This window comes from Arcobacter venerupis, assembly GCF_013201665.1.
Taxonomy (GTDB): domain Bacteria; phylum Campylobacterota; class Campylobacteria; order Campylobacterales; family Arcobacteraceae; genus Aliarcobacter; species Aliarcobacter venerupis.
Genome location: NZ_CP053840.1, coordinates 1,268,775 through 1,384,117 on the forward strand (window position 1 = coordinate 1,268,775; position 115,343 = coordinate 1,384,117).

A 115,343-nucleotide genomic window follows, 5' to 3' on the forward strand; every position below is an offset into this window, starting at 1 on the left:
GGATGCTTCATTTAACAACGGATTGGACATTAATTGCATTTGGTGGAAATATGGGTGTTAGAATTGCTCATCATACATCAATGTATTTAATTCTAGTTTGGGTAATGTGTCATATTTATTATCAAATCTGGAGAACAATCTTCTGGAAAGAGGGTGATATCGCTATTGTTATTGGTGGTAGTAAATTTGTAAGAGAAGAAGAAAAAAAATAGAGTAAAGCAGGGGCGAAAGCCCCTTTTCATTTAAAGGTGTAATTTATGAAAAAAAGAAATATTGTAATTGGTGTTGGAAATATGCTTTTCAAAGATGAAGGTATAGGTATTTATGCAAGTGAATATATTAAACAAAATTATGAGTTTGATGATAAAGATTTAGAGATAATTGACGGTGGGACATTAGGGTTTAAACTAATGGCATATTTTCAAGAGTATGACAATGTTATTATTTTAGATACTGTGTCTATTGAAGATGAGGTTGGAGGAATTTATAGACTTCCATCTGATGTACTTTTAGGACTAGGAACATATAGAAAAACAGCCCATGAAGTTGAAATCGTTGAAATGTTAGAGATAGTATCTGTTTTAGATTCCCATGCAAATGTAACAATTATTGGAATAATTCCAAAGGATATTGAAACTGTTCAAATTGGACTGACAATAGAGATGGAAGATAAATTTGAAGAATTTATTTCAAATGGTTTAAAAGAGATAGAATCTTTAGGAATAAAAGCTACAAAAGTTAATAATATTGTACTTAGTGATGTTGTAAAAAGCATGATAGGCAGTTACAATGGTGAGCATTTAACAAGAATTCCAAATGAAGAAGATTTCACACATGCAATTAATTTATAAAATAGAATTTAATACTACAAATTTATATTTTAAACACATTATTGAGAGTTTGATAAAAGAGGCTAATATAAATGCTTCTTGCAAACAATATAATGCTTTTATACTTATTATTGTAGAAGCTCTTGCTCAAGAGATAGAAGATTTTTTTGCTTTATTAGAAAATAAATTGCCACTTAGTATTTTTATAGGAAACTCATATGTTGTTGAAACTTATGATGAAACTTTAGTTGAAATAGAAGATTTTGAGATAAAACAAAATCTATCTCTTTTAACAAATGACGCAATTAGAAAAATTATTTTAGAAAATAATATAGATTTCTCAAACGATATTTTAAAAATTGTAAAAGGTGGAATTTCAAGATTTGAAACACGTAATGGATTAAAAGACTATTTTTTGCCAAATAAAGATATAAGAGAAAATTTCGAAAATAAAGGTTTTGAAGTTAAACTTTTAATTACTGATATTTCAAAAGTTGAAGAAATTTTTGATATAAATATGAAAGATTATCAACTTCTTTGCTCAATAGAGCGACCTTTAGTAAAACTAAAATTTAAAATACTAAAAAATTCTGATAAAGAGTTTTCATCTACAAATTTTATTTATGCAAAAATTCCTGATGATAAAGAAGTAGTTTTATTTGCAAAAGCTTTAAAAGAGTATGGAATAAATCATGTTTTATATGTAAATGATGAAGTTTATCAAGATGGATTAAAAATCACATATTTTAAAGAGCAAAATCTAATAATTCATGGAGATAAAGGTTTATTTCCAAAATATGATTTTATTGCAAATAAAAAATTTAACTCTTCAAAAGATTATTTTGATGAAAATGGTGGAGTTTTTAAAGCAATACTTGCCCAAAGTGCAAAAAGATTAATTTCTTCTGTTGGAGTTTATTTTTCTCAAAATTCTCATAAAAGTTCAATTTCTGTGAATATCCCAACAAAGGGAATAAAAGATATTATCTCTATTCCAAATATTCACAATAGTATAAAAAACTGCTTTGAAGAGATTTCAGATATTGATGAACATTGTGCAAGACTTATTGCAAATTATTCAAAAAAATTTCCAATGGTTTTAGAAGGTGAAGTTGCACAAAATACAAATGGTTTTGAATCAATCATAAATATGTGTGCAAAAGTTTTAGGGATAAATAGTGCAAAAGAGTTTGAAGATATAGCATTAGATACAAATTTATCAAGTGGTATTCAAATTGATATGAAACTTGTAAGTTTAGATGGAGTAAACTATTTAGACTATAGAAGAACGGTTCAATCAATAATGGCATATAAAATGGCTGATGTTGATAATATAACTTTGATTTACTCTTTTTATGAAAGTTTGAGCGAATTTATTTGTAATTATGTAAATGAAATTGCAACAGATATAAAAGCAAATGATGTTGTTTTATGTGGAAATATGTTTGCAAATTCAATTTTATTATCTAAAACAAATAAAACTCTTAGTAAAACTTATAATATCATTTTGCCAAAAGAGTATCCACTAGATTATTAAAAGAACCAAGTAAACTATATAATCTAAAAAAGGATTAATATAGTGTACAAACAAGTCTATTTTATTAGCCAAGAAAAAGATAAAAAAATTCTTGATGAGATATTTGATTATATAAAAGAAAAATATAAAAGTGAAATATCAACTTTTTCAATAGATAAGATATTTGATGATAAAAAAAATAAAGATATATTATTTCTTTTATATTTAGGTGATGAGGAAATTAAAACATTTTTTCAAAATCACCTAAATAAAACTATATCAATATCTATTCTTCCCCACGAAAAATCTTTAAATGCAATAAAAAATTATAGTATTTCAAAAGATATTAAAGATGCTATTGATGATGCATTTAATCCTGAGCTTTTAAGTAAAATAGATTTATTAAAATGTAATGATTATCTCAGTTTTAATCGTATTTCAATTGGCGATATGCACGGAATGAATAATTATGATTATAATGAAAATAGCAGATTTAGAAAAATTAAGATCTTTTTTAATAATCTTAAAAATATAAAATTCAAAAGTTATACTTTAACCACCTCTAAAGATCAAACTGTACAAACAGCAGCATCAGGAATTACTGTACTTGAACACTTAAGTTTAGCCACTCAAGAATCAGCAATAAGAGATGAATTATCTATTCATGATGGAAAATTAAATGCTTACATTTTAGCTCCAACTTCTTTGATTTCTTATGTATGGTATTTATTAGCAATCTTTTTTTATCAAAAAGTTTCTTTAATGTCACTGCCAAAAAGTTTAGGATTTATCAAAGCTTCAAAACTAACTGTCTCTTCAAGTGAAATACTGGATTATCAAATTGATAATAGTGATTTACATCAATCTAAAACTATTGAACTTGAAGTACTACAAGATTGTATAAATTTACATTTAGGAAGAGATTTATTAGAAATTGTAAAAAATGATGAAAAACATATAGAAGAAAAAGATGTAATAAAATTAAATTCTTTGCCAAAAGCTGAGATAAGTAGTATTTTAATTGAGGGAAAATTACCACTATTTAAAAAAGCAACAGATGAGGATTTTAAAGATTTATTAAGTAATTTAAAAGATAACGCAAAATTTTCTTATATCTTTGCTACTTTAATGATTTTAAGTACTTTATTAGCTACAACTGGACTTTTTGCTAATTCTACACCTGTTATTATTGGAGCTATGATATTAGCACCTTTAATGGCTCCTATTATCTCTTTATCAATGGGTGTGATAAGAGCAGATAAATTTCTATTGTTTCAAAGTGTAAGAACAATGCTTTTTGGTATTTCTTTAGCTTTATTATTTTCTAGTATATATACTTTATTTATACCTTTAGAGCAAATAACTGTAGAGATGCAAGGACGATTAAATCCTAATTTATTGGATTTAATGGTTGCTATATTTTCTGGAATGGCTGGGGCATATGCATATTCAAAAGAAGAAGTTGCAAAATCTCTTGCAGGTGTTGCAATTGCAGTTGCATTAGTTCCACCTTTGAGTGTAATAGGAATTGGAATTGGAATTAGAAATATTGATGTAATTTATGGTTCTTTTTTACTTTTTGCAACAAATTTAGTTGGAATAACTCTAAGTGCAGCTTTAACTTTTATTGTTTTAGGTTTTGCACCTGTGAAAAAAGCTAAAAAAGGTTTACTTTATACTTTTGTTTTAATGGTGATAATTAGCATACCTTTATTTTTATCATTTATGAAAGTAGTTGATAAATATGAATATTTCAATAAATTAAATAGTGTTAAATCTATAGTATTAGAAGATAAAAAAGTAGAACTAAAAATACAATTAATACAAAATAAAAAAGATAAAATACTTGTAAATATTGAGCTTATTTCAGATAAATATCTATTATTTGATGATTATCTAATCATCAAAAATAAGTTACAAGAAACAGTTGATAAACAAATAGTTTTAAAAATAACACCAGTAATAAAAATAGATTAATTTGATATTATTTTTAAATAGTTTGTAATAGTATATAAAAATAAAAAGGAGACAAAATGAATACAACTTCTGAAGAAGAACATCTAAAAAAAGCCTTAAAACAACAACAAAATGAGATAAATGACCATACGATTTACAAAACATTAGTATCTTATCAAAGTGATGAAACCAATAAAAAAATCTTTGAAAAAATAGCTAAAGAGGAAAAATCTCATTATGACTTTTGGGTTAAAATAACAAAAAAAGAGATAGCACCTCAAAGATTTGTAGTTTTATGGTTTATCTTCCTTGTGAAAGTTTTTGGAACTTCTTTTGCTTTAAAAACATTGGAAAAAAGAGAGGCAGGAGCGGAAGAATATTATAAAGAACTTTTTGAAATATATCCAGAATCAAGAAAAATTTATAAACAAGAAACGGAACATGAGTTCGAACTTATTGATATGTTAAATGATAAAAAACTTTTATACGCAGGTGCAATAGTTTTAGGAATGAATGATGCTTTGGTTGAATTAACAGGAACCTTAAGTGGTATTGCTTTGGCTTTTGATAAGAGTTTAACAGTTGGATTAACAGGTCTTATTATGGGAATTGCAGCATCTTTATCAATGGCTGGATCAGCGTATTTTGAAGCAAAAGAGAATCCAAGTGATGATATAAATCCTTTGATTTATTCACTTTATACAGGAGTATCATATATATTAACAACAACTATTTTAGTTGCTCCATTTTTTATATTTGAAACAATGGCATATTCTTTGATTATGATGTTTATAAGTGCCTTTTTAGCCATCATCTCTTATAACTTTTATATAAGTATAGCAAAGGATTTAAGTTTCTCAAAAAGAGTTATTCAAATGTCAGCAATTACTTTTGGAGTTGCTCTTATTTCATTTGGAATAGGTTATCTTGTGAAGTTTTATTTTGGAATAGAGATATAAAAGTTTTAACTTTTTTGTTAAATGAACTACTTATTTTGTAGTTCATTTATTAATTTATTAGTATTTTTTATGCTTACAACTATTGTTGCTAAAAGTAAAATAAAAGCTAAAATTATGCTTACAGTTACAGCCATGCTTGATGAAATTTGCATCATATTTCTACTAGGTTTTTGTTCTTTATTAGAATTTTCTTTAGTTTTGATTTTTTCTACATCTTTAAATCCCTCTTTTGGAGGAATCCCATCTTTTACAATTTCATCACCATCACTTTCATCTATTAGACTAATTTGATAGGGAATTTTTGGAATATCAAATGTTATTGCATTGTTACTTGAAAATCTTTTTTCAAATAATACTTCATTTGATATAGTAGATTTTAATTGTAGTAATGCTCCTGTTATGTCTTCTCCTGTATTAAATTTTCCATTTACCGTTATTGTATTATTTTTATTATCTGTTATATTCATTATTAATTCATGACCAAAAAGATATATTGGAACTAATATTAAAAATATAATTTTTAAAGATTTTTTCATTTTTCATTTTCCTTTTTTGAATTATTAAATAGTTTAAAATTATCTCTACTTTGTGGCAATTTCTTTCCTATGAAAATAAGTAATAGTCCAAACAAAATTAAAGATATATCAACTCCTAAAATATTTGGCATTAATGTCATTGGATTTAAATTTAAAATTATAAAATGCAGAAATACAGATGATATAAATAAAACTCCAGCACTTAAAAAGAACTCTTTTGAAGCTTGATAAGAATTAATTCTATAAAATGACCAAAATAGGGTAAATAACCAAACATTATAAAAAATTCCTTGTTGCCATAAAACTCTATCTTCTAAATTAAAAGGTAAAAGCCATTGTAGTACAAAAAGCATTGCAGTTGCAGGTATTACTCCTATCATTGAGGCAAGTGATAATTTCCCCATCCAGTGATAAAAAGTAATTTTCCCCTCAAATTTTTTTGCTTTCTTTTCAAGCCATAACATAACTCCAAATCCAATAGCAACTCCACAAAGTGCCATTATTAAAGCTACAAGTATTCTTGAAAAAATATCAATTCCAAATAAAAAGTGTAAGAAAAATAGTGTTTCTGCTACAAAAACTGGCCAAACGTTATTTAATACAGTTTTATTTTCAATTAAATCACCCGTATGAATATTTAATGCAACATAAGGAATATTAAAAATTCCTCCATTTAAAAATGGTTTATATGGGTTATATCCTATAAATTCAGCCCTTGCAGTTTCATCATTCCAATTTATTACTTTTATTTGTTTAAAAGTAAGTTGAGGATTTATTTCTTGGGCTTTTATTAATAACTGTGATAAAGGTAACATTGAAGCTGTAATATTTTGTTTTTTTATTGCTTTATTTTGAGGGAAAAGTACACTTCCTACAACACCATCAATTGAATTTTTTTCATTTTTAGTTAAAATTTTTGACATAGGTCCTGCACTCACAAGTCCAACATTCATAACAGCACCAGATAATGTTATTAGTAAAAATGGAATAAAAAGCCATGTAAAAACTTTTACATGAATAGTTGAAAATAGGGCTTGTTGATTTTTTGCTTTATATCTAAATTTAAAAATATAAATTAGCATTAATCCAGTTATTACTAAAAGCATGGTTCCTACTGCCACAAAACCAAAAGATAACCTTCCAATTAATTTTAAAGGTTGCCCATAATGAAGTTCATTTAAAAAAGCAGCTAAATTTGTAACATTTTTATCTTCATCATCTATTCTTTCACTTGTGATTGGATTAAAAACCACTGGTTTTACAAATCTATTTGAAATACTTATTGCAGAATCCCCAATTCGTCCGGGTAAATTTATTAAAAGATTATCTTTTGGGAAATCTGGATTTTTTAAAACTTCATTAATCATGTTGTTATAATCAATTTTTGTAATATCTGATTTTTCTATATATCTTGATGGTTTTTCCCAAGTCTGAATATATGGTAAAAATATTGCAAAAACTCCAAAAAATATTGCAATATACATAATCAAAGAAAATGTTATACCAGCTGCAACATGCAGTCTAAAAAGTCTTTGTTTAAATAGTTTAGATTTTGATTCTTCCACCTATTTTCCTTAGTATAAAATATAAAGTGCTATTGTAAAAATAATAGTAGGTACTAGAAATTTTATTAATGCATCAAATTTTGTGTATGATAAAGCTATCCAAGTAGCAGCAACTGCCCAAGCAAAGGTATTAAACATAATTGAGATAATTGCTGATTCTTTGATTTCTAAAGGTATTATAAAAGCAACTAAAGTCATAGTTAAATATGAAAGAACCAAACCACCAAAAATGGCAGTTATTGTTCTAAATAGTCCTATTTCTTTTCCTTTTTCTTCAGGTGTAGATAAATAAGTATATATTTTTTTTATCATTTTTTATTCTTTAAAACATATAACTTACTGTTGCAAGAACAGTTCGTGGAGTTCCTGTATTTACTCTTACTGTACTTGCTGATTGTACATACACTTCATCAGTTAGATTTTGAATACTTAAATTAGTTCTCCAATGACCTTTTTTATAACCTACCATTGCACTATAAATTATGTCAGAATCAAGTTTTATAGTATTTGCAGTATTAACATATCTCTCTCCTAAATATTTAGCTCCTGCACCTACGTAAGTATTTGGTAATTTAAATGCTGAAAGATAATAAGTTGTAAAAAGATTTGCTGTGTGTGTTGGTACACCTGTTAATTCTTTATTGTTATTGTCTTTATCTTTTGTTTCTGCATAACCATATGATGCAATAACAGACCAATTTGATGTTATATCTCCACTTAAATCCATTTCAAAACCTTGACTCTCTTGTTTCCCACTTGCAAGATAAGATAAAGGATTATCAGGATCTGTCAAAGCGATATTTTCTTTTTCTATTTTAAATAAGGCTGAGGTTAAATCAAATTTATCATCAAATAGTTTTTGCTTAATTCCAAGTTCAATACCTTTACCTGTTTCTGGGTCTAAAATTTTACCATTCACATCTGTTGAAGTATTTGGAGTAAATGATTCTGAGTAGTTTGTATAAAGTGAAGTTTCTGGAGTAATTTTGTAAACTAGACCAAAAGATGGAGTTACAGCACTACTTTTTTCACTTGAATCTGGCTTAACTTGACTATATCTTGCCGCTGCACTTAAAACTAGATTATCAGTTAAATCAATATAGTCTTGAATAAAAGTTCCCCATTTTTCAGTTGCAATTTTTTTGCCACTATTTCCATAAGTGATTGCATTTGGATGATCAGCTAAAGTTGTAAGTGTTTCATATACTGGATTTGATAAATTTAAAGTATAAATTTTTGATCTATCCATATATCCAGTAAAAGTATTATATGATTTATTACCATCTAGGCCAATACTAATTCTATTTTTTAAATTAAAAATATCTACTTCTTTGTTTAAAGTATATTGTAAAGCATGTTCTTCATAATCATTTCTTTGTGTTGCAAAAAATCTACTAATAGTATTATTAGTTTGATTATATGATAAAGGAATATGTACAGTTGGATTATCTATCGTATAATCAACATATCTATATCTAAAATTTGAATTCCAAGTATCAAAAGTACTATCTATATCAAAACCAGCTATTTTTTGAGTTTTCTTTAATTCTTCATCAGGATGAGTATATACTGTTTCAATTGGTGCGGCTAAAGTACCATCATTTTTTAAGTAAGCACCAAATTCTGATGGTTTAGTTTCATCTAAATATTCAGTAAAAAAAGTTATGGTATGGTTATCATTTATATCTTTTGCGATAGATGGTGAAATAAATACTCTATTTGTATTTTTATTATAATCTTTATATCCCTCATCATATTTAAATGTTGATACTAATCTATATCTTAAAGATTTATCTTCATTTAAAGCTCCTCCTAAATCTATTTTAGGACTATAAGAATTATTTGAAGTAACTTCCAGTTCAATTTGAGCGTGAGATTCTTTTTGTGGTTTTTTCTTTACAAGATTTATTATTCCTCCTGGACTAGATTGTCCATATTGTAAAGAATCAGGACCTTTTAAAATTTCGACACTTTCTAAATTATAAATTTCAGCATCTGAAACAGAATTTGAAAAACTCAACCCATCTCTTAAAATAGGAACTCCTGAAAAACCCCTAATAGAAAAAATATTTTCTCTTCCTTGTTTATTTCCTTGATAAGCTACATTAGATGACATGGTAATTATATCTTCTAAGCTTTGTGCTTGTGAATCTTGAATAAAATTTTTGTTAAAAACTTGTATAGATTTTGCAGTATCTTCTATATCTATGTTTGTTCTATTTATATTTACCTTTCCTTCATTTTGATAGTTTGAATAGGCTTCTTCACTAACGGTAATGTTATCTAATAAAGTTGTTTCTATATTTTCTTGTGCGAAAAGTTGAGAACCAGTCAATAAAATTACAGAAAGATTGATAGATAGATTTCTTTTTAAAGAATAAATTTTCATTTATATACTCCCTTGTGTATTAATCATGGAATAGTACTTAAAATGATAGTAACTATCAATATCTAAAAATCAAAAAGAGGAAAATAATAACTAAAATAGGGAAAAATTAAAAATTATGGAGTTGTTTTTTATATAGACTAGGGCTAATTCCAAAATAATCAAAGAAAAGTTTACTGAAATGTCCAGTATGTTTATATCCAACTTTCAAAGCAACTTCTTTAACACTGAGATTTTCTTTTAAAAATTGTTTTGCAACTTCTAATCGTCTTTTTTGAAGCATTTCTAAAATAGTCATTCCATAATATTCTTTAAAATCTTTTTTTAGATAACACTCATTTATGGCAGATTTATAAGCAATTTCTTTTATTGAAAGGTTTGTATTATATTCTTGCATAATAATTTCTTTTGCTCTTTCTATGCTAGACATTCTATTTTTATCTAAATTATTAAATATCAAATTATTTAAATTATTAGATATTTTTTCAATTGTATGGTGAATTAAATCTGTAGTTTTTGACTCTAAATAAATATTTTTTAATATATCTTCATAAGAATTATCATTTTTAAAATAATCCAATAATTCAAATTGTTGAGAATCTATATTTTTATCTTGAATAATATGGTAATCATCTTTAAATGTTTTTTTCATAAGTTTTTCAATATTTTTTATTGGATGAGCTAATTTTAAAAAAAGTTCTTCTTTCATTCCAATTGTCAAAGTTTTATAAATTTTCCCTTTCTCTAAAGGAGTCTCTGAGTAAAATTTATCAGAAGCAAGACCTAAAAGAAAATGATTTTTTTTAAAAAAATATGTATCTTCATTTTTAAATGAAAAAGTTAGATTTTCTCCTAAATTAAAAATAAAAACGGCTCCTGAAACATCACTTTGTTCAATAAGTAAGATATTTTTTTTTGGTATAAAATTTCTGATAGAAACAGCTATTCCATTTCCCATATCATACCAAATAGAAATACCATTTCCTAAATCTTCTTTTATTGTTCCAATATAAATTTCCCTAGAAAATGGATTTGATATTTTTTTTGATATTTGAATTAAATCTGTGTAGTTTATCTTTTGTATTTTAGTCATGTACGGATTGTACAAAGATTACTATTTAAAGATATTTAAAAAAAATTTATATATTTTATGAAAATATGAATAATTATTCATTTGGTAAAGAAAATTTAACCTAAATGAGTATAGAATACATTAAATAGAATATGAATACTTATTCATTATATAAAAAGTATTTTATCTATCTTGTAATATATAATTAAATTTATTGAAAAGTCGAGATGAAAATCTCATATTTTGTTTAAAAATGAAAAGAGGGAAAAATGAATATTTTAATTTTAGGAATAGGAAATATTTTATTTCAAGACGAGGGAATAGGGGCACATTTTATTCATTATTTAGATGAAAAGTATGACTTTATATCACAAAAAAATAGTGTGAGTTTGATTGATGGTGGAACTTTAGCCCAACGATTGATACCTGAGATTGTAAAATATGATGAACTTATAGTGATAGATTGTATTGATGCTGATAATTCAAAAGCTGGAGATGTATACTTTTTTGATTATAGAAAAGCACCCTCATATATAAACTGGCAAGGAAGCGCTCACGAAATTGAAATGCTTCAAACACTAAATATGATTGATATGAATAAAGATTTACCCCAAACACAAGTTTTAGGAGTAATTCCAAAACGAATAGGTGATGATACTACATTTGAATTAAGTGATGAGATTATAAAAGCTGTAAAAGTAATGGAAGATTTAATTGTTAAATATCTTTTAACATTAGATGTTCAAATGAAAATTATAAATAAAAATACAACAATAGAAGAGATTTCATTAATCTCTTTTAAAAGAGAGATAAAAAATGGTCCTAAAATTTGAATTTACCTATAAATCAAAAGATAAAACATTAGCTAAGTTTTTAGATTTTGCTTCAAAACAGTTTGATTGTAGTTACAAAATCTTACAAGAGGGTGATTTTTTATATTTATATGTAGAATCATCCCAAGAGATATTAACTTCTTTTTCTGATAATTTGTCTTTATATCTTCCAATGTCAATCTACTTTTATGGTTTAAAAGTAGAAGTAATTGATTCTCTTCCTTTAGCAAACTCAATCACTTTAGCACAAGATAAACATATATCTTTTTGTCCAGAGTGTTTAAAAAAAGTAGAAGATGAAAAAAATAAAGATTACTACAATGCTTTTAAATCTTGTGATATTTGTAGTGGTTTTGAAGAGGCAGAATTTATTTTTGAAGATGAAGTAATAGAATCAAATAAACCATTATTTGAAAAAATAGCTTTATTAATAAGCGAAAATAAAAAGATAAAAATAAAAACCTTGAGTGGAATATTTGTTTTCTCAAAATTAGAAAATATAGATAAAAGCTCAAAATTATTAGTTACAAATCTTGAAAATATTAGTTCTTTAATTGTCGAAAATAAAACAGAAATCATAGCTTTAGCAAGTATAGAAAAACCCTTCATTGATTTTAAAATTAATGAAATTTATAAACAAAAAAACAGTGTAAAAAAAGATAAAATTAGTATCAGATTTGCAAATGATTTAACTTTATTATTGCTTTCTAAAGAGTTAGAAAAATATAATATTGATTTTCTTAATATTGAAGAAAATACAGAATTTGACTATTTTTTAGATGTAAAAAGTAAAAAAGATATTTATATAGATATTCCTAAAATTAAATGTTTTGAGAATAAAAAATTAGTTCTAGAATCAAACTCATATCCTAAAAAATTAGATGCAGTTTTTGAAAAATTTCAAGAAAAAAATAAAGCACAATTTATGAGTGTTTTATGGGAGAATAGACTTTTTAGTGAATCAATATTAAACTTTTATATAAGTAGTAAAAATAGTGATGGAGTATCATATTATTCAGAAAAAATAGATGGATTAGTGGATATTTTAGAACCTTTATATATACCTAAATCTATAAAAGAGATATTTGAAGAGATACAAAAAGATACAAAAGGAAAAAAACTAATATCAAATTACAAAGAAAAATTTCCTGAAGATTATAAAATAGCCATAAATACTGCTATATCTTTTCAAAATAGTTCTTTTTATACGTATTTCCAAATTGCAAAAATAGTTCTAAATTTTCAAAATAACATAGTTGAAAATGCAATGGATTGTTTATTAGAAAAAGGACCTAGAATTGATTATAAACTATTTGATTCAAAGAAACTTTTCCATAAAAATTTAGATTATTTAGCCCTATTTAAATCAGCTCTTAGTTTTAAACTAGCAGGTGTTGATGAACAAACTATTTCTTTGGGTTTTATGGAGAGTTTAGCAAACTTTATAGGTAATGAGATAGATAATGTAAATAGCGCCTATGAAGTTACAGGAGTTAGCTTATGCGGGGATATGTTTGAAAATGAAAGATTTAATCTTTTAGTAGAAAAAAGCATAACAAAGAATTTTAAAATCTATTATAATAAAGAGTTTGTCATTCAAAAATAGGTATAGTTCTAATAATATAGAAAAAAGTAGAGTAATGACAAATTATAAAATAGAAATTACAGGTATCGTTCAAGGGGTTGGATTTCGTCCTTTTATATATAATTTAGCAATAAAATATGAGATAAAAGGTTGGGTTAATAATGATGAAAAAGGTGTAAATATTCTTTTATATGCAAAAGAAGAAAATATACAAAAATTTATAAATGACCTAAAATCAAACCCTCCTATTTTATCAAAAATCAACTCTATAAATATAGAAAAAATAACTAAAATAAAAGAGTATAAAACTTTTGAAATAATACAAAGTACAAACTCAAATAATAAATCAACTATCATTTCTGCTGATATTGCAATTTGTGATGATTGCATCAATGATATTAATGATGTATATAACTTTAGGTATAATTATGCTTTAACAAATTGTACAAATTGTGGTCCAAGATACTCAATAATAAAAACAGTTCCTTATGATAGAATAAATACTTCAATGGCATCTTTTGAATTATGTGAAGATTGTAAAAAAGAGTATGAAGATCCAACAAATAGAAGATACCATGCTCAACCAGTTGCTTGTGAAAAATGTGGTCCAAATGTAACTTTGTATAACAAAAATAATGAGTTTTTATCTACAAATATTATAGCTATAAAACAAGTAGCAGATTTAATTAATGAAGGGCATATAATAGCCCTAAAAGGAATGGGTGGTTTTCATCTTGTTTGTGATGCAAAAAATGATAAAACCCTAGAAGAACTAAGAATTAGAAAGAACCGACTAAATAAGCCTTTTGCCGTAATGTTTAAAGATATAAAGGATATTAAAAATTATACAAATTTGAGTTCAAAAGAAGAAGAAATTTTAACTTCAATAAACAAACCAATAGTTTTAGTTAAAAAAAGAAAAAACTTTCATTTATCAAACAAAATAGCCCCAAATATTAATCATTTGGGGTGCTTTATTGCTTATACACCATTGCATCATTTGCTTTTTAGATATTTAAATAATCCAATAGTTGCAACAAGTGCAAATTTAAAGGGTGAACCCATTATTGTTTCAAAAGATGAAATCATAGAAAAACTATCAAATGTAGTTGATTTTGTCTTAGATTTTAATAGGGATATACTAAATGCAAGTGATGATTCAGTTATACAAGTTATAACTAATGATATTGTAAAGCTTAGAAATGCAAGAGGTTATGCTCCAACTGCTTTAAACTTCGAAAATAAGAGTGAAAAAAAGATACTCTCACTTGGTGCTAATCAAAAATCTACGATAAGCATTTATTTTAAAAATAATTTAATTTTATCACCATATATTGGAGATTTAAACTCTTTAAACTCTTTAGAATATTTTGAGAGAACTATAAATACTTTTAAAAGATTTTATGATTTTGAACCTGAAATAATAGTTTGTGATAAACATCCAAATTATGAATCTACAAAGTTTGCACTAAAACTAAAACAATCAAATCCAAAGATCGAATTAATTCAAATCCAACACCATTATGCTCATGTTTTATCTGTGATGGCTGAGTATAAGTTAAACAAAGAGGTATTAGCTTTTATTTTTGATGGAACAGGATATGGGGATGATGGTAATATTTGGGGTGGAGAGGTTTTTACAGCTTCAAAAAGTGAATACAAAAGAGTAAATCATTTTGAATATTTTAGACTTTTAGGCGGTGAAAAAGCAGTTCTTGAGCCAAAAAGAGTGGCTTTAAGTCTTCTTTTTGATACTTTTTGCTTAGATGAAATATTAACTCTTGAAATAGCATGTGTAAAAGCTTTTACACATAGTGAAATAAAAATGCTTCACACTATGTGGCAAAAAGCTTTAAATTCACCTCTTACAAGCTCTGTAGGGCGTTTATTTGATGCAGTTGCATCATTATCTGATATTTTACATATTCAAAGCTATGAGGGTGAAACTGGCTTACAAATAGAGCAAAATTATGATGAATCTATAACTCAATTTTACCCTTATGAAATAATTGATAATAAAATACAATTATCTTCAATGATAAAACAGATGATTTTAGAAAAAGATAAAAAACAAATTTGCTCAAAATTTATAAATACTTTAGTGCAAATTATTTTAGATATTTCAAATTCTCACAAAGATTTACCTATTATTTTAGGTGGTGGAGTTTTTCAAAACAGAACACTTCTTGAAATTTTAATTAATAAATTCCACGAGCAGGGTAGGGAATTTTATTACAACAAAGATATTCCACTAAACGATGGTGGAATCAGTGTAGGGCAAATTTACCACCAAATCTAATTTTTCCAATAATCCATATAAAAATCCATCTTTTTTAAAATATTAATATTATACAAAATTTATATCTTAAACATTATTATGTATTATACAAAATGTTATAAAAATATTCTTATTAGCTTTGTAATAGGCCATCTATGAAAAAATAATTTTTTTTAAAAATACAATAAAAATATAGTAATAAAAAATCTATGAAATTCGCCATAAAATTATACTAATATAATTATATTTAATATTATTAAGTATTATACAAATAAAATCAGGAGAATTACTGTAAATATATATATGATAGAATTCAAATAAAAAATAGGAAAAGATATGATAAAAACAACTGCTCTAATATCAGATGAAAACGGCTATAAAAAATATAATCTTTTTGAAATCCACGAAGATTTACAAAATATAATAGCTGATGATTATTTAGAATATTCAACAAGTAATTTTAAAAAAGCTGCTTATTGTGAGTTGATGTATAAAAAGAATTTCTATGATAAATATGATGAAACAACATACAAAGAAGTTTATGTAAGATATATAAATAATGAAAAATTTAAAGATAAAGCAAAATTTATTTATAGCATTATTGATTACGATAAATATGTAAAATTTGTAGAAGAGAATCAAACTATAGAAAATCCAAATGAACTAATTATTTCTTATGGTGTAGTTGATAGTGATGGTGTAAAAATTGAAATTTATAATATTGGAATTGTTGATATTTCTTTTGTATTTTAATTTTAAAGGGAATTTTATTACTTAGAAACTCTCTTAATTTTCTAAAATAATTCCCTAAATCTATGTAATATTAATTAACAAAAAATTAACAACTGTATGTTAGATTTAAATAAATCAACTTACAGGAAAAATATAAATGAAAAAAATTTATTTCTCTATATCATTGTGTTCATGTCTTTTTGCTCAAGATACAATTATATTAGAAAATATTTTAGTTACTACAAATAGTCCAACTGAAACAACAGCAGGAATTACAAGAGGTTATGAATCTATAACAGCTGATAGTGCTACAAAAACTAGAACACCATTAAAACAAATACCAAAATCTGTTCAAGTAATAAATAGTGAAGTTATGAATGATCAAGGTGTCCAATCAATTAGCGAAGCATTACATAATTCAAGTGGAGTTGTATCTAATAATCCATTAACTACTCCAGGATGGGATAGTACATTAGTTCGTGGGTTTGCAGCGGAACAATTACAAGATGGTTCAACTTTAGTTTACAATATGGGAGATAGAGAAAGTACAATTAATATAGAAAGAATTGAAGTATTAAAAGGTCCTAATGCTATTCTTTATGGTGGTAATTCAGGAACTCCAGTTGGTGGTTCTGTAAATCTTATATCAAAAATGCCAGAGAGTACACCCTTTACCCAATTAGGAACTACTATTGGAAGTAATAATTTAGTTAAACCATCATTTGATGTTAATCAACCTGTAAATGAATCAGTATTAGTAAGAGTTACAGGAGAATATACAAAAAGTGAAAGTCAAAATGATGTAATTGAAAGAAATAATTATAATGTTAATCCAACAGTTAAATTAAAAATAAAAGATGATACAACTGTAACATTACAAGGAAAAACTTCAAGATGGGAAGGTCAAGATTATCAAGGTTTACCAGCTGTTGGAACAATTGCTGGAGATTTTAAAATTGATAGAAATTTATTTATAGGTGATAATAATGTACCTGATTCAACATCTTCCCTTGATAGTATTGTTGCAAATGTGGAGCATGAATTTAATGATATTTGGTCTATAAGTACAAAAGCCTATGCTGCTAACAGCGAATTTGATGAAAGAATTCAATTAAATCTAGGTAATGAACCAATGATGGGTTCAACTTTTATGCTTTTAAATACAAGAATGTTTCAAGAACAACAAAGTAGAAGTTTAAATGCTGATGTAAAAGGAGAATTTTCTACTAATACTAAATTAATTTTTGGAGCTGAAACGAGCACTTTAGATGATAAAGGATTTATGGATAATATGGGGATGGCTTCTGGTATACAATCTGTTGATTTAACAAATCCAATATATTCTATTCCTTATACTGATGAAAATAGAGATATTTGGTCTGGTGAAGTTAATAATAAAACATCAAGTGTATATACACAAATTCAACAAACTTTTTTTGATAGATTACATTTATTAGCTGGTACAAAATTATCAAAACTTGTTGTAGATTTTGAGGATAACTGGGGTGGTGATAATACAACAGATAAAACAAAATTATTATTGCAAGGTGGAATAGCATACGATATAAATGATAATATTACACTATTTACAAGCTATAGTGAGGGAATGAAAGCTCCTGGTTGGTCTAATTATGAGAGTGCTCCAAAACCTATGGAATCTACACAATATGAAGCAGGTGTTAAATTTGATGCAGATAGTCAATTATCAGGTTCTTTGGCTGCATTTAAAATAGAAAGAAAAAATATTAGTGTTGCAAATCCTGCTACTAATGGATTAACAACTATACCAAATGGAGAAGAAGAAAGTAAAGGAGTAGAATTAGATTTAGTTTGGCAACCAACAACAAACTTCAGTCTATTAAGTAATTATACAAATACACATGCAGAATATACAAAAGATGCATCAAGTACAATACTTGATGGTAATAAACTTGGTGGAGTTCCTGAACATTCAGGTAGAATTTGGGCAAATTATAAATTTAGCGAGCCTATTTTTAAAGGATTTAGTGCAGGGGCTGGAATTTATGCACAATCAGAGACAATGCTAGATGGTACAAATAAATATGAAGTGCCAGGTTATCATACATATGATGCAAAAATTGCATATGCTCATAAATCATATGAAACATCTTTAGTTGTTAAAAATTTAACTGATAGAGATTATTATGAAAGATTAGATTATTATGGTGGAAGAGTTACAGCTGGACTAGAGAGAACATATCTAGTTAATTTTACTTATAAGTTTTAACATTTATTAATAGTAGAATATGCATCAAAAACTGCTCCAAAAGAAGCAGTTAAAATGATTACTTCAAAACTTTGTAATTACAGTAACAATATACAAAATGTAATTGAAAAGTGTTAATTTAACTAAAATTTAGTAAAGAAGAAAATATTTTATTTCTCTTCTTTACCTTCATTTCCTTCACCTTCTTCTTTTCCAAAAGTTTTTTCTAAACCAGTTATTAACTCTTGAGTTTGAGATTCTGTAAGTTTAGCTTCTGGATGAGTTGGTAAATAGAACCATGGTGGCATATCTCCACCTTTTAACTCTTTTGCTGCTTCATCGCCTTTATTTTTTTTCTGGAAGCCCCAAGTAGAAACATTAAAATGTTCTCTTCCCTCATCAACATCATTAGCAACTAACCATGAAACAGGAGCAACTTTGCTATACCAAGGATAAATTGTTTGATTTGAGTGACAATTCGCACAGGCATTATTAAAAAGCTCTTTTGTTCGTGGTGAATCCCAAGTTGGTTCAGCAACAACTGGTGGGTTTGTATATGTTTTTCCATAAGGAATAAATTGTATTGCTACGGCTACAAGAACAGTGCCGATAACTACTTTTCCAATCATTTTAGCTCCTAAAATTTTATATGACAAATTATATAGGAAATATGTCAAGATAGTATTGACATATTACTGTATTAAAAATTGAGTTAATTTATGGCATTATTTCACAACTAATTTTATTAAAAGAGAAAAAATATGAACAAATATTGTAATAATTCAGATGTTTATGAATCAAACTGTATTCCAAAAACTGTAGATGCATCAATTGCAGTTTTAACTCCAAAAGAAGATAAAGATTTTATTGTTAGAAAAGTGACTCTAGCTATTGATGGTTCTATGCCAAATCATATAAATGAAATTCAACATCAACAATATGTTTTAAAAGGTGAAGCAAAAGTAATAGTTGGTGATGAAGAGTATCACGCAAAAGCTGGAGATTTTATTTATATTCCAGCTGGAGTAGCTCATAGATATGATGCTTGTTATGGTAGCGGTTATGAGTTCTTATGTATGATTACAACTAAAGAAGATAAATTAACAATGTTATAAAATATGCAGACTTATACTTTAAGTCTGTTTTATTTTTTAATCAAAAATTTATTATAAAACTACTAAATACCTTTTCTTTCCTTCTTATAATATAATTTCTTCAATAAAGAACAAAAATTTACTAATAACTAAATAATCATAATTTTTCAAATTGAATTAAGTTTACAGAATGTACAATCAATGTAATAACAATTATAAATTATAAATAAGGAGTACATTATGAATAAAAATAGAATCTTAGTTTTAAGTGACCTTAGAGAATTTACTGAGACAGTTGCACAAAAAGCTATATCATTTGCAAATAATTATGAAAGAGAAATTGATGTGCTTCATGTAGAAGATGAATCTTTTCTAAAATTTTTTAAAGAAAAAACAGAGTGTTCTTTAGATAAAAGTAAATCAATTTTAAGTGCTATTTATAAAGATAAAGCAAATATTTTTTGTAAATGTGGGAATTTTATTGAAATTGTAAAAGATCATATATTAAAAAATAATATATCTTTAGTAATTGTAGGATTTAAAAGAGAAAGAACTTTTATAGAAGATATTTTTAATGGTTCTAATTTAAGTTCAATAATAAGAAAATTAAATATTCCTGTTTTAGTAATTAAAACAGAAGATAAACCTATTTATAAAAATATTTTAATCCCAACAGATTTATCTAAAGCATCAAAAAGTAATATTAAATATTTAGTATCAATATTCCCAGAAGCAAATTTTCATATTGAACATTATTATAAAGCATTTTTTGAAGACAGAGTTAAATTATATGGTTTTGACGATGAAGAAGCAAATGATTTTGTAGATTTTTATGCACAAGAAGCTGAAGAAAATTTAAATAAATTTATAGAAAAATTAGAACTTAATTCTGATATAAAAGTATTTACTAAAGCAAAAAAATATTTAGATATAAAAACGATGGTTGAAGAATCTATTGAGTATAAAACAATTGATTTATTAAGTCTTTCAGTTGGAACAAGTCTTAGTATTTTCTCTTTTGATTTACTAGAACATTCATCAAAAGATGTGATTATTTATAGAATTGATGAAGACAGCTTAGACTAAAAATTATTATATTGATATTCTTTTATAAGGTAAAAAAATAGTAGTTAAATAATTAAGAAAATAAATTTAATTTATTTTCTTAATTAAAATATTTATTTTTGAGTGTTCTACTAAATAAAATGCAAAAAAACTAAAAAAACCTGTGGTATGAACAGCAATTAAATCAGTTTTTATATCTTTTGTATCTTTAATAAAATTTTCTACACTTAATGCAGTTTCTCTTATTATAAATCTTTTATTATTTTTAATTTCTAATGAATTATAAAAATCATATGCTTCTTTTAATAAATTTTCTTTTGCTTCTTTTTGAAAGTCACTTGTTTCTTCTTGTTCAAAACTATAAAAATTTAATCTTCTTTCAATAGGTAATAAGTAAGAATAATAAATCTTTATTTTGGCATCAGGAAATAATTTAGATACTTCAGTTATGTATTCTTTTGATTCCACTGATAAATCTGTAGGAATTAAAATATTATTAAAACAAATATTTTTTTTAGATTTCATTATTAAACTAAGAGTATTTAAATTTCTAACAATATCTTTTGTATTTGAACTTTCAAAAAATCTACTTATAAAATCATTTTTTTTGCTATATCCCAAAATAACTAATGAAATAGACAATTTATCCACATGATATGCAACTTGTTCTTCAACATTTCCCTCAACACAAAAAAATTGTTTTTCTTCTAAAATAGGAAAATATTTTTTAAGTATTTTAAACCCTTTATTTTTAGTAATGTCTTTATTAACTTTTTCTTGAAGTAATTTATTTTCTATTACATGAATAATATAAAGTTCATTTTCACTGTGTTGAATGTAGTTTAAAATATTTTCAATAATTTTAAAACTTTTTTGCGAAAAATCAGTTGCAAACAAGATTTTATTTTTTGTCATTTTATACTCCTATTTTATATATTATCTATTCTAGCATAAGAGAATTATAATATCGATTATTAATTTGCTTTAAATATTTTAAGATATAATCGCAATTATTTATTAAATTTGAGAAGGATTTTATGGAATCAATTGAACTATATCTATTAATTACAGCTTTTTTGATGCTTTTGAGTGTATTAGCTAGTAAATTATCAACAAATTTTGGTATTCCATCGTTATTTATTTTTTTAGGTTTAGGTATGCTTGCTGGTTCTGATGGAATTTTAGGAATACATTTTGATAATGTTGAATTAGCACAGAATATTGGAACTTTAGCATTGATTTTTATTCTATTTGGTGGTGGTTTAGATACAGCTTGGAAAGCAATCAAGCCTGTTTTAAAAGATGGTTTAATTTTAGCTACTTTAGGAGTGTTATTAACCGCATTTTTTGTAGCTTTATGTGTATACTATATTCTTGATTTTACTTTTTTAGAATCTTTGTTATTAGGTGCAATTATTTCATCAACTGATGCAGCAGCTGTTTTTGCAATACTTAGAGCAAAAGGTATTTCACTAAAGAAAAAACTCACTCCTCTTCTAGAATTAGAATCAGGTAGTAATGACCCTATGGCAATTTTCTTAACAGTTGCAATTTTACAAATTTTATTATTACCTGAAAGTTCTTCTGTATATGAATGGATTTTTAAATTTTTCTTACAATTTATTATTGGTGGAGCTTTAGGTTTTGCTTTTGGATATTTATTACCTCAAATTCTAAATAGAATACATCTTAGTTTTTATGGACTTTATCCTGTATTTACTATTGGGTGGATTTTACTTTTATTTGCAGGTTCATCAATGCTTGGAGGGAATGGTTTTTTAGCTGTTTATGTTGCTGGTATTGTTGCAAATACAAAAGAATTTGTACATAAGAAAAATTTAATTGGTTTCCATGAAGGTTTATCATGGATTATGCAAATTACAGTCTTTCTTGCTCTTGGACTTCTTGTTTTCCCCTCTGAACTTCCAGATGTTGCATTATCAGGTTTAATAATTGCTTTTTGGCTTATGTTTGTTGCCAGACCAGCTGGAGTTTTTTTAAGTACAATGTTTAGCTCTTTTACGATAAAAGAAAAAACTTTTATTTCATGGGTTGGATTAAGAGGTGCTGTTCCTATTATTTTGGCAACGTATCCATATTTACAAGGATTTGAAAAGTCAAATTTGATTTTTAATATTGTGTTTTTTATAGTATTGTTTTCTATTTTAATACAAGGAACAACACTTCCACTTGTTGCTAAATGGTTAAATGTTGAATCAAAAAGTAAAGATTTTAAACCTGAAGATATTATTGCTTCTCCACTTTTTTATCATACATTAAAGCAGTTTTATATTGAAGAAAATTCACCAGCTATTGGATTAAGTATTGTTGAGTTAGATTTACCAACAGATTTTTTAATTCTTTTGATAAAACGAGAAAAAGATTATATAAAACCAACAGGTTCTTCAATTTTAAAAGAAAACGATATGTTACTTATTCAATGTAATAGTGAAAACAGATATAAAAGAGTTTTAAAAAGGTTTGCAAGTTAAGCATCTTTATAAATGCTTAACTTCTATTTTAAATAAATTCATTTACTAAATTTGATAATCTTAATGGATCTAAAGCTCCACTTACTCTTTTTACTTCAACACCATTTTTATAAACAATCAAAGTTGGAATCGACATAATGTGATATTTACTACCTAAAGTTTGTTCAAGCTCCGTATCAACTTTTGCAAAAACTGCTTTTAGTGGATATTTTTTTGATGTTTCATTAAATATTGGTGCAAACATTTTACAAGGTCCACACCAAGGTGCCCAAAAATCTACAATCACAGGAATCTCACTATTTACAACAACTTCATCAAAGTTTGCACTTGTTAGATTTATAGGTTTGTTATCTAAAAGTGACTCTTTACATTTTCCACAATTTGCTTTTAAATAAGAATCTTTTTTAGGTACATTGTTTATACTCAAACAACTAGGACAAATTACTCTCATATAATCACCTCTTTAAATTTTATTTTATTATATCATTCTATTTTATAGATTACAAAGTGCTGTAAGATATGCTTGTTCTTGGTATTTATTTAGTTCTTTTGGAAATTGAATCTGATTTTTCTTTTCAAAGGTGCGGACAGTTTGAGCTGATATTAATTCCACCGAGCAAAGTGGATTTAGTTGGATTAAGCCTTCCATTTTGAAAGTAACTGCACCACCTGAAAAGTTCCCTTTTTTTGCTCGTTTTTTTATGAAGATTTTTTCAATCTCATTTTTTTGTAAGAAGTCTAAAAACTCATTGCAAAATTTTCTAATATCTTCTTGTTTTTCATCATCTTCAATTATAATTTTTTTAATTTTGCTATCTATATATTCGTTATTTTTTAATACAACTAAAAGAGCATTATTAGCTTTTAATTCAATTCCACAAATATTCATTTTATTCCTTACTCATTTTAAATATAAATGAATTATAGTAAAGAATTCTTTTTTGACTTGATTTTATTGCAAATTGTAATAAAAAATATTTTTATAGAATGAAAAACTTTTATTAAGTATAATAAAATCAAAAAATAAAGTATTAACAAATGTTTAAAAATAATAAGGTAGTAAAGATTTTAAAGAGTATTTTGATTATCTTAATTTTAATTATCCTAGCAAGAAATTTAGTTTTTAAAATGGAAAATCAATTACAAATAGAATTGTTGAATAAATGGAAAGATAATAGTTTAATTAAATTTACAAACTTAATAAACAAAGATTATAATAGAATATGTGTAATAAATCCTTATGAATCTAATATTGACAATGATGAAAATTCAAACGAAATAAATCAAATGAATAGTTATTTGAAAAAAATATCTTATGTTGGAGATGAAAAAAATTGGGCTTTTGTAATGTCAATTGATAATAATATAGAATTATTTGAATTTAATCGTGGAGAAATAGATATTTTTTCTTCCATATCAAATTCAAAGATAAAACTTCCAGATAATTTCCTACCAAATAAATGTGTTAATTCTAAAAGTGGATTTTTATATTTATTTGAAAATGAAAAGCGTAAATATATTATATTGGGAGAAGTAAAATAAAAAAAGTTAAATTTAAGAATGATTTTTTATAAAAGAAAATATGTTACAATCATTGATATTTAATTTATTAGGAATTATTTTATGAAAACAATAACTTTAAAGATTGAAGATGCTGTAAATGATAAATTTTTATGGCTTTTAGAACATTTTTCGAAAAATGAAATAAAAATATTAGAACAGACAGAATATCAAAGTGATGATGAATATTTAAGAAGTATAGATGGAATGGTTAAGAGTATTCAAGAAGCAAGAATTGAATCTATTGAAAATGGTGTAACTTTAGATAATTTAAAGTGGTAAGATGTATCAACTTATTTTTATGTCTCAAGCTCAAAAAGATGCTAAAAATTTATCTTCAAGTGGATTAAAAGAAAAAGCTATGCAACTTTTAGAAATTATTCAAAAAAATCCACTTCAATATCCTCCTGAATATGAATATTTAAAAGGTGATATGCAAGGTCTTATTAGTCGAAGAATAAATAAACAACATCGATTGGTTTATGAAATTTTTGAAGAACAAAAAGTTATCAGAGTTTATCGAATGTGGAAACACTATGAGTAGATTTTTATCTACTCACAAAAATTAAAACTCTTCTCCATCTTCATCATCTGTATCACAACAGTAGATACACTTTTCATCAAAAAATGAGTATTCATCATAACAATAAAATTTGTGGCAACTTTCACATTTAAAACAGTCGTGTTCTTTTGATAATGTTTGTTCTAGTTTTTCTTCTGTAATATTATGAGTTTTAGCATACTCTTCAAAAAGTGCAATTACATGTGCATTTTCATCGTTTTTTAACTCTTTTGCTAAATCTTCTAAATTATCAATATCCATATTTTTCCCTTTTTATAAATTTGAAATTTTTACTATTTTTTCTCTCATCTTAGCTATATCAATAACTAATCTTTCTTTTATTTCAGGAGAGAATGAGTTGTTTTCTTTGAAAACTTGAATTAAAACTTTTTCAAATTCTGTTTCACTTAGTTCTTTTGTCTCTTCAATAAGTTTTAGAAATAATAGTCTTATTTTTTCGTATTGGTTCTCTTGCATAAATTAAGCCTTTGGTAAAAATGAGTGCGTATTATGTCTAAAAATATTATAGAGAAAAATAAAAAAGCCTAGATTTTAAGCAAAAACTAGGATAAAAGCACTCTTATGTTATAATCGCGATTAATTAAACACACAAGGCTTTGCAATAATGAATAACCACGAGATCAAAACTCAAAAATTTATAATCAAGTATTTCACTGAAATAATGATAAAAGGCTCAACAGCAAAAAGACAGATGATTTCTCAAGTTTATAATAACTTAGTAAATCTTTTATCAAAAATTTCAAGTGATATAACTATAAAAAAGTTTTTTGATAAGATAGAAGTAGTATGTCCTGTTGAAGTAGCTGATATTGTAAGAATGAAACTTCTTGATACACCAGGGATTCAACAAATATTAGAAGCTATGCAATTTGATAATATGAATACTTTAGATGACATCAAAGTAAAAGTAAATGAAATGATGGCACATGAAATACAAGGTAAATCTTTTGTAATCAGATGTAAAAGAACAGGAACTCAAGAGTTCAAATCAACTCAAGTTGAACAAACTGTTGGTGGATATATGTTAGCAATGAATGACACAAAAGGTGTTGCTTTAAAAAATGCAGAAGTTACAATAAATATTGAACTTGTATTTGCTCAATTAAATATAATCACTCACAAGCACATGGGAATGGGTGGTTTTCCAATAGGAAGTCAAGGAAGTATTTTATCTCTTATGTCTGGTGGATTTGACTCAACTGTTGCTTCATATTTAACTATGAAAAGAGGAATAAAAACTCACTTTATTTTCTTTAATCTTGGTGGAATTGCACATGAAATTGGTGTAAAACAAGTAGCTTATTATTTATGGAATAAATTTGGAGCTTCTCATAGAGTTCAGTTTATTTCTGTTCCTTTTGATGATGTTGTAACTGAAATCTTCAAAAGTGTGAGTGAACCATATATGGGAGTTATGTTAAAAAGACTTATGTTAATAGCTTCTGAAAAAATAGCTGATACTATGAAAATTGATGCGCTCGTAACAGGTGAAAGTGTTGCACAAGTTTCAAGTCAAACTTTAAGAAACTTAGCTTTAATTGACCAAGCTACAAATAAACTTGTATTAAGACCACTTGCAATGATGAGTAAACCTGATATTATCGAAATTGCAAATAATATTGGAACAAGCAGATTTGCAGAATCAATGCCTGAGTATTGTGGAGTTATTTCTAAAAATCCAGTAACTCATGGAAATTATGACAGAATTGCTAGTGAAGCTAGAAGATTTGATTATACTGTTTTAGATGAAGCTGTAAGAACATCTGTTTTTGTAAATGTGGATGAAATCGCTCAAGATGTTAGTGAAATTGGACAAATGGAAGTAGTAAGTGATTTAAGTAGTGGGAAATACACAGTTATTGATATTAGACAAAGTGCTGATTGTATTGAAACATCTTGTGAAACACTAAAAATTCCTTTTTACAAATTAAAAAGTGAATTTAAAAAACTTCCACAAGACAAACAGTATCTATTCTATTGTGATAAAGGAATTTTAAGTCAGCTTCATGCTCAGTTTTTAAGAGATGCAGAAAACTATACAAATATTAAAGTTTACAGACCATAAATAAAAATTAATCAATAATGATAATAACTATTAATTCATAATAAAGAAATAATATTTTATAATCCCCTTTTTTAAAGGAGTATTTATGAGTAGGACGATTAAGTTAATTAGATTATCATTAGGGATAATTTTTTTATGGTATGGTATGTTGAAGTTTTTTCCAAGTTTAAGTCCAGCAGAAGCATTAGCTACGCAAACTATTGATATTTTATTTTTTGGATTGATTAGTCCAAGTGTATCAATTAAACTTTTAGCTATTTTAGAAGTGGGAATTGGTTTAGGATTTATTTTTGGTATTTATACAAGATATGTAGTTTTTGTATTTTTAGGACATATGATTTGTACTTTTGCACCATTGTTTATTTTGCCTGAGTTATCATTTACTCAAGCACCTTATGCATTTACTTTGGTTGGGCAGTATATTGTAAAAAATGTTGTGTTCATATTAGCAGGAATATTGATTTATCAAAATGAAGTTTTAGGCAAAACAAGAAGTTAATTATAAAGGCTTATAAAAAAATATGAAATTTTATTTTTTAGTAGTTATTTTTATCTCAACTTATTTAAATGCTTCTAATATAAAACTAATAGATGAAAAATATGCCAATAAAATGTTAGGACTTACTTATCACAAAGAGTGCCCAGTCTCTTTGGATGAATTACGAATAGTAAATGTTAAATATTTAGGTTTTGATAACAATATTTATTTGGGAGATATTATTGTTCATAAAGACCTTGCTTTTGAAGTCTTTGAAATATTTAAAGAATTATTTGAAATATCCTATGCAATTAAGCAAATCATTCCTATAGAAAAATATAATGGAGATGATTTTGCTTCAATTGAAGCTGATAATACATCAGCTTTTAATTGCAGAAAAGCAGAAGGAAGCCAAAAGTATTCTAAACACTCTTATGGTAAAGCAATTGATTTAAATCCTTTAGAAAACCCTTATGTTTACTCAAATGGCACAACTTCACATGAAGCTTCACAAAAATATTTAATTAGAAAATCAAATGATGATTCCATTGAAAATAAAGCTGTATTAACATCTTCAAGTAAAGCTGTTCAAATATTTAAAAAGTATGGATGGAAATGGGGTGGTGATTGGAAAAATATAAAAGATTACCAACACTTTCAAAAATAACAAGCACTTAATTTCTCACATGTTTAATTATTTCCACAATCAATATAGTAATGAGCAAATTTATCATAATTAAAAGAAGAAATAAGAGCAATTTAACTAGAATGCCCTTTTTAAATATATTATAGGAAAACAAATGACAGAAATATTTTTTAGATATTTACATTTTATTGGGATTATGAGTTTAAGTGCAACTTTAGTTGCTCAACATCTGATTATATCTTCTCAAGTGAGTAGGGAGCAATTTAAAAAAATTGCATTTTTAGATTTAATTTATATTATTAGTATAATTCTTACTTTAATCGGTGGTTTAAGTCTTTGGATTTTTGTTGGTAAAGATGCTAGTTTTTATTCAACAAATTGGGTTTTTCATTTAAAACTATTAATGTTTGTTTTAGTGATATTACTTTCTATTTACCCAACAAGGTTTTTTCTTAAAAATAAAAAAACTTCAGATGAAACTATTAAAATGCCAAAAGTAATAGTTATGTTATTTAGAATGCAACTTGCATTGGTATTTATTATGCCTTTATTAGGTGTTTTAATAGCTAGAGGTTAAGCACTAAATCTTATTAACATCATCTTTTATTTAAAAGATGATGTTTCGTTTTATCTTCTTTTTACTTCCATTAAACTATTCTTCCACCTTATTTTAAAATTAATGTACATAAAATATATAGTTTTTATGTGACAAAGGACAAAACAGATGAATTCTGTAATCGTAGCTGTAACGCTAATGGTTATACTTTCACTTATGAGAGTAAATATCGTAATTGCCTTAATTATTGGGGCAATAGTTGGTGGTCTTAGTGCTGGACTTGGATTGAATGAAACAATAGAGGCTTTTAATAAAGGTCTTGGAAATGGTGCAACAATTGCATTAAGTTATGCAATGCTTGGAACATTTGCTGTTGCGATTTCAAAATCTGGAATTACTGATTTATTATCAAATATGATTATAAAAAAAGTAAATAACGGAACTTCTGTGATGCAGTTTATTTATATTAAATATACAATGTTAGCACTTATTTTATTTGCAGCTATTTCATCACAAAATTTAGTTCCTGTACATATTGCTTTTATTCCTATTTTAATTCCACCATTACTTCACTCAATGGCTCAATTACAACTTGATAGAAGAGTTGTGGCTTGTGTTATGACTTTTGGTTTGGTTGCAACTTATATGATTTTACCACTTGGTTTTGGTGGAATATTTCTAAATGAGATTTTATTAAAAAATCTTACTTCAAATGGAATAGCAGCAGTTTCTTCACAACTTCCAATTGCAATGAGTATTCCTGTAGTTGGTATGTTTATTGGATTACTTATTGCTATTTTGTTTACATATAGAAAAAAAAGAGTTTATGATGTAAGTAAAATATTAGAAGTTGAATCCCAAAAAAAAGAGATAAATCCTTTTTATATTTTTATTGCGCTTATTTCAATAGCTACAGCTTTAGGATTACAGTTATATACTGATTCTATTATTATAGGTTCTCTTGCTGGATTTATTATTTTTATTGTTGCTGGTGTTATAAAAGCAAATGAAACACAAGACTTTTTTACAAAAGGTCTTAAAATGATGGGAATGATTGGATTTATTATGATTGCAGCAAATGGTTTTGCAAGTGTTATAAATACAACAGGAGGAGTAGAAACTTTAGTAACAACAGTTAGTTCACTAATTGCAGATAATAAATCATTAGCTGTTATATTGATGTTATTAGTAGGTTTATTTATTACTATGGGAATCGGTTCATCTTTTTCAACTATTCCAATTATAGCTACTATTTATGCACCTTTATGTTTACAATTAGATTTTTCAGTAATGGCAACTATTACAATCATTGGAACAGCTGCTGCACTTGGAGATGCTGGAAGTCCTGCTTCTGATTCAACTTTAGGACCCACATCTGGACTAAATGTAGATGGACAACATGACCATATTTGGGATTCAGTAGTTCCTACTTTTTTACACTATAACATTCCACTAATTTTATTTGGTTGGTTTGCTGCTGTTTATGTATTTTAATATATAAACATTTTACTAAGAATAAGCATTTTTGCTTATTCTAAATTCTTTCAATTATAACTTACTTTAATCTTCACATAATATAATAAGCAACAAAAATTTAAAACTCAAATTTATAAGGGAAAAAATGAAAAAATTGCTATTTATAATGTTTACTACTTTTTGCTTATTTTTAAATGTTGCTAATGCTAGTAATACTGAAATAAACAAAGCTTATCAGACTAAACAAAGTGATATCCAAGTTCAAGGAGTAGGAAAAATAATAAAAGTTTTAAAAGATGATACACAAGGAAGCCGTCATCAAAGGTTTCTTGTAAAATTACCTTCAAATCTCACTATTTTAATAGCTCATAATATTGATTTATCAAATAAAATTGAAAATATTCAAGTAGGTAATACAATAGAATTTTATGGAGAATATGAGTGGAATAATAAAGGTGGAGTTGTTCATTGGACTCATCATGATCCAAGAAAAAAACATGAAGATGGTTGGTTAAAATACCAAGGTATAATTTACCAATAAATATAAATATCAAAAAAAAGAGGCAAAATGAAAAAGATTATTTGGTTAGGAATTATTATTTTAGGAATGATAGTAGCTGCATTATTTGTTTATCAATCAAAAATAAATGATGAAATTAGCAGTAAAAAAGCAGAACTTAATAATAATGGATTTAGTGTTAAACAAGAACAAACAACAAATTATATAAATACAAGTGCAAAAGGTGAAATTGAAATAGTTGAACCAGATAAAGTTGCTACTTTACTTTCTTCTTATTCAAAAGATGAAGATTTAAGAAAAAACTTCATGAATAATTATAATACTTTAAGTTTAGAGCAAAAAGAGCTTTTTTTAAAAGGTGTAAAGTTTGATTATGATTTTGTTGTAGAAAACTTTACAGGAAAAGCAAATATAAATTTATATTTAACAAGTTTATCAAAAACTGTTATGGACAACTTAAGTCAAAAAAATGATTTAAATTCTAAATGGCTTTTAGATTTCCTAAAAGATAAAAAATTACAAATTAATATAAATGAGAAAAAAGAGTACAAAATTGCTGATATAGATGCAACTTTACCTGAAGGTAATGTAAATATTCTTACAAAAGATATTCATGGAAATGAAAAAAATCTTTCTATTTCATCAATCAAAATTTCGGATGTAAACGGTTCTTTTGCTATAAATGATATAAATATGGATTATGAGATAGATGTAAATAAACAAAATTCAAAAACTTTAATCAAAAATATAGAGTTCCACGAAGCAAATACTATGTTTGAAGTGAAAAATTTCATTGTTAATTCAAGTTATGAAAAAGATAGTGTAAATATGAATACAAAAAGTGAGTTTGGTTTTGATGAGGTTAATGTAAAAAGTTTTGATGGAATGATTTCAAATTTAAAAAATACATCATTTACTTTTAATATTAATAATTTTCCATATAAGAATCTTGAACAATATGCAATGGATTTAGCTGTTGGAAAATATGAAGACTATCTTAAAGCTTTGATTCAAAGTGGATTATCAATTGATTCAAACGGAATGGCTTCAGGTTATGTTATAAAAACTCAAAAGATTTTTGATACTTTAAAATTTAATTTGAACCTAAAATTAAATAAAAATATTCCACAAGATAAAATTGAGAATTTTACAGATATTTTTGAAAATGCAAAATTAACTGTTGATTTAGACCTTCAAACAGCTCAAAATTTAAAAACTCTATTAAATCTAAGAGAGAATTCTGATATTGATTTTACAGATGCAAGTGATAATTTAAAAAGATTTGAAGCTATTTTGAAAAATGATGGTTTATACATAAATGATAAAAAAGTTTTAGAGAAAAATCAATTAGCTCTTCCACAAAATGATGATGAAGTATTTGATGATACTGCTGATACGCAAGATTCAACAATTAAAAAAATATCGCAAAAAGATTTAACTTATAAATATAAAATGATAGATGAAAATCTTTTACAACTTGATATAAAATATACTCCAAATCTAAAAGTTGTTACAAGTGGTGGAATTTCTGTTTCATTCCCTCAATTTAAAGATGCAAAAAGAATTACAAAAAAAATGACAGATAGCTTTGATGAAATAAATTTTTATGAAGCAGGTACAAAAATTTGGAATGGTGGATTAGAACAAAATGTTGATGCTTCATATCTTTTAGTTGAAGGTTGGGATGACAATTGGAATAAAGGTGGAGATAAAGAGATGAGTTTGATAATAAATACTAAAGATTTAAAAGATTTAGTTGTATATTTAAGAGCTGGTTCTTTAAATGAGAATTCAAATAATGATGCTCAATCTGAAATAGTTCCTCAAGATGGAGAATTAGATCAACAAAATTATCCTATTGAAATGGTAGATATTCCACTATTTAGACTTAGTAAATGAAAGAAAAAATATATTTAATTCCAGGCCTTATGACTGATAAAAGGCTTTGGAGTAGGTTACTTCCTTTTTTAAAAGAGGAATATGAATTGATAAATGTTCCAATCCCTCACAGTGAAGATTTTGATGAGATAATTGATATTTTATTCAACTTTTTTACTGAAGAAAAAATAAATCTCTTAGGATTTTCCCTAGGAGGTTATATCGCCTCATATTTTGCAATAACTTATCCAAACAGAGTTAATCGACTTTTTACAGTTGCATCAACTCCTGGAAACTCTACAGAAGCAGAAATACAAAGAAGAAAACAAAAGTTTGTTCTTATTGAAAAAGATGGTTTTGAAGGATTGCCTTATGATAAAGCAAAATCACTGCTTGAAGAAAAAAATCAAAATGACGTTGAGTTAATAAAAATAATCCAAGATATGTTTTTTGATTTAGGAAAAGAGACTTTTATTTCTCAATTAACAAGTACTTTTAAAAGAAGAGATTTATTTGAGGATTTAATAAATTTAGATATTAAAGTTTGGTCTTTTTATAGTGAACGTGACAGACTTTTAAATCAAGAATCACTTAAAAAATTCCAAAATATAAATCACAATATAAATATTATAAGTAGAAAAGGAACAAGTCATAATATTCCTTTGGAAGAGCCAGAATTACTAAGTATTCACATTAGAAATTGGATGAAAGATTAAAAAAGAGTTAAAATGCAAACAAAAGAAGATATAGAAATACAAAACAATTTGGGAAAAGCAGGGCATGGTTTACCAAAAATTGATGCAATATTTTTAAAACATATTGGATTTCCTATTTTAAAAACTTTTATTTCGTGGGATAATGCTATGAAGTTTTTTGAATATGAAGGTAAAGAGATTTTAAATTTAGTAAAAGATTTACCTAAAGATAAATTGTTTAAAAAAGTGTTAATTCCTAAAATATTTGGTATTGAAGATAACTCAAGATATTACTCACCTGCAATGGTTCTTTGGCATTTACTTTATGTTGGAGAGACTTTACAAGAGGGAATTGTAAGTTTAAGTAAAAATGAGAAAATAGACTTTACAGTAAAAATAGAAAATTTCAAGCCATTTGTACAAATTGATGAAGACATTGTAGAAAAATATGAGAAATTTTTAAATAATTATAAAAAATTTATAGAGAGAAACATAGAGAATAAATATATAAATAATTGCCTTTCTCATCCTTGGTTTGGTTGTTTAAATCCACATCAATGGTTGGTTATGTCAGCAATTCATCAAATGGTTCATAAAAAACAAATAAAAAAGATTTTAAAGGCTTATTAATGAAACTAAAAATATATCAAATAGATGCATTTACAAACAAAGTATTCAAAGGAAATTATGCAGGAGTTATAATTCTTGAAGAGTGGTTATCAACAGAGTTAATGCAACAAATTGCAACGGAAAATAATCTATCAGAAACAGCTTTTGCTTTTAAAAATGCTCAAAATATTTATGAAATAAGATGGTTTTCTCCAATGACTGAAATTGACTTTTGTGGTCATGCAACACTAGCAACTGCTTTTGTACTATTTAAAGAAAATGCCTCTTTTGAAAAAGTGATTTTTACAGCAAAAGCAGTTGGAGATTTAAGTGTTGAAAAATTGGATTCTGGTTATATTCAAATGACTTTTCCAAATAGAAAACCAAAAGTTATAGATTCAATTCCAAAAGAGTTATTATCTGGTTTATCAATAACTCCAAATGAAGTTTTACATAACCAACAAGCATATTTTGCAGTTTTTTCAAATGAAGAAGATATTTATTCAATAGATGTAAATCTTGAAGAATTAAAAAAACTAGCACCTTATGATGTTGTTATTACTTCAAAATCAAAAGAGTATGATTTTATTTCAAGATATTTTTGGCCAGCAAATGGAGGTGATGAAGATCCTGTAACTGGTTCAATTCACACAGGACTTGCTCCTTATTGGGCAGATAAATTAAATAAAAATGAATTAATCGCTCACCAAGCCTCAAAAAGAGGTGGCTTACTAAAATGTAAAGTTTTAGAGGAAAAAGTAATAATTTCAGGTCAAGCAGTTTTATATCTAGAAGGGTACATCACTATTTAAAAAACAAATAAAAATAGATACATAAAAACTCCCATAATAGAGCTAATAGTTAAAGCAAAAAATATTGCTTTTCCTATTTTTTTATGTTTTGTTCCATCAAGTAAGTGGTTTTTATAATCTTTATATGATGAGATAAATAAAAACAACCAACCACCAACAGCGGCAATAGCTATTAAAATATGAATAGTTAAAAATACAAGCATAAAATCAAAAGAGATATTACTATATTTTGAATACTCTAAAAATCCACCTGAAATTCTAATACATATTTCAAAAATCACTACAATTATAAGTGTTACTCCTAAAATAATAGCCTGAGAAATAAAGTGTTTTTCATACTCTTTTTTAATGGCAAAATAGATACTAAAAGCTAAGAAAAAAGGTAAAACTGCAAAATATACAGTTGTTATATCCAAATAAATAGGTGCAGTTGTTCCTAAAAAACCTTTTTCAAAAACCATTTAGTCAAGCTTTTTAGGAGGTGATTTCATTATTGCTTTTTCTATTAGAATAAAACCAAAAGGTATTAAAGAATAAACAAAAAGTTGAAAACCTAAAAATTTCCATTGGTATCTTTTCATAGCCATATATAAAGCAATAATAAAAAGTATGAATAAAACTCCATGAGCCATTCCCACAATTTTAACAGCAAGTGGAATACCAGCTAGATATTTAAGTGGCATTGCAATAAAAAGTAAAACTAGATAAGAAATTCCTTCTATAAATGATATAAGTCTAAATCTTGAAAAAGTGTCGTTTAACATAAATCTTCCTTTTAAATAAAAGATTTAGTATATAAAAGATTGGTTTATGAAAAGTTAATATCAATAACTTTGTGTTACAATCGCGAATGAAAAACATAATACTTACTACATTAAATGCTAGATATTCTCATAGTTCATTGGGTTTGAGATATTTATTGGCAAATTTAAAAGAACTAAAAAATGAGGCTGAAATTTTAGAGTTTGTTATAAACTCTTCAGTTCAAACAATAGCAGAACAAATACTTGAAAAGAAACCAAAAATTATAGGAATTGCTGTATATATTTGGAATGCATTTGATATTGGTGAACTTGTTCGAATAATAAAAAAAGTATCACCACAAACTATAGTGGTTTTAGGTGGTCCAGAGGTTAGTTTTCAGCCACTTAGAGTAAATTTTGATATGGCAGATTATATAGTTTGTGGTGAAGGGGAAGTTAGTTTTTACAATCTTTGTAGAGAATTACTTGATGGAAATTGTACTCAACCACGAACTATACATTCGCCAAAAGTTGATTTAGAATCAATAGTTTTACCTTATGATGATTACACAGATTTTGATATAAAAAATAGACATATTTATGTTGAAAATGCTCGTGGTTGCCCTTTTGAATGTGAGTTTTGTCTCTCTTCAATTGAGACAAAAATGAGATATTTAGATATCAATGTTTTTTTAGATGAGCTTGAAAAATTGTGGATTCGAGGAGCTAGAAACTTCAAATTTATTGATAGAACTTTTAATATCAAAATCTCTTATGCAAAAGCAATTTTAAACTATTTTTTAGCAAAACAAGAAGATTACTTCTTACACTTTGAGGTAATTCCTGATAATTTTCCTGAAGAATTAAGAGATTTAATAAAACAGTTTAAACCAGGATGTTTACAACTTGAAGTTGGTATTCAAACTCTAAATCTAGATGTAGCAAGAGAAATTCATAGAAATCTAAAAATTGATAAAATCAAAGATAATCTAAAATTCTTATCTACGCAAACCCACGCTCATATGCATATAGATTTAATCATAGGACTTCCAAGTGAAACAATAGAGAGTTTTGGAAAAAATCTAAACCAACTTTATACACTTTCAACAGGTGAAATTCAAGTTGGAATATTGAAAAAACTATCAGGAACAACTCTCGATAGACATGATAAAGTTTATGGAATGGTTTACAACGATTCACCTCCATATGATATTTTACAAAATGATTTGATTGATTTTTCTATGATGCAAAAGATGAAAAGATTCGCTAGGTTTTGGGACATTGTTTATAATAGTGGGAATTTTCAAAAAACAACAGCACTACTTTTTGAAGATGGAAAAGTTTATGAAAACTTTTATGATTTAAGTATTTGGCTTTATAAAAGAAGCGAATCGACTTATAAGATTTCTCTCGATAGAATGGCGGAATTTTTATTTGAGTATATGTTACCAAAACATGATGAAGAACTACTAGCAAACACGATTTTACAGGATGTTATGAAAGTTGGAGGAAGAAAAATTCCACCGTTTTTTAAAAAAATAATTCCTCAAAATTATGATTTTGCACAAAAAGAAGTTTCTAAAGCAAATAAAAGGCAAATTGTTAGACAGGAAAATGAATGAATAAAAAAATAGTGAGTAAAATTTGTATCTTAATAATTTTCTCAACAATGTCGTATGCTTTGGATGTAGATAAACATTTAGAATTATCATATGTTCAAACAAGTGGAAATTCAAATACAACTACTTTTTCATCTAAACTTCAAGGAACAGCAGCCCTTAGTGAAAAAGAGAGCATAAGAGCAAAAGGAAGTATTTTATATAGTAAAAATGAAAAAGATACTTCTGCAAATAAATATAATTTAGAGCTAGATTATAATCATATGTTAAGTGAAAAATTGTACTCTTATATGGGAATTAGTTATATAAAAGATGAGTTATCAGATTATGATTATAGATTAAATATTGGGCCAGGACTTGGATATAAATTACTTGAAGATGAAATACAAACTATAGATATACAAGGTGGTTTGGATTATGCTTATGATAAATATAATAGTGGTTTGAAGGATAACTATTTAGCTGGTAAATCAGAACTAAATTATAAATATAGATTTAGTTCAACTGTTGATTTTAAACAAATGCTTAGTTATTTAAAATCTTTTGAAGATGGTGATAAATACTTCGTAACAAGTGACTCTTCAATCGGAGTTAAGATGACACAAAATCTTTCTTTAGGAATTAGTTATAGTATAGATTATACAAACAAAACTGATAAAGAAAACACAGATAGAAAATTTTTAACTTCTTTGATTGTTGATTTTTAAAAATTTAGCTAAGATAATCTTATGAATTTCAATAAGATTATCTTTACCTTACTAATGCTTTATATCTTAGCAGATATGATTAAGACTTACTTTTTTTAAATTTTGCAAAAATAGGCTCTACAATCGGAACTATTTTAACAGTAATGTATCCTACAATTCCCCCAAATACTATTTGAACAAACAACTCTGCAAATGGAATAGATTTTAATACTTCATCAAAAGAGTGAAAAATATGAGTCTCATGTACGATAATTCCACCACCAACAGCTAACATTGCAACAGTTCCTACTATTCCTATAGTTTTTATAATATGTGGCATTGCATTTACAAATCCAGTTCCTATTGTTTTTGAAATAGCACTATTTTTTTCTTGTAAATAAAAGCCTATATCATCAAGTTTTATGATAAATGCAACTATTCCATATACAAAAACCGTTGTTATAATCCCAATTAATGCAAGAACTGATAACTTAGCTATAAAGTTTGTATCTTCAACTAAACTAAGTGTGATTACAATAATCTCAAAAGATAAAATAAAGTCTGTTTTTATTGCACCTTTTACCTTTTCATCTTCAAGTTTTTCAGTTGATAACTCCTTGATAGTCTCTTTTTCATCACTTATTTCAGTATGATGACCAAGTTTTTCTAAGACACTTTCAACTCCCTCGTATGCTAAATAAATTCCACCTAAAACTAAAACAGGAGAGATTAACCAAGGAGCCAAAAAGCTCATAAGTAAAACAATTGGAATGATGATAACTTTATTTTTCAAACTTCCTTTTGCAATTTTATAAACAATTGGAAGTTCACGTGCTGCTGCTTTTCTTTTTGCTTCAATAATTGCTTGTTGTCTGATTCCCTCAAGCTCTTCTAAAATCTTTTTTTGTGACTCAACATCAAGTTTTTCAATATTTTGTTTAAATTCATTTACTGTTTTTGCTTTTTTTAGTTCAGCTTTTAAAATATCAGATGTAGTATCATTTGTAAAATTTGCAATTGCTGCTAAATCATCAACAACCAAACCAGTTGATTTTATACTTGCAAGTTTTGTATAAGTTGCAATATCATCAAAAAGTAATCCAACATCATCAAGGGAAGTGGCCATCGTTTTTGTTGCAGATGCTACTGTTTTTCCAGCAAGTGAACTTATATCATCTGTTAATAAAGATAAATATCCTAAAAATCCTGCCATTTATATATTCCTCAATAAATTTTTTTTGTTATTTTATCATAAATAAAAATTGTAAAATTTTACTTTAGTTTATAATCTGATAATTTCACAAATTTAAAGCCTTTTTGTTTTAGCTTTGTAATGGCATTTATAGTACCTTGTGCTGTATCTGATGTTGGATGATTCATATGAATAATTACTATTTCGCCTTTTTTTGCCTTTAAAAATGCCTCTTCAACTTTTTTAGCAGAAAAAGTTGCTCCTGCATCTCCTAGAATAGAAAATCCCACAACTTGATGATTTAATTTGTTTGCAACACTAACTGCAACTTCATCATAATAAGCAGTTCCAGAACGGAAATATTTTGGTCTTTTGTGGGTGATTGATTCTATTTTTCTTGCGTTTAACTCTATTTCATCAACTAACTCTTCAACACTGTTTGTTCCACTTAATCCATAAATAGATTTTCCATTTACAGATGCTGGTTTATGCTCTAGCCCATGATTTGCTATTTCAAAAAGAGGATTTGAAGCTAACTCTTTAAATGTTGAAAGATTTTTGTTTATCCATCGTGCGTTTATAAACATTGTTGCTGGGATTTTCTCTTTTTTCAAAAAATTAACTAATTTTTCATCATAAGCCATTCCAAGAGGACTTCCACAAGCATCCATTGTTAGTGCGATTACTTTTTCATTTGTATTTAGATGTGTTTTTACGCCCGTAACATTTTCTCCCCATTGTTTTGGAGTTTGATTTTCAAAGGCTTTGGCAATATTTTTTCTAAATGATTCGTACTCTTTTTTAGAATTTGCTGGTTGTTCTGTAAAATAACTATCACTTGCACTGTTTGCACAAGCTGTAAAACTAAGAGTTAAAAGTAAAGAGAAGATTATTGATTGTTTCATAGATTTTCCTTATGACAAAATAGATATAATAAATAATACTATATGAAAATTTAATAAAGAAGTTGATTAATGGAAGAAAAAGATAGAGTTTTTGATGTAATTGTAATAGGTGGAGGACCTGCTGGAATAATGGCAAGTATTAGTGCAGCAAAGGAAAATAAAAGTGTTTTATTACTAGAAAAACTTTCAAAAATTGCAGCAAAACTAAAAGCCACTGGTGGTGGAAAATGCAATCTTACAAATACTTTATCAACTGAAGAGTTTATGGGAAAATTTGGTAAAAATGGGCGATTCATGAGCCATGTACTAGAAGCTTTTAATGCAAATGATTTAAGAGATTTTTTTGCAAGCATTGGAGTTGAAACAATTGCCCGAGATGGTTTTAGAGTATTTCCACTAGATCACAGCTCTTCTATTATTTTAAAAGCTTTGGATGATGAACTTGAAAGATTAAAAGTAAAAGTTGATTGTTCAGTTGAAATTCAAACTATTCAAAAAATAGATGATATTTTTATCATAAATAGCCAAGAAAATATCTACAAAACAAAAAATATTATCTTAGCAACTGGAGGTTTAGGTTATCCAACTCTTGGGGCAACTGGTGATGGATATATTTATGCCAAAGATTTTGGACATGAAGTTACCTCTTTACATCCAGCAATGATGCCACTATTTACAAAAGAGAAGAACTTCGCTTCTTGTAAAGCAGATACCATTGCCAAAGCTATTTTAAAAGTTGATTTACCAAAATATAAAAAACTAAAACTAACAGGAGATTTGATTTTCACAAACAATGGAATACGAGGGCCAGTTGTTTTAGATTTTGCCCGAGAATTAACTCCAATAATTGCCAAACATAATGAAGTGCCTTTATTGATTAGTTTTTTAAAAGGTATGAATGAAGAGCAAATTTATACTCATATCAAAAAAGAGATTGAAAAAAATCCAACTGCTACGGTTTTAGAAAATCTTACAACACTTTTGGCTTCAAGTGTAGCCCAAGAAATATGTAATATTTGCGAAATAAACAGTTCTGAGAAGTTTAAAAATATAGATGGAATAAAAAGAGAAAAACTAATAAAAACTCTAGCTTGGACACCTTTGACTGTAACTGGTCATGAGGGATTTAAAAATGCAATGATTACAAGAGGTGGAGTTGAACTTAAAGAAATTGATTCAAAAACAATGCAAAGTAAAATTGTTTCAGGCTTGTATTTTTGTGGAGAGGTTGTAAATATTGATGGACCTTGTGGTGGATATAATCTTCAATGGTCTTTTTCTAGCGGGTTTTTGGCGGGAAAAACAAAAAGTTTATAAAAAACTATTATAAGTGAGGGTTTATTTTGAATAATACTAAAATTAAAAACTATCAAATTATTTTATTTCTATTTTTTCTATTTTCTAATGTAACTCTTTTTGCATTAGATAAGTTAGATTCAACTCCTTTTGTTTTGACACAAAATGAGAAAAATTGGATAGAAACACATCCTGTAATAAAAGTAGGTGTTGATAAAGATTATGCTCCTTATGAATGGCTTGAAAATGGTGAATACAAAGGTATTGCTGTTGATTATATGAAACGAATAGAAAAAATTGTTGGAATAGAGTTTCAAATAGTTAAAAACAAATCTTGGGATGAAATCATAACTATGGCTAAAAATGGTGAAATTGATATGATTACAAGTATTGTAGAAACACCTGAAAGGTCAAAATATCTTGATTTTACAGAATTTTATAGAAAGAGTCCTGTAATTATTATTGATAGAGGAAATAATGGTTTTATTGGTGGATTAAAATATCTAAATAATAAAAAAGTTTCTATTGAAAAGAATTATTTTATGGAAGAGATTTTAAGAAAAAATCATCCAAACATAAAACTACAAGTTGTTGATACTACAAAACAAGCATTAGAATTAGTTAATTCAGGAGAAGTTGATGCTTATGTTGGAGATGTTGGACTGTCTGATTATATAATCAAAAAATATTACTTTTTAAATTTACAATTTTCAGGTCAAACTGAATATATAAGTACTCAAGGTTTTGCAGTTACCAAAAATAATACTGAGCTTTTAAGTATTTTAAATAAAGCTGCAAAATCTTTACCCGAAGATGAAATGCAAAGTATGTTTAAATATTGGTTAAATGTTGACCGTGGAATAGATATGAAAACAGTAGCAATCTATCTTATTGCTGTGGTTGTTATTTTACTGATTATAATTTATTGGGTTTATAGATTAAAAAGTGAAATAGCACAGCGTAAAATCATCGAAAATAAATTAAAAGAGAGTGAATCACATTATAGACAATTAACGGAAGATGTAAATGATGTGATTTGGAAAGTAAATACTAATTTTATAATTACATATATAAGTCCAGCCGATGAACGATTTAGAGGATATAAAGCAAGTGAAGTAATTGGAAGTAATATCTTTGAATTATTTACAGATGAAAGTGTTCTTATTTTAAAAGAAAAATTACAAGAAAGATCTGAATTATCGCAAAAAGGCATTAAGTTACCTGCTTTAATTATAGAACTCCAACATAAATGTAAAGATGGCTCTATAATTTGGGGAGAAATTTTGTCAAAACAAGAATTAGATGTTAATGGAAATATTATTGGTTATCATGGAATTACTAGAGAGATTACAAAACGAAAAGAACTTCAAGAAAAAATAGAGCAATTAGCATATTGTGATACCCTTACTAAACTGCCAAATCGACGTTCTTTGGATGAAAAAATGAGTTTTATAATGTCTAAAAGTGAGCGAAGTCAAAAATATTGTGCTTTAGTTTTTATTGATTTGGATAATTTCAAACCATTAAATGATACTTATGGACATAATGTTGGTGATTTATTGTTGATTGAAGTTGCCAATAGACTCAAAAGTAGTATCAGAAAACTAGATGCAGTTGCTAGAATTGGAGGAGATGAGTTTGTAATAGTACTTGATGAATTTGATGAAAATAAAAATATATCAAAGGAAAATATTTTTAATGTAGTTGAAAAAATAAGGATTTGTTTAGCTCAACCTTATGAATTTTGCATAATAAATGAAAAGAATAAACACACAAATATTGAGCATAATTGTACAGCCAGCATTGGAATTTGTATATTTAAAGGAGAAGAAGAGAGTTCTATAAATATCTTCAAATGTGCTGATTCTGCCATGTATGAAGCTAAAGAGTCAGGCAGAAATACTATAAAGTTTTATGAATTATAAAAAAAATTAGGAAATGTAAAATTAAATAGAAGTGGTGAGAAGACAAGTTTTAAAAACTTGTCCACTCATCATTATCTTTACTATTTGATGAAACTACTTTAGTTTCACTTCTTGTACTAGATGTTGTTTTTTTAACCGGAGCTTTAGTTTTAGTGAAAGTTTTCGCTAAATTTGCCTTAGATTCTACAACTTTTGCTTTTACTTCATCTTTCCCTATAAATTGTTTTGCATTTGCATTTGAAACAACTAATTTAGCTATTGTGTCTGTTTGAACAGCAACTTCATAAGTTTCTGTAGCAATCATTGCATTTTGTTGAGTTTGTTGGTCAAGAGAGTTAATAGCATCATTTATTTGCTCAATTCCAGCTAGTTGTTCTTTACTTGAACCTTCAATATTTTTTATAAGTTCAATTGTTAATGAAATATTTTCATTTAACATTTTATATCCGCTAATCATATCTTCAGATATTTTTTTACCTTGGTCTGCTTTTTTAGTAGCTGTTTCAACAAGAATTTTAATCTCTTTAGCAGCTTCTGCTGAACGAGATGCAAGATTTCGCACTTCAGCTGCAACAACGGCAAATCCTTTACCTGCTTCTCCTGCTGTTGCTGCTTCAACAGCAGCATTTAAAGAAAGAATATTTGTTTGGAAAGCAATTTGATCAATTACAGAAATAGCTTCATTAATAGCATTTACTTCTCTATCAATTTCATTCATAGCTTCTGTTGTTTGGTTTGCTAAACTTTCACCTTTTGAAGCTGAATCAGTTACACTTGAAGCTAATTGAGACATTTTTACAATATTGTTTGTATTATTTGAAATGTTACTTGAAATCTCTTCAACAGCAGCTGCTGTTTCTTCTAATGCAGCCGCTGCTTCATTTGAATTTACATTTAAAGTATCAACATTTTTAAGAAGAATATGACTACTTTCCCCTAATGTTAAACCATTTGATTTGTTTTCTACAAGCATTTCATTTATAATATCAGCTAGGTTATTTAAACCAACAGTAACACCACTATTACAGCCTTTTATTCTATGTGTAAAATCAAGTTTTGCAAATCTTTCAAGGGCAAAACTAATATCATTAATATTTGTACAAACTCTTAGTTGAAGACTTAATAACATATCATTAATATGATGTCTTAGACTTTCTAAACTTTGAGATTCTGTTTTATTATCAAGTCTTTTATTTAAAAAACCTTCTTTAATTGTTAAAACTATTTGATTAATCTCTTCTAAAAATACATTATCAGAATCAATTGTTCTTTTTGTTTTTGCAATGTTTTGATTTACAACACTTGCCATACTTCCAAATTCATCATGATTTCTATCATCTAACATTTCAACAGTACTTGTTTCTTTATTTAAATAACCAAAGAAACTCAATAATCCTTTTTGGAAGTTATTAATTGAAGTTATTAATTGATTAGATAAAAGAAGTGAAAAAACAACAAAAAAGATTAATGCAATTATTACTAAAGTAATTAAAGCAGTATTCATTGTACTAATTGCATCATTTTTCATCTTAACTGCATTTTCATTTATATGAGTTAATAATTTTTCTAACTCTAATCCAGTAAGTGTCATATCTTTTATAGTAGCCAATATTTCAGGAGTTTCTTTATCTATTGCATTTTTATAGTCATTTATCCTAATTGTTGAGAAATTATCAAAACCTTGAATATATTTTTTTGAATTTTCTATGATTTTATCAGATAAATCAATATTTTCTTGGGCAGATAATTTACTTTTTAAATCTAAAACTAAACTATTTAAAGTAGAAAAATCATCTCTAACTTTTTGAGCTTTTGTTTCATCGGGATTTCTTAAAAACTGATAAACAGATATTCGTCCCTTTAGAACTTGTTGGATAAATGCATCAGTTTGGCTAGCTGCATTTGTTAAACGTTTCGTGACACCATCAAAATAATTAAATATTGAAGCTGATATTATTACTATTAAAATGAAAGCAAAAGGTAAAAGCATAAGCTTTACACGGGTAGAGATGTTCCTTAACAAAATGACTCCTTTTTGTGATATTATTATTTTATACTACTAACTTTAAGCAAAATTTTAGCTTAAGAAAATAATTATAATCCTGATAAAATTAATATAGATTTAAGCATATAAATAATTTATTCTAGTTCTAAATATATATAAGAAATATGTAAATTTATATTGTTGTAACTGCTAAACCAATATAATCAATAAAAATTTAGGAGACAAAATGAAGAAATTTATATTTATTTCACTTGTTGCAATTTATGCAAATGCACATTTCTTAACATTTATGGCTAACACCGATAATGTAAGTAATCAGAAAGAATCAAAAGTTAATTTGGATATATCATTTATTCATCCTTTTGAACAAACTGGTATGATTATGGAAAAACCTGAGGTTTTTGTAAATTCAAAAAAGAATTCACTTGCTTTAACACAAACAACAAAATTTGATCAAAAAGCATGGACAAGTTCTTATGATATTAAAACACCTGGAGTTTATAAATTTTTTGTGCAACCACAGCCATATTTTGAACCAGCAGAAGAAAAATTCATTTCGCATGTTCCCAAATTAATAGTTAGTGCTTTTGGTTTAGAAGATGGTTGGGATGAACCAATTGGATTAAAGTATGAAATTATTCCAATGGTAAAACCATTTGGTTTATACTCTGGAAATTTATTCCAAGGTAGAGTTTTACATGATGGAAAACCAGCTGCTAATGTAGAAGTAGAAGTTGAAGCCTATAATGACTTTGGTTTAAAAGCTCCAACAGATTCACATATAACTCAAGTTGTAAAAACAGATGATAATGGAATCTTCTCTTTTGTAATGAATCATCAAGGTTGGTGGGGATTTGCAGCTTTAATAGAAGAGGGTGAATTAAAATACAAAGATGGGAAAAGTTATCCTATTGAAAATGGTGCTTTAATCTGGGTAAAGGCTTACTAAAATGCATATAGCAGATGGTGTTTTATCCCTTGAATCAACAGTTGTAGTAACAGCAGTTAGTTTGTTTGCTTTTTATAAAGCTATAAAAACTATAAAAGAGGATGAAATACCACTAGCAGCAGTTGCCAGTGCTATGTTTTTTATAGCATCATTTATTCATATTCCCTTTGGAGTTACACAAATACATCTAATCCTTTTGGGAGAAATAGGAATATTTTTAGGACTTACAAGTTTTATCTCTATTTTTATAGCTTTAGTTTTACAAGCTTTACTTTTAGGTTATGGTGGAGTAGTTTCTATTGGGGTTAATCTATTTATTATGGCAGCACCTGCTGTACTTGTTTTTTATATTAATAAAACAGATATTTTTTTAAAGATAAATGAAAAAATAAGATTTTTTTTAATAGGATTTTTAGGAGCATTTTTTGCAACTTTGTTTTTAGTACTTATATTGTATTTTTCAAAAGATGAGTATGAATGGGCTGCTTATAGTATATTTTCAGTTAATATAGTAATGATGGTAATTGAAGGTTTTGTTTCTATGTTTTTACTATTATTTATTAAAAAAACATATCCAAAGATTTTAAAAGGTTTAATTTGAAAAGTTTTTTAATATTTATAATCTTGGCAACTTCATTATTTGCCCACAAATTAAATTTATTTGTAACAAATGAACAAAATGGTGTAGAAATTTACTCTTATTTTGCAGATGGAACACCTTGTATGAATTGTAGGCTACTTATTAAAAATAATGAAAATTTAATATTAGAAGATAAGTTAAATGAAAAGGGAAAATATCTTTTTAGTTCAAAATATAAAGAGATAGAAATAACAATTGATGCTACATCTGGGCATATTGCAAAACAAGATGTGATTGTTGAAAATATAAAAAATGAATCATTACAAACTCATATAAAAGAGCAAAAATCAGATGAGCATATTAAAATCCTAATTTCATTGGTTTTAATAGCTTTAATTTTTTATGCAATAAAAATAGTTAAAAGGAAAAAAGAACAATAGATGAATAATGAAGCTATAAAACTTATTGTTTCACTACTTTTTTCTTTTTTAGTTGCTTTTACTTCATTGGAGTATTATTATATATTGCCAATTTTATTAGTACTATTTTTTGAGAGTAAAAGTATTATAAAGATATTTAAAAAACTATTTTTATTAAATTTCTTTATAATATTTTTAGTTTTCTTTGTGGCTTTCCAAAATCACCAAATGGCTATTGAACTATTTTTTAGAACTAATTTGATTTTATTGTTTAATATTACGATTTTTTACAAATCAAAGGGTTATGATATTGTAAGAGGTTTTAATAGTTTGAAATTTTCTGCTAAATTTATCTCAATATTTTATTTTACTATTTGCCTAATTGAGTATTTACTAAAAGAGTTTAAAAACATAAAAGCAACTTTGAAACTAAGAGGTTTTAAAGCACAAACTTCTATGTTTGTTTATCAAACCTTTGGTAATATTTTTGCTATGATGTTTATAAAAGCCATAAAAAAATCAGAAGATATGAAACTAAGCATGAATGCTCGTGGTTTTAAATCGCAGATATTTTTGCTTGAAACAAACAAAATTAGTATAAAAGATATTTTAGTAATATCTTCTCTTGTAGTTATTTTTTTAATAAAGGTTTTATACATATGAGTTGTTCAGTAAATTTAAGAGCTGTTTCTTATGAAAATGAAGATAAACGAATTTTTTCAGATGTAACTTTGAATTTAGGCCATGAAGAAAAAATAGCAATAATAGGTTCAAATGGTTCAGGGAAAAGTACACTTTTAAAAATAATCGCAGGATTAATAAAACCTCTAAGTGGTGAAGTTGAAATCTTCCACGATAAAATGAAAGATTTAAAAGATTTCTCAAAATATAGAAGCGATATAGGATATTTACCCCAAGATGTTACAAATCACTTTTTATGTCCAACAGTTATAGAAGATGTGATTTTTTCCCTAAGAGCAAAAGGTGTATCAAAAGATGAATCAATAATCCAAGGAAAACAGATATTAATTGAGCTTGGAATTTCTCACTTAGAAAATAGGGTGATTTTTGATTTAAGTGGAGGTGAACAAAAAATTGTTGCCCTTGCTGGACTTTTGATTTTAAAACCAAAAATCTTACTTCTTGATGAACCAACAAATGCCCTTGATGAAGAGTCACAACAAAAGATAATTGATATTTTAAACTCAATAAAAAAATCTATGATAATAGTCTCTCATCATAGAAGTTTTATAGATAGTTTGGCAACTAAGATTTATAAGCTTGATAAAAATATTTTAGAACAGATATAAATATAATTATAAATAAGAAACTACCAATTAATGAAAAGAAGTCTTGAATATCACTAAGTTTTTCGATAATTGGATGAAATACAACTGGCGAAAGAAATTGCCCTAGAAATATCGCTGATGTGTAATATCCTGAGCTTTTTACTCTTTTTTCTACACTTGTTTTACTTAACATCCAAGCTGTAACATTTGTCATCATAATTCCACCTGCAAATCCTAAAATTGGACTGCTAATGAAAAATAAGTAAACATTATTTATAACTCCAACCAATGAAAAACCTATTGCCATTAAAAATATCCCAATAAGATAAATAGTTGAATAAGTAAATCTATGTTTTAGTTTTGCAAAAGTTATTGCACCCAAAGCATTACAAAAAAATGCCACAGCAATGATAGTTCCTGCTAATGAACCACTTGCATTGAATTTTTCAATTATTAAAAATGGAATTTGAGTAGGTAAAATATAAAATATCAACATAAAAACAAAAGCCAGAAAATATACAAACAAGATATTTGAGCTGATATGTACGGGTTGTTCTATTTTATCATCATCAAATTTCACTTCTTTTAGATTATAAAAAGCAAGTGGCAGTAAAATCAATCCCATTAGATAAATAGCAAAGGGAAATCTCCAGCTAATATCAGATAAAAAACCTCCACCCATCACAAAAAACACACCACCAAAAGCCATAAAAGCACTTTGATAACCCATAAATTTGTGTCTTTCTTTTTCCTTGAAATAATCTCCAACTAATGAAGTAGAAACTATCATAAGAGTTGCCACACTTACTCCAAAAAATGCCCTAGAGATTAATAAACTTTCAATACTATCAAGATACAATCCAGCACTACCAAATAAAGAGAAGAAAAACAGTGCAAGAACTACTGATTTTTTCTTTCCAAATTTAAATATAAAATGCCCCAAAATAGGTGCAAGAAGTGCAATTACCAAAGATGGAAGTGTTAACATCAATCTTGAATAAAATTCAATATTAGCTACATCATTAAAATAATTTTTTAAATGGGGCAACATAGTAACAATAGCAACATTTGACATACTTGTGGTCATTGCTAGTAAAAGTAGAGTTAAAAGGGTTAGTTTTGGGATATTATTCATTTGCGTATTGTAGTTAAGCTTATTTAAAATAAATTAAAGTCAAGCCTAAAATTAGAGTTTTTTTAAAATCTCAATCTGTTCATCATGGCTATAATTAAATCTAAACTCTGACTCTTTTAAATAGTAAAAGAAGTTGTCTTCTTCAAAACCTTTATATTTTTTTAGATTATTTTCTAAAAATTTCCAAAATTCATTTAGTTTTGTTTGATGAGAATTTTTTGAATGGATTTTATTCCAGTTTAAATACTGAATAAAACCATCTTCAATATCAAAAGCTCGTTTGCCAATTTTGGGCATCAAAAGCGTATATACTTTTTCATTTGAATAAAAACCCATGATATTAATAGCTTCACTTAGAGATTTTTTCTTTTTCTTTTTTTCTCGCTCTTTTATATAATAAAACTCTTCATATTCGTTGTAATTTTTGACTGAGTTGTTGTATTCATACTCCAAAAACAAAGCAATTTTTTTTCTAAACATATCAAATCTATCTTTTATGGTTTTATAATTTACTTCTAATTCTTTTGCTAGTTCAAGGGCATTTTTATTTTCACAAAATTTAATCATAATTAAATCATCTTTTTGAAGTTTTTTTAAAGAGTACTTTTTTGCACAAGCCTTACACTTGATGTAATCATTCGCTAAAGTATAAAAAGTAGTGTTGTTGCAGTTTTGACAAATCATAGGCGTATTTTAGCATCATTTATATTTTTTTGTTCTAAAAATACATAAGAGCTTTTTTGACTAAACAAAATTATAATATTCAGAGCTTATTTACAAGAAAGACAATATAATAATTATTAATTTAATAATAATAAAAGAGAATCTATCCTAGTGAATAACTTCAACGATAAAATAAACCTAATATGGCAAATAGCAGAGAGTTTAAGGGGAGTTTACAAACCTGAAAAATATGGTGATGTAATACTTCCAATGTGTGTAATCAAAAGATTTGATGAAATAATAAGCGAAAAAAAAGCAGATATTTTAAAAGCTTATAAACTTTATGAAACATTTCCCGAACAATCTCAAGAAGAGCTTATCAAAACAGAACTTGATGGGCTTGATTTTTACAATATTTCTCCTTTTGGTTTTGATAACTTAACAAATGACCAAGACCATTTAAAAGAGAACTTCATAGCTTATTTACAAGGTTTTTCTTCAAATATTAAAGACATTATCGCTCACTTTGATTTCAACAAAGATATAGACAAACTAGCAAAAAACAATCAACTTTTCCATGTAATACAAGAGTTTAACAATGTAGATTTACATCCAAACAAAGTGGATAATCAAACTATGGGTTACATCTTTGAAGAGCTTATCAGAAAGTTCAAAGAAAATGCAGAAGCAGGAGACCACTACACACCAAGGGAAGTAATTGAACTTTGTATGAAAATGCTTTTTATGGGTAAAAGTGATGAGATAAAAACAAAAGGAAAAGTTATCTCAATAGCTGACTTTTGTTGTGGAACTGGTGGTATGCTTTCTGTTGGACAAAAGTATATTTTAGAGCAGAACAAAGATGCAAAAGTAGAACTTTATGGACAAGAGATAAATGACGAATCTTATGCTATTTGTAAAGCTGATATGCTTATAAAAGGTCAAGACACAAACAACATAGTTTTTGGAAATACTCTTACTGATGATGGACACAAAGGTAAACATTATAGATACTTAATTTCAAATCCACCCTTTGGAGTTCAATGGAAAAAAGAGCAATCTTATGTGACAAGTGAAAATGTAACTTATGGTTTTTCAGGAAGATTTGGCGCAGGAGTTCCAAGGGTTAGTGATGGTTCGTTGCTATTTTTACAAAATATGATAAGTAAAATGGTAGATGATGAAAGCGGTAGCCGAATAGCTATCATCTTCAATGGTTCACCACTTTTTACAGGTGATGCAGGAGGCGGTGAAAGTAATATCCGAAAATGGATAATCGAATCTGATATGTTAGAGGGAATCATCTCACTTCCAACTGACCTTTTTTATAATACTGGAATCTCTACTTATATTTGGGTACTTACAAATAAAAAAGAGAAAAAAAGAAAGGGAAAAATTCAGCTAGTAAATGCAAGTGATTTTTCAAAGCCTATGAGAAAATCTTTAGGAAATAAAAGAAAGTTTATAGATAAAACTCAAATAGAAGAGATTGGAAATATATACAAAACTTTTGAAGAGTCAAAATATTCAAAAATCTTTGATAATAGAGATTTTGGATTTACAAAAATCACAATCGAGCGACCAAAAAATCTTGAAGAACTAAAAGATGATGAGAAGTTTGGAAACCTAGAGAACAAAGATGAAATAGCAAAAATCTTACAAAAAATAGAAGATGAGAAAAAAGAGTTTAGCTCACGTACTGCATTTGTAAAATATCTAAAAATCAAACTAAAACCAACAGAATTAAACCTGCTAATAGCAAAAGATACAGAATCAATACCTCTAAAAAAAGAGATAAAAGAGTATTTTAAAGAAGAGGTAAAACCACACTTACCCTCATCGTGGATGGATGAAACAACTTTTGAAAACATAGGTTATGAACTGCCATTTACAAGACACTTTTATGAGTACAAAAAACTTGATAGTTTTGAAGATATTATGATGGAAATTAGAGAACTTGAATCAAGCATAAATGATGATTTAAAAGAGTTATTAGCCTAATGAAATATAGAATTAGAAAACAAGATGAACTAAAAGCAAGTGGTTTACATTGGATTGATTATTTACCAAAAGATTGGAAAAAAGCTAGTTTAAAATATATTTTAAATTATGTAATTGGTTCAACTCCATCTACATCAAAAGATAAATATTTTTTTGGAGATAATATTTGGGTTTCTATTTCAGATATTAAAGATAAATACATTAGTGATGCTAAACAGAGATTATCAGATGATGCAATTATTGATTGTAATATAAAAGTAGTTCCAAAAGGTTCTTTACTTTATAGTTTTAAATTATCAGTTGGACAAATGAGTTTTAATACAGTTGATTTGTATACAAATGAAGCAATAGCATCATTTTTAAATAATGAAAATGTAAATTTAGATTTTTGGTATTATGCTTTAGGTGAATATTTAATTGAATATGCGAATGATAATATTTATGGCGCTAAATTATTGAATCAAGATTTGATAAAAAATGCGAGACTTTTAGTTCCATCAAAAATTGAGCAACAAAAAATAGCAAATTTTTTAGATGAAAAAAGCAAAATCTTTGATGAATCTATTTCAAAAAAAGAGCAACTTATCTCTAAATTAGAGTTAGCAAAACAATCTTTGATAAGTGAAGTAGTAACTGGAAAACTAAAAATCATAGAAAATAACTCAAAATTACAAACTATCAAAAGAGAACAAAATGAACTAAAACCAAGTGGTGTTGAGTGGTTGGGTAATATTCCTAAAGAATGGGAAATGAAAAAATTAGGTTATATGTTTTCTTTTAAAAATGGTGTTAATACGGATTCTTCTAATTATGGAAAAGGTATTAAATTTATAAATGTAAAAGAAACTATTAATACTAATTTTATAATGGAAAAAGATATTGAAGGGTCTGTATTAGTTTCTGATTCAATCATTAAAGAAAATTCAGTTAGAAAAGGAGATGTTTTATTCAATAGAACATCTGAAACTATTGAAGAATTAGCATTAAGTACAGTTTACTATGATGATAAGATAGCTTTATTTGGTGGATTTGTTATAAGAGGAAGACAAATTACAAAAAAATTAGATTTAGACTTTAAAAAATACTGTTTTCAATCAACTGAAATAAGAAAACAAATCATTTCTTATGGAAGTGGAAGTATTAGAAAAAATATTGCACAAACAAATTTAAAAAATGTATATTTATTTGTACCTACAATAACCGAACAACAAAAAATATCAAAATACCTAGATGAAAAACTTATCCATTTTGATAATACAATAGAAAAAACAAAACAAAGTATCAAAAAACTAAAACTTGCAAAAGAAGCACTAATTTCCCAAGCAGTTACGGGTAAAATAGAAGTATTATAAAATAATCAAGGAGTCAAAACATGAGTGAACTAATAGAAAATAAAAACTTAGTAAATCAATTAAAATCTTTAATAGCATCTACTAAAGAGCAAGTAGCTATTAGTGTAAACTCATCTTTGACTTTGATGTATTGGCAAATTGGTTATAAAATCAATGAAGATATTTTGAAAAATAGTCGTGCAGAGTATGGAAAAGAGATTTTGCAGACAGTGTCTGCAAAATTGACAGAAGAGTTTGGTCAAGGTTTTTCAAAAAGAAATTTAGCTGATATGATTAAATTTTCACAAGTTTTTGATGATTTTGAAATTGTCTCTACACTGTCGAGACAATTGAGTTGGTCTCATTTTAAAGAAATTATGTATATGGACGATAGTTTAAAAATAGAGTTTTATGCTCAAATGAGTGATTTGGATAAGTGGAGTGTAAGAACTTTGAGAAATCGAATTGACTCTATGCTGTTTGAGAGAACAGCACTATCGAAAAAGCCTGATGAATTAATCACTTATGAAATAGAAAAACTAAAAGAGGGCATTGTAACTCCTAATATGATTTTAAAAGACCCGTATGTTTTAGACTTTTTAGAGTTAAATGATAGATATTTAGAAAAAGATTTAGAAGATGCGATTTTACGAGATATTGAAAACTTTATTTTGGAGCTAGGAAATGGATTTTCTTTTATATCACGACAAAAAAGAATTCAAATAGGCGAAGATGATTTTTATATTGATTTACTTTTTTATAATCGAAAATTAAAAAGATTGGTTGCTTTTGACTTGAAACTGGGAAAATTCAAAGCAGAGTATAAAGGGCAAATGGAGCTTTATTTAAAATACTTAGAAAAGTATGAAAAAGAAGAAGATGAAAATACACCTTTGGGAATCATACTTTGTAGTGATAAGAATCAAGAACAAATAGAATTACTAGAACTTGAAAAAAGCGATATTCATGTGGCAAAATATCTCACCATTTTACCACCAAAAGAAGAGTTTGAAAAACGACTTCACAAGGCAATAGAAAATGCAAAACAAAAATATCAAATCAAAGGTTAAATCATGGCACATATAAAAGAAAAAGATATTGAAGAAGCAATTCAAAATGCTACTTTTAAAAGTGGATTTGCTCAAAGTGTTAGTAGTGATTTTGATAGAATTTCTTGCATAAATAAAAAAGAACTTTTTAAGTTCTTGGAGTCAACCCAAAGTGAGCTTTTAGATGAATTTAAAAAATCTCGACCAACAAACTGGCAAGAAAAATTAATAGATTTGATTGATAATAAGATAAAAAATAGAGGTTTGATTGAAGTTTTAAGAGATGGTGTTGAGGATTATACACTTACTTCAAATTTAAGACTTGTTTATTTCAAACCAAACAATAATAAAAACCAAGAAACAGTAAAACTATATAACTCAAATATCTTTTCACTCACAAGACAATTATACTTTGAAGATGGAGCTAAAACTTCTATTGATTTGGTTGTTTTTTTAAATGGTTTTCCAATAGTTGTAATTGAATTAAAAAACAAATACACAGGACAAAGTATTGAAAATGGAAAAGAACAATTTAAACTTGATAGAAGTTATAGAAGTAAATTAAGTGAATTTAACACAAGAACTCTTATCTATTTTGCCGTTGATAATGATGAAGTAAGTATGACAACAGAACTAAAGGGAAAAGATACTTTCTTTTTGCCATTTAATAAAGGTTTTGAAAATGGTTCTGGAAATCCAACAGTTGATGGTAAATTAAAAACTCACTATTTATGGGAAGAGATTTTAAGTCAAGATTCATTATTAGATATATTTAGAAACTTCTATTTTATACAAGTAGATGAAAAAGACCCAAAAAAGAAAATAGCAATATTCCCCAGATACCATCAACTAGATGTGGTAAAAAAAGTAGAACAAAAAGTAAAAGAGGAAAAACAAGGACATAAATATCTAATCCAACACAGTGCAGGAAGTGGGAAAACAAACTCTATTTCTTGGTTGGCTCATAGACTTTCAAAACTACATGATGAAAATGAAAATCCAATTTTTGATAGTGTGATTGTAATTACAGATAGAAAAGTCTTAGATAAACAGTTGCAAGATGCTATTTATCAGTTGGATAAAACAAAGGGAATAGTTGTAAAAATTGATAAAAATAAAAACTCAAATGATTTAGCCCAAGCCTTACAGAAAAAAGCAAAAATCATAATAACAACTATTCAAAAGTTTGCCTATGCCTATAAAAAAATAGATGCCATAGATAAACATAACTATGCCATCATAATAGATGAAGCACACTCAAGTACAAGTGGCGAAAATATAAACTATTTAAAACTTACCCTTAGTGGAAAAAGTTTAGATGAGGCAAAAGAGTTTGATTCTAAGTTTGAAAGTGACAGTGAAGATGATGTAAATAAAATGTTAGAGGCTATCACAGATACAAAGCACTTGAGTTTTTTTGCATTTACAGCAACACCAAAAGATAAAACAATGCAAATATTTGGAAGAGTTGAAGATGATGGTTTAGCCCATGAATTTCATTTGTATTCTATGCGACAAGCTATTGAAGAGGGATTTATCCTTGACCCTTTAAAAAATTATATGATTAGTGATACGTATTTTAAAATAGGAAAAAAAATAAAAGATAATCCAATCTTTGAAAAAAGAGGAGCAAATAAAGCAATAGGAAGTTTTATAAATCTACATGAACATAATATCAATCAAAAAGTAGAAACCATAGTAGAAGATTTTATGACAAATAGAGTTTTTTGGTTGGCAAATAAAGCAAAAGCTATGATAGTAACAAGTTCAAGACTTCATGCCCTAAAATATAAACTAGCACTTGATGGATATTTAGCTACACATTATCCTAGTATTAAATCACTTATTGCTTTTTCAGGAGAGCTTGAAATTGATGAGGTTAAATATACAGAAGAGAGTCTTAATGCTATTAAAGAGAGTGAATTGCCTGATGTTTTTGATAGTGTTGATAGTATTAAATTTCTAATTGTTGCAGATAAATATCAAACAGGATTTGACCAACCAAAACTTTGTGTTATGTATGTTGATAAAATGCTAGATGGTGTAACAGCAGTTCAAACACTTTCAAGACTTAATCGAGTAGCAAGAGGTAAAGATAATACTTTTGTATTAGATTTTGTAAATGAACAAGAAACAATTCTGAAATCTTTTTCAAGATATTACACTTGCTCAAATATAGAAAAAATGACAGACCCAAATATTGTGTTTGAGTTTTATCACAAAATAGATGAGTTTCATATATGTTATGAGGAAGAAGTAAAAGAGTATTGTAAACTTTATCTAAAAGAGAATAGAAACTCAAATGATATAGCGAATATGGATAATCTAGTAAATGTAGCAATTGAACGATTTAATAAAATAAAAGATAATGCAAAAGAGGATGAGTTTAAAACCTATGTGATTAAGTTCTTTAGAGCTTATAACTTTTTGATACAAATTTATCCTATTAAAAAAACATCACTTTATGAAATGTATATTTACCTTGGTGGACTGATTAAAAAGTTTCCAAAAGATAAAATAAGTAAAGTTGAACTTAATAATTTGCTTAGTCTTGATTTTTATAAACTAAAAAGAATGAATGGTGATGAAATAAATGGAGAAGATTTATCACTATCTTCAACAGTAGCACAACCTTTACAAGGTTATAGTGAGGGAAGTAGTAGAACAAAAGATAAAGAAGAAGTTGATTTAAATAGTTTGATTCAAAGAATAAATGATTTATTTGGACTTGATTTAAGTGATGAAGATAGATTGGCTTTTTTTGACCAACCGCTCGAAGCTCATAAAAAGAATGAAGACTTAAAAGATATAGCAATTGTAAATAGTTATGATGAGTTTGAAGAACAGTTCAAAAAAGGGTATTTCTTAAAAATGATTGTGGATAAAAGAAGTACAAATGAAGAGATGTTTAATAAAATTATTACAGATAACTCTCTAAAATCATATTTACTTGAAAATATGTCAAGGGAATTATATAGATATTTTAATGTATAAAATTTAGTTGCGGAGTAATAATTGCATATAAAACTAATTAAGAGAGTATACTCTACAATAAACTAATAAAAGGCCTATTATGAAAATAGCAATTCCAGTAAAAGATGAGAATTTAACATTCTTTAGTAATGCAGGACATACTCCAAATTTCGCAATTTATGATTTAACAGGTTCAGGAATGTTTAGATCATTTAAATTAGACTCAATAATAAAAAATCCAAGAACAGACATTGACCATGACCACGCAGAAGAAGATCATCAATGTGACCACGGACACGATGATGAAGAACATATTGCCCAACATAATAAAATGGGTGAAGCTTTAAGTGAATGTAGTTATATAGTAGTTAAAAAAGCTTGTAAAAACACAGCGAACTCATTTACTTCACAAGGTATAAAACTTGTTAAATATAATGGTGAAGCATTAGATGTAAATACAATATTAAAAGAGACATCAGTTTCGTTTAAATAACTATATTATTTTTAATTTACTTTAAAACTAGTCAATAAAAATTGACTAGTTAAAAGATTATTTCATTGCTGCTATTTGTTTTGCTAAATCAGCTATATCAGCATCACTCAATTTTGCAGTTTGACCTTTCATAACTGCTCCCATTCCATATACATTTAAAGTTCCAGCTTTGTAACCATTTAAAGAAGCAATAGTTTTAGCTTCATCCCAACCTTTTATTATTGCAGATTTTCCTAATGCAGCTTTTTCAGCATTTGCTCCATGACAAGTGGCACATGCTGCAAAAGAAGCAGCAGATAAATAAGTAGCAGATACTGCTACAAATATTGTAGATAATACGATTTTTTTCATTTTTTCTCCTAAAAATTAATTTACTATTATTACTAACAATTGTTAATTTAGTGTTATATAAATTTATTTGTTCCAAAAACACCTAACTGCAAATTAATATTATAGGAGATTTAGACTTTTTGAGTTAAACTATTTAAAATGAATAAACATTCACAAAAATAGATTAAAACAAAAGGAAATAATATGTGTAAAGATTGCGGTTGTACAATAGCAGGACAAGAACATCACCATCATCACGATGACCATGAACATGGAATTGTTCATGACCATGAACATCAACATGATAATACAACTTGGAGTGCAACACACCAAGCAGCACACGAAACTTTAAATCATAATCCCCAATTAAATGACGCAAAAACTATCTCTGTAATCAAAAAGATACTTGATAAAAATGACCATGAAGCCTCACACAATAGAGCTCATTTTGATTCACACAAAGTTTTAGGAATAAATCTTATGTCAAGCCCTGGAAGTGGAAAAACATCACTTTTAGAAAATATTGCAGATATGGTAGATTTTAAATTTGCAGTTGTTGAGGGTGACTTAGAAACTTCAAGGGATGCTGATAGATTAAAAGCAAAAGGAATTGAAGCTGTTCAAATCCAAACAGGAAGTGCTTGTCATTTAGATGCCTTTATGGTTCACAAAGGTTTGCATGATATTAACCTAGACAATATTGATGTTTGTTTTGTGGAAAATGTAGGAAATTTAGTTTGTCCAGCTTCTTATGATGTTGGAACTCACTTAAATATTGTTCTTGTTTCAGTTCCTGAAGGCGTTGATAAGATTGCTAAATATCCAGTTATGTTTAGATGTGCTGATTTAATACTTATTACAAAAACAGATTTACTTCCATACTTTGAATATGATATTGAAAAAGAGAAGATGGAAGCTAGAAAACTAAAACCAAATGTAGATATTTTAGAAGTAAATGTAAAAGATAAACAATCACTTCAAAATGTAATTGATTGGATTAATTTCAAAAGAAAGATGAGATGATATTTGTAAAATCAATTTCATTCATTTAGGCTTCACGGTGGGTACCCAAAAATCAAAGATTTTTACCCTTCCGTTGCAGAATCATTCATAAAATTGTTTTACAAATAATAGATTAAAAAGGAAAAATTGTATGTGCTTATCAATACCATCAAAAATAAAAAGTATAGACACTGAAATGAACACTTGTATCGTTGATACAATGGGAGTTGAAAGAGGTGCTAGTTTAGATTTAATAGATCAAGATGTAGTAGTTGGAGATTATGTTTTAATTCATATTGGATTTGCAATGAATAAAATAAATGAAGAGGATGCCATGGAATCTCTCAAAGTTTACCAAGAGATAATAGAAAAGATGGAAGAGCAAGATAGATTAGAAGCAATTGCTCAATCTGATAATTGCCCAAATAGATAATATTATGGAAAAAGAGCTACAACTAAAAGATTTATATGATGGTTTTAGAGATGCTAAAACCATAAAAGCATATAAACAGCTAATTGATGAAGACTTAAAAGATTATGATGGAATTATAAATATCATGGAAGTGTGTGGTGGACACACTCACACTATTATGAAGTACGGAATTCCTCAATTAATAAATAAAAAAATAAACTTCATACATGGACCTGGTTGTCCTGTTTGTGTAATGCCAAAAGAGAGAATTGATAGTGCTTATGAGTTAAGTTTACAAGAAGATGTAATACTTGTAACTTTAGGTGATATGATAAAAGTTCCAGGAAGTAAGGGAAGTTTACAAAATGCAAGAAGCCAAGGTGCAGATGTGAGATTTGTCTATTCTCCAATGGAGTGTATAAAAATAGCAAATGAGAATCCAAATAAAACAGTAGTCTTTTTTGCAATAGGATTTGAAACAACAACACCAATGACTTGTGCTTTATTGGAGCAAGTAATAAAACACAATATTACAAATATACTTTTTCATATAAATCACATTACAGTTCCAGAAGTTATGCAAGTATTAGTGCAAAGTAGTGATTGTAAAATAGATGCTTTTTTAGGCCCATCACATGTGAGTGTTATTAGTGGAAGTAAGATATATGAAGAGTTTCCAAGAGATTATAATAAACCAGTAGTTGTGGCAGGTTTTGAACCAGTTGATGTGATGCAATCAATCTCTATGATAGTAAAACAATTCAAAGAAAAAAGAAGTGATTTAGAAGTAGAGTATAAAAGACTTGTATCTTATGAGGGAAACCTAAAAGCCCAAGATTTAATGAATAAATACTTCAAAAAAGTTCCTTTTAAATTCAGAGGAATAGGAACAGTTGAAAATAGTGGATATGAACTAAAAGAACAATATGACAAATTCAATGCAAAAATAGTATATAAAGAGATACTTCCCACACGTGAAGTTAAAGACAACAAAGCCTGTAGATGTCCAGATATTCTAAAAGGAATAGCAAAACCACACGACTGTAAAATCTTTGGAACACTTTGTACACCAACAAATCCAATTGGTTCTTGCATGGTTAGTAGCGAGGGTGCATGTAGTGCTTATTATAAATATGGTAATCTTTTATAGAAAAGAGTAAACTGATTACTTTTATAAAACACACATAAGGTTATAAAATGATGAATCAAAGTCTAGGTAAAAAAATAGGTTTTATAGGCGCAGGTGTAATGGGTAAATCAATGATTTTAAATCTAATGAAAAAAGGATTTGAAGTAGATGTTTATGCAAGAGATAAACAAAAGATTGAAGATATACTAGAAGCTGGTGCAGTTTTTCGTGAAAATATTCAATCTTGTGTAGAAGATAAAGATGTAGTAATAACAATAGTTGGTTACCCAAAAGATGTTGAAGAGATATACTTATCACAAAAAGGTATTTTAAATAGTGCAAAAAAAGATACTTATTTAATAGATATGACAACAACAAGTCCAAATCTAATAATTGATATTTATAATATTGCAAAAGAGAAAGGATTAAAGTTTTTAGATGCCCCTGTCTCTGGTGGAGAAAATGGTGCTAAAAATGCAACTTTATCTATTATGGTTGGTGGAGATGAAGAAGATTTTAATGCTTGTAAAGATATTTTTGAAGCTTTAGGTACAACTATTATCTATGAGGGAAAAGCTGGAAGTGGACAACACACAAAAATGGCAAACCAAATAGCAATCGCAGGAATCATGGCAGGAATTAGTGAAGCTATAACTTATGGAAAAAAAGTTGGATTAGATATTGAAACTATGTTAAGAAGTATCAGTAATGGTTCTGCTTCAAGTTTTCATATGACAAATACAGCTCCAAAAATGAATCAAAGAGATTTTAAAGCAGGTTTTTATATAAAACATATGGTAAAAGATTTAAAAATAGCAAATGAAGAAGTTCCAACTCTAAAAGTATTAAAAGATGTATTAGAAATGTATGAGACATTAGAAAAAAATGGCGATGGCGATTTAGGAACACAAGCTATTTGCAAATATTATGAGTAAAAAATAAAAGAAAGAGTAAGTATATAATTAATAATGCCAAATATAATATATGAATATGAAGAGATAAAAGAAGAAAACTATAAAGATTTAAAAACACACATTATAGAAAATTTATCTCTTCATAAATATTTTAAGCTTGATTGGAAAACACTAAACGCTAGACAATATTGTGGAATTTTAAATTTTGATAAACAAGATTTTTATATTTTGCCAAAAATAGCAAATCGTAATGATGAACAAGAGGATGAACAAAATCTAAATATATTTATCTATATGTTGATGTATGCTTATAATATAAATCTATCAAATGAACAAATAGCCTCTTGCCAAAATCAAGAGCACTCTATATTAGAAGTATTTGTTCAAATGTTTGCATCAAATCTTTTAAATGAATTAAAAAAAGGTATATACAAAGAGTATATCACTCAACAAGATAATCTTCCAGTTCTAAAAGGAAAATATCTAATAAATGAAAACCTAAAATACAACTTCACAAAAAATAAAATCTATTGTGAATATGATGAATTTAGTCCAAATAATAGTCTAAATCAATTTTTTCTATATGCAATAAAATATCTTCAAAAATTTGTAAAAGATAAAAAGCTTTTAAAACAGTGTGAACTAATATTTGATGAGGTTGAATATAAGTCAGTAGATATAAATAAATTAGATAGGATTCATTTCAATAGATTAAATCAAAGATTCAGAACCAGCTTTGAAATAGCTATTTTACTTTTGAAACAATCAATTCCACTATTTAGTCAAGATAAAAAATCATTTGCTTTTTTGTTTGATATGAATATATTGTTTGAGAAGTTTATAGCTAGACTTGTAAAAGAGTTAGATGATAATGCAAAAATACAAAATCAAGATAATTTCAATGATTTGACATTAAAGCCAGATATAATACTAAAAAAACAAATAATAGATACAAAATATAAAAAAATCAAATCAATAGAAGATATAAAACAAAGTGATAAACTCCAAGTATTTGCTTATGGAGTAAATTATGGAGTTGATAATGTGATGCTTTTGTATCCTAGACATTTAGATAGTTTGAATAAAACTTTGATTTTAGGAAAAGAAGAATATAAAAAAATAAATTTGAGAATAGTTTGTATTGATTTGGATTTTAATGGGAATAATTATAAAGACTATATTAATGAAATTAGGAAGAGGGTGGAGATTTTAAATGGATAGAAAAGAATTATTTAGAGAATGGTTAAAAAATAATGGAATGTCAGCAAGTGTTCAAAGTAATTATCCTTTATATATTGATGAATATATTCCAGCTATTTTAAAAGGCATAAATTTAGAGGTTAATAGTTTATTTGAAATAACAGATTTGAAAAAATTAGAAGATATTTTAAATAAAATACAGATAGATTTAAAAGAAATTAATTTAGAAAAAAGTAGTTTTCCATCAGCTTCATTAAAAAAATATATAGAATATATTAAATCATCATATAAAATTAGTAAAGACGAAAAATACAATATGAAAACAAAAAATATAATGCTCTATGGTGCTCCAGGTGTTGGTAAAACTCATAATTACAAAAGATTAATTACTATGATAGAAGATGGTAATAATGAAAAAACTATTTTTGATACTATTTCTAAAAATGAAACTACAAATGATTTTGATAATTCTATTTTTGAAGATATAAAAAAAGAAAAAAGAATAGAGTTTGTAACATTTCATCAAAGTTACTCTTATGAAGATTTTATAGAAGGGTTTAGACCTAGTGAGAATAGTCATATAGAATTAGAAGATGGTATATTTAAACTATTATGTAATAAAGCAAAAAATCAAATCAAAGAAACAATATATCAACATATTTCTTTTGATGAAGCTTTTGATATATTAAGAACCCAATATATAGAAAACGAATTAGATAAAATATTTAGTGTTTCTAATGTTGAAATACTTATTCATGAATTTAAAGATAAAACTATAAAAGTTCAATCATCAAATGCAAAAGATACACAATATGTTAAGAAATCAGATTTAGAAACAGTTGTTCAAGCAATATTGAATAATGAAGTTCAAAAACCAAGTGATATAAAAAACTTAGATGTTAAAAAAGATACTATCTCTTTAGGTGGGTTATATTATCCAATCGGTAAAAAGATTGTTGAAATAATTAATGAAAACAAAAAAGGCATAGAAGAAAAAGAAAAAAATTTCTATATAGTAATAGACGAAATAAACAGAGGAAATATCTCTAAAATCTTTGGAGAACTTATTACTCTTATAGAAGAAGATAAAAGAGATACATATGAAGTAACACTTCCATATTCAAAAGAGAAGTTTCAAATACCATCAAACTTATATATCATTGCTACTATGAACTCAACTGATAAATCTATTGCAACTATTGATATAGCTTTAAGAAGAAGATTTACATTTTTAAAGATGAAGCCAAATTTAAATTTAGTTCCAGAAATTGCAAAAGAATTATTTGAAAAGATAAATGAACATATTTCAAAAACAATAAATGAAGATTATAAACTAGGGCACAGTTACTTTATGAAGATAGAGAATGAAAATGATTTAGAGTTTGTGAAAAAATACAAAATCCAATCATTACTTGAAGAGTATTTTTATGGCGATGAAGAAAACTATAAAAAAGCAATATCAATTTTAAATATAAAAGAAGATAACCAATGAATATAGAACAAATAGAACAACGAATCCAAAAATTCTCAGATGATAGAAACTGGGAAAGTTTTCACAATCCAAAAAATCTAGTTATGGCATTAACAGGTGAAGTAGGAGAACTAAATGAGATATTCCAATGGCTAAATTTTGAAGAGTCTTTGAATCTACCTGATGATGTGTTAGAGCATACAAAAGAAGAAGTAGCTGACGTGGCTATTTATCTTCTTAGAATTTGCATGAAACTAGATATAAATCTTGAAGAGGCTATTTTAAATAAGATGACAAAAAATGAAAAAAAATATCCAGTTGAAACATCTCAAGGTGGAAGTAAAAAGTATAGTAAGAGTAGGGAAGATAAATAAATGACAAAAACAATAACACTAGCACATGGAAATGGTGGAGCTGAGAATAATGAATTAATAAAAGAGGTTTTTTATGTAGCTTTTAAAAATGAAATTTTAGAGAAAAGTGAAGATGCAGCAGTTATTCAAAATGGAACATTAGCTTTTAGTACGGATTCATTTACAGTTTCACCACTTTTTTTTAATGGAGCAAATATTGGAAAATTAGCCATTTGTGGAACTTGTAATGACTTAGCTATGATGGGAGCGAAACCAAAATATCTTACTTGCTCAGTTATCATTGAAGAGGGTTTTGAGGTAGAACAACTTGAAAGAATTGTGGCTTCCATGAAAAAAGAGCTTGAAATAAATGGAGCTATTATTGTAAGTGGAGATACAAAGGTAGTTCCTAAAGGTGCAGTTGATAAAATCTTCATAAACACTACAGGAATTGGAGAAATCTTATACAAAGGCATTAGCTCAAATAATATCACTCAAAATGACCTAATTTTAGTAAATAGAGACATTGGAGCTCATGGTGCTACTATTTTTGCTGCACGAGAGGGAATGGATATGAATTCAGAGCTTAAAAGCGATTGTAACTCTTTATATCCACAAGTGAAAGCTTTGATTGATGCAGGTATTAAAATAACAGCTTTAAGAGATGCCACGAGAGGTGGAGTGAGTGCTGTGTTAAATGAGTGGGCAAAACAATCAAATATTTGTATAGAAGTAGAAGAAGAAAAAATTCCAGTATGTGATGAGGTAAAAGGAATTTGTGAGATGTTAGGTTTTGAAGCAACAAATCTTGCAAATGAGGGAACTTTTGTTCTTGCAATTCCACAAGAATTTGCAGCTAAAGCTATTGAAGTTTTACAAACATTTCCAGAGGCTTCAAAGGCTTGTATTATTGGGAAAGTTACAAATCAATATGATAAAAAAGTAATACTAAATAGTTCATGGGGAACAAAAAGATTTTTAGATACACCAACTGGTGAACTTCTTCCAAGGATTTGTTAATTGGTTACTTTTAATAAATGGAACATTTTTAAAGGAGAAATTTTATGCACGAATATTCAATAGTTCAATCTTTATTAGAAAGTTGTGAAGAACACGCTCGAACAAATGATGCAAAAAAAGTTACAAAAGTAGTAGTAAAAATTGGAGTTTTAAGTGGAGTTGAACCCGATTTACTTCAAACTGCTTTTGATACTTTTAAAGAACAAACAGTCTGTCATGATGCAGTTTTTTTGATAAATCATCAAAAAGTGGTCATTGATTGTTTTGATTGTGGCACTATTTCAACATTAGAAAAAAATGAATTTTGCTGTCCAAAATGCCAAAGTGTAAATATCAAAGTTACAGATGGTGAAGAGATGTATTTAATGAGTTTAGAATTAGAATAACAGATATTTATTGAATTTGTATTTATTTAATAATTAGTAATAATATAATTAAAAGCTGTATATTTAATATCAAAATATATAAAATGTATAATTTTTGTATAATTTATTGTCTTTTTATTTCATAATTTCTTTTATAGTTATGATAGAATCATATAGAATTAATTAAGGAGTACAAATGAATAAATTTTTAAGTATAGCTTTATCTTCTGCATTAGCGTGCAGTGCACTTGCAGCAAAAGAGATTACTGTTGGTGCAGTTATGCCAATGTCTGGGGCTGTAGCAGCTTATGGACAAGTTACAAACTTAGGTGTGGAATTAGCACATAAACAACAACCTACATTAAAAAATGGTGATACGATTAAAATTGTATTATTAGATAATAAAGGTGATAAAGTAGAAACTGCAAATGCTACAACTAGACTTATCTCTTCTGATAATGTTGTTGCTATTTTAGGAGCATTAACTTCTACAAATACAGCACAAGTTATTGCAATTGCTGATAAAAAGGGAATTCCTGTTATTGCTTCAGTTGCTACAAATGACCAATTAACTGCAAAAAGAACTTATGCAAACAGAGTTTGTTTTACTGACTCATTCCAAGGTGAAGTTGTTGCAAATTTTGCAAGTAAAGAAGGTTATAAAACTGCTGTTGTTGTAGTTGACCAAGCACAAGTTTATTCTTTAGGATTAGCAAAAGCTTTTGAAAGTGCATTTAAAAAGAATGGTGGAGATATTGTTAAAGTTATCAAAGTAACATCAGGTGATAAAGATTTCAAAGCTGTAGTTTCTCAAATCAAAGAAATTAATCCTGACTTTATGTTCTTACCTTTATATCATCCAGAAGCTTCTATGATTGCAAGACAATCTAAACAATTGGGTTTAGAAAAACCAATGTTTAGTGGAGATGGCGTTGCAAACCAAACATTTATTGATTTAGGTGGAGATGCAGTAAACGGATATATGTTTACAGATTTCTTCGACTATACAAATCCTCCTTCTCAAAAATCTGCTGATTTCGTAGCTTACCATGAAAAAGAAACAGGAAATAAAGAAGTTAACTCATTTACAGCATTAGGTGCTGATACTTATAATGTACTAATTGATGCAATGAATAGATGTGAAGACCCAACTGATTCTGTTTGTATTAATAAAGAAATTAAAAAAACAAAAGATTTTGATGGTGTTTCAGGAAAAATTTCTATTAATAATGAAGGTAACGCAACTAGATCTGCTGTTATTAAAGAGATTAAAGATGGAAAAGCTGTATTTAAAGCGACAGTTAACCCATAATTTTTATCAAAAAATTCTAAAAGCCTAACAATTTATTGTTAGGCTTTTTTGCAATTATAAAACTAACTATTATTATTTTTATAATTGCAATTTTATAAATATTTAAATTCAGGAGATTTAATGGATATATTAACCTTTATGCAACAAATGATAAACGGTTTTAGTTTGGGTAGTATGTATGCTCTTATTGCAATTGGTTATACGATGGTTTATGGTGTGTTAAGATTAATTAATTTTGCCCATGGCGATATAATGATGGTAGGTGCTTTTTTAGCTTATACTTTTATGGCAGTTTTTGATTTGCCATTTTCTATTACTGTATTATTAGCAGTTACTTTATCAGCTGGTTTTGGTATGTTTATGGACAAAATTGCTTATAAACCCCTAAGAGAAGCTCCAAGAATCTCTTTGTTAATTACAGCAATTGGTATTTCATTTTTTTTAGAAAATACATTTACAGTATTCGCAGGTGGAGTTCCAAGAGCTTTCCCTGTTCCTGAATATATGGAAAATATTTTTAATGTTGCAGGCGTTACTTTCTCAGTTGCTTCAATAATGGTTCCAATAGTTACTCTATTTTTATTAATTGGAATTTTATATGTTTTATATAAAACAAAATATGGAATGGCAATTAGAGCTTTATCTTTTGATATTAAAACAGTAAATTTAATGGGAATAGATGCAAATAGTATCATCTCTTTAGTATTTGGATTAGGTTCAGCACTAGCTGCTGTTGGTGGAATTTTTTGGGCTATTAATTATCCTTCTGTTGAGCCTATGATGGGTGTTTTAGTTGGTCTTAAAGCTTTTGCAGCAGCTGTTGTTGGTGGTATTGGTTCAGTTTCAGGAGCTGTTGTAGGTGGATTTATTATTGGATTTACTGAAGTTGTTGTTATTGCATTTTTTCCAGAACTTGGTGGATATAAAGATGCTTTTGCTTTTGTTTTCTTGATTTTAGTATTGTTATTTAAACCAACTGGAATTATGGGGCAAGATTTAGAAAAGAGTAGGTTTTAATTATGGTTCAAGATACAATTTTTACAAAACAAAGAATGATAAACCTAGCAATAATAATAACAGCTATTTGGTTTACTTGGTTTGCACAAAACTTTTTTGATGAATATACAGTTAGAATTATTAACAATGTTGCAATTTTTATTATTTTAGCAGTTTCATATAACTTGATAAATGGTATAACTGGTCAGTTTTCCCTTGAACCAAATGGATTTGTTGCGATTGGTGCTTATGTTACAGCTATTTTATTAGTTGATGCTGAGGGAATGCAATATCAATATTATATTGCAGATCCTTCTCCTTGGGTTTTAGCTTTACAATCAAATTTCTTTTGGGCTTTACTTTTCTCTGGGATAATCTCAGCTTTATTAGCTTTATCATTATCTTTTCCTGTATTTAGAGTAAGGGGGGATTATTTAGCAATTGTAACTTTAGGTTTTGGATTTATTATTAGAGTTTTAGCAATAAACTCTCCTGAGATTACAAATGGTTCATTAGGTATTAATGACATTCCTGAATATTCAAATCTTTATTGGACAGGTGGAATAGCAATATTTGCTGTAGTTGTTATTTTAAATATTATATATTCAAAATTCGGACGTGCTATGAAAGCTGTTCGAGATGATGAAGATGCAGCAACTGCTATGGGTATTAATACATTTAAAACAAAGACTTTAGCATTTACAACTTCAGCATTTTTTGAAGGTGTTGGAGGTGGTTTATTAGCAGCACTTCTTACATCAATTAGTCCTGATTTATTTACTTTCTTCTTAACATTTCAATTATTAATAATAATTGTTCTTGGTGGTCTTGGAAGTACAACAGGAGCTATTTTAGGAACTGTATTTGTAATGGCTGGTCTTGAGTGGATGAGATTCTTAGATGAACCTATGAATTTTATGGGTATTCATACAGAAGCAATGCCAGGTATGAGAATGGTTGTTTTCTCTTTAATCTTAATTATTGTAATGCTTTTTGCAAGAGAAGGTCTAATGGGTAAAAAAGAGTTAAAAGATTTATTTAAAAAGAAAAAGGCAAACAAATGATTTTAGAAGTTTGCAATGTAACAAAAAAATTTGGTGGAGTAACTGCTATTAAAGATACTTCATTTCATGTAAAAGCAAAAGAAATTTATGGATTAATTGGTCCAAATGGTGCTGGGAAAACAACTATGTTTAATATCATTACTGGAAATTATGAACCAACAGAGGGTTCAATTAAATTTCATGGTCAAAAAATTGATGGTATAAAACCTCATAAAATAGTTCATAGAGGAATAGCTAGAACATTTCAAAATATTAGATTATTTAAATCTATGACAGTTTTAGAAAATGTTTTAATAGGTTTTGATTATCAAGCAACATATTCATATTTTGAAGCAATATTTAGATTACCAAGATTTTTCAAAGAAGAAAAAAGAGTAAAACAAAGAGCTTTTGAAATTATGGAAGTATTAGGAATTGCAAAATATGCAGATGAACTTGCAACTTCTCTTTCTTATGGACAACAAAGAAAGGTTGAAATTGCACGTGCACTTGCTGCTAATCCTCAACTTTTATTATTAGATGAACCAGCAGCTGGAATGAATCCAAATGAAACACATGAGTTGGCAGAACTATTTTTCAAAATTAGAGATGAGTTTGATATTACGATTTTATTGATTGAACATGATATGAAATTTGTAAATAAATTATGTGACAGAGTTATGGTTTTAGATTATGGAAAAACAATCTTTGAGGGTGATATCAAAGATGCAATTAAAGATGAAGAGGTTATAAAAGCCTACCTTGGAGATTTCAAACATGCTTAACGTAAAAAATTTAGAAGTATATTATGGACTTATTAAAGCTGTAAGAGGAGTTGATTTTGAGGTTAAAGAGGGACAAATTGTATCTTTGATTGGCTCAAATGGTGCGGGTAAAACATCAACTTTACAATCAATTGTAAATGATGTTAAAAAAACTGGTCAAATTACTTTTATGAATAAAGATATTTCAACTATGAAAACCCATAAAATTATCCAAAGTGGAATAGCCTTAGTTCCAGAAGGAAGAAGATGTTTTCAAAACCTTACTATTGAAGAAAACCTTAGAATGGGTGCATTTAACAATGATGCTAAATATGAACAACTTCAAGAAGATATGTTAAAACTTTTCCCAAGACTTGTACAAAAAAGACATCAATTAGCAGGAACAATGAGTGGAGGAGAACAACAAATGTTAGCAATTGCTAGAGCATTAATGAGTTCTCCAAAGTTATTAATGCTTGATGAGCCATCACTTGGTCTTGCTCCTAAAATCATTGGTGAGCTATTTGAAACAATTTTAAGATTAAGAGAAGAAGGAATTACTATTTTATTAGTAGAACAAAATGCCTTTGCAGCTTTAGAAATATCTGATTGGGCATATGTATTAGAAAATGGTGAAGTTGCATTAGAAGGTAAAGGCAGTGACTTAGTTCATTCTGATGATATTAGAGCTAAATATTTAGGTGCTTAATATTATTTAATCTTAATAAAATACTAAGATATTTCTTTTTATCATAAAATGTGATATGATTTTCTTCTATAAGCTAGACTTAAAGGCTTTATAATGAAAAAAATAACATTGGAGAAGTTACTTTATAAAAATTATTTGAGAACTTCTTTAGTATCAATATTTTTTATAGAACTATTTTTAGTATTTTTTTATTTTATAATTAATAAAAGTATGATAGATAAAAGTGCAAATTTTTTACTAAATGATGTAGAAAACTCAATCTCTTTAATCATAAAAAACCAAACCGAAACAATTAAAGAAGAAGCTCTAAACATAGATTTTATTAATCATTCTCTTAATCACTTTATTCAAATGAAACTTCCCTATGATGGTAAAATTTTAGTTATTGACAATTTAGGAAAAATACTATTTATTGATGAAAATATTAAAGATTCACTAAATATTGAATCTAATAAAATAAATATATTAGATAATAAAAGTACTAAAATAGTAAATTATTTCAAAGAAATAATAAAAGAAAAGAATCTTAATAGAATTGTAATAAGCAATAAAAACTATCTTTTATTTTCAAAAAAAGTACCTGATAGTTCCATCTATATTGTGGTTCTTATTTCAGAACATAATATATTAAATGAAATCCAGAATTTACAAGAATATTATGAAACATTGGGATATATAATAATATCTTCAGTTTTATTTTTTTATATATTATTCTTTTTTTACTTATCTTATAAAGCAAAAGAAGTTGTAAATAAAATAAATATACCTTTATTAGAAATAATTGAACTAACAAAAAATCTAGGAATAAAAAAAGATATAAAAAATCTTGAACCTTGTGGTATTTTTGAAGTTGATAGATTAGGAACTAATTTTAATAATATGATTATTGAATTAGATAATCGTACAAATAAACTAATTTTAGAAGAAACAAAAAGAACTTATCAAGAAAAACTAGCTAATACAGACCCCCTAACAGGTGCATATAATCGAAGATATTTAAATGAATTTTCATATGAATATTTAAAAATTGTAAAAAGAGAAAATAAAGATTTATCTTTATTATTAGTTGATTTAGATGATTTTAAAATAATAAATGACACTTATGGCCATGAAATAGGTGATATTGTAATAAAAGAATTAGTTAAAATATCAAAATTAAGTATCAGAGAAAGTGATTTGATTGTAAGATTTGGAGGAGATGAATTTATAATTTTATTACCCAATACAAATATCATAAATGCAAGATTAGTTGCTAATAAAATTTTAGATAAAATTAAAGAATATAATAGAATTAAAAAGTATAAATTTTCAATTAGCGTAGGAATATCTCATTATCAAGTAGGTGATACATCTATTGATAATTTAATTACTAGAGCTGATGAAGCTTTATATGAAGCAAAAAAAATAGGTAAAAGTTGTATTGTATAAAAACAATACTTGTTCATTTATTGTTAACAAATTTTTACTAAAATAACAATATATACAAATAGGAAATATAAAATGTTATTAATGAAATTACAAGCAAAAGAGAAATTTTCTTTTTTACAATTAGCACACTATCTTGCAAGAATAGACAATAAATACGGAGAAAAAGAAGAAGAAATTATTCTAGAATATTGTACAGAGATGGGGATTGAGAATTTAGATTCTTTTGATTTCGATAACTTTAGTTTAGAAAAAATATTAAATGATTTTAAATCAGAATCAAGTAAACGAATAGTAATTTTAGAGTTAATGATTTTAATTCATATTGATCATAGTTTTAATATAAATGAAAAAATATTGATTCAAAAAATTTCAGATAGCTTCGGTATTGACATATCTGATGTAAATGATTATTCTCAATGGGGTAAATCTGTATCAATGTTGTACGAAGTTGCTAAAATATTTATAAATGAGAAAAAAATACAACAATAAAAATAATTTCAATTCTAATAGTAGAATTTTTTAGGTAAAATACTTACCATGGAAATAATAGAAACATTAAACAATAAAATTGATAAATTAATTCACGATTATGATAAATTAAGATTAGAAAATCTAGCACTTCAACAAGAATTAGATTCTATGAAAAATGAGAATGATGAACTAATAAGAAATAATCAAGACATGTTTCTGAGAATCGATAGTACATTAACATTGATAAAGGCACGAAATAGTGAATAAAGAAGTAACTTTTCATATTAATAATATGGCATATACTATAAATGTTGATGAAAGTATTTATAAAGAACTTACAAAATATTTAAATTTAGAAAAAAATAATGATACAAGAGATTTATTGGCCGCTTATATAAGATTATCTCAAGAGTACAATGTTTTCAAAAAAGATATTGAAGATATTACAAATAAACTTTCAAGGTTTTAGCAATCAAAGGTTTTTCATTATTAGAGATTATAATTGTGATAGTTTTAATAGCTATCATTACATCTTTTGCAATTCCTAAATTTACAAATCTTAACTATAAAACAAATATTACTAAACTTCAATCACAAGTTGCTTTAATTCAAAATGGAATAACAAAACAAATAAATAAAAATGTTTTACTTTCAAATACACAAGAGTTAGATAATTTAGATGAAGCAAAACAAAATTCAAGTAATGAAAAACTTTTTACAAAAGTAATAGATTTTTCAATAGTTTCAACAAATACAACAAAAAAAGAGTCTGGAATGTGGGCAAAACTATCAAATAAATCTTATACTTTTTATCTTTCAAGTGATAAAAATATCCTATTCTCTTTTGAAGATAATAAATTCTTATGCACAAGTAGCCTTGAACTTTGTAGTGAGATTGAATAATGTATTATTATGAATTAGCACTTTTAAAATCACCACTAAATAATCTAACTTTTCAAAGTGAAAAAAAAATCACACTTGGAAAAAAAGTTTTAATAAAACTAAAACAAAGAAAAAATTTAGATGAAGCAGTAGTTATAAAAGAAGTTGAAAAACCAACTTTTAAATGCAGTGATATAGTTGAAATTACAAATGAATATTTCGATGAAAAAATGCAACAAATTGCTAGTTTTGTATCACAATATTATGTTTGTTCCCTTGGTGAAGCTTTGAGTGTTTACAGTCCCTTTGATGAAAATATAAATCCAATTTTTAATCAAGAACAGTTTGATAGTAAAATAGTTTTATCGAAACAACAAGAAAAAGCAAAAGAGTTTCTAAAAGACAAAAAACAAGCACTTTTATTTGCAGATACGGGAGCTGGTAAAACGGAAGTTTATATCAAAATAATTGAAGAGCATTTAAATGCAAATAAACAAGCAATTTTATTAATGCCTGAAATTTCCCTAACTCCACAAATGCAAAAAAGATTAGAAAAAGTATTTGGGAAAAGTATCGCTATTTGGCACTCAAAGATTACTAAAAAGAAAAAAGAAGAGATTTTAAAAGGACTACAAGAAGGTAGTATTAGATTAATTGCAGGGGCTAGATCAGCACTTTTCTTGCCATATTCAAATTTGGGTGTGATTGTAGTTGACGAAGAGCATGATGACTCTTATAAAAGTGATTCAAAACCTAGATTTCATACAAAAGATTTATCTATTTATATGGCTAAAAAATTTGACTTGCAGTTAGTTTTAGGAAGTGCAACAGTTTCTTCTAGTTCTTTTCATAAAATACCTTTTTTTAGACTTGATGAAACTTATCACCAAACTAAGAAATATTATAGTTTTGAAGATAGTGAAGCAAATTTATCCCTAAAAGTTATAGATAAAATCACAAAAACTATAGCTGGTGGAAACCAAGTAATAGTATTTTTACCAACAAGGGCAAACTTTAAATACCAAATTTGCACAACTTGTGGAAAATCAGTTGAGTGTCCTTATTGTTCTGTTTCTATGAGTTTACATAAAAATGATTTAGCCTTAAAATGCCATTATTGTGGATATACACAACAAATTCCAGAATCATGTCCATCTTGTCATAATGGAATTATTCACAATCTTCGAGTTGGAACTGCACAAATTGAAGAGGAATTAAAAGAGTTATTCCCTCAAAAAGTTATAAAAAGATTTGACCGTGACCAAATAAAAACAAATAATCAATTAAAAACCATATTAAATGAGTTTAATAAAGGTGAAATTGATATTTTAGTTGGAACTCAAATGCTTTCAAAAGGGCATGATTATCACAATGTTCGATTAGCTGTTGTTTTAGGAATAGATTCTATTTTAAATATGAATTCATATAAAGCCAGAGAAAAAGCTCTATCTTTACTTATTCAAATATCAGGACGAAGTGGGCGAAAAGGTGAGGGCGAAGTAATAATTCAAACAAAAAATGAAGATTTTTTTAATCATTATTTAAATGAGTCAAATTATAAAGAGTTTTTAGAAAGCGAATTAGAGTTTAGAAAAGAGCTTTATCCGCCATTTTTAAAGATGGCAAAAATCACTTTTTCCCATGCCAATGGAATTAAAATAAAAGATGAAATGGATTCTTATGTTCATGTTTTAAAAGTAAATAAAGATATTGAAGTTGTAGGATTTGGACAAAGCCCAATTTTTAAAATGGCAAATAAATATCGATATGAAATCCTTGTTCGTTCAAACAATATAAAAGCACTTTTAAATGCACTTCATAGTATTCAAAGTCCAAATGCTTCAATAGATATGGACACAATTTACTAAATTAACCTAAAATTAGTCTTCTTTGTAGTAAAATAAATCAAAAAATAATAGGAGATATAATGGCTTATACAAAAGAAGAATTCAAACAATTAGTAGATGATATACAATCACAATCTTGGTACAAAAATCCAATCGGGTTTGGTATTGCAAAAGTTGATAGAGGACAAATCAATAAAGATAAAATATTACAAGCAACTTTCCCTTTAATAAATTGGAATGAAAATTTTGGAAGTGCAGCAGTATTATTAAACGCTTTAAAAGTAGCTGGAGTTGATGTTGATACTTCAAAATCTGAGTTAGTAGCTAAAATCTCAGATGAGTTTTTAACTTCTTGTATTGAAGCTTTTAGACCATTTATCCCTGAAGCAAAAGGTGATGCACATAAAAATGTTCAAGTAATTTCAACACTTGCTTCACTTCCAATAGATTCTGGATTAACAGGTGAAGATTATAGAGTTGTATTTATTTTTGAAGATGTTGCACCTGAATCAACAGAAGCTGTATATTTAAAATTATATGCACTTTCAACTGGAAAAGCTGCACTTAGAAGTTTAAACTTAACTGGTGCATTTGGTAAATTACACAACTGCGCTTGGGTTGGAAATCAACCAATTGAACTTGACTGGTTAAGAGCAAATGAAATCGTATTAAAACTTTCAGGAAAATACCCAACTATTGATATGGTTGATAAATTCCCAAGATTCTTACAACACATTATCCCTGCTGATAACACAAGAATCTTAGAGACTTCAAAAGTTAGAATGGGAGCTCAATTAGCAGCTGGAACAACAGTTATGCCAGGAGCTGCTTATGTTAACTTTAATGCTGGAACTTTAGGGAGCGTTATGGTTGAGGGAAGAATTTCATCTTCAGCTGTTGTTGGAGCTGGATCTGATGTTGGTGGTGGAGCTTCAATTCTTGGAGTTCTTTCTGGAACTGACGGAGTTCCTGTTTCTATTGGAGAAAACACACTTTTAGGTGCAAATTCTTGTACTGGAACTGCAATTGGTGATGGTTGTATTTTAGATGCTGGTGTTACAATCTTGCCAGGAACTAAAATCGCATTATCAGAAAAAGCTGTTGCTGCATTAAAAGAGATTAATCCAAATAAAGAGATTTCTACTGTTATGAAAGGAAGTGATTTCTTAGGAGTGAATGGAGTTCACTTTAGAGTTAACTCTTCAAATGGTCAAACAATCGCTATGAGAAGTACAAGAGAAGTTAAATTAAACGCTGATTTACACTAATCTTTATATTTTATATGAATTAAAAGGTAAGAAGTTTTCTTCTTACCTTTTTTTATTTAAACTCTAATCAACATATAACCACATATATCGTATAATCCCAACCTTAAACAAATACAAAACACAATAATAAAAGAGAAACATGATAGAACTTTCAAACGTATCAAAAAGCTACGGACCAAATGAGCTTTTTAGTGAACTAAATTTAAGATTAAATTCTGGTAATAAAATCGGATTAGTAGGGCGAAATGGTAGTGGAAAATCTACGCTTTTCAAGTTAATTCTTCAGGAAGAACAAGCTGATGGTGGAGAAGTAATGATTCCACGAAATTATAAAATCGGAGCTTTAAAACAATATTTTGATTTTACTGAAAAAACTTTAGTTGATGAAACAGCACTGGCACTTGCAGAAGATGATAAATTTAGTATTTACAAAGTTGAAAAGATTTTATTTGGTCTTGGATTTTCTCAAGAAGATTTAGAAAAAGAACCAAAATCATTTTCAGGTGGTTTCCAAATTAGAATTAATCTTGCGAAACTTTTATTAACTGAACCAAATATGTTACTTCTAGATGAGCCAACAAACTACTTGGATATTTTATCTATTAGATGGTTAAAAGCATTTCTTAAAAATTTTGATGGTGAAGTTATTTTAATCACACATGATAGAGACTTTATGGATAGTGTTTGTACACACACTATGGGAATTATCAGAAGAAATGCATATATGATTGCAGGTGGAACAGAAAAGTTCTATGAGCAATTAGCAAGTAATGAAGAGCACCATGAAAAACAAAAAATAGCTCAAGATAAAAAAATCAAAGAGCTAGAAGAGTTCATCGCAAAAAATAAAGCAAGAGCTTCAACAGCTGCACTTGCACAATCAAAGGTAAAAATCCTTGAAAAAATGGATGTTTTAGAAGATATTGGTTATGACTCAACTTTAAAATTTGATTTTAATTATAAAGATACTCCTGCTAAATTTTTACTTGAAGTTAAAGATGTAAGTTTTGGATATACGAAAGATAATATTTTATTTAAAGATATTTCATTTGCCCTTGAAAAAGGTCAAACTTTAGGGATTATTGGAAAAAATGGTAAAGGAAAATCAACTTTACTAAATGTAATTGCAAATGAACTAAAAGCTTTAAGTGGAACTATTGATTATCATGGAAGTACAGTTTTTGGACACTTTGGACAAACAAATATTTCTCATTTAAATTTAAATAGTACAATTATGGATGAAATTCATTCTACAAATACAAAATTACCAGAATCAGTTGTAAGAAGTATTTGTGGTTTAATGATGTTTAGTGGAGATAATGCTAAAAAGAAAATTTCTTTATTATCAGGGGGAGAAAAAAGTAGGGTAATGCTTGGAAAAATTATTGCAAAAGATGTAAATTTACTTTTCCTAGATGAGCCTACAAATCACCTTGATATGGATTCAATTGCAGCTTTAACAAAAGCAATTAAAGCTTTTGAGGGTTCAAGTATCATTGTAACTCACAGTGAAGAGTTATTAAGAGAAGTTTGTGATAGATTAATCGTATTTGCAAATGATGAAGCTGTATGTTTTAATGGAACTTATGATGAGTTTTTAGAAAAAATTGGTTGGGATGATGATGTTGTTGAAGTTAAAAAAGAGAAAAATGTAAAAGTAAACAAAAAAGAGAGCAAAAAACTTAGAGCAGCAATTGTTTCTGAAAAATCAAAAGCTACAACTCCAATTAAAAAGCAAATGCAAGAAATAGAAGAAGAGATTGAAAAATTAGAAGATTCTCTTGAAGATGCTAGAGTAAAACTTTCAAGAGATATTCCAAAAATTGAGAAAAATATAGAAGATAAATTTGCTCAATTGGAAGCTTTACAAATTAAACTTGATGTAATGAATAAAGAGTTTGAAATAAGAATGAGTGAGGTTTAAGCTAATAATAGCTTAAAGCTCTTCGGCGTAAATAGTCTAAGAGTCTCACTTTTTTGTGATTTTAACTCATTTGAGAAACCATTTTTACTAAATATTACAAAAATATCTACATTTAAATCTGCTGTTTTGCAATCTTCTTTTAGTTTATTTAACTCATTTTTCTTTAGTTTAGAATTTATATATTTACAATTTCCAGCGATAATTTTTCCAGATGTTGTTTTTGCAACTAAATCAATTTCAACTTTTTCATCCCAATATTTACCAAATTGTTTAACTGGATCTTCTGTAAAAGAGTCTCTAAGACACTCCATTGCTAACTCTTCAAAAATAAAGTTTCCAAATTCAGCTTGTTTATTTTCATAAAGTTCATAAAACTCTTTGTACTCTTTTTCTTTGATTCCTTTATAAATTGGAGAAACAAAAGCAAACCAAAATCTCAAAAAAGGAGTTGTAAAAAGAAGTTTTTTAGAAATTTTATCATCACCTCTTTTTTTTGCTAGGTGATGTTGTGAAGATTCAATTTCTATTAATCCTCTATCAACAAGCTTCTCAACACATTTCATTCCCTCTTCAAAGCTAACAAAGGCTCTTTTAAAAGATGAGTTTGTTCTTCTATCACCTTGGGCAATTCCTGTTAAAATTGCGTGGTCAACTTTATATCCACCACTTATTGTATTTATTTCATATCGAAGATTTGTATATTCATTTAAAATATGTTTTTCAATTAGCTCAAGTAGAGGTTTTGTTGTATCAATTTTTATATTTAATCCACCAAATACTATAAAGTATTGAACAGCTGTTTCCATATCTGTGATTTTGTTTTCAGTACAAAAAATTCTGAATTGATTTTTTGTTGATTGATCTATTAAAATAATGGTAAATCCTTAGTTTTTATTATATTTTTGCAAAAAATTATTAAAAGAGTTTGCAAATTGTTGAGCATCTTTTTGAGAAAAAGGAGCAGGGCCTTTTGTAATCTCTCCGCTATCACGTATCTCTTGCATTAGATTTCTCATTGCAAGATACTGTTTTATATTGTCTTTTGTGTACATAGAACCTCTATGATCAATTGCGTGTGCATCTTTATCTATTGTTCTATCAGCTAGTGGAATATCTGCTGTTATTACCAAATCGTTTGAATTTAACATTTCAACAATTTTATTATCAGCTTCATCTGCACCTTGGTTTACTATTATATATTTAATATAATTAGAATCACCTATATTGATTTTTTTATTTGCAATTACAATTGTATCTAATTTTTGTTTTTCAATAGCTCTTAAAACTATAGGTTTTAACAAATTAGGGAAAGCATCACCATCTATAAAAACTATCATATTTTAAACAAATCTTTTGGGTCTATATGTGAAGAATCTTTTGTTGCTTGAAACATTAAAGTATCATTAACACGACCTACAACATATCCTTGTTGTATCCATTTCCCAACAACTAAAGTTGGAGAAATTTCATCTAAATGTGAATAAATAGTATGAAGTCCACCTTCATGTTGAATAATTACAACATTATCAAGCATTCCAGCATTTTTTTTAGCATAAACAACTTTTCCATTTAAAACAGAAACCACTTTTGCTTTTGGTTCATCACTTTTTAAAACTATTGACTCATTAAATAATTTAATTTTATAAACTGGGTCATAATATATTCCAAAATTTTTTACAACTTTAAATGATTTTAAAGGAGCGATAGTTTTTGACCCCTTATACTTTATAATTGTAATTCCATCTGTTGAAGAACCAATCTTTCTAACATCTAAATTTAAAGTTTTTGCATATTTTTGATTTCTAACATCTGATGATTGAACTTCATCATCAGATGTATCTTCTTCAATAGTTTTTTCTGATGATGCTGATTTTTTTTGTGCTAAAAGCTCTTGTAATTTTTTTCTTTTATCTTCCGCTTCATTTTCTGCTTTTTTTATTTCTGCTTCTTTTAAGATATTTAATTCAGAAAGTAAATCTTTTAATGATTCTTGCTCTTTTGCAACTTTATTTAACTCTTCTTGATAAGATTTATGTTGCTCCTCAAGATTTGCAAGTGAACTTGAATGTTTTTCTCTTAAACTAGTAAGTTTATTTTTAGTTTTTTGTCTATCTTGTATGTAAGAAGATATTTTTTCTATATCTTTTTGATTATTTTTTGTATTTGCTGATAAAGTACTATAATTAGTGTCTAATTTTGAGACTTTATCTTTTGAATGTTGAGATAATAAAGTATAGATTTCATTATCAATTAACTCTTGTAAACTATCTTCTGAAACTAATTTTAATGCAATTGAAACAGAAAATTCTTCAATTATTGTATTAACAATTTGTTCTTCGCTTGTAGTTTTTTCTTTTATTAATTCAGAAGATTTAGATTGAAGTTCATCTAATTTACTTTTTGATTCTTCTAATAATTTTTGGTGTTCATCAATATCTGCATTTATTTGTTTTATATCTTTTTCAAGATTCGTAATATTCTCATTTTGAGATTCGATCTTATCTGCTAACTCTTTTATTTTAAGTGATGTATTTTGTTTTTTATCATCTGTTGAATCTAATATTTCTTTATTTTTTTGTATTTTTTTGTCGATATTAGAACTTGATGCACCAAAAATAGTACTTAAACATATACTTAATAAGAAAAACTGTTTAATCATTATTTATCTTATATTTTAATAATACACCAAATATTGTAAATATTGAAATAGAGAATGATAGTGAAAATATTTTCATTAATTCAACAAATATGTTTATATTAATATCAACTATTTCATGTAATTCTATAGGAAATAAAACAGTCATATTGTTAGAAACATAATATAAAAATCCTGCAGAAATTAAAAAAGATAATAAAGAACTTAGTAAGGCATAATTTAATATTGAAGAAGCACTATATAAAATCGATGCACCATGAAGCCTTAAAATAGATATTTTTACATTTTGTTCATGAAACCATAATTTTATTTGTTTTGCAATAATAATTATTGCAAAAAGTGTAATTATGAAAAATAAAATAAAAGAGACTGTATTTAATAAAAGTAAAAGTAAATAAATTTGATTATGGTTTTTATAGAAAACTTCAACTTTTTTTACATTTTTATTTTGTAATAATGTCTCTTTTATATCATCAAGTTCACTACTTGTTGGAAATATTTCTAAATATATTTGATAAAAATTTGGTAATTTTTGTTTTAATAACTCAACTGAAGTATCAGATAAAGTAGATTTTATACTAGAAATAATTTTATCATTTGGTAAATTTTGTATTCTTTCAACTTTGATACCTGCTAGTTCTTTAATTGCATCTTTTTGTAAAGGTAATGTTGTAACTATAACTATAGAGTAATCTCTTGATATTTTTGATTTATAATTATCGACTACGTTATTTATTAATAAAAATATAGAAAAAGCAATTAGCATAGATAATAATGGAATTAAAAAAGCAAATACATTTTTAAGAAACTTCATAAATAATTCCATCCTCGATAGATAATTGTCTAAACTTAATACCTAAATTTTTAGGAACTCTGTGTGTTACGACAACAATAGTAATTCCCAATTGCTCATTTGCGCCTTTTAATAAGTTCCATACAACTTCAGCTGAATAATCATCAAGATTTCCTGTTGGTTCATCTGCAATAATTATTTTTGGATTATGTGCAAGTGCACGTGCAACTGCCACTCTTTGTTGCTCTCCACCACTTAGTTCATTTGGATAATAACCAGAACGGTGCGAAAGTCTAACATGAGCTAAAAGCTTATTTGCTTGATCTTTTGATATTTCATCCGAATAACCATTGATTTTAAGAGGAATCATAATATTTTCTTCAATAGTATATTCATTTATTAATTTATAATCTTGAAAAATAATACCAATGTCTTTTCTTAAAACCCTTAGTTTTTTCCCTCTAATTCCAAAAACTTCTTGATTTTCTATTTTTAAACTACCATGTTTTAAAGGAATATCTCCATAAAATGATTTTAAAAGTGTTGATTTTCCACTTCCCGAGTTTCCACCTATAAATATAAACTCTTTAGGTTTTATAGAAAAGTTTCCTTTTTTTATAATATATTTATTGTCATCATATGAAAGATAAATATTTTTTGCTTCTATCATTTACTTAAAATCTCTTTTAATTTTTCATGGGCATTAATATTTGAACTTGTTGGAAGAGGATTTCCTTGATAATATGAAATTTCTCCTTCTTTTACATATAAATATTTAGTTACAGGTCTATCAAAATTTCCCATTGTTACTTTTACAAGTCCAGAATTATCAGAGCCTTCAATCGTATAAAGTTCTTCAACATGAATAAAATAATTACTTTCAATTATTGATTTTGTAGGAATCGTTATTAGCATTTTGTTAAAATCAATTTTAAAATCAAAAGAAAAATCAAAATTTAGATTTATATTTTCATCATTATTTTGTGCTTCTAAAACTACATCATAAATATTTTTACCTTGTTTTTTCCATCTATCTTCATATTTACTTGATACTGCTAAATCTTTGTTAATATCAATAGTAATTCTTCCTTTTGGTAGATTTGTTAAAACTTCTGTACAAAAATCAAAATATTTTCTACTATCAGTTCTTAGTTCCAATGTTCCTGTAATTTTAAGAACTCTTAGTGCTTCATTTACAAACTCATTTGAATAGATTCTTCTATGTGGTTTTTTATCCCAAGGAACAGGGAAATGCACAAATATTTTTCCAACTTTATTTGATTCAATAAATTCCATAAAAAGTCTTGCATCATAATTTACAACTAATACATTTGTAATATCTTGAAGCTCAAGTTGTTTTAGAAGTTGTTCAATTGAAGGATAATGAATTTCGAGACCAATAAATTGTACATTAGGATTTGTTTTTGCTTGATGTAAAAGATGTCTCCCACTTCCAAAACCAATCTCTATTTGAATCTCTTTATCACTATTAAATTCATCAACAAAATAATTAATATCTTTTAAATATCTATTTTTTGTCTCTTCTTTAAATTTTAGATTATTTGTATTTGAAAATAATACTTTTACTTCATTTAAATTTACATAGGCATTTAAAGCATTTTTAACTAAAGTTACAGGAGAAATTCTAGTTACTTTATCCGCTTTAACCATGAAATTATCATCTTTGGGTTTTAGTGATAATAAAAACTCTTTATTTTCATTTTCTAATGCAATTTTATATTCAGTTCTTCTTACTTTTTCTGTGAAATTATATGATTTTGCAATAAACTTAAAATTTACTCCATCTTTTTGTGATGGAGTAGGGATTAATTCTTTTTTTTCAAATACTATATGTGGCATTTATCTTCTTATTATTATAATTTGATTTTTTGTGATTTTGAATCTGTATTATTTTGTTCAATTAAAGCTACGTTTGTACTTGGATTTGAAAGGTTATTGAAACTTATACCTTGAACCGAAGTTGTATCACTTTCTAAACCGTCTTTATCAACAGCTATAACTTTATAATAATAACTTTTCCCACTATTTTCAGTTTTATCAGTGAATTGATGAGTATTTGTATCAACTTCTTTTATTTTTGAATAACCAAGTAAACTAAAATCGCTTCTATATATTGCATATTTAACAACATCTGCAGTAGGTGAAGCATCCCAAGTTAAGATAATCTCTTTATTTTGATTATTTGATGCTTTTATATTTAAAGGTACTTGTGGAAGTGGTTTAGTTTTTGCAATAACAATTTTACTTGGTGCTGATTCAACATCATCAAAACTAAAAGCTTTTATTCTATATTTGTAACTTGTATTATTATCTAATCCAGTATCAAGATATTCAGCTTGTAATCTTTGACTAATAGTTTTTAAAAGTATCCATTCATTTAAAAAAGTATTATATTTTTCAATTCTATAATATCCTACTCTTTTATCAGGATGTGGCTTCCATAATAATTTTACACTATGAGGTAAATTTGATATTGCTTGAACAAAATCAATAGGCACAATTCGTGGAAGTGTTTGAACAATATATGCATCAGTTGTTTTTGATTCAATTCCTCCATCTATTCTTGAAGAAATTTGATAAGCATATCTTGTTTTTGGTTCTAAGCCTTTATCAACATAGTGTGTTGCATATTTATTGTCAATTGATTTAATAAGTTTTAATTCTTTTGAACCTTTATCAATTTCTGTTCTATAAAAATTATAACCAATAACTCTTGAATCATTTACTTTTTCCCATTCGAATCCAATATTTGCCATATCCGGAATAGATTTAATAGAATTATAGTTTACAACTTCTATACTCGCATCAACTTTTGGATTTGTTGCAGGATTTAAAGTATCAATTACGTTTGTACATCCATTAAGCAAAAGTATTAAAGTTGCTAATGATGTTATTTTCATTAAGTTTAACATTTATATTCTCCAGTTGAAAATTTTTATCTAAGAATTCATTCATATCATTTGGTAAATCTGCTTTGAAACTCATTTGCTTATTTGAAATTGGGTGGGTTAAATAAAGATAATAAGCATGCAAATAAAACCTATTAATTTTATTTAATTCGCCCTTAAAACCATATAAATTATCCCCTAATATATGCCTATTTATCGAACTTAAGTGAACTCTAATTTGATGAGTTCTCCCTGTGAATAATTTTGCAGCTATTAATTCAAAATTTTCTTTATTACTTAAAGCCATTTTAAAAAAAGCTGATTTTGCATTTCTACCATTCTCTTCAATAGACATTTTTAGTCTATTATTTTGATTTCGTGCAATTGCTTTATCAATAACAACATTATCTTTTAATGGTGTATCAATAATTGCGAGATAATATCTTCCCATAGATTTATCTTCAAGTTGTTTAGATAATCCTAAATGTGCTTCGTTTGTTTTTGCAACAACCATAACACCACTTGTTCCTTTATCTAATCTATGAACTATTCCATATCGTTCTTCTCCACTAATTGTTGATAATGAAATATTATTTAGTTTTAACCAGTCAACTAAAGTTGCATCTTTAACACTTGGAGCATCATGAACTGTTAAATTGTAAGGTTTATTAATTACTAAGATATCATTATCTTCATAAATAATTTCAACATTTTTGTCTTTTAAAGACTCTTTTACAAAAGTTTCATCTTTTTTAGGATTTAATTCAGCTTCAGGGAAGTGAACGTCAACACTTTGATTCTCTTTTAATTTAAGGCCAGTTTTACTTACTATTTTGCCATCAACTTTAACATACTCTTTTTTTATAAGTTGTTCAATTTGATTTCTTGAAGCATCAATATTTAATGCAAGAAATTTATCCAGTCTATTTGTTTCAAAAACAATAAAATTTTTATCCATATTTAGATACTCTTTCACTATGCGTTTATTTGATAAAAGAATTATTTCCCATTTTGATTATTTGTTAATAATATATGTTTTACCTTTGATATTCATATCATACCATTTAATTGGTGAAACAAACGAAAGATTAGCTAACAAACAATTAGTATATTATGTAATTTCAATTTTTGTGTTTATTGGTGTTTTCATTTTACCTATAAGAAAAAAAATTAGAATTATTCCATTTTTATATTGGCTTAGTATTATATTATTACTTGCAGTTGAATTTGTTGGTGTTACAAAATTAGGAGCAACAAGATGGTTGCCCATTCCTTTTCTTCATGCAACTATACAACCATCTGAATTAATAAAACCAACATTTATTTTGATGCTAGGATATTTAATTCATCATAAACCACCACCTAAAAATGGTTATAGTTTTTTAGACTTTTCTTATTTCTCATTTTATATATTATTGCCATTTTTATTAATTGCAAAAGAACCAGATTTAGGAACAGCGATGGTTTTACTTTTAGTAGGATATGGTATTTTATTTATTATTGGAGTAAATTGGAAAATTTGGGCTACTATTTTTATAGTAATTGGTATTGCTTCTCCCTTTATTTATACGTATTTAATAAAAGATTATCAGAAAAAAAGAATTACTGATTTTGTTTCAGAAGAACCAAGTTACCACGTTCAACAATCAATTATTGCAATTGGTTCAGGTGGACTTACTGGAAAACAAAGTGAAGAGGCAACTCAAACTCAATTGAAATTTTTGCCAATTTCAACAAGTGATTTTATTTTTGCATATTTTGTTGAAAGATATGGATTTTTAGGTGCAATTGGATTGATATTTTTATATGCATTAATCATTATGCATTTACTTAGTATGAATTACTATTTTAAAGATGATTACGTCTTAAGAGTTTTTTCATCCGGATTAGGACTTCTAATATTTTTTAATATGAGTGTAAATATTTTAATGGTTATTGGTTTTGCACCAGTTGTTGGGCTTCCTTTACCTTTATTCTCTTATGGTGGAAGTTCTTTTATTAATTTCATTGTGACATTTGCAATTTTAGAAAATCTATTAGCATTTAGATATATGAATTTATATAATTATGAAAGAAAACTATAAAGTAACAGGGAAAAAGTTAAATTCTCCCTTGTTTTTTCAGTACATCATTTAAAATATCTAAATCATAAATTGAATTTCCACATATTTTTTTGTCAGTTTTGATATTTAAAATTTCATTGTCTTTTTCATCCATATAAATATAATCTAAAGTATAATCTCTCTTTAATAAATCTAAACTACTTGGATCTTCGCATAAAGAGTCCTGGATTTGTTTTTTAAATTTGTTTTTTAAATTTTCATCTTCTAAATGAACTTCATTAAGTTGGTATTTGTAATGAATAATATGTTCATCTTTATAAATATCAACCAACGCTGTATTCATATCTACTTGAATAGGTAATTGTTCTTTAAAACTTTCTATTTCTTTTACTAAATTATAATCATCATAAAAATAAAATTTACTAACTTCTATAAAAAAATTAATTGAAAAAAATAGGTTTATTGTTACGAGAACTTTTGATAAGAATGACCATAATTTAAAACCTTTATATTTGTTTGCAGTTCTAAATATAGTTAAAAATATTCCAATAGCATAAATTGTAATTACAACATAAATAAATAACTCAACATAACTATCTTTATTTTGTGCATAAACACTATCCATAAATATTGTTTCAAAAAAAACTTCAATTAAAAATGTAATAAATATAAACCAAAACCAAAATACAACCCAAAGGGAAGTCTTTCCATTTAATAATTTATAAAAATAGTTTTTAGTGTCAGTTGTTGTCATTCTTTTCCTTAGTATGTTCTATATTGTACATTGAATCTTAGTTTCGTTGATGTTTGAGGTTTTGGATAATCTTTATATGCAATTTCAATTAATTCTAGTGAATACTCATCTAAAACTGCATATCCAGAAGAGTCAATAACTCTCAAACCTGTAATACTTCCATCGGGATGAAACATAAATTCTATAATATTTACGCCACCAATTTTAAGTTTTGCTGCAAGTGGTGGATAACCTAATCTATTTAAAACTCTTTGAGTAATAGTTTGAAAGTTATTTAGATTTTTTTCTAAATAAGCTTTTTGAACATTTGTGAATTTATCATATTCTTCCCCATATAATTTTTGAAGTTCATTTAAAATCTCTTTATTAATTGGTTGTTTTTGAGATAAAAAATCTTCTAAAGTTTTATCTTGAAGGGATTTTTCATTTACAATTTGCTCATTTAAAACTTTTTTTTGTAATTGTTTAGATTTTTCTATATCAATTTTCCTAATATTATCAGTTTTTTTCTCAATTGGTTTTTGAAGATTTTGCTTTTTAACTAGCTCTTTTTGAGGTTGTGGTAACTCAACCTTTTTTTCTATTTTATTTTCAACTTTTGGTTCAATTTTTTCTTGAATACTTTCATTTGGTATTGGATCTATTTTTTTTAGTTTTACAAATTTAACATCAGATTTTTTTAATACTTTTTCTTCTTTTTGATTATTTTTTACGAATTCATCATTCTTGTACTTCTTAAATAGGAAGAAATGTAAAGTTATTGAAATAATAAAGGCTAAGATAATAATTTTCATAGCGCGATTATAGTACAATTACACTAATAAATGATTAATAGGAATATGAATGTTTGAAAAATCTATAAATGCTTATGAAGAAGCAAAAAAAGTAATACCAGGTGGGGTTGATTCACCTGTTCGTGCTTTTAATAGTGTAGGAGGAACTCCTCCTTTTATTGCAAAAGGAGAGGGTGCTTATTTAATTGATATTGATGGAAATAAATATTTAGATTTTGTACAAAGTTGGGGCCCTCTTATTTTTGGACATTGTGATAAAGATATTGAAGAAGCAGTAATTAAAACAGCAAAAAATGGTTTATCTTTTGGTGCACCAACAGTTTTAGAGACTGAACTAGCAAGTGAAATTGTTGAAATGTACGATAATATTGATAAAGTTAGATTTGTAAGTTCTGGAACAGAAGCTACAATGAGTGCTATTAGACTTGCACGTGGAGTAACAGGAAAAAGTGATATTATAAAGTTTGAAGGTTGTTACCATGGACACTCTGATTCTTTACTTGTACAAGCAGGTTCTGGAATGGCAACTTGTGGAGCTCCAAGTAGTCCAGGTGTGCCAGCTGACTTAACAAAACATACACTTTTATGTGAATATAACAATATTGAAAATCTAAAAAAATGTTTTGCAGAAAGTTCTGATATTGCTTGTATTATTATAGAACCAATAGCTGGGAATATGGGATTAATTCCTGCTGATATTGAATTTTTAGAAGCTTGTAGAAAATTATGTGATGAGAATGGTACTTTATTAATTTATGATGAAGTTATGTCAGGGTTTAGAGCAAGTTTAACAGGGGCTAGCGGAATAGTTAGACCACAAGCTGATATTATTACTTTTGGAAAAGTAATTGGTGCTGGTATGCCAGTTGGTGCTTTTGCCTCAAATAGTAAAATTATGTCACAATTAAGTCCAGAGGGAAAAATCTACCAAGCTGGAACATTAAGTGGAAATCCTGTTGCAATGGCTGCTGGACTTACAAGTTTGAGAAAACTAAAAGCTAATCCTGCTATTTACGATGAATTAACTGCAAAATCAACAAGATTAATGAATGGTTTAAAAGAAGTTGCAACAAAATATAATATTCCTTTTCAAACAACAGTAAGAGGAAGTATGTTTGGGTTTTTCTTTTGTGAAAAAGAACCTAAAAACTTTAAAGATGTTAATAACTGTGATTTTAAAAGATTCGCAACATTTCATAGAGAAATGATAAAAAGAGGTTTTTATTTTGCTTGTAGTCAATATGAGTTAGGATTTATCTCTACAGTTATTACAAATGAAGACATTGACGCTTGCATTAATGCAGCTAACGAAATTATGAAAAATTTATAAAAAGGAAATTAAATGCCAACTATTAAGAATGTAGAATTAACAAAAAAAGCAAATATCTATTTTGATGGAAAAGTTACAAGTAGAGGTTTTGTTGATGAAAATGGAGTTAAAAAATCTTTAGGTATTATGATGCCAGGTGAATATACTTTTGGTACAAATGAAGCAGAGCATATGGAGATTATTTCAGGAAAAGTTGAGATTTTAATTGCTTGTGGTGATAGTAACTGGGAAACAATAAATGGTGGAGAATATTTTGAAGTACCTGCAAATTGTAGTTTTGAAATAAAAGTTTTAGAAATAACAGATTATTGTTGTACATATATTGCATAATTTTGGCTAATTAAATGGATAATCAAAATAACAATAAACCAAAACACCAAGATAAAGTTATCGCTTTAGATAACTTATCTTTAGGAATTTCAATTGTTGCTGCAATTATAATAGGTTTTGGTATTGGATATGGTTTAAAACAATTAACTGGATATACATGGACCTTATGGCTTGGTATTGCTTGGGGGATTGCAGCTGCTATTATGAATGTATATAGAGCATATAAAAGAGCTCAAAAAGAGTTTGAGGGTATGGAAAATGACCCGAGATATGCTTATAGAGCAAAACATGGAGATAAATCTTTTGATAAAGATGATGATGAAGATTAATCCAGAAATATTAAAATTTGCAAAGGTCTTTATTCTTTTAGACCTTTGTATGATAATTTATTCTTTAATATTTCAAAGTAATTTATGGTTTTTAAATACTCAAGTTGCATTTTTTTCTTCAATATTAATTACTATAGCTACTTTTTTATCTTATAAAACAAATATCGAAAATAGATTATCAAATATTGACTTAACTAAAATAAATGAAGGTGTTGATAGGGATAAAATTGATGAGATAGATGATCCTTATGATTTATATACGCAATATAAAGAGATACCAGAAGATGAATTAACAAGTGAAAAAATAAAAGAAATTTTAAATAATGAGAAATCAAAAGTAAAAAGAAACTCTTTTAAAAATACTCTTTTTTCAGCAAGTGGATTTTTATCAATTTATAGAGTTTTAGGTTATGGGATTTTAATATTTGGTTTTTTTGCTTTAAATAATAATAAGATTTTTCTACCAATTGCTTTTTTAATTGGATTAGGAATTGTTCCTCTTGGAGTTTTATTTTCAAAGCTTATTGAAAAAAAGCTTTGAAAATTTAGAGAATTAAAGGTAAATCAATAGTTACCTTATTCTCATCAGAAGTTAAAATAAAAGAGTTATTATCTTTTATATTTAACGATGAAAAATCATTTTTCTCATTCGAAAATATTTCAACACTTATCAAAGAGTATTTTTTATTATCAATTTTAATATATTCACCAATTTTTAATAAAATAGAACATGTAACATTGTTTTTATCTTTAAAAACTTCAAAAACACCATTTAATGTTTTTATAAATGAACTAGCATCTAATTTAAATTCAGGAATAGAAGGATCATAATTTTTTGTAAAATTAATATCATTTTTTATTTTACTTGTAGAAATTGCTAAATCAACTAAAGTAAAAATGTTTGTAGTATTTATATTTTTTATATTAAGGTTTGACTCTTTTTTAACCATAGCACTTTTATAAAGTTTCATATGGATTTCATCTTCATTTTCATACATTACAGTTACTGCATAAAAAGTATAATTTTTAATATTTAAGTCAATATAAGATGTTTGCGCCCCAAATGTTTTTGGGGCGTATGTTAAAGCTAAATCAAAAAGCTCTTTTTGTTTTATTCTATTTAATAAGAATTGAGCTTCTGAATTAGAATAGATAATTTTTGCAGTTGATGAAAAAGATAAAATAGGATTTAAATCTAATTCAACCCACTCTTCAAAAAAACTCATAATTCTAACTTTCTACGTAGTTTTTAAGATTTTTACCTACTTTTGGATGCTTTAATTTCTTAATAGCACTTGATTCAATTTGTCTAACTCTCTCTCTTGTTACTGAAAGTTCTTTTCCAATCTCTTCTAATGTTCTATCACTTGCATCTTCCATAAGACCAAATCTCATTCTAATTACTGCTTGTTCTCTTTCATTTAATTGACCTAGGATTTGATCAATTTGACCTTGTAAATCTTCTTTCATGATATTATCAACTGGTGTTGGAGCTTTTTCATCAGGAACGAAATCTCCAAATTTACCATCATCATCGCTTCCAATTGGAGCTTCAAGTGAAACTGGTTCTTTTGTAATTTTGATTACTTGTTTAACTTTATCAACAGGAAGCCCAACTTCTTTTGCAATTTCATCTACATCTGGCTCTTTCCCATTTTCTTGAATACCTTTTCTGATGATTTTATTGATTCTATTAATAGTTTCAATCATGTGAATAGGAATTCTAATTGTTCTTGCTTGATCTGCAATTGCTCTTGAAATTGCTTGTCTAATCCACCAAGTTGCATAAGTAGAGAATTTATAACCCTTTTTATACTCAAATTTATCAACAGCTTTCATTAATCCAATATTACCTTCTTGAATTAAGTCAAGGAATGGTAAACCTCTATTTGTATATCTTTTTGCAATAGATACAACAAGTCTTAGATTTGATTTTGCCATTCTTGTTTTTGAAGTATCAGTTATTTGTTTACCTCTTTTGATTTGTTCAAGAACATCTTTTAACTCTTCTGGTGCTAAATCAAAACCACCTTTTGAAGCTTCTTTTGTTTGGAAAAGTTTTTTTATTTCCATATAAGAAGAAACCATAGTTGCTTCTGGAACCATTGATGTAATTTGAGCTTTTGTTAAATTTACAATGTTATCTAAAATCTTCTTGTGATTTTTTAATAGTGTTTCATTAAATAAAGGTAATTTATACTCTAATCTTTTTAATTCACCATCAAAACCTGTATCAGATTTTAAAGCTGTTTCCATAGCTTTTACTATTTCTGTAATTAATTTAGAAGTTGGTCCTAAATCAAGTAAAGCTTCTTTTAAAATTTTCTTTTTAAATGCAACCGCAAGATTAAAAGTCATTTGATCTGTTTCGTCATCTGATTTTGCAGTCTCTTTTGCAGCAAATTTAAGCCAATCTTTTTTAGCTTTTTCAAGTATTTTAAATGCTTCAATAATAGTTTGCGCTCTTTTATCAAGTTTTTTTAATTTTTTAGCACTATTTTTTTCACTATCCTCTTCATCTGAAGAGTCGGAATCGTCATCATCATCTACAACTTCATCTTCGATATCATCTTCTTCTTCATTTTCAGAATCATCATCATCAAAATTTCTAAATAACTCTTTTACTTTTCTTTCTCTATTTACTAAAGGTTCTTTATATTCTAAAATGAAATCTATTAAGTAAGGTACATAACAAATAGCATCAAGAATAATATCTTCACCCATTTCAATTCTTTTAGAGATTTCAATCTCTTCTTCTTTAGTGAGTAATGGAATTTGACCCATTTCTCTTAAATACATTCTAACAGGTGAATCTGATCTTGACCACTCAAGTAACTCTTTATTTTTTAATAAATCGTAAACATCATCTTCATTTTCTATTAACTTTTCTCTTAATTCTTTTCTTTTTTTAGCTTCTTCGGCATTCATTCTTTTTGCTTGTTCTTGAGAACTAATTACAGTAACATTACATAACTGTATTAAAGCTAGAAGTTTTTTGATGTTTGGACCAGAAGGTGCTTTTGGAAAGATTTTAATAATTTTTTCGTAAGTAAGTACTGAATCTTTGTACTCTTTTACTAATTGCTCGATAGTTTTATTTATATCTTTTACGCTCATTGTATTAGGGAATCCTCTTTTCTAAGATGGTCGGATATTATACCCAAAATAGTTAAACATTTAATTAAAAAAAAGGTATTTAAACAAATATTACTGAAAAATTGGCTAAAATGCCTTTTTTTTGAAAATAATATTTAATGAATTTTTAAATTTGTTAAATTCAAGGATATATAATATGAATAAAATAACTGGAAAAGTATGGAATTTTGGGGCGAATATTGACACAGATGTTATTATTGCAGCTAGATATTTAAATAGTTCAGATCCTGAACATTTAGCAAAATATGTTATGGAAGATGCTGATCCTGATTTTCCAAAAAAGTTACAAAGAGGTGATATTATAGTTGCAGGTGAAAATTTTGGATGTGGTTCAAGTAGAGAACATGCTCCAATAGCACTTAAAGCTGCTGGAGTTGCTGCTGTTGTTGCGCCATCATTTGCAAGAATTTTTTATAGAAATGCTTTTAATATGGGTTTACCAATATTTGAATTACCAGAATCTTTAGAAATTAAAGAGGGTGACGAAATTTCAATAGATTTAGATAATGGTAAAATTATAAATAATACAACAAATAAAACTTATGACTTTACTGCTATCCCTCCTTTTATGCAAGAATTAATTGCTGCAGGTGGATTAATTAATTACGCAAAAGCTGAAATGGGAAGAGGAGATAAATAATGAGTAATTATAAAATATCAGTAATTAAAGGTGATGGAATAGGTCCAGAAATCGTTGATGAAGCAATAAAAGTATTAAACGCTGTTTCTAAAAAATGTAGTTTTGAATTATCTTATAAAGAGTATTTAATGGGTGGTATTGCTATTGATACTACGGGTGTTCCTCTTCCACAAGAAACAGTTGACGGTGTTTTAGATTCTGATGCTTGTCTATTTGGTTCAATTGGTGGAGAAAAATGGGATACTTTACCAAGAGAATTAAGACCTGAAACTGGACTTTTAAAGTTTAGAGAAGAGATGGGTGTTTATGCAAATCTTAGACCTGCTATTGTTTATGATGAATTAGTTAATGCTTCAACACTAAAACCTGAAGTAATTAAGGGTTGTGATATTATGGTAGTTCGTGAGTTAATTGGTGGGATTTACTTTGGTCAACCAAGAGCGAATGATGGATTTAAAGCTTATAACACAATGGTTTATACAAAACCAGAAATTGTAAGAATTGGTAAACAAGCATTTGAATTGGCAATGAAAAGAGATAAAAGAGTTTGTTCTGTTGATAAAGCAAATGTTTTAGAAGTTTCTCAACTTTGGAGAGATACTATGAATGAATTATCAAAAGATTATCCAGAAGTTACACTTTCTCATATGTATGTAGATAATGCAGCTATGCAACTTGTAAGAAACCCAAAACAATTTGATGTTATTGTAACAGGAAATATTTTTGGAGATATTCTTTCTGATACAGCTTCAATGGTTGTTGGTTCAATTGGATTATTGCCATCAGCTTCAACAGGAGATAAAACTGCAATTTATGAGCCAATTCATGGATCAGCTCCAGATATTGCAGGAATGGGAATAGCAAATCCAATAGCAACAATTCTAAGTGCTTCAATGATGTTAAGATACTCTTTAAATGAAATTAAAGCAGCAGATATGATAGAAGATGCAATAAAAGCAGCATTAAAAGATGGTTATAGAACAAAAGATTTAGCTTCATTTGATGCTAAGGAAGTTTTAAATACTACTGCTATGGGCGATTTAATCGTTAAATATATAAACAAATAATAAAGAGAGCTTTGCTCTTTTTATTTCCTTTAAATTAAATAATAACTACTTTAAATATAATTAACATTTACTATGATAAGATAAAATCAAAAATTTGGTGATAAATATGAATAAAAAATATAGATTAATTACAAGAAGTGATATGGATGGTTTAGTATGTGGGACACTACTTATATACTTAGATATTATTGATGAAATTATTTTTGTTCATCCAAAAGATATGCAAGATGGGAAAATTGAAGTTACACCAAATGATATTACAACAAATCTTCCTTATGTTGATGGAGTATATTTAGCATTTGATCATCATTATTCAGAAACATTAAGAAATGAAAAAAAAGATAACCACATTATAAATGCAAATGCTCCAAGTGCTGCACAAGTTGTTTATGATTATTATGATGGGGATAATGCTTTCCCTGGATATTTTACAGGAATGATGAATGGAGCTAATAAAGCTGATAGTGCTGATTTTGTTGAAGATGACATTTTAAATCCACGCGCATGGGCATTACTTAGTTTTATTATGGATTCAAGAACAGGTTTAGGAAGATTTAAAGATTTTAGAATTTCAAATTATCAGCTTATGATGGATTTAATAAAATATTGTGCAAAACATAATATTGACCAGATTCTTGAATTACCAGATGTAAAAGAAAGAACAGATTTATATTTTAAATATGAAAATGAATTTAAAGAACAACTAAAAAAAGTAACAACAATAAAAGATAATTTACTGGTAATTGATTATAGATATGAAGAAATTATTTATCCTGGAAATAGATTCATGATTTACGCAATGCATCCAGAACAAAATATTTCAATACATATAATGTGGGCAAAAGATAGGGAAAAAGTAGCTTTTAGTGTTGGAAAATCAATAATAAATAAATCTTCAAAAACAAATGTTGGAGAACTTATGCTTAGATATGGTGGTGGGGGACATGAAGCAGCAGGTGGTTGTCAAATAGATGAAAAAGATTCTTTAATAGTTTTAGAAGAGTTAATTAAACAAATTAATCAAGATGGATAAAAGAAGCTTTTAGAGCTTCTTTTTTAGATTTTGATAAAATTCTTCAAAAGAGGGTAAATCTAAATTTGCTTCTCTTTGTTTTTTACCCCACATTGGTTCTGGGAAATATGAATCTTCTTCAAATCTTGCCATTATGTGAAAATGTACATGAGGAACATAATTTCCAAAAGAGGCAATATTTATTTTTTTAGGATTGAAATAATCTAACATCTCTTTTTCAATAATATCAAGATACTTAAATATTTCTTGTTTAGTTTGGCTATTACATTGCGAAAATTCTTTTATATCTTCTATAGTAAATATTTTAAGCCATGGAATTTCAGAACTTTCCACTTCAATTTTTATTAAATCATTTTTATAAATTATAGACAAAATTAATCCTTTTAATAATCATTTTTTTGGAATATTACAATAATTATAATTAAATTAGATATCTATAGTATATTCAACTAGCTTTAAGTAAAAATTAATTATAATCCAACTCCATTTTTTCAACCATCGAGGAAGTTTTTGTAAAATATTTACTATTTTATAAAGGGTTGGTAAAAGCTGAAAAATAAAATATATTTATTTTTTAAGGCTTTTTCCTGTTGAAAGTGGAAACAACACAAAAAAAGAGGAGACAGACTTATGAAAGTAAGAGCTTCAGTAAAGAAAATGTGTGATAAATGTAAGGTTATCAAAAGAAGAGGTGTCGTAAGAGTAATCTGCGAAAACAAAAAACATAAACAGAGACAAGGATAAGGCACATGGCAAGAATCGCAGGTGTTGATTTACCAAATAAAAAGAGAATGGAATATGCGTTAACGTATATCTTCGGAATCGGATTACATAACTCTAGATTAATTTTAGATGCTGTTGGAATTGATTACAATAAAAGAGCTTTCGAATTAACAGAAGACGAAGCAGCAATTATCAGAAAAGAAATCCAAGACAACTATTTAGTTGAGGGTGATTTAAGAAAAAAAGTTGCTATGGATATTAAAGCTTTAATGGATTTAGGTTCATATAGAGGGTTAAGACATAGAAAAGGTTTACCTTGTAGAGGGCAAAAGACTAAAACTAATGCTAGAACAAGAAAAGGTAAAAAGAAAACTGTTGGTGCAGCAACTAAATAAGGGATTGTAGATGGCAAAAAGAAAAGTTACTAGAAAAAAAATTGTAAGAAAAAATATTGCTGACGGTATCGTACATATTGCTGCAAGTTTTAATAATACAATGGTTACAGTTACAGATAATGCAGGAAACGCAATCGCATGGTCAAGTGCTGGAAACTTAGGATTCAAAGGTTCTAAAAAATCAACTCCATTTGCTGCTCAAGCAGCTGTTGAAGATGCAATGGCAAAAGCAATGGAACATGGAATCAAAAATGTTGGAATTAAAATTCAAGGACCAGGTTCAGGTAGAGATACAGCTGTTAAAGCAGTTGGAGCTATGGATGGAGTTAGAGTTACTTGGTTAAAAGATGTTACACCATTACCACACAATGGTTGTAGACCTCCTAAAAGAAGAAGAGTGTAAGGAGTAAATAATGGCAAGATATAGAGGACCAGTAGAAAAAATCGAAAGAAGACTTGATGCGGATCTTGGACTTAAAGGTGAGAGAAGATTATCAGGTAAAAGTGCTTTAGAAAAAAGACCATTTGCTCCAGGACAACATGGACAAAGAAGAGCTAAAATTTCTGAGTATGGTTTACAATTAAGAGAAAAGCAAAAAGCTAAATTTATGTATGGTGTTTCTGAAAAACAATTTAGAAAATACTTTACTGAAGCTGCTAGAAGAGAAGGTAATACAGGGGCTAACCTTATTACATTAATTGAACAAAGATTAGACAATGTTGTATTTAGAATGGGATTTGCTACAACTAGAGCAAATGCTAGACAATTTACAACTCATGGACATGTTTTAGTTGACGGGAAAAAAGTTGATATCCCTTCATTTTTAGTAAAACCTGGACAAAAAATTGAAATTAAAGAAAAATCAAAAGCTAATCCTCAAGTTGTAAGAGCATTAGAATTAACTAATCAAACTGGAATGGTTGATTGGGTTAATGTTGATAAAGACAAAGTATTTGGAATTTTCACAAGAATCCCAGCTAGAGAAGAAGTTGTTATCCCTGTTGAAGAGAGATTAATCGTAGAGTTATATTCTAAATAATAAGTAAAAGGTAGTTAATGAAAAAATTTGCAGAAACACCGTTTTTACCAACTGAAGTTGAAATAGAGGCTATCAGTGATAATGAAGCTAAAATATCAGCATATCCATTTGAAGATGGTTTTGCAATTACTTTAGCACACCCTTTAAGAAGACTTTTATTAAGTTCTTCAGTTGGTTATGCACCAATTGCAGTAAAAATAGAAGGTGCTTCACATGAGTTTGACTCATTAAGAGGTATGTTAGAAGATATAGCTATTTTTGTTATAAATTTAAAGAATATTAAGTTTAAAATAAATGGTGATAAAGAACAAGTTGTAGTTGAGTATTCTTTCAATGGACCAAGAGAAATTAAAGGTGAAGACCTTATTAACTCTGATGTTGAAATTGTGTCAAAAGATGCTCACTTAGCAACAATTAATAGTGATTGTAATTTAACTTTCTCTGTAATTATTCAAAGAGGTATAGGATATATGCCTTCAGAAGATATTAGAGATATTGTTGGAGCTGATTATATTCCTATTGATGCTTTTTTTACACCAGTTAAAAAAGTGGTTTATGATATTGAAAAAATGTTAGTTGAAGATAATCCTAACTTTGAAAAAGCTGTATTTACAATACAAACTAATGGACAAATTTCTCCAATTACTGCTTTTAAAGAAGCTGTATCAGTTATGTATGCACAAATGTCAGTTTTTAACAAAGTTTTTGATTTATCTGAAGTAACTGTAAGTGAAAGTGGTGAAGAGCCATTAGAACTTAAAGAATTAGTTATCAAAATTGATGATTTAAATTTAAGTGCTAGAAGTTTTAACTCTTTAGATAGAGCTGGACTTAAATTCTTAGGTGAATTAGTACTTATGAGTGAAGTTGAAGTTAAAAATATTAAAAATCTTGGGAAAAAATCTTATGATGAAATCGCAGAGAAATTAGAATCTCTAGGTTACCCAGTTGAAAATACACTTCCAGAAAATGTTGCTTCTGCATTAAGAAGAAAATTAGAGCAACTAAAAGCATAATTAAGGGTTTAATATGAGACATAAGCATGGATATAGAAAGTTAAGTAGAACTTCTTCTCATAGAAAAGCATTGTTAAAAAATATGGCAATTGCTATCATCGAAAGAGAAAAAATCGAAACAACTGTACCTAAAGCAAAAGAATTAAAAAGATATATTGAAAAATTAGTAACTGTTGCAAGAGTTGCTGATTTAAATACACATAGATATGTATTTGCTGCTTTACAAAGTAAAGAAGCTACAAAAAAATTAATTAACGAAATTGCACCAAAATACGAAGGTAGAAATGGTGGATATACTTCAATAATTAAAACAAGAATTAGAAGAGGTGATGCTACACCAATGGCATTCATTTCATTCGTATAGTAGAAATTTTACTATATTTCTAAGGGATAGAAGATTTTCTTCTATCCCTTTTTTTATTAGTAAAATAATAAAAAATAACTTTTTCAAAACCTCTTTTATAACCTAATTTTAATCATTTATTAGATACAATCCAGCGTAATACTACAACTGTAGAATCATAGGAGAACCGATTGATAACACTAAAAGAAGCACTAACTTTAGCTAGTGATGATATAAAAAAACTAAGAGATGATTTAACTTCAAAAATAAAACAAAACAATATAGGTGCTTATGTTGAGCAACTAACTTCAACAGATATTTCACAATCTGGAATGGGTATCCCAATTGCAATAAAAGATAATATAAATGTTAAGAATTGGGAAATTACTTGTTCTAGTAATATTTTAAAAGGTTATATCTCACCATATAATGCAACTGTAATTAATAATTTAGAAAAAGCTGGTTTATGCGCATTTGGTAGAACAAATATGGATGAATTTGCAATGGGAAGTTCAACTGAATCTTCTTGTTATGGAAAAACACTAAATCCAATTGATAATGAAAAAGTTCCAGGGGGAAGTTCAGGTGGTTCAGCAGCTGCTGTTGCTGCTGGAATTGCAATTGCTGCTCTTGGAACAGATACAGGTGGAAGTATTAGGCAACCTGCTGCTTATTGTGGTGTTGTTGGAATGAAACCAACTTATGGAAGAGTTTCTAGATATGGAATTACTGCTTATTCTTCATCACTAGATCAATGTGGACCAATTACACAAAATGTTGAAGATGCGGCTATTTTATATGACATTATTTCAGGATATGATCCAATGGATTCAACTTCTGCAAATGTTGAATATGAAGCAGTAACTCCAAAACTTAATGCAAATAAAAAATTAACAATAGCAGTAATTGATAACTTTGTATCACAAGCTAGTCCAGCAATTCAAAAAGGTTTTGAAAAAGCAGTGATTGCTTTAGAAAAAGCTGGACATAAAATAATTCATAAAAATATGTTAGACACCGATAAAATTGTATCAACTTACTATATTGTTGCAACCGCTGAAGCATCTGCAAATCTTGCTAGATTTGATGGTGTTAGATTTGGAAATAGAAAAGGTGATGCTGGACTTAAAGATATGTATGTTCAAACAAAATCACAAGGTTTTGGAGAAGAAGTACAAAAAAGAATTATGTTAGGTTCTTTTGTATTAAGTTCAGGATATTATGATGCATATTATATAAAAGCTCAAAAAGTTAGGCATTTAATTAAAGATGAATATTCTGCTATTTTTGCTGAAGCTGATTTGATTTTATCTCCAGTTGCTCCAACAACTGCTCCAAAATTTGGTTCATTTAAAACTTCTTTAGAGATGTATTTAAGTGATATTTACACAATTTCAATAAATCTTGCAGGACTTCCTGCTATTTCATTACCAGTTGATAAAGATGAAGATGGAATGCCAGTTGGTCTTCAATTCATTGCAAAGGCTTATGATGAACAAACACTATTTGACGGGGCTTTATCTTTAGAAAAAGCAATAAATTATAATAAATAATAAATATTAATTAGGATTAAAAAATGAGAATTAAAAAAAGAGCTTTAACATTCGATGATGTTTTACTAGTACCAGCTAAATCAGAAGTTTTACCAAGAGATGTTTGTATTAAAACAAAACTTACAAAAAAAATTGAATTAAATATTCCTTTTGTTTCAGCAGCTATGGATACAGTAACTGAATATGAAGCAGCAATTGCAATGGCAAGACTTGGAGGAATTGGAATTATTCATAAAAATATGGATATTGAAACTCAAGCATTACAATGTAAAAAAGTTAAAAAATCAGAATCAGGAATGATTATTGATCCAATTACAATTAAACCATCTCAAACACTTCAAGATGCTGAAGATATCATGGCTTCTTATAAAATTTCTGGTGTTCCAGTTGTTGATGATAATGGTATTTTAGTTGGAATTTTAACAAATAGAGATATGAGATTTACAAAAGATTTTACTCAAAAAGCTGTTGATAAAATGACAGTTATGCCTTTAGTAACTGCTAAAGAAGGAACTACATTAGATGAAGCTGCTGATGTTATGCATGCAAATAAAATTGAAAAATTACCAATTGTTGATTCTAATAATAAATTAATTGGTTTAATTACAATTAAAGATATTAACAAAAAAAGAGAATACCCAAATGCAAATAAAGATGAATTTGGAAGATTAAGAGTTGGAGCTGCAATTGGTGTTGGTCAATTAGACAGAGCAAGAGCATTAGTTGCTGTTGGTGTTGACGTTTTAGTTTTAGATTCAGCACATGGTCACTCAAAAGGTATCTTAGATACTGTAAAAGCAATCAAAGCTGAAATGGATGTTCAAATTATTGCTGGAAATGTTGCAACTGCTGAAGCTACTGCTGATTTAATTGCTTGTGGAGCTGATGCTGTTAAAGTTGGGATTGGGCCTGGAAGTATTTGTACAACAAGAATTGTTGCAGGTGTTGGTGTTCCTCAAATTTCTGCTATTGATGAATGTGCAGCTGAGGGTGCAAAAACTGGAACTCCAATCATCGCTGATGGTGGAATTAAATATTCAGGTGATGTTGCAAAAGCATTAGCTGTTGGAGCAAGTTCTGTAATGATGGGAAGTGCATTAGCTGGAACTGAAGAGTCTCCTGGTGAAGTTGTATTATTCCAAGGAAGAAAATTTAAAACATATAGAGGAATGGGTTCAATTGGAGCTATGACTAAAGGAAGTACAGATAGATATTTCCAAGAGGGAACAGCTGCTGATAAACTTGTACCAGAAGGAATTGAGGGAAGAGTAGCATTTAGAGGAAGTATTGCAGATATTATTCACCAAATGGTTGGAGGATTAAGATCTTCAATGGGTTATTTAGGAAGCAAAGATATTCCAACATTCCAAGAAAGAGCAGAGTTTGTAGAAATTACAAGTGCAGGATTAAGAGAATCTCATGTACATGATGTTACAATTACAAACGAAGCACCAAACTACCACATCTAAAAAGTGATGTTATAAACATCATCTTTTCGCCTTACTCCGCGTTGAATCTTGAATTTTAATGCTCACGTACTAATTGTACGCTCCGCTTAAAATCCAAGCTTCGCCTTGATTAAAACAAAAATCTAATATTTCTAACATCACTTCTAAATGTTCAAGATTTATTAAAATTGTGGTATAAATTTTATATAATTGACATACTTACTACATAGGAAAGTTTATGATTTCAGAACATCCAGTTTTTATTTCACCTGAAAATAAAGAACAAGTAATTTGGAGATATTTAGATTTTACAAAACTTGTTAGTTTATTAGAAAGTTCAGAGTTATTTTTTACAAGAGCAGATAAATTTGAAGATCAATTTGAAGGTTCTTTGCCTAAACCCCTTGTTTATGGACGAAATATTTGGGTTAAGAATATGGTTGAACAAGGAAAATTAAGTCAAGAATATTTAGATTTTAATATTCTATCTGATAGCACAAAAAATGCCAAAATTGAAAAAGTAATAAATTGCTGGCATATGAATGATTATGAATCTGCAGCAATGTGGAAATTATATTTAAAATCAAATGAAGGTATAGCAATTAAATCTACATATTCTAGACTTTATTCAGCATTAAGTAGTTCAGAATTTGATATAAATATTGGTAAAATAAAATATATTGATTATGAAAATGATATTTTCCCTTTAGATAATGGATTTTATCCATTTGTACATAAACGAAAAAGTTTTGAACACGAACAAGAATTAAGAGCTCTAATATGGTTGAAATCTGCACATAATAATAAATTAATTGAAAATATAGATGTATTATATGGAATTAATATTGAAGTAGATTTAAATATATTAATTGAAAGTATATATGTTAGTCCAAATTCTCCAAAATGGATTTATGATTTAATAGTTTCTATAATAAAAAGATATAAGTTAAATAAAAATGTTTATCAGTCGAAGATAAATGAGTCTCCAATATATTAATAAATCCTCAATATCAATATAGCACTCAAAAACACAAGGAACAGCCATGTCATATTTTGTATACATCCTAGAATGTAATGATGGAAGTTTATATACTGGTATTACTACTGATATAACAAAACGTTTAGATGAGCATAATACAAAAACTTGTGGTGCAAAATATACAAAATCTAGACGACCTGTAAAACTATTATATGATGAGCCATCATCTGACAGAAGTAGTGCCTCAAAGCGTGAATATGAAATTAAAAAACTTACAAGATTAAAGAAACTTGAATTAATAGATAATCTTTGATATATAAAAAGAAACAAAATGAACAATAAAAACATACCATTTCAAACTTCTAATTGAAGTAATATCCCAAAAACAGAACATAAAGTTGAAACTTGTTTTATTTATTGCTAGACAATTCAGTTTGATGGGTTGAGAATTAGAGTTAAAAAAATACCAACTTAATGATACATATAAACATCAAATGACTAATTTGATATTATTATAATAGTGATATTGAGTGAAAGGAAAATTATATGATTAAAGATAAAATAATAGAATATTATAAATTATTAAAAGTAAAAAGAATTGATACATTATTAATACAAATAGGAATACTTGGTGTTATTATTGGTTTATTTTTTGATGTACTAATAATAAATCAAATATTTGTATGGCCAATTTTATTTGGTGTTTGTATTAAGTTATATGATTTTACTGAAAAAATTGAGAGAAATATAGTTCCTTATGATTTTAATAAATTATTGCCACCACCAAAAAAGAACAAATAGGATAATTAATAGATAAAAGATTTTTCTTTTATCTATTTTATACTTTTAATAATAACTTTAAAATCCAAATCACATCCAGCTAAGGGATGATTATAATCAATTGTTACATCTTCTTTTGTTACATCAATTACTGTGGCTCTTACTGTTTCATTATTCTCATCTTCTGCTTCTATTGTCATTCCAATTTCTAAATCCATTCCCTCAAAATCTTCGATTGGAACAATTTGCGTTAATGTTTCATCATATTCTCCATAGGCTTCAATTGCTGGAACATTTATGTCTAAAGTTTCACCTTCGTTCATATCTATAATTCTGCTTTCTAAACCTGAGATTATTTGTCCTGAACCATAACTAAAACTGATTGCTTCTTTATTTAAATTACTATCAATTATTTCATTTTGAACTTTTAATTCATAAAACATTTCTACTATTTGATTATTTTTTATTGCCATTTTAATCCTTCTTTTGTTAGCTTTACTATATCAAAAGAAAATTATATAAAACTAAAATGATACTAATAAAAGCCTTTGTGATTAAATTGTATAATCATTTTTTAAAATGATTAAAGGACTATAAAAAATATGAAAGAATTTATAAAAAAATTACCAAAGGCAGAACTTCATATTCATATCGAGGGTGCACTTGAACCTGATTTAATGTTTAGACTTGCTACAAAAAACAATATAAAAATACCCTATCAAACTATTGAAGAGGTAAAAGCCGCATATAACTTCACAAATCTTCAATCTTTTTTAGACATCTATTATGCAGGTGCAAATGTACTTATCACTAAAAATGATTTTTATGATATGACTTGGGCATATATTTTAAAATGTGTGGAAAACAATATCATTCACACTGAAATATTTTTTGATCCACAAACTCATACTTCAAGGGGAATTTCTTTTGATACAGTTATTTTGGGTATTAGTGAGGCTTTAAAAGATGCAAAAGAGAAGTATTCAATTACTTCAAATATTATCATGTGTTTTTTAAGACATTTAAGTCAAGAAGAGGCTTTTAAAACTTTTGAAGAGTGTTTGTCTCACAAAGATAAAATTATAGGAATTGGACTTGATTCTTCAGAACTTGGTCATCCACCCTCAAAATTTAAAGAGGTATTTCAAAAAGCTAAAGAAGAGGGTTTTAAACTTGTTGCTCATGCAGGTGAAGAGGCTGATTACTCTTATATTTATGAAGCTTTGGATTTATTAGATATTCAAAGAATTGATCATGGAGTGCAAGCTATTAATTCAGCTGATTTAATGCAAAGACTAAAAGATGAGCAAATTCCTTTAACAGTTTGTCCAAACTCAAATATTGAGTTAAAGGTTTTTGATAATTACAAACAACACAATATTAAAAAACTTTTAGATTATGGATTAAATGTAACAGTAAATTCAGATGATCCTGCATATTTCAAAGGTTATTTAAATGATAATTTTATAAATTTATGTGAAAATATAGACTTAACAAAAGAAGATATTATAAAACTTATAAGAAATTCTTTCAACTCTTCTTTTATTTCACAAGAATTTAAAAATGAGTACATAAATAAATTAAATAATATAGGACAAAATTAATGAGTAAAATCAAAGAGATATTAAAAAATCAAAAAGTTCTAATAATAGATGGAGCAACAGGAACTGAGTTAGAAAGAAAAGGTTATGATATAAATGACTCCCTTTGGTCAGCAAAATTTTTGATTGAAAATCCAAAGGCTATTTATGAAGTTCATAAAGATTATTTAGAAGCTGGAAGTGATTGTATTACAACTTTGAGTTATCAAGCAACTTTTGAGGGTTTTGAAAAAAAAGGATTGACGCAATCACAAGCAAAAGAGCTTTTACAATCTTCTGTAAAATTGGCAATTCAAGCAAGAGATGAGTTTTGGGCAAATAATGAGTCAATAAATAGAATAAAACCTCTTGTAGCTGCTTCTGTTGGTCCTTATGGCGCATATTTAGCGGATGGTTCAGAGTTTAGAGGAAATTATGGTTTAAGTGAAGATGAACTTGTGAATTTTCATAGAAAAAGAATGCAGGCTTTAATTGAAGCAAAACCTGATTTATTAGCTTGTGAAACAGTTCCTTGTTTAATTGAAGCAAAAGCTTATGTAAAATTACTTGAAGAGTTTCCTTCAACTCAAGCGTGGATTAGTTTTAGTGCGAAAGATGGAAATCATATCAATAGCGGTGAGAGTATAAAAGAGTGTGCAAAATTTTTAGATGACAAAGAGCAAATCGTTGCTATTGGTATAAATTGTACTGCACCTCAATATATTGAGTCTTTAATTGAGCAAATTAAAGAAGTTTCAACAAAACCAATTATTGTTTATCCAAATGGTGGAGCAGCTTACGATGGAGCTACAAAAACTTGGAGTACACAAGCTAATACAAAAGATTATGGGAAAATGGCTTTTATGTGGTATGAAAAAGGTGCTAGTGTTATTGGAGGATGTTGTCAAACAACACCAAATGATATAGAACAAATTGCTTCTTGGGTTAGAAAATAGTAATAAATTTTTAAGTAATGATAATTTAAGAATAAGGTTAAAGTATGAATATTGACACTTTTTTAATATATTCAGTAATTGCATTTTTTTATGTTTTAAGTCCTGGACCAGCAGTTTTATTAGCTATTGTAAATGGTATGAGAACTGATATGAAAACAGTTGCAATATCTTCTTTCGCTAATGTTCTGGGTTTAGCTATTTTATCAACTGCTTCAATTTTAGGTCTTGGAGTATTGATTTTAACTTCGGCTACACTTTTTCTTATAGTAAAAGTTGCAGGTGCTTTTTATCTTATATATTTAGGGATAAAATTCTTAAGAAATAAAGGAATTTTAAATATTGAAGATATTGAAAAGAATGTAAAACAAAAAAGTAAAAGAGCATACTTCTTTGAATCATTTTTTGTAGCAGTAACAAATCCAAAACCAATTATATTTTTTACTGCTATATTTCCACAATTTTTAGATTTACATAAAGCTATCGCACCTCAATTTTTTATTATGACTGGTGAGTTTATATTTTTCTCATTTTTTGGACTTTGCACTTATGCTTTTTTATCTAAAAAATCAAAAGCTTTGTTAAAAGATGAAAAAAGAATGTATTGGTTTAATAAGTTTACAGGTGGGTTATTTATATTTTTAGGAATAGGTTTATTAAGATTAAAAAATCAAGCCTAAAAGGGGAGTTATTATAAAATAACTTCACCTTTTGGAGTTTTTCTTACTTCATCTATTTTAAAACATTCATTTGCAATATTTCTAGGAGATGTTTCTTGATATTGACTTACTATTTTATGAATAGTTTTTATTTCATCTTTATCAAATATTGATTCATCAAACTCTTCTTCCATTTTTATAAAATTTAGTTCAATAAATTTCTCTTTTTCAACAACTTCAATATCTAAATAATCCAATAACTCTTGCATTAAAAAGATTCGTTCATCATCTTCTTCTAAATCCTCTTCATTTGCAACAATATCAAAAAGTTCACTAATAATCACAGGTTCAGGATGTCTTGCACCTTTTATATATGAATCGTTGAAAATCTTTTTTCCACAATATTTTTGATGATTAAAATCCATTAAAAAAAGCATAATTGCTACTTTCTTATCATTTAAATTTTTTACTTGTTTATGTAACATATATAAAATTACATTTGCTACTTTTGTCATGTCAATATTCAACTATTTTCCTTTTTTAATCTTATTTCGAAGTATAGTATATATAAAATAAATATCTATTTTAATTTGATATTTTGTTCTTTATGTATTTTCTATTTTTTTTATAAATTATTAAATGATTTTCTAATAGCATGATATAATATGAAAATTAAACAAAAACAAGGGCGTAGAATATGATAAAAAAAGTATCAAAAATTGTAGTTTTGTCTGTTGTAACATCTTTTTTAATTACAGGTTGTTCTGTGTCTCCACAACCTATGTTAAATGAGGATGTAAAAGAGCAAGTAAAGAATGATTTATCTATTTTAAGTGAAGTAGTTCAACCAGTAACTAAACCTATTTCTTTAGATGAAGCAATACAAAGAGGGCTTAATCATAATTTACAGAAAAAAGTAAAAATATTACAAAGTGCATTATCTCAACAACAATTAGATTTAGTGTATTATGATATGTTACCAAGTTTAACAGCAGCAGCTGGATACTCAGAAAGAAACAATTATGCAGCAACTCAAAGTGCTTCATTTACAAATGGTGAGCCTCAACCTTTAGGTAATTCTTATTCAATTTCTCAAGATAAAGATAGAGTTACTAGTGACATAACATTTAGTTGGAATATTTTAGATTTTGGATTGTCTTACGTAAGAGCTCAACAACAATCTGATAAATTTTTAATTGCAAAAGAAGAAGAAAAGAAAGTAGAACATAACTTAACTCAAGAGATAAGAAAATCATACTATCAAGCCGTTTCTTCACAAGATTTATTAAAAAGAATACAACCAATGATGCTTGAAGTTAAGCAAGCATTAGATGATTCAAAACAAATACAAAATGAAAGAGTGTCAAAAACTCCTATGGAAGCATTATCATACCAAAGAGAGTTATTAGATATATTAAGATCATTACATTCTTTAGAAAGTAGTTTAATTTCTGCAAAAATTGAATTAGCTGAATTAATGGGATTGAAGCCAGGAATAGCATTTGAGTTGGCTGATAAAGTTGAAAAAGATTATGTGATTCCAGAATTTAAAATGAATCTTGATGAAATGGAAAAAATTGCTTTAGAAAATAGACCAGAAGTAACACAAAGTAGATATCAAGAACGAATCTCTGAAAAAGAAATAACAGCTGCAAAACTTAAAATGTTACCGGGTATTAATTTAAGTACGTCGTTATCTTATGAAAATAGTGATTATATGTTAAATAATGATTGGTACTCTTATGGAGCGAATGTTTCTTGGAATTTACTAAATGTCTTTAAAGGTAATGAACTTAATAAATTGGCGAAAACTCAAGTTGAAATTGCGAAAGAACAAAAATTAGCTCTTTCAATGGCTGTATTATCTCAAGTACATTTATCAATTGTAAAATTTAATCAAGCTAAAAAAGAGTACTTACTTTCAAAAGATTATTTAAATGTAGCTGATGATATTTATAAACTTACGGAAATTGAAACAAATCTAAATGTAAACAATAGATTAGTATTAATAAAAGAAAAACTGAATGATATTCTTGCAACATTAAGATATTCTTCGTCATATGCAAATGTACAGAATAGTTATGGAAGAATTTTTGCTTCTTTAGGTATTGATGAAAAAAATATTGAAAAAACTGAAGTGAAAAAATAAGGGTTATAAAATGAGAAAATTTCTAAGTTTTGTATTATTCGTATCAACTTTATATGCAAATGAAAATCCAACTGCCCGAGCGGTAATTGTTTCACTTGATAGAACAACTCTTTCAAGTGAAATTGCAGGAGAAATAATTGAACTATCTAAACAAGAAGGGGATTCATTTAAAAAAGGCGAATCTTTGATAAAAATTGATTGTTCAATATATAAAGCTCAAAAAAGAAAAATTGAAGTTGAAAAGAATATTGCAAACTTAGAACTTGAAAAAAATAAAAAATTAGATAGTTATGGTTCAATTGGAACTTTTGAAATACAAATTTCTCAAGAAAACTATTACAAACAACAAGCAGAAAATGAGATTGCTGCCATTAATGTATCAAGATGTGATATAAAAGCTCCATTTGATGGAAGGATTGCATCAAAAAAAGTATCAAAATTTCAAAGTATTAAACCTCAAGATGAACTTTTAGAAATTATTAGCATAGATAATCTTGAAGCAAAAGTTGTAGTGCCTTCTTCTTGGCTTGTTTGGCTAAAAAAAGGTATAGAATTTAATTTGAGTATTGATGAAACAAAAACAGTAGTAAAAGCTCAAATTGTACAAATAGATTCAATTGTAGATCCAACAAGTCAATCTATTACAATTAGAGCAAAATTATTAAAACCATTTGAAAATATTATTCCAGGTATGAGTGCAACGGCTGACTTTTACCAACAAAACAACTAATATCAAGGACATAAAATGAAAAGAAAAAATTTAAAAAAACCAATGATTAGTGCCTTAGAACAAAGAATTCTTTTTGATGGGGCAGCTGTTGCTACAGCTGTGGATGTTCTTGATAATAGTAGCTTTTCAACAACATCTTCTTCTGATTCAACTAGTAAAAATGATGTAACAAATAATAATGCAGAAAATAGTGTGCATGAAGTACAAGCAGTTCAAGGGTTTGAAAAAGATAGAAAAGAAGTGGCTTTTGTAGATATTACTGTAAAAGATTATCAAACTTTAGTTGATGGTATAGGAGCTGGTGTTGAAACATATCTTGTTAGTTCCTTTGATGAAATAAACTCAATACTTCAAAACCAAAAAGATATTGATGCAATACATATTTTATCACATGGAAGTACAGGAGAGATAACAGTAGGGAATGATGTATTAAATAAAGAAAGCTTGAATAATTTTAATGAAGTACTTCAAAGTATGAAGAATTCATTAACACAAGAAGGAGATATATTATTATATGGATGTAATATAGCAAATGATGGAAGCGGGCAAGAGTTTATAGACACAATTTCAACTTTAACACAAGCAGATGTAGCAGCATCAGATGATTCAACTGGTTCAAGTGCTCTTGGTGGAGATTGGGATTTAGAAAAGAGTAATGGTTTTATTGATACAAATACCATTAGTGTAACAGATTATAATGATATTCTTAGTTTATCTGTTGTTGTAGAACATGGAAATACAGTTGAAACATATGATAATATTAGTTCAGGAGTAGCCCATTTAACAAGTGGAGGGAATGCTGTTGCTTATTTGGTTCAAACAAGTGGAGATATGAATGTTGATGGGTATTCAGGATATAGCGGGATTATTCAAGTTACAGATAGTAGTACTACTGTAATTAAATCTATAGATATGACTGAACACTTATCAGATAATTCCAATTTTATTAGTGATATGTCTATAACATCCTTGAAAAATGGAGGTTTTGTAGTTGTATGGACAGAAGGAAATGCCTCTGATTTTACTCTAAATAAGTATTATGAAATCTTTGATAATAACGGTAATCAAGTTGGAAGTAATCCTTTTAATTTATTAACTGCAACAGATGGTGGAAATATTAAGGTTACATCATTGACTAATGGAGGTTTTGCTGTTGCTTTTTTAAATGGACAAACAGGTATTGTAAAAACTTATGAATATAATTCTGGAAGTTTTACTGCCAATAGTGAATCAATTTTTATTGAAAATGTAAATGATGTTTTAGGAGCTAATGCTGGAGATTCTACTACTCCAACAACATATGGTCCTGATGCATCAGATGTTAGAAGATTATTTGCTCTGGGTTCTCTTTCAATTACAAATTTATCAGATGGTTCTTTCGTCGTTGCTTGTTCTACATACGATTGGGTAAATTCTTCTTATACACCTTTAGGGGATTTTATATATAAATTTAATGCTGATGGAACTAAATCCTCATTTAGTGGAGGAAGTGGTCAATATTGGGAGAGAGTTAATTGGAATCCTGGACAGACTAATAATATTACAGCTTTAACTTCATTTGATGGAGGTTTTGCATCTTTAAATAAAGGTAATAATGGAGAATGGCAAATAACAGTTTATAATAATGATGGTTCTTTAACTACAACAAATAAACTTACTGATACGGTATATTATGGAGGAAATTATTATAATAAATATTATTATGCTGTAAATTTAGGGGCAATTACATCAAATTTAAGTAATTTATATGGTAATCAAAATACTTATGCAAATGATTTTCAAGTTGATTTAGAATTTGATGGTACGAATTTAGTTGCTATTTTGCCTAATGATACTGGTGGTCTTAGTATCGCTAATATTTCCACAACAACAGGTAATTTAATAGGTTCAATTACTACATTAAGTGATATTCCAGTTCCCTCAGGTAAAAATATTACAAATCCACATTATTTAACTACCTCTAGTGGCTTTTCTTTATTATATGATGTACAAAGTACAAATACCGTAACAATCAATGACCCAGGGGGAGATTGGGATGCAACTTATGTATTATCTGATGTTTATCAATATGATTTATTGACATTTTCTCCTCCAGATACAATTGCCCCAACATTCGATGTAACACCAGCAACATCAAATGTAACAGCAACAACAGTAGATTTAAGTGCAAGTTTAGATGAAGCAGGAAAAATTTATTATGTTGTAGTACCTGATGGTTCAACTGCTCCAAGTCTAGCTCAAATACTTGCAGGTCAAGATTCATCTGGTTCAGCTGCTTTAAAATCAGGAAATAGTGATGTAGCAACAATGCCATTTACAGGAACATATAATATTACAGGGCTTAGTGCAAATACAGCTTATGATATTTATGTAATTGGACAAGATGATGAGGGAACTCCAAATGTTATGACAACAGCTACTAAAGTTGATGTTACAACACCTCATGCACTTATTACTTTTGAGTCGGGAAATGGTGTATTATCATCGGATAATAGTATTAGTATGACTTATTCACATACTGGAACATCAACTACTTTTACAATAACTGCAAAAGATACTAGTGATCAACAAGGACATCTTAAATATGGTTCTTTAGTGGGAGATCCTTCTGGACACATAGGTAGTGAATCTATATATGCCATAAATGAAGGGAAAGCTAATTCAATTACATTTAGTGTAGAAAATGGTAAAACCTTTGATTTAATATCATTTTATTTAAGTAATCAAAATGGTGATGGTGATGAAACTTTTACTATCACAACAAATAAAGGTGGTTCTACAACGGGAATTTCTGGGGCAAATATTAGTTTGGATAGTGATAAAATTACTTTGCCATCAACAGCTTTATTTCAAGGAATTACTTCATTTACAATTACAGCACCATCAGGTGGTGCATACATGGAAATTGATGATATTGTATTACAAAATATAATGGTAGTTGGCCCAACAGTAAACCCAGCAATAGGAACATATACAGATACAAGTGCAAATGATACATTTGCAAATACAACAGGAACTATAAGCGCAATACCATCAAGTGGTTTAATTACAGGTTATGGAATAAGTGGTGGAATAACAGGTGGAAATAGTGATGTTGAAGGAACAACTTACGATGTATCAAAAGCTGGAACTTATGGAACACTGTATGTAAATAGTACAACAGGAGTTTATGTATATGAACCTACAAGTGATAGTGTGATAAATGCTACATCTACAACTGTAACTGATACGTTTACAATTCAAGCAACAGATTCAAATGGTACAGGAAATGGAACTTTAACAATCACAATAAATGGGGTAAATGATACGCCAGAATTAACAACACCGACAAGTGCAAGTTATACAGATACAAGTGCATATAATACTTTTACAAATACAATAGGAACTTTAAGTGCAAGTGATAGAGATAGTAATACAACATTAACTTATGGAATAAGTACAGGAATAACAGGAGGTTCTACAAATGTTGGAGGAACTATTTATGATATTTTAAAAGTAGGAAATTATGGAATATTATATGTAAAATCAAGTGATGGAAGTTATGTATATGTTCCAAGTGCAAATGCTATAAATGCTTTAACTTCAAACGCAACTGATACATTTACAGTAAGCACGAGTGATGGAAACGCAAGTGATACACAAACATTTACAGTGAATATTACAGGTTTAAATGATACACCAACTGCTAATGGGAATAGAATTACAATAAATGAAGATACAACAACATTATTAAGTGCAAATGATTTTAACTTTAGTGATATAGATACAGGTAGTGAATTATCAACCATTAAAATAACTTCATTAGAAACGGCAGGTATGTTAGAGTATTATGATGGAGCATCATGGATTGATGTAACATTAAATCAAGAGATAACAAAGACAGATATAGATGCAAATAAATTAAGATTTACTCCTTTTTTAAATGCAAATGGTGAAGATAGTGCATCATTTAATTTTAAAGTAAGTGACGGAACAGTTTATTCAGATAGTGCTTATACAATAATATATGACGTTACTGCTGTGAATGATACTCCAACAGTAGTA

General features: G+C 27.3%; 121 protein-coding genes (2 of these 121 cut by a window edge). 87 read left to right on the forward strand and 34 right to left on the reverse strand.

The features are described from left to right. The 5 genes in view from AVENP_RS06255 to AVENP_RS06275 are tightly spaced (at most 56 nt apart) and all read left to right on the forward strand, a layout consistent with a single transcriptional unit that may run on beyond the window. A protein-coding gene (locus AVENP_RS06255; protein WP_128358823.1) for a cytochrome b/b6 domain-containing protein crosses the window boundary here: on the forward strand, positions 1-212 show its 3' end. 466 nt of this gene lie to the left of the window's left edge; 212 of the gene's 678 nt are visible here — the last part of the coding sequence; its start codon lies beyond the left edge, outside the window; its stop codon occupies positions 210-212. A gap of 45 nt (positions 213-257) precedes the next feature. Further along, positions 258-851, forward strand: coding sequence for a HyaD/HybD family hydrogenase maturation endopeptidase (locus AVENP_RS06260; protein WP_128358708.1), 594 nt, complete (start codon positions 258-260; stop codon positions 849-851). After that, complete coding sequence (locus AVENP_RS06265) at positions 817-2,367, forward strand: Kae1-like domain-containing protein (protein ID WP_228201862.1); 1,551 nt, start codon at positions 817-819, stop codon at positions 2,365-2,367. The genes AVENP_RS06260 and AVENP_RS06265 overlap by 35 nt, the downstream gene beginning before the upstream one ends. A 42-nt stretch (positions 2,368-2,409) precedes the next feature. Continuing rightward, entirely contained in the window at positions 2,410-4,323 is a 1,914-nt protein-coding gene (locus AVENP_RS06270; protein ID WP_128358709.1) for a TIGR00341 family protein, read from the forward strand. Positions 4,324-4,379: 56 nt separating this feature from the next. Continuing rightward, positions 4,380-5,261 carry a VIT1/CCC1 transporter family protein gene (locus AVENP_RS06275; RefSeq protein ID WP_128358710.1) on the forward strand — a complete coding sequence of 294 codons (882 nt, stop codon included), beginning with the start codon at positions 4,380-4,382 and terminating at the stop codon, positions 5,259-5,261. A 26-nt stretch (positions 5,262-5,287) separates the two neighbouring features. On the opposite strand, the gene AVENP_RS06280 is transcribed toward AVENP_RS06275, so the two are convergent. The 5 genes from AVENP_RS06280 to AVENP_RS06300 form a co-directional block, all read right to left on the reverse strand. Then, a complete protein-coding gene (locus AVENP_RS06280; RefSeq protein WP_128358711.1) occupies positions 5,288-5,797 on the reverse strand; it encodes a hypothetical protein in 510 nt (169 codons plus the stop codon). After that, positions 5,794-7,362: a PepSY-associated TM helix domain-containing protein gene (locus tag AVENP_RS06285; RefSeq protein ID WP_128358712.1), complete on the reverse strand. Its 1,569-nt coding sequence runs from the start codon at positions 7,360-7,362 to the stop codon at positions 5,794-5,796. The genes AVENP_RS06280 and AVENP_RS06285 overlap by 4 nt, the downstream gene beginning before the upstream one ends. A 9-nt stretch (positions 7,363-7,371) precedes the next feature. Next, a complete protein-coding gene (locus AVENP_RS06290; protein ID WP_128358713.1) occupies positions 7,372-7,674 on the reverse strand; it encodes a hypothetical protein in 303 nt (100 codons plus the stop codon). 10 nt (positions 7,675-7,684) lie between these two features. After that, positions 7,685-9,751, reverse strand: a complete 2,067-nt coding sequence (locus AVENP_RS06295) for a TonB-dependent siderophore receptor (protein ID WP_128358714.1) — start codon at positions 9,749-9,751, stop codon at positions 7,685-7,687. Between the two features lie 106 nt (positions 9,752-9,857). Then, positions 9,858-10,841 carry a helix-turn-helix domain-containing protein gene (locus AVENP_RS06300; protein ID WP_128358715.1) on the reverse strand — a complete coding sequence of 328 codons (984 nt, stop codon included), beginning with the start codon at positions 10,839-10,841 and terminating at the stop codon, positions 9,858-9,860. Positions 10,842-11,089: 248 nt separating this feature from the next. Between AVENP_RS06300 and AVENP_RS06305 the strand changes: the two genes are divergently transcribed. The 5 genes from AVENP_RS06305 (at position 11,090) to AVENP_RS06325 (ending at position 18,496) form a co-directional block, all read left to right on the forward strand. Next, positions 11,090-11,653, forward strand: coding sequence for a HyaD/HybD family hydrogenase maturation endopeptidase (locus AVENP_RS06305; RefSeq protein ID WP_128358716.1), 564 nt, complete (start codon positions 11,090-11,092; stop codon positions 11,651-11,653). Further along, positions 11,637-13,259: a hypothetical protein gene (locus AVENP_RS06310; RefSeq protein WP_128358717.1), complete on the forward strand. Its 1,623-nt coding sequence runs from the start codon at positions 11,637-11,639 to the stop codon at positions 13,257-13,259. The genes AVENP_RS06305 and AVENP_RS06310 overlap by 17 nt, the downstream gene beginning before the upstream one ends. Before the next feature lie 34 nt (positions 13,260-13,293). Further along, entirely contained in the window at positions 13,294-15,537 is a 2,244-nt protein-coding gene (gene hypF, locus AVENP_RS06315; RefSeq protein WP_128358718.1) for a carbamoyltransferase HypF, read from the forward strand. Positions 15,538-15,852: 315 nt separating this feature from the next. After that, positions 15,853-16,269: a hypothetical protein gene (locus AVENP_RS06320; protein ID WP_128358719.1), complete on the forward strand. Its 417-nt coding sequence runs from the start codon at positions 15,853-15,855 to the stop codon at positions 16,267-16,269. 136 nt (positions 16,270-16,405) lie between these two features. Continuing rightward, a complete protein-coding gene (locus tag AVENP_RS06325) occupies positions 16,406-18,496 on the forward strand; it encodes a TonB-dependent siderophore receptor (RefSeq protein ID WP_128358720.1) in 2,091 nt (696 codons plus the stop codon). 149 nt (positions 18,497-18,645) lie between these two features. On the opposite strand, the gene AVENP_RS06330 is transcribed toward AVENP_RS06325, so the two are convergent. Then, positions 18,646-19,104 carry a heme-binding domain-containing protein gene (locus AVENP_RS06330; RefSeq protein WP_128358721.1) on the reverse strand — a complete coding sequence of 153 codons (459 nt, stop codon included), beginning with the start codon at positions 19,102-19,104 and terminating at the stop codon, positions 18,646-18,648. Between the two features lie 132 nt (positions 19,105-19,236). On the opposite strand from AVENP_RS06330, the gene AVENP_RS06335 reads away from it, so the two are divergent. After that, a complete protein-coding gene (locus AVENP_RS06335) occupies positions 19,237-19,590 on the forward strand; it encodes a cupin domain-containing protein (protein ID WP_128358722.1) in 354 nt (117 codons plus the stop codon). Positions 19,591-19,809: 219 nt separating this feature from the next. Further along, entirely contained in the window at positions 19,810-20,655 is an 846-nt protein-coding gene (locus AVENP_RS06340; protein ID WP_128358723.1) for a universal stress protein, read from the forward strand. Positions 20,656-20,721: 66 nt separating this feature from the next. Here AVENP_RS06340 and AVENP_RS06345 read toward each other — a convergent pair whose 3' ends face one another. Next, the gene (locus AVENP_RS06345) at positions 20,722-21,549 is read right to left on the reverse strand and encodes a universal stress protein (protein ID WP_128358724.1); all 828 of its coding nucleotides are present in this window, start codon (positions 21,547-21,549) and stop codon (positions 20,722-20,724) included. A gap of 122 nt (positions 21,550-21,671) precedes the next feature. Here AVENP_RS06345 and AVENP_RS06350 point away from each other — a divergent pair, with 122 nt between their 5' ends. Then, the gene (locus AVENP_RS06350) at positions 21,672-23,126 is read left to right on the forward strand and encodes a potassium/proton antiporter (protein WP_128358725.1); all 1,455 of its coding nucleotides are present in this window, start codon (positions 21,672-21,674) and stop codon (positions 23,124-23,126) included. A 28-nt stretch (positions 23,127-23,154) separates the two neighbouring features. Here the strand turns inward: AVENP_RS06350 and trxC are convergent, their stop codons facing one another. Then, a complete protein-coding gene (trxC, locus tag AVENP_RS06355) occupies positions 23,155-23,577 on the reverse strand; it encodes a thioredoxin TrxC (protein WP_128358726.1) in 423 nt (140 codons plus the stop codon). A gap of 42 nt (positions 23,578-23,619) precedes the next feature. Next, entirely contained in the window at positions 23,620-24,015 is a 396-nt protein-coding gene (locus tag AVENP_RS06360; protein ID WP_128358727.1) for a DUF3010 family protein, read from the reverse strand. A gap of 191 nt (positions 24,016-24,206) precedes the next feature. Here AVENP_RS06360 and AVENP_RS06365 point away from each other — a divergent pair, with 191 nt between their 5' ends. The 3 genes from AVENP_RS06365 to AVENP_RS06375 all read left to right on the forward strand — a co-directional run bounded on the left by AVENP_RS06365 (position 24,207) and on the right by AVENP_RS06375 (position 25,230). Then, positions 24,207-24,668, forward strand: coding sequence for a hypothetical protein (locus AVENP_RS06365; RefSeq protein ID WP_128358728.1), 462 nt, complete (start codon positions 24,207-24,209; stop codon positions 24,666-24,668). Positions 24,669-24,749: 81 nt separating this feature from the next. Beyond that, on the forward strand, positions 24,750-24,968 hold the full coding sequence (locus AVENP_RS06370) for a hypothetical protein (RefSeq protein ID WP_128358729.1): 219 nt from the start codon (positions 24,750-24,752) through the stop codon (positions 24,966-24,968). Between the two features lies 1 nt (position 24,969). Further along, positions 24,970-25,230 (forward strand): Txe/YoeB family addiction module toxin, encoded by a 261-nt coding sequence (locus tag AVENP_RS06375; RefSeq protein ID WP_128358730.1) that lies wholly within the window; start codon positions 24,970-24,972, stop codon positions 25,228-25,230. Between the two features lie 21 nt (positions 25,231-25,251). Here AVENP_RS06375 and AVENP_RS06380 read toward each other — a convergent pair whose 3' ends face one another. Then, on the reverse strand, positions 25,252-25,509 hold the full coding sequence (locus tag AVENP_RS06380) for a hypothetical protein (RefSeq protein WP_128358731.1): 258 nt from the start codon (positions 25,507-25,509) through the stop codon (positions 25,252-25,254). A 12-nt stretch (positions 25,510-25,521) separates the two neighbouring features. Next, positions 25,522-25,725: a hypothetical protein gene (locus AVENP_RS06385; RefSeq protein WP_128358732.1), complete on the reverse strand. Its 204-nt coding sequence runs from the start codon at positions 25,723-25,725 to the stop codon at positions 25,522-25,524. Positions 25,726-25,873: 148 nt separating this feature from the next. Between AVENP_RS06385 and thiI the strand changes: the two genes are divergently transcribed. The 10 genes from thiI to AVENP_RS06435 all read left to right on the forward strand — a co-directional run bounded on the left by thiI (position 25,874) and on the right by AVENP_RS06435 (position 35,004). Beyond that, a complete protein-coding gene (thiI, locus tag AVENP_RS06390; RefSeq protein ID WP_128358733.1) occupies positions 25,874-27,334 on the forward strand; it encodes a tRNA uracil 4-sulfurtransferase ThiI in 1,461 nt (486 codons plus the stop codon). 85 nt (positions 27,335-27,419) lie between these two features. Then, positions 27,420-27,833, forward strand: a complete 414-nt coding sequence (locus tag AVENP_RS06395) for a DoxX family protein (protein WP_128358734.1) — start codon at positions 27,420-27,422, stop codon at positions 27,831-27,833. A gap of 22 nt (positions 27,834-27,855) precedes the next feature. Then, positions 27,856-28,479, forward strand: coding sequence for a M15 family metallopeptidase (locus AVENP_RS06400; protein WP_228201864.1), 624 nt, complete (start codon positions 27,856-27,858; stop codon positions 28,477-28,479). 133 nt (positions 28,480-28,612) lie between these two features. Continuing rightward, a complete protein-coding gene (locus AVENP_RS06405; RefSeq protein ID WP_128358735.1) occupies positions 28,613-29,035 on the forward strand; it encodes a DUF2214 family protein in 423 nt (140 codons plus the stop codon). A gap of 147 nt (positions 29,036-29,182) precedes the next feature. Further along, a complete protein-coding gene (locus AVENP_RS06410; RefSeq protein ID WP_128358736.1) occupies positions 29,183-30,508 on the forward strand; it encodes a Na+/H+ antiporter family protein in 1,326 nt (441 codons plus the stop codon). A 127-nt stretch (positions 30,509-30,635) separates the two neighbouring features. After that, entirely contained in the window at positions 30,636-31,031 is a 396-nt protein-coding gene (locus AVENP_RS06415) for a DUF3465 domain-containing protein (RefSeq protein ID WP_128358737.1), read from the forward strand. 27 nt (positions 31,032-31,058) lie between these two features. Further along, positions 31,059-32,909, forward strand: coding sequence for a YdgA family protein (locus tag AVENP_RS06420; RefSeq protein ID WP_128358738.1), 1,851 nt, complete (start codon positions 31,059-31,061; stop codon positions 32,907-32,909). Beyond that, positions 32,906-33,604: an alpha/beta fold hydrolase gene (locus tag AVENP_RS06425; protein WP_128358739.1), complete on the forward strand. Its 699-nt coding sequence runs from the start codon at positions 32,906-32,908 to the stop codon at positions 33,602-33,604. The genes AVENP_RS06420 and AVENP_RS06425 overlap by 4 nt, the downstream gene beginning before the upstream one ends. A gap of 12 nt (positions 33,605-33,616) precedes the next feature. Next, on the forward strand, positions 33,617-34,213 hold the full coding sequence (locus tag AVENP_RS06430) for a hypothetical protein (RefSeq protein WP_128358740.1): 597 nt from the start codon (positions 33,617-33,619) through the stop codon (positions 34,211-34,213). Beyond that, the gene (locus AVENP_RS06435; protein ID WP_128358741.1) at positions 34,213-35,004 is read left to right on the forward strand and encodes a PhzF family phenazine biosynthesis protein; all 792 of its coding nucleotides are present in this window, start codon (positions 34,213-34,215) and stop codon (positions 35,002-35,004) included. Before AVENP_RS06430 ends, AVENP_RS06435 begins: the two co-directional genes overlap by 1 nt. Here the strand turns inward: AVENP_RS06435 and AVENP_RS06440 are convergent. Together AVENP_RS06440 and AVENP_RS06445 are read right to left on the reverse strand one after the other, a co-directional pair. Next, entirely contained in the window at positions 35,001-35,465 is a 465-nt protein-coding gene (locus AVENP_RS06440) for a DUF420 domain-containing protein (RefSeq protein ID WP_128358742.1), read from the reverse strand. The genes AVENP_RS06435 and AVENP_RS06440 overlap by 4 nt on opposite strands. Continuing rightward, positions 35,466-35,768 carry a DUF3817 domain-containing protein gene (locus AVENP_RS06445; protein ID WP_128358743.1) on the reverse strand — a complete coding sequence of 101 codons (303 nt, stop codon included), beginning with the start codon at positions 35,766-35,768 and terminating at the stop codon, positions 35,466-35,468. It abuts the gene before it with no gap. An 86-nt stretch (positions 35,769-35,854) separates the two neighbouring features. Between AVENP_RS06445 and AVENP_RS06450 the strand changes: the two genes are divergently transcribed. Both AVENP_RS06450 and AVENP_RS06455 read left to right on the forward strand, forming a co-directional pair. Then, positions 35,855-37,369 (forward strand): B12-binding domain-containing radical SAM protein, encoded by a 1,515-nt coding sequence (locus tag AVENP_RS06450; protein WP_128358744.1) that lies wholly within the window; start codon positions 35,855-35,857, stop codon positions 37,367-37,369. Next, positions 37,366-38,073 carry a DUF481 domain-containing protein gene (locus tag AVENP_RS06455; protein WP_128358745.1) on the forward strand — a complete coding sequence of 236 codons (708 nt, stop codon included), beginning with the start codon at positions 37,366-37,368 and terminating at the stop codon, positions 38,071-38,073. The genes AVENP_RS06450 and AVENP_RS06455 overlap by 4 nt, the downstream gene beginning before the upstream one ends. Positions 38,074-38,152: 79 nt before the next feature. Here the strand turns inward: AVENP_RS06455 and AVENP_RS06460 are convergent, their stop codons facing one another. Then, positions 38,153-39,265: a DUF808 family protein gene (locus AVENP_RS06460; RefSeq protein WP_128358746.1), complete on the reverse strand. Its 1,113-nt coding sequence runs from the start codon at positions 39,263-39,265 to the stop codon at positions 38,153-38,155. A 59-nt stretch (positions 39,266-39,324) separates the two neighbouring features. Then, a complete protein-coding gene (locus AVENP_RS06465; RefSeq protein WP_128358747.1) occupies positions 39,325-40,149 on the reverse strand; it encodes a polysaccharide deacetylase family protein in 825 nt (274 codons plus the stop codon). A 69-nt stretch (positions 40,150-40,218) separates the two neighbouring features. Between AVENP_RS06465 and AVENP_RS06470 the strand changes: the two genes are divergently transcribed. Continuing rightward, a complete protein-coding gene (locus AVENP_RS06470; RefSeq protein ID WP_128358748.1) occupies positions 40,219-41,466 on the forward strand; it encodes a BaiN/RdsA family NAD(P)/FAD-dependent oxidoreductase in 1,248 nt (415 codons plus the stop codon). 26 nt (positions 41,467-41,492) lie between these two features. Continuing rightward, the gene (locus AVENP_RS06475; protein WP_128358749.1) at positions 41,493-43,370 is read left to right on the forward strand and encodes a diguanylate cyclase; all 1,878 of its coding nucleotides are present in this window, start codon (positions 41,493-41,495) and stop codon (positions 43,368-43,370) included. A 49-nt stretch (positions 43,371-43,419) separates the two neighbouring features. On the opposite strand, the gene AVENP_RS06480 is transcribed toward AVENP_RS06475, so the two are convergent. After that, positions 43,420-45,393, reverse strand: a complete 1,974-nt coding sequence (locus AVENP_RS06480) for a methyl-accepting chemotaxis protein (RefSeq protein ID WP_128358750.1) — start codon at positions 45,391-45,393, stop codon at positions 43,420-43,422. A gap of 208 nt (positions 45,394-45,601) precedes the next feature. On the opposite strand from AVENP_RS06480, the gene AVENP_RS06485 reads away from it, so the two are divergent. Genes AVENP_RS06485 through AVENP_RS06505 form a run of 5 tightly spaced genes read left to right on the forward strand, consistent with a single transcriptional unit; the run spans position 45,602 to position 48,633 of the window. Then, entirely contained in the window at positions 45,602-46,324 is a 723-nt protein-coding gene (locus tag AVENP_RS06485) for a DUF4198 domain-containing protein (protein ID WP_128358751.1), read from the forward strand. A gap of 1 nt (position 46,325) precedes the next feature. Next, complete coding sequence (gene cbiM, locus AVENP_RS06490; RefSeq protein ID WP_128358752.1) at positions 46,326-46,925, forward strand: cobalt transporter CbiM; 600 nt, start codon at positions 46,326-46,328, stop codon at positions 46,923-46,925. Further along, positions 46,922-47,344, forward strand: a complete 423-nt coding sequence (locus AVENP_RS06495) for a hypothetical protein (RefSeq protein WP_128358753.1) — start codon at positions 46,922-46,924, stop codon at positions 47,342-47,344. Before cbiM ends, AVENP_RS06495 begins: the two co-directional genes overlap by 4 nt. Further along, positions 47,345-47,986 (forward strand): CbiQ family ECF transporter T component, encoded by a 642-nt coding sequence (locus AVENP_RS06500; RefSeq protein ID WP_128358754.1) that lies wholly within the window; start codon positions 47,345-47,347, stop codon positions 47,984-47,986. It abuts the gene before it with no gap. After that, positions 47,983-48,633 carry an energy-coupling factor ABC transporter ATP-binding protein gene (locus AVENP_RS06505; protein ID WP_128358755.1) on the forward strand — a complete coding sequence of 217 codons (651 nt, stop codon included), beginning with the start codon at positions 47,983-47,985 and terminating at the stop codon, positions 48,631-48,633. Before AVENP_RS06500 ends, AVENP_RS06505 begins: the two co-directional genes overlap by 4 nt. Here the strand turns inward: AVENP_RS06505 and AVENP_RS06510 are convergent. Together AVENP_RS06510 and AVENP_RS06515 are read right to left on the reverse strand one after the other, a co-directional pair. Beyond that, positions 48,590-49,747 (reverse strand): MFS transporter, encoded by a 1,158-nt coding sequence (locus tag AVENP_RS06510; RefSeq protein WP_128358756.1) that lies wholly within the window; start codon positions 49,745-49,747, stop codon positions 48,590-48,592. The two genes, AVENP_RS06505 and AVENP_RS06510, sit on opposite strands and share 44 nt — an antisense overlap. Positions 49,748-49,798: 51 nt before the next feature. Further along, positions 49,799-50,431 carry a hypothetical protein gene (locus AVENP_RS06515; protein ID WP_128358757.1) on the reverse strand — a complete coding sequence of 211 codons (633 nt, stop codon included), beginning with the start codon at positions 50,429-50,431 and terminating at the stop codon, positions 49,799-49,801. A gap of 150 nt (positions 50,432-50,581) precedes the next feature. On the opposite strand from AVENP_RS06515, the gene AVENP_RS06520 reads away from it, so the two are divergent. The 5 genes from AVENP_RS06520 (at position 50,582) to AVENP_RS06540 (ending at position 58,257) form a co-directional block, all read left to right on the forward strand. Beyond that, positions 50,582-52,411, forward strand: coding sequence for a type I restriction-modification system subunit M (locus AVENP_RS06520; RefSeq protein WP_128358758.1), 1,830 nt, complete (start codon positions 50,582-50,584; stop codon positions 52,409-52,411). Further along, the gene (locus AVENP_RS06525) at positions 52,411-53,763 is read left to right on the forward strand and encodes a restriction endonuclease subunit S (RefSeq protein WP_128358759.1); all 1,353 of its coding nucleotides are present in this window, start codon (positions 52,411-52,413) and stop codon (positions 53,761-53,763) included. Before AVENP_RS06520 ends, AVENP_RS06525 begins: the two co-directional genes overlap by 1 nt. Before the next feature lie 20 nt (positions 53,764-53,783). After that, entirely contained in the window at positions 53,784-54,812 is a 1,029-nt protein-coding gene (locus AVENP_RS06530; protein WP_128358760.1) for a PDDEXK nuclease domain-containing protein, read from the forward strand. Positions 54,813-54,815: 3 nt separating this feature from the next. Then, entirely contained in the window at positions 54,816-57,785 is a 2,970-nt protein-coding gene (locus AVENP_RS06535) for a type I restriction endonuclease subunit R (RefSeq protein WP_128358761.1), read from the forward strand. Between the two features lie 79 nt (positions 57,786-57,864). Then, positions 57,865-58,257: a NifB/NifX family molybdenum-iron cluster-binding protein gene (locus tag AVENP_RS06540; RefSeq protein WP_128358762.1), complete on the forward strand. Its 393-nt coding sequence runs from the start codon at positions 57,865-57,867 to the stop codon at positions 58,255-58,257. 57 nt (positions 58,258-58,314) lie between these two features. Here the strand turns inward: AVENP_RS06540 and AVENP_RS06545 are convergent, their stop codons facing one another. Further along, a complete protein-coding gene (locus tag AVENP_RS06545) occupies positions 58,315-58,608 on the reverse strand; it encodes a c-type cytochrome (RefSeq protein WP_128358763.1) in 294 nt (97 codons plus the stop codon). Between the two features lie 183 nt (positions 58,609-58,791). Between AVENP_RS06545 and hypB the strand changes: the two genes are divergently transcribed. The 22 genes from hypB (at position 58,792) to AVENP_RS06655 (ending at position 79,097) form a co-directional block, all read left to right on the forward strand. Next, positions 58,792-59,610, forward strand: coding sequence for a hydrogenase nickel incorporation protein HypB (gene hypB, locus AVENP_RS06550; RefSeq protein WP_128358764.1), 819 nt, complete (start codon positions 58,792-58,794; stop codon positions 59,608-59,610). Between the two features lie 130 nt (positions 59,611-59,740). Beyond that, the gene (locus tag AVENP_RS06555; RefSeq protein WP_128358765.1) at positions 59,741-60,022 is read left to right on the forward strand and encodes a HypC/HybG/HupF family hydrogenase formation chaperone; all 282 of its coding nucleotides are present in this window, start codon (positions 59,741-59,743) and stop codon (positions 60,020-60,022) included. A 4-nt stretch (positions 60,023-60,026) separates the two neighbouring features. Then, positions 60,027-61,151: a hydrogenase formation protein HypD gene (hypD, locus tag AVENP_RS06560; protein WP_128358766.1), complete on the forward strand. Its 1,125-nt coding sequence runs from the start codon at positions 60,027-60,029 to the stop codon at positions 61,149-61,151. Positions 61,152-61,198: 47 nt separating this feature from the next. Then, a complete protein-coding gene (locus tag AVENP_RS06565) occupies positions 61,199-62,065 on the forward strand; it encodes an NAD(P)-dependent oxidoreductase (RefSeq protein WP_228201865.1) in 867 nt (288 codons plus the stop codon). Positions 62,066-62,098: 33 nt separating this feature from the next. Further along, positions 62,099-63,265 carry an McrC family protein gene (locus tag AVENP_RS06570; RefSeq protein WP_128358767.1) on the forward strand — a complete coding sequence of 389 codons (1,167 nt, stop codon included), beginning with the start codon at positions 62,099-62,101 and terminating at the stop codon, positions 63,263-63,265. After that, positions 63,258-64,736 carry an McrB family protein gene (locus AVENP_RS06575; protein ID WP_128358768.1) on the forward strand — a complete coding sequence of 493 codons (1,479 nt, stop codon included), beginning with the start codon at positions 63,258-63,260 and terminating at the stop codon, positions 64,734-64,736. The genes AVENP_RS06570 and AVENP_RS06575 overlap by 8 nt, the downstream gene beginning before the upstream one ends. Continuing rightward, positions 64,733-65,089 (forward strand): nucleotide pyrophosphohydrolase, encoded by a 357-nt coding sequence (locus AVENP_RS06580; protein ID WP_128358769.1) that lies wholly within the window; start codon positions 64,733-64,735, stop codon positions 65,087-65,089. The genes AVENP_RS06575 and AVENP_RS06580 overlap by 4 nt, the downstream gene beginning before the upstream one ends. Beyond that, positions 65,090-66,088 (forward strand): hydrogenase expression/formation protein HypE, encoded by a 999-nt coding sequence (gene hypE, locus AVENP_RS06585; RefSeq protein WP_128358770.1) that lies wholly within the window; start codon positions 65,090-65,092, stop codon positions 66,086-66,088. A gap of 44 nt (positions 66,089-66,132) precedes the next feature. Continuing rightward, positions 66,133-66,474 carry a hydrogenase/urease nickel incorporation protein HypA gene (hypA, locus tag AVENP_RS06590; RefSeq protein ID WP_128358771.1) on the forward strand — a complete coding sequence of 114 codons (342 nt, stop codon included), beginning with the start codon at positions 66,133-66,135 and terminating at the stop codon, positions 66,472-66,474. 175 nt (positions 66,475-66,649) lie between these two features. Further along, entirely contained in the window at positions 66,650-67,765 is a 1,116-nt protein-coding gene (locus AVENP_RS06595; RefSeq protein ID WP_128358772.1) for an ABC transporter substrate-binding protein, read from the forward strand. A gap of 120 nt (positions 67,766-67,885) precedes the next feature. Further along, on the forward strand, positions 67,886-68,782 hold the full coding sequence (locus tag AVENP_RS06600; RefSeq protein ID WP_128358773.1) for a branched-chain amino acid ABC transporter permease: 897 nt from the start codon (positions 67,886-67,888) through the stop codon (positions 68,780-68,782). Between the two features lie 2 nt (positions 68,783-68,784). After that, positions 68,785-69,825 (forward strand): branched-chain amino acid ABC transporter permease, encoded by a 1,041-nt coding sequence (locus AVENP_RS06605; RefSeq protein WP_430385356.1) that lies wholly within the window; start codon positions 68,785-68,787, stop codon positions 69,823-69,825. Beyond that, positions 69,822-70,589 carry an ABC transporter ATP-binding protein gene (locus AVENP_RS06610; RefSeq protein WP_128358774.1) on the forward strand — a complete coding sequence of 256 codons (768 nt, stop codon included), beginning with the start codon at positions 69,822-69,824 and terminating at the stop codon, positions 70,587-70,589. Before AVENP_RS06605 ends, AVENP_RS06610 begins: the two co-directional genes overlap by 4 nt. Further along, positions 70,582-71,277 (forward strand): ABC transporter ATP-binding protein, encoded by a 696-nt coding sequence (locus AVENP_RS06615; protein WP_128358775.1) that lies wholly within the window; start codon positions 70,582-70,584, stop codon positions 71,275-71,277. Before AVENP_RS06610 ends, AVENP_RS06615 begins: the two co-directional genes overlap by 8 nt. 93 nt (positions 71,278-71,370) lie before the next feature. Continuing rightward, the gene (locus AVENP_RS06620) at positions 71,371-72,705 is read left to right on the forward strand and encodes a GGDEF domain-containing protein (protein ID WP_128358776.1); all 1,335 of its coding nucleotides are present in this window, start codon (positions 71,371-71,373) and stop codon (positions 72,703-72,705) included. 72 nt (positions 72,706-72,777) lie between these two features. After that, on the forward strand, positions 72,778-73,194 hold the full coding sequence (locus AVENP_RS06625; protein ID WP_128358777.1) for a TerB family tellurite resistance protein: 417 nt from the start codon (positions 72,778-72,780) through the stop codon (positions 73,192-73,194). Between the two features lie 48 nt (positions 73,195-73,242). Beyond that, positions 73,243-73,443, forward strand: a complete 201-nt coding sequence (locus AVENP_RS06630) for a cell division protein ZapB (RefSeq protein WP_128358778.1) — start codon at positions 73,243-73,245, stop codon at positions 73,441-73,443. Beyond that, positions 73,436-73,645 carry a hypothetical protein gene (locus AVENP_RS06635; RefSeq protein WP_228201866.1) on the forward strand — a complete coding sequence of 70 codons (210 nt, stop codon included), beginning with the start codon at positions 73,436-73,438 and terminating at the stop codon, positions 73,643-73,645. The genes AVENP_RS06630 and AVENP_RS06635 overlap by 8 nt, the downstream gene beginning before the upstream one ends. 2 nt (positions 73,646-73,647) lie before the next feature. Next, complete coding sequence (locus AVENP_RS06640) at positions 73,648-74,079, forward strand: prepilin-type N-terminal cleavage/methylation domain-containing protein (protein ID WP_128358780.1); 432 nt, start codon at positions 73,648-73,650, stop codon at positions 74,077-74,079. After that, entirely contained in the window at positions 74,079-75,926 is a 1,848-nt protein-coding gene (locus tag AVENP_RS06645) for a primosomal protein N' (protein WP_128358781.1), read from the forward strand. The genes AVENP_RS06640 and AVENP_RS06645 overlap by 1 nt, the downstream gene beginning before the upstream one ends. Positions 75,927-75,985: 59 nt before the next feature. Beyond that, positions 75,986-77,173: a tetrahydrodipicolinate N-succinyltransferase N-terminal domain-containing protein gene (locus tag AVENP_RS06650; RefSeq protein ID WP_128358782.1), complete on the forward strand. Its 1,188-nt coding sequence runs from the start codon at positions 75,986-75,988 to the stop codon at positions 77,171-77,173. A gap of 139 nt (positions 77,174-77,312) precedes the next feature. Further along, positions 77,313-79,097, forward strand: a complete 1,785-nt coding sequence (locus tag AVENP_RS06655) for an ABC-F family ATP-binding cassette domain-containing protein (RefSeq protein ID WP_128358783.1) — start codon at positions 77,313-77,315, stop codon at positions 79,095-79,097. On the opposite strand, the gene AVENP_RS06660 is transcribed toward AVENP_RS06655, so the two are convergent. The 8 genes from AVENP_RS06660 to AVENP_RS06695 form a co-directional block, all read right to left on the reverse strand. Next, complete coding sequence (locus tag AVENP_RS06660) at positions 79,094-79,903, reverse strand: DUF234 domain-containing protein (RefSeq protein ID WP_228201867.1); 810 nt, start codon at positions 79,901-79,903, stop codon at positions 79,094-79,096. The two genes, AVENP_RS06655 and AVENP_RS06660, sit on opposite strands and share 4 nt — an antisense overlap. A 78-nt stretch (positions 79,904-79,981) precedes the next feature. Next, a complete protein-coding gene (locus AVENP_RS06665) occupies positions 79,982-80,434 on the reverse strand; it encodes a YaiI/YqxD family protein (protein WP_128358785.1) in 453 nt (150 codons plus the stop codon). After that, positions 80,431-81,756 carry a murein hydrolase activator EnvC family protein gene (locus AVENP_RS06670; RefSeq protein WP_172664239.1) on the reverse strand — a complete coding sequence of 442 codons (1,326 nt, stop codon included), beginning with the start codon at positions 81,754-81,756 and terminating at the stop codon, positions 80,431-80,433. The genes AVENP_RS06665 and AVENP_RS06670 overlap by 4 nt, the downstream gene beginning before the upstream one ends. Beyond that, positions 81,749-82,567: a cell division protein FtsX gene (locus tag AVENP_RS06675; protein ID WP_128358787.1), complete on the reverse strand. Its 819-nt coding sequence runs from the start codon at positions 82,565-82,567 to the stop codon at positions 81,749-81,751. The genes AVENP_RS06670 and AVENP_RS06675 overlap by 8 nt, the downstream gene beginning before the upstream one ends. After that, positions 82,554-83,216 carry a cell division ATP-binding protein FtsE gene (locus tag AVENP_RS06680; RefSeq protein ID WP_128358788.1) on the reverse strand — a complete coding sequence of 221 codons (663 nt, stop codon included), beginning with the start codon at positions 83,214-83,216 and terminating at the stop codon, positions 82,554-82,556. The genes AVENP_RS06675 and AVENP_RS06680 overlap by 14 nt, the downstream gene beginning before the upstream one ends. After that, on the reverse strand, positions 83,213-84,406 hold the full coding sequence (gene trmB, locus AVENP_RS06685) for a tRNA (guanosine(46)-N7)-methyltransferase TrmB (protein WP_128358789.1): 1,194 nt from the start codon (positions 84,404-84,406) through the stop codon (positions 83,213-83,215). Before trmB ends, AVENP_RS06680 begins: the two co-directional genes overlap by 4 nt. Positions 84,407-84,420: 14 nt before the next feature. Beyond that, complete coding sequence (locus AVENP_RS06690) at positions 84,421-85,479, reverse strand: fibronectin type III domain-containing protein (RefSeq protein WP_153802235.1); 1,059 nt, start codon at positions 85,477-85,479, stop codon at positions 84,421-84,423. Then, positions 85,427-86,413 (reverse strand): RluA family pseudouridine synthase, encoded by a 987-nt coding sequence (locus AVENP_RS06695; RefSeq protein ID WP_128358791.1) that lies wholly within the window; start codon positions 86,411-86,413, stop codon positions 85,427-85,429. The genes AVENP_RS06690 and AVENP_RS06695 overlap by 53 nt, the downstream gene beginning before the upstream one ends. A 19-nt stretch (positions 86,414-86,432) precedes the next feature. Between AVENP_RS06695 and AVENP_RS06700 the strand changes: the two genes are divergently transcribed. Next, on the forward strand, positions 86,433-87,539 hold the full coding sequence (locus AVENP_RS06700; protein ID WP_128358792.1) for an FtsW/RodA/SpoVE family cell cycle protein: 1,107 nt from the start codon (positions 86,433-86,435) through the stop codon (positions 87,537-87,539). Positions 87,540-87,555: 16 nt separating this feature from the next. Here AVENP_RS06700 and AVENP_RS06705 read toward each other — a convergent pair whose 3' ends face one another. Both AVENP_RS06705 and AVENP_RS06710 read right to left on the reverse strand, forming a co-directional pair. Further along, complete coding sequence (locus AVENP_RS06705; protein ID WP_128358793.1) at positions 87,556-88,272, reverse strand: hypothetical protein; 717 nt, start codon at positions 88,270-88,272, stop codon at positions 87,556-87,558. Positions 88,273-88,280: 8 nt separating this feature from the next. After that, the gene (locus tag AVENP_RS06710) at positions 88,281-89,066 is read right to left on the reverse strand and encodes an energy transducer TonB (protein ID WP_172664241.1); all 786 of its coding nucleotides are present in this window, start codon (positions 89,064-89,066) and stop codon (positions 88,281-88,283) included. A gap of 49 nt (positions 89,067-89,115) precedes the next feature. Between AVENP_RS06710 and hemL the strand changes: the two genes are divergently transcribed. The 4 genes from hemL to AVENP_RS06730 are packed head-to-tail and all read left to right on the forward strand — an operon-like array spanning position 89,116 to position 91,596. Beyond that, entirely contained in the window at positions 89,116-90,396 is a 1,281-nt protein-coding gene (gene hemL, locus AVENP_RS06715) for a glutamate-1-semialdehyde 2,1-aminomutase (protein ID WP_128358795.1), read from the forward strand. A 12-nt stretch (positions 90,397-90,408) separates the two neighbouring features. Beyond that, entirely contained in the window at positions 90,409-90,726 is a 318-nt protein-coding gene (gene ppnP / locus AVENP_RS06720) for a pyrimidine/purine nucleoside phosphorylase (protein ID WP_128358796.1), read from the forward strand. 14 nt (positions 90,727-90,740) lie between these two features. Further along, positions 90,741-91,055, forward strand: coding sequence for an AtpZ/AtpI family protein (locus AVENP_RS06725; RefSeq protein WP_128358797.1), 315 nt, complete (start codon positions 90,741-90,743; stop codon positions 91,053-91,055). Then, entirely contained in the window at positions 91,045-91,596 is a 552-nt protein-coding gene (locus tag AVENP_RS06730; protein ID WP_228201868.1) for a hypothetical protein, read from the forward strand. The genes AVENP_RS06725 and AVENP_RS06730 overlap by 11 nt, the downstream gene beginning before the upstream one ends. 4 nt (positions 91,597-91,600) lie before the next feature. Here AVENP_RS06730 and AVENP_RS06735 read toward each other — a convergent pair whose 3' ends face one another. Together AVENP_RS06735 and rpoD are read right to left on the reverse strand one after the other, a co-directional pair. Further along, the gene (locus tag AVENP_RS06735) at positions 91,601-92,281 is read right to left on the reverse strand and encodes a hypothetical protein (RefSeq protein ID WP_128358798.1); all 681 of its coding nucleotides are present in this window, start codon (positions 92,279-92,281) and stop codon (positions 91,601-91,603) included. Between the two features lie 4 nt (positions 92,282-92,285). Next, on the reverse strand, positions 92,286-94,172 hold the full coding sequence (rpoD, locus tag AVENP_RS06740) for an RNA polymerase sigma factor RpoD (protein ID WP_128358799.1): 1,887 nt from the start codon (positions 94,170-94,172) through the stop codon (positions 92,286-92,288). Positions 94,173-94,347: 175 nt separating this feature from the next. Between rpoD and AVENP_RS06745 the strand changes: the two genes are divergently transcribed. The 3 genes from AVENP_RS06745 to AVENP_RS06755 all read left to right on the forward strand — a co-directional run bounded on the left by AVENP_RS06745 (position 94,348) and on the right by AVENP_RS06755 (position 96,951). Continuing rightward, the gene (locus AVENP_RS06745; protein ID WP_128358800.1) at positions 94,348-94,851 is read left to right on the forward strand and encodes a 3-isopropylmalate dehydratase small subunit; all 504 of its coding nucleotides are present in this window, start codon (positions 94,348-94,350) and stop codon (positions 94,849-94,851) included. Further along, on the forward strand, positions 94,851-95,918 hold the full coding sequence (gene leuB, locus AVENP_RS06750) for a 3-isopropylmalate dehydrogenase (RefSeq protein WP_128358801.1): 1,068 nt from the start codon (positions 94,851-94,853) through the stop codon (positions 95,916-95,918). Before AVENP_RS06745 ends, leuB begins: the two co-directional genes overlap by 1 nt. Before the next feature lie 106 nt (positions 95,919-96,024). Further along, on the forward strand, positions 96,025-96,951 hold the full coding sequence (locus tag AVENP_RS06755) for an exopolyphosphatase (protein WP_128358802.1): 927 nt from the start codon (positions 96,025-96,027) through the stop codon (positions 96,949-96,951). A gap of 9 nt (positions 96,952-96,960) precedes the next feature. Here AVENP_RS06755 and AVENP_RS06760 read toward each other — a convergent pair whose 3' ends face one another. Then, positions 96,961-97,317 (reverse strand): HIT family protein, encoded by a 357-nt coding sequence (locus AVENP_RS06760; protein WP_430385359.1) that lies wholly within the window; start codon positions 97,315-97,317, stop codon positions 96,961-96,963. Between the two features lie 264 nt (positions 97,318-97,581). Here AVENP_RS06760 and rpmJ point away from each other — a divergent pair, with 264 nt between their 5' ends. The 11 genes from rpmJ to AVENP_RS06815 all read left to right on the forward strand — a co-directional run bounded on the left by rpmJ (position 97,582) and on the right by AVENP_RS06815 (position 105,249). Continuing rightward, positions 97,582-97,695 carry a 50S ribosomal protein L36 gene (rpmJ, locus tag AVENP_RS06765; RefSeq protein WP_014474483.1) on the forward strand — a complete coding sequence of 38 codons (114 nt, stop codon included), beginning with the start codon at positions 97,582-97,584 and terminating at the stop codon, positions 97,693-97,695. A 5-nt stretch (positions 97,696-97,700) separates the two neighbouring features. Beyond that, positions 97,701-98,069 (forward strand): 30S ribosomal protein S13, encoded by a 369-nt coding sequence (gene rpsM / locus AVENP_RS06770; protein ID WP_128358804.1) that lies wholly within the window; start codon positions 97,701-97,703, stop codon positions 98,067-98,069. 10 nt (positions 98,070-98,079) lie between these two features. Next, the gene (rpsK, locus tag AVENP_RS06775) at positions 98,080-98,472 is read left to right on the forward strand and encodes a 30S ribosomal protein S11 (protein ID WP_108558572.1); all 393 of its coding nucleotides are present in this window, start codon (positions 98,080-98,082) and stop codon (positions 98,470-98,472) included. 10 nt (positions 98,473-98,482) lie between these two features. Beyond that, positions 98,483-99,109 carry a 30S ribosomal protein S4 gene (rpsD, locus tag AVENP_RS06780; RefSeq protein WP_128358805.1) on the forward strand — a complete coding sequence of 209 codons (627 nt, stop codon included), beginning with the start codon at positions 98,483-98,485 and terminating at the stop codon, positions 99,107-99,109. A 17-nt stretch (positions 99,110-99,126) separates the two neighbouring features. Continuing rightward, entirely contained in the window at positions 99,127-100,125 is a 999-nt protein-coding gene (locus AVENP_RS06785) for a DNA-directed RNA polymerase subunit alpha (protein ID WP_128358806.1), read from the forward strand. Between the two features lie 13 nt (positions 100,126-100,138). Continuing rightward, entirely contained in the window at positions 100,139-100,489 is a 351-nt protein-coding gene (rplQ, locus tag AVENP_RS06790; protein ID WP_128358807.1) for a 50S ribosomal protein L17, read from the forward strand. A 170-nt stretch (positions 100,490-100,659) separates the two neighbouring features. Further along, positions 100,660-102,021: an Asp-tRNA(Asn)/Glu-tRNA(Gln) amidotransferase subunit GatA gene (gene gatA, locus AVENP_RS06795; protein ID WP_172664243.1), complete on the forward strand. Its 1,362-nt coding sequence runs from the start codon at positions 100,660-100,662 to the stop codon at positions 102,019-102,021. 23 nt (positions 102,022-102,044) lie between these two features. Beyond that, positions 102,045-103,490 carry an IMP dehydrogenase gene (guaB, locus tag AVENP_RS06800; protein WP_128358808.1) on the forward strand — a complete coding sequence of 482 codons (1,446 nt, stop codon included), beginning with the start codon at positions 102,045-102,047 and terminating at the stop codon, positions 103,488-103,490. A gap of 217 nt (positions 103,491-103,707) precedes the next feature. Next, entirely contained in the window at positions 103,708-104,466 is a 759-nt protein-coding gene (locus tag AVENP_RS06805; RefSeq protein WP_128358809.1) for a hypothetical protein, read from the forward strand. 46 nt (positions 104,467-104,512) lie between these two features. Continuing rightward, on the forward strand, positions 104,513-104,761 hold the full coding sequence (locus tag AVENP_RS06810; protein WP_128358810.1) for a GIY-YIG nuclease family protein: 249 nt from the start codon (positions 104,513-104,515) through the stop codon (positions 104,759-104,761). A gap of 233 nt (positions 104,762-104,994) precedes the next feature. Then, a complete protein-coding gene (locus AVENP_RS06815) occupies positions 104,995-105,249 on the forward strand; it encodes a hypothetical protein (RefSeq protein WP_128358811.1) in 255 nt (84 codons plus the stop codon). A 32-nt stretch (positions 105,250-105,281) separates the two neighbouring features. On the opposite strand, the gene AVENP_RS06820 is transcribed toward AVENP_RS06815, so the two are convergent. Beyond that, a complete protein-coding gene (locus tag AVENP_RS06820) occupies positions 105,282-105,701 on the reverse strand; it encodes an FKBP-type peptidyl-prolyl cis-trans isomerase (RefSeq protein WP_128358812.1) in 420 nt (139 codons plus the stop codon). 129 nt (positions 105,702-105,830) lie between these two features. Here AVENP_RS06820 and AVENP_RS06825 point away from each other — a divergent pair, with 129 nt between their 5' ends. From AVENP_RS06825 to AVENP_RS06835, 3 genes are read left to right on the forward strand one after another with little or no spacing between them, the layout of a single operon-like run. Next, positions 105,831-106,832 carry an adenosine deaminase gene (locus AVENP_RS06825; RefSeq protein WP_128358813.1) on the forward strand — a complete coding sequence of 334 codons (1,002 nt, stop codon included), beginning with the start codon at positions 105,831-105,833 and terminating at the stop codon, positions 106,830-106,832. Beyond that, entirely contained in the window at positions 106,832-107,764 is a 933-nt protein-coding gene (gene mmuM / locus AVENP_RS06830) for a homocysteine S-methyltransferase (protein ID WP_128358814.1), read from the forward strand. The genes AVENP_RS06825 and mmuM overlap by 1 nt, the downstream gene beginning before the upstream one ends. A 44-nt stretch (positions 107,765-107,808) precedes the next feature. Continuing rightward, the gene (locus AVENP_RS06835) at positions 107,809-108,441 is read left to right on the forward strand and encodes a LysE family translocator (RefSeq protein ID WP_128358815.1); all 633 of its coding nucleotides are present in this window, start codon (positions 107,809-107,811) and stop codon (positions 108,439-108,441) included. An 11-nt stretch (positions 108,442-108,452) separates the two neighbouring features. On the opposite strand, the gene AVENP_RS06840 is transcribed toward AVENP_RS06835, so the two are convergent. Beyond that, entirely contained in the window at positions 108,453-108,947 is a 495-nt protein-coding gene (locus AVENP_RS06840) for a type II toxin-antitoxin system antitoxin SocA domain-containing protein (protein ID WP_128358816.1), read from the reverse strand. A 170-nt stretch (positions 108,948-109,117) separates the two neighbouring features. On the opposite strand from AVENP_RS06840, the gene AVENP_RS06845 reads away from it, so the two are divergent. The 3 genes in view from AVENP_RS06845 to AVENP_RS06855 are tightly spaced (at most 15 nt apart) and all read left to right on the forward strand, a layout consistent with a single transcriptional unit that may run on beyond the window. Continuing rightward, positions 109,118-110,569 carry a TolC family protein gene (locus tag AVENP_RS06845; RefSeq protein WP_128358817.1) on the forward strand — a complete coding sequence of 484 codons (1,452 nt, stop codon included), beginning with the start codon at positions 109,118-109,120 and terminating at the stop codon, positions 110,567-110,569. A gap of 10 nt (positions 110,570-110,579) precedes the next feature. Beyond that, complete coding sequence (locus AVENP_RS06850) at positions 110,580-111,299, forward strand: efflux RND transporter periplasmic adaptor subunit (RefSeq protein WP_128358818.1); 720 nt, start codon at positions 110,580-110,582, stop codon at positions 111,297-111,299. A gap of 15 nt (positions 111,300-111,314) precedes the next feature. Then, positions 111,315-115,343, forward strand: partial view of a putative Ig domain-containing protein gene (locus AVENP_RS06855; RefSeq protein WP_172664244.1) — the 5' portion only. 3,687 nt of this gene lie beyond the right edge of the window; 4,029 of the gene's 7,716 nt are visible here — the first part of the coding sequence; its start codon is at positions 111,315-111,317; its stop codon lies beyond the right edge, outside the window.

Excerpts from the sequence above, each read along its gene's own strand:
- mmuM (WP_128358814.1), top strand. The coding sequence starts at position 106,832 with ATGAGTAAAATCAAAGAGATATTAAAAAATCAAAAAGTTCTAATAATA.
- hypA (WP_128358771.1), top strand. The coding sequence starts at position 66,133 with ATGCACGAATATTCAATAGTTCAATCTTTATTAGAAAGTTGTGAAGAA.
- AVENP_RS06440 (WP_128358742.1), bottom strand. The coding sequence starts at position 35,465 with ATGGTTTTTGAAAAAGGTTTTTTAGGAACAACTGCACCTATTTATTTG.
- AVENP_RS06525 (WP_128358759.1), top strand. The coding sequence starts at position 52,411 with ATGAAATATAGAATTAGAAAACAAGATGAACTAAAAGCAAGTGGTTTA.
- AVENP_RS06515 (WP_128358757.1), bottom strand. The coding sequence starts at position 50,431 with ATGATTTGTCAAAACTGCAACAACACTACTTTTTATACTTTAGCGAAT.
- AVENP_RS06825 (WP_128358813.1), top strand. The coding sequence starts at position 105,831 with ATGAAAGAATTTATAAAAAAATTACCAAAGGCAGAACTTCATATTCAT.
- rpsK (WP_108558572.1), top strand. The coding sequence starts at position 98,080 with ATGGCAAAAAGAAAAGTTACTAGAAAAAAAATTGTAAGAAAAAATATT.
- thiI (WP_128358733.1), top strand. The coding sequence starts at position 25,874 with ATGAATAACCACGAGATCAAAACTCAAAAATTTATAATCAAGTATTTC.
- AVENP_RS06670 (WP_172664239.1), bottom strand. The coding sequence starts at position 81,756 with ATGATTAAACAGTTTTTCTTATTAAGTATATGTTTAAGTACTATTTTT.
- AVENP_RS06415 (WP_128358737.1), top strand. The coding sequence starts at position 30,636 with ATGAAAAAATTGCTATTTATAATGTTTACTACTTTTTGCTTATTTTTA.
- AVENP_RS06845 (WP_128358817.1), top strand. The coding sequence starts at position 109,118 with ATGATAAAAAAAGTATCAAAAATTGTAGTTTTGTCTGTTGTAACATCT.
- AVENP_RS06260 (WP_128358708.1), top strand. The coding sequence starts at position 258 with ATGAAAAAAAGAAATATTGTAATTGGTGTTGGAAATATGCTTTTCAAA.
- AVENP_RS06815 (WP_128358811.1), top strand. The coding sequence starts at position 104,995 with ATGATTAAAGATAAAATAATAGAATATTATAAATTATTAAAAGTAAAA.
- AVENP_RS06735 (WP_128358798.1), bottom strand. The coding sequence starts at position 92,281 with ATGAGTTTTTTTGAAGAGTGGGTTGAATTAGATTTAAATCCTATTTTA.
- AVENP_RS06295 (WP_128358714.1), bottom strand. The coding sequence starts at position 9,751 with ATGAAAATTTATTCTTTAAAAAGAAATCTATCTATCAATCTTTCTGTA.
- AVENP_RS06545 (WP_128358763.1), bottom strand. The coding sequence starts at position 58,608 with ATGAAAAAAATCGTATTATCTACAATATTTGTAGCAGTATCTGCTACT.
- AVENP_RS06305 (WP_128358716.1), top strand. The coding sequence starts at position 11,090 with ATGAATATTTTAATTTTAGGAATAGGAAATATTTTATTTCAAGACGAG.
- AVENP_RS06805 (WP_128358809.1), top strand. The coding sequence starts at position 103,708 with ATGATTTCAGAACATCCAGTTTTTATTTCACCTGAAAATAAAGAACAA.
- AVENP_RS06650 (WP_128358782.1), top strand. The coding sequence starts at position 75,986 with ATGGCTTATACAAAAGAAGAATTCAAACAATTAGTAGATGATATACAA.
- AVENP_RS06465 (WP_128358747.1), bottom strand. The coding sequence starts at position 40,149 with ATGAAACAATCAATAATCTTCTCTTTACTTTTAACTCTTAGTTTTACA.
- AVENP_RS06310 (WP_128358717.1), top strand. The coding sequence starts at position 11,637 with ATGGTCCTAAAATTTGAATTTACCTATAAATCAAAAGATAAAACATTA.
- rpsD (WP_128358805.1), top strand. The coding sequence starts at position 98,483 with ATGGCAAGATATAGAGGACCAGTAGAAAAAATCGAAAGAAGACTTGAT.
- guaB (WP_128358808.1), top strand. The coding sequence starts at position 102,045 with ATGAGAATTAAAAAAAGAGCTTTAACATTCGATGATGTTTTACTAGTA.
- AVENP_RS06810 (WP_128358810.1), top strand. The coding sequence starts at position 104,513 with ATGTCATATTTTGTATACATCCTAGAATGTAATGATGGAAGTTTATAT.
- trmB (WP_128358789.1), bottom strand. The coding sequence starts at position 84,406 with ATGCCACATATAGTATTTGAAAAAAAAGAATTAATCCCTACTCCATCA.
- AVENP_RS06555 (WP_128358765.1), top strand. The coding sequence starts at position 59,741 with ATGTGCTTATCAATACCATCAAAAATAAAAAGTATAGACACTGAAATG.
- AVENP_RS06580 (WP_128358769.1), top strand. The coding sequence starts at position 64,733 with ATGAATATAGAACAAATAGAACAACGAATCCAAAAATTCTCAGATGAT.
- hypF (WP_128358718.1), top strand. The coding sequence starts at position 13,294 with ATGACAAATTATAAAATAGAAATTACAGGTATCGTTCAAGGGGTTGGA.
- AVENP_RS06755 (WP_128358802.1), top strand. The coding sequence starts at position 96,025 with ATGAATAAAAAATATAGATTAATTACAAGAAGTGATATGGATGGTTTA.
- AVENP_RS06725 (WP_128358797.1), top strand. The coding sequence starts at position 90,741 with ATGGATAATCAAAATAACAATAAACCAAAACACCAAGATAAAGTTATC.
- AVENP_RS06540 (WP_128358762.1), top strand. The coding sequence starts at position 57,865 with ATGAAAATAGCAATTCCAGTAAAAGATGAGAATTTAACATTCTTTAGT.
- AVENP_RS06280 (WP_128358711.1), bottom strand. The coding sequence starts at position 5,797 with ATGAAAAAATCTTTAAAAATTATATTTTTAATATTAGTTCCAATATAT.
- AVENP_RS06660 (WP_228201867.1), bottom strand. The coding sequence starts at position 79,903 with ATGGAAACAGCTGTTCAATACTTTATAGTATTTGGTGGATTAAATATA.
- AVENP_RS06695 (WP_128358791.1), bottom strand. The coding sequence starts at position 86,413 with ATGGATAAAAATTTTATTGTTTTTGAAACAAATAGACTGGATAAATTT.
- AVENP_RS06570 (WP_128358767.1), top strand. The coding sequence starts at position 62,099 with ATGCCAAATATAATATATGAATATGAAGAGATAAAAGAAGAAAACTAT.
- AVENP_RS06385 (WP_128358732.1), bottom strand. The coding sequence starts at position 25,725 with ATGCAAGAGAACCAATACGAAAAAATAAGACTATTATTTCTAAAACTT.
- AVENP_RS06610 (WP_128358774.1), top strand. The coding sequence starts at position 69,822 with ATGATTTTAGAAGTTTGCAATGTAACAAAAAAATTTGGTGGAGTAACT.
- AVENP_RS06335 (WP_128358722.1), top strand. The coding sequence starts at position 19,237 with ATGAACAAATATTGTAATAATTCAGATGTTTATGAATCAAACTGTATT.
- AVENP_RS06710 (WP_172664241.1), bottom strand. The coding sequence starts at position 89,066 with ATGAAAATTATTATCTTAGCCTTTATTATTTCAATAACTTTACATTTC.
- AVENP_RS06620 (WP_128358776.1), top strand. The coding sequence starts at position 71,371 with ATGAAAAAAATAACATTGGAGAAGTTACTTTATAAAAATTATTTGAGA.
- AVENP_RS06320 (WP_128358719.1), top strand. The coding sequence starts at position 15,853 with ATGATAAAAACAACTGCTCTAATATCAGATGAAAACGGCTATAAAAAA.
- hypD (WP_128358766.1), top strand. The coding sequence starts at position 60,027 with ATGGAAAAAGAGCTACAACTAAAAGATTTATATGATGGTTTTAGAGAT.
- AVENP_RS06575 (WP_128358768.1), top strand. The coding sequence starts at position 63,258 with ATGGATAGAAAAGAATTATTTAGAGAATGGTTAAAAAATAATGGAATG.
- AVENP_RS06745 (WP_128358800.1), top strand. The coding sequence starts at position 94,348 with ATGAATAAAATAACTGGAAAAGTATGGAATTTTGGGGCGAATATTGAC.
- AVENP_RS06330 (WP_128358721.1), bottom strand. The coding sequence starts at position 19,104 with ATGATTGGAAAAGTAGTTATCGGCACTGTTCTTGTAGCCGTAGCAATA.
- AVENP_RS06730 (WP_228201868.1), top strand. The coding sequence starts at position 91,045 with ATGAAGATTAATCCAGAAATATTAAAATTTGCAAAGGTCTTTATTCTT.
- AVENP_RS06565 (WP_228201865.1), top strand. The coding sequence starts at position 61,199 with ATGATGAATCAAAGTCTAGGTAAAAAAATAGGTTTTATAGGCGCAGGT.
- AVENP_RS06630 (WP_128358778.1), top strand. The coding sequence starts at position 73,243 with ATGGAAATAATAGAAACATTAAACAATAAAATTGATAAATTAATTCAC.
- AVENP_RS06265 (WP_228201862.1), top strand. The coding sequence starts at position 817 with ATGAAGAAGATTTCACACATGCAATTAATTTATAAAATAGAATTTAAT.
- AVENP_RS06290 (WP_128358713.1), bottom strand. The coding sequence starts at position 7,674 with ATGATAAAAAAAATATATACTTATTTATCTACACCTGAAGAAAAAGGA.
- AVENP_RS06505 (WP_128358755.1), top strand. The coding sequence starts at position 47,983 with ATGAGTTGTTCAGTAAATTTAAGAGCTGTTTCTTATGAAAATGAAGAT.
- AVENP_RS06420 (WP_128358738.1), top strand. The coding sequence starts at position 31,059 with ATGAAAAAGATTATTTGGTTAGGAATTATTATTTTAGGAATGATAGTA.
- AVENP_RS06690 (WP_153802235.1), bottom strand. The coding sequence starts at position 85,479 with ATGTTAAACTTAATGAAAATAACATCATTAGCAACTTTAATACTTTTG.
- AVENP_RS06705 (WP_128358793.1), bottom strand. The coding sequence starts at position 88,272 with ATGACAACAACTGACACTAAAAACTATTTTTATAAATTATTAAATGGA.
- AVENP_RS06450 (WP_128358744.1), top strand. The coding sequence starts at position 35,855 with ATGAAAAACATAATACTTACTACATTAAATGCTAGATATTCTCATAGT.
- rpoD (WP_128358799.1), bottom strand. The coding sequence starts at position 94,172 with ATGAGCGTAAAAGATATAAATAAAACTATCGAGCAATTAGTAAAAGAG.
- AVENP_RS06665 (WP_128358785.1), bottom strand. The coding sequence starts at position 80,434 with ATGATAGTTTTTATAGATGGTGATGCTTTCCCTAATTTGTTAAAACCT.
- AVENP_RS06485 (WP_128358751.1), top strand. The coding sequence starts at position 45,602 with ATGAAGAAATTTATATTTATTTCACTTGTTGCAATTTATGCAAATGCA.
- AVENP_RS06430 (WP_128358740.1), top strand. The coding sequence starts at position 33,617 with ATGCAAACAAAAGAAGATATAGAAATACAAAACAATTTGGGAAAAGCA.
- AVENP_RS06360 (WP_128358727.1), bottom strand. The coding sequence starts at position 24,015 with ATGAATATTTGTGGAATTGAATTAAAAGCTAATAATGCTCTTTTAGTT.
- AVENP_RS06445 (WP_128358743.1), bottom strand. The coding sequence starts at position 35,768 with ATGTTAAACGACACTTTTTCAAGATTTAGACTTATATCATTTATAGAA.
- AVENP_RS06350 (WP_128358725.1), top strand. The coding sequence starts at position 21,672 with ATGGAATCAATTGAACTATATCTATTAATTACAGCTTTTTTGATGCTT.
- AVENP_RS06785 (WP_128358806.1), top strand. The coding sequence starts at position 99,127 with ATGAAAAAATTTGCAGAAACACCGTTTTTACCAACTGAAGTTGAAATA.
- AVENP_RS06700 (WP_128358792.1), top strand. The coding sequence starts at position 86,433 with ATGCGTTTATTTGATAAAAGAATTATTTCCCATTTTGATTATTTGTTA.
- AVENP_RS06530 (WP_128358760.1), top strand. The coding sequence starts at position 53,784 with ATGAGTGAACTAATAGAAAATAAAAACTTAGTAAATCAATTAAAATCT.
- AVENP_RS06380 (WP_128358731.1), bottom strand. The coding sequence starts at position 25,509 with ATGGATATTGATAATTTAGAAGATTTAGCAAAAGAGTTAAAAAACGAT.
- AVENP_RS06600 (WP_128358773.1), top strand. The coding sequence starts at position 67,886 with ATGGATATATTAACCTTTATGCAACAAATGATAAACGGTTTTAGTTTG.
- AVENP_RS06850 (WP_128358818.1), top strand. The coding sequence starts at position 110,580 with ATGAGAAAATTTCTAAGTTTTGTATTATTCGTATCAACTTTATATGCA.
- AVENP_RS06275 (WP_128358710.1), top strand. The coding sequence starts at position 4,380 with ATGAATACAACTTCTGAAGAAGAACATCTAAAAAAAGCCTTAAAACAA.
- AVENP_RS06835 (WP_128358815.1), top strand. The coding sequence starts at position 107,809 with ATGAATATTGACACTTTTTTAATATATTCAGTAATTGCATTTTTTTAT.
- AVENP_RS06425 (WP_128358739.1), top strand. The coding sequence starts at position 32,906 with ATGAAAGAAAAAATATATTTAATTCCAGGCCTTATGACTGATAAAAGG.
- rplQ (WP_128358807.1), top strand. The coding sequence starts at position 100,139 with ATGAGACATAAGCATGGATATAGAAAGTTAAGTAGAACTTCTTCTCAT.
- AVENP_RS06605 (WP_430385356.1), top strand. The coding sequence starts at position 68,785 with ATGGTTCAAGATACAATTTTTACAAAACAAAGAATGATAAACCTAGCA.
- AVENP_RS06470 (WP_128358748.1), top strand. The coding sequence starts at position 40,219 with ATGGAAGAAAAAGATAGAGTTTTTGATGTAATTGTAATAGGTGGAGGA.
- AVENP_RS06675 (WP_128358787.1), bottom strand. The coding sequence starts at position 82,567 with ATGAAGTTTCTTAAAAATGTATTTGCTTTTTTAATTCCATTATTATCT.
- AVENP_RS06395 (WP_128358734.1), top strand. The coding sequence starts at position 27,420 with ATGAGTAGGACGATTAAGTTAATTAGATTATCATTAGGGATAATTTTT.
- AVENP_RS06435 (WP_128358741.1), top strand. The coding sequence starts at position 34,213 with ATGAAACTAAAAATATATCAAATAGATGCATTTACAAACAAAGTATTC.
- AVENP_RS06460 (WP_128358746.1), bottom strand. The coding sequence starts at position 39,265 with ATGGCAGGATTTTTAGGATATTTATCTTTATTAACAGATGATATAAGT.
- AVENP_RS06615 (WP_128358775.1), top strand. The coding sequence starts at position 70,582 with ATGCTTAACGTAAAAAATTTAGAAGTATATTATGGACTTATTAAAGCT.
- AVENP_RS06655 (WP_128358783.1), top strand. The coding sequence starts at position 77,313 with ATGATAGAACTTTCAAACGTATCAAAAAGCTACGGACCAAATGAGCTT.
- AVENP_RS06645 (WP_128358781.1), top strand. The coding sequence starts at position 74,079 with ATGTATTATTATGAATTAGCACTTTTAAAATCACCACTAAATAATCTA.
- AVENP_RS06400 (WP_228201864.1), top strand. The coding sequence starts at position 27,856 with ATGAAATTTTATTTTTTAGTAGTTATTTTTATCTCAACTTATTTAAAT.
- AVENP_RS06535 (WP_128358761.1), top strand. The coding sequence starts at position 54,816 with ATGGCACATATAAAAGAAAAAGATATTGAAGAAGCAATTCAAAATGCT.
- AVENP_RS06820 (WP_128358812.1), bottom strand. The coding sequence starts at position 105,701 with ATGGCAATAAAAAATAATCAAATAGTAGAAATGTTTTATGAATTAAAA.
- AVENP_RS06405 (WP_128358735.1), top strand. The coding sequence starts at position 28,613 with ATGACAGAAATATTTTTTAGATATTTACATTTTATTGGGATTATGAGT.
- hypE (WP_128358770.1), top strand. The coding sequence starts at position 65,090 with ATGACAAAAACAATAACACTAGCACATGGAAATGGTGGAGCTGAGAAT.
- rpsM (WP_128358804.1), top strand. The coding sequence starts at position 97,701 with ATGGCAAGAATCGCAGGTGTTGATTTACCAAATAAAAAGAGAATGGAA.
- AVENP_RS06345 (WP_128358724.1), bottom strand. The coding sequence starts at position 21,549 with ATGACAAAAAATAAAATCTTGTTTGCAACTGATTTTTCGCAAAAAAGT.
- AVENP_RS06375 (WP_128358730.1), top strand. The coding sequence starts at position 24,970 with ATGTATCAACTTATTTTTATGTCTCAAGCTCAAAAAGATGCTAAAAAT.
- AVENP_RS06500 (WP_128358754.1), top strand. The coding sequence starts at position 47,345 with ATGAATAATGAAGCTATAAAACTTATTGTTTCACTACTTTTTTCTTTT.
- hemL (WP_128358795.1), top strand. The coding sequence starts at position 89,116 with ATGTTTGAAAAATCTATAAATGCTTATGAAGAAGCAAAAAAAGTAATA.
- AVENP_RS06370 (WP_128358729.1), top strand. The coding sequence starts at position 24,750 with ATGAAAACAATAACTTTAAAGATTGAAGATGCTGTAAATGATAAATTT.
- AVENP_RS06340 (WP_128358723.1), top strand. The coding sequence starts at position 19,810 with ATGAATAAAAATAGAATCTTAGTTTTAAGTGACCTTAGAGAATTTACT.
- hypB (WP_128358764.1), top strand. The coding sequence starts at position 58,792 with ATGTGTAAAGATTGCGGTTGTACAATAGCAGGACAAGAACATCACCAT.
- leuB (WP_128358801.1), top strand. The coding sequence starts at position 94,851 with ATGAGTAATTATAAAATATCAGTAATTAAAGGTGATGGAATAGGTCCA.
- AVENP_RS06595 (WP_128358772.1), top strand. The coding sequence starts at position 66,650 with ATGAATAAATTTTTAAGTATAGCTTTATCTTCTGCATTAGCGTGCAGT.
- AVENP_RS06300 (WP_128358715.1), bottom strand. The coding sequence starts at position 10,841 with ATGACTAAAATACAAAAGATAAACTACACAGATTTAATTCAAATATCA.
- AVENP_RS06455 (WP_128358745.1), top strand. The coding sequence starts at position 37,366 with ATGAATAAAAAAATAGTGAGTAAAATTTGTATCTTAATAATTTTCTCA.
- AVENP_RS06625 (WP_128358777.1), top strand. The coding sequence starts at position 72,778 with ATGTTATTAATGAAATTACAAGCAAAAGAGAAATTTTCTTTTTTACAA.
- ppnP (WP_128358796.1), top strand. The coding sequence starts at position 90,409 with ATGCCAACTATTAAGAATGTAGAATTAACAAAAAAAGCAAATATCTAT.
- AVENP_RS06410 (WP_128358736.1), top strand. The coding sequence starts at position 29,183 with ATGAATTCTGTAATCGTAGCTGTAACGCTAATGGTTATACTTTCACTT.
- AVENP_RS06510 (WP_128358756.1), bottom strand. The coding sequence starts at position 49,747 with ATGAATAATATCCCAAAACTAACCCTTTTAACTCTACTTTTACTAGCA.
- AVENP_RS06680 (WP_128358788.1), bottom strand. The coding sequence starts at position 83,216 with ATGATAGAAGCAAAAAATATTTATCTTTCATATGATGACAATAAATAT.
- cbiM (WP_128358752.1), top strand. The coding sequence starts at position 46,326 with ATGCATATAGCAGATGGTGTTTTATCCCTTGAATCAACAGTTGTAGTA.
- AVENP_RS06325 (WP_128358720.1), top strand. The coding sequence starts at position 16,406 with ATGAAAAAAATTTATTTCTCTATATCATTGTGTTCATGTCTTTTTGCT.
- trxC (WP_128358726.1), bottom strand. The coding sequence starts at position 23,577 with ATGAGAGTAATTTGTCCTAGTTGTTTGAGTATAAACAATGTACCTAAA.
- rpmJ (WP_014474483.1), top strand. The coding sequence starts at position 97,582 with ATGAAAGTAAGAGCTTCAGTAAAGAAAATGTGTGATAAATGTAAGGTT.